Below are 89,706 nucleotides of genomic sequence, written 5' to 3' on the forward strand. Positions count from 1 at the left end.
CAAACATTTAACTCCATCAACAAATACTTAGGGCCAATTGTAAGGTCAAAGCCGCGAGAATTCGTTTGAGTATAAGAGAAAATCTCCTTAAATTAGTGAACTAAACTGACTCCCTCTTCCGTCTTCTTTTTCCTATCCAACTCTTCCCCAGCTGATCTTCGATCTGTTTTTTGGGCAAACATCGTAGGACCAGCACCAAGAGAAATACTTTTTTTATGTCCCGGTCGTTTAGGTGAATTCTTCTCTAGCTCTTCGTCACTGTCGTCATTAGCAGCTTCTTCCTTTTTTTCTTTCCCATCCTTTTCATTCTTAGGAGGCGGCAATTTTTCCTGATCTTTTTGTTCGGCTAAAGTTTTCGCCAAAGCTTTAATTTCATCTAGAGCAGTCTGCATTGCCTCTTTGAGATCACCAGGCGCATGGTCCCATTGTATAGTTAAATCACCCAGCCACCCTACCCATCCCATGCCTGGTAAAGGTAGACTTGAACCAACAGTATGTGACTTACAAATCCGATTATTTTCACCTAATATAGATGACAGGCACATTATGGCAATCTTTATTCTGTTTGCTCTGTGGAGTGCTCTATCGTTTTCAGTGAGTGCTAAAGCCTCTTTCAGGTTAGATATTGTTGTGTGTAAAAGATCTTCCTTTTCCACACGAACCTTAGCAGTAGAAGAAAAGAAACTCTGAACTTTAGCACCCCACCAACCTTGCTCTTCCTGCTGTTGATATTTTTTTGCATAATAAACAGCAGCATGATAAAGAATGATATCCAGAGGATCTCTATATCTGCTACTCGGAGTTTCTATTAATATGTCATAAGTAGGTGAGGCTTTGGGATTAAGCTCTGGTTGAATATTATAAATATTCTCATCTTTTTTAAAGACATGATGGATCCCAGCAAGCAATAAAGTTGCATTCGTCAATACCACATTAAGCTGACCTAAACCATGATCACTTTCTGTACATAATATTTTCGCATTATCCTTACAGTCATTAATGTGGTTTTGTAATTTAATTTCGGTCTCTTTATCGTTCCTTTGATCTACTAACCCCATGATTTCTTTACACAAATTTTTAACCTGTGTGATCTTAGCTTTAGAGTGATCGACATCCCGTCCTGATAAGGTTGAAAAGATTTGGCTTTCATTCCAGCTCTCAGCACGCCTGATTTCCTCTTTAAGGTGCTTAATCAAAAAATATTTCGATACATCAGCAAAAATACTCATTGCACTACTCCTTTTGTTGCAATTTTTTTTATCATATCCTATTAATCGAATGATTCGCAACGTACATACAATTTGTTTAATACAGCATCTACTAACTAAAAAGATGCACTAACTTTAGGAAATAAAACAGTTATGTCATTACAAATAGTCATTTTAGCGGCCGGACAAGGCAAACGAATGTATTCCACTCTGCCCAAAGTACTGCATCCCTTGGCAGGTAAACCGATGCTGCAGAGAGTCATAGAAACTGCGGAGCAATTAAATCCGGATGCGATCCATGTCATTTATGGACATAGTGGTGAAGAAATAAAATCGGCTCTGGCTAAATTATCGGTCAATTGGATTTTACAAGCGGAGCAATTAGGTACCGGCCATGCGGTTAAACAAGCACTCAGCCATATTCCAGATAAATCTCAGGTCTTAGTCCTTTCAGGCGATGTACCCCTAATTCAAGCAGAAACCCTTCGGGCACTGATCTCTAGTGGCCAATCAACCAAAAGAAAATCAGCGACCTTGAGCTTGCTAGTCGCCTCCGTCGATAATCCCACCGGACTTGGTCGCATCCTGCGTGATGCAGCGGGAGAAATTCAAGACATTGTTGAGGAAAAAGATGCGACTACAGAACAAAAGCAAATTAAGGAAATTTATAGTGGAATTTGCTGTGCTTCTGCCAGTGACTTAGCACGCTGGTTGCCCAACTTGACTACCCACAATGCCCAAAATGAATATTATCTTACCGATATTATTGAAATGGCTGTTGCAGAAGGTTTACCCATTGCCTCGATGGAAGCTACAAATACTATAGAAATTCAAGGAGTGAATAATTGTTTACAACTACAACAATTGGAGCGCGCTTGGCAAAAACGAGTTGCTGAGCAATTAATGCTTTCAGGCGTTACCCTAGCGGACGCAAGCCGCTTTGATGTACGCGGTGAACTTATCTGCGGAAAAGATGTATTCATTGATATCAACGGCATTTTTAATGGCAACGTCACTCTAGGCAAAGGTTGTCGTATCGGCCCCAATTGTGTATTGACCAATGTCACTCTAGGCGAGAATTGTGAAATTTTAGCCAACTCCGTATTGGAAGGTTGCTTCATTGCTGACAATTGCCATGTAGGTCCTTTTGCTCGCTTAAGACCGGGTACAAAACTGGCTGCAGATTGCAAAATTGGTAATTTTGTTGAAACAAAAAATGCCGTTTTCGATGAAGGATCTAAAGCGAGTCATTTAAGTTATCTGGGTGACGTAACCCTCGGTAAAAAGGTCAATATAGGTGCTGGCACCATCACTTGTAACTATGATGGAGCCAACAAATACCAAACCATTATTGAGGATGGTGTATTCGTGGGCTCAGATACCCAATTGGTTGCCCCAGTCACCATAGGCGCGCGTGCAACAATTGGCGCAGGCAGCACTATTCGTAAAGATGTCCCCGCCGATGAACTGACTTTAACCATGAGCAAACAAAAAACAGTTTTTGGCTGGAAAAGACCAGTTAAAAAAGAGAAGTAAGGGGATTTAAGTTAAGGTGACGTTTTTATGCAGATGATAACGATTACAAAGCCCTAATACGATCGGTAAGCTAATTAGCGTCACAATAATTTTATAGGCCCAGGAATTCATAGCAAGATTAAAAATTTGGTCATAAGAATAAATCCCTCCATAGAGGAGACTATAGTTAACCAGACAAAGTAAGGAAGCAGCAAAAATATTAGCAATTAAAATTCGTGAGCAACGATTAAGACCAAGGCCGGTATATTTTAGATTTTCAAGAAGCATGGCATTACCCACAAAGGTAACAAATAAGGCTAACGTACCTGCAGGAATTCGACGTGGCATAATCGAGGAATAAAAGGGGTTTAAATTAAAAAACTCAGGAGCGGGTAGTGCCACAGCCCCCATTAGCAGTAAATCAAAAGTTAATTCAGTTAAAATTAAAACAATTGCCAAGCGGAGGTTTGCTTTATAACCAAATAATTCGCCAACTAGGTTACTGGCAATAATGGTTAAAGGAAATAAAAGACCACTCGCTCCTAAAATCAGTCCATCGGTCAAAGAAACCAAACGATATTCACAAGCTAAGCAAATTAATAAAATTGTCACTGAAAAACTAACGAGGTAATGATATAAAGGCTTCGATAAATAAGCCGGTAAAGACTCTTTATCCAGCGCAGTTTTAACCGGTTTTAATATAGCAAGACTAGTTAAATAAATAACGCCTACCAATAATAAAATTCCGCCGCTTACCATTAAAGAATCGATATAAATTCGCTGAAAAGTCTGAATAAGAGGATGGGAAAATAGCAATAAAAAATTGAGACTAAAAAAGGTATACCCCCCAACTAAAGCAAGTAGAAGACGTCGCTTTGGCGAAGTCAGCATCTCGGTTTTTCGCATACAACAATATAAATGGGGTAAATAAAAACTCAAGGCAAACGCGAGCGTGGAAGCAAAAAATTTCTTAGGAATATCTTCAAAAACAATCTGATAAGCAGGATTATCATGCATATAATCAGCCGCTGGTAAATTCACCAGCAGATAAATACCTACCGAAAATAAATAGAGTGCAAGTAAACATTGGTTAAGGATGTGCCGTTGCTGCACAATATTGCACTCTCTTAAAACCATTAAATAGATCACTGCCACCAGCGGGCATAGAACACTGCTTGCTGTGAAAATAATTCCTTGCAAATCAATAAGTTTGAATGAAACATTAATTAACAAGATAAGACAGGTCATCATACTCACAGTAAGTGACAAGTAACTACGTCTTGTTAATTCAGCAAAGGCAGTCATTATTTTAAAGGTACTCTTTTCTCAACCTAAAAATAACTTGCGGCTGAAATTGAAAAAATGAGCAAGAATATAGCATTATTATTTTTATATTGGCAACTTTTCTTAAGTAAATGCGTGGAAATTTTCGAGTTAGTGCGCATAATATCCGATTACAATGCCATGAGTTTAAAGAGAATACCTGACTATTAAGGTTTTTTGCAGATCTATTTGGGCATAAACATCGCTTTGGCCTCCCAGCAAAACTGGCGAATGCGTTAACTGAGGGTTATAATTGGTATAAATTAGCACAAGGACTGTTCTATGTATCTACATAAAAAAAAACCCTCTGCTAAATTCGGCATGCCGCCTGGATCGCTGCTTTATATTGGTGAAAACCCTCCTAACCCAACGAAACTATCGATTCATATCTACGACTCTGACAGCTATCAAAACACAGAATCATTTGAGCCCGAGCTTATTCACAAAGCTTTAGCGAAAAATCAGCATGTGTGGATCGATGTTTCTGGGCTTGCAGATACACAACTAATCACAGAAATTTGTACGGAATTTGATATTCATTCTTTAATTATTGAAGACATATTTAATACCCATCAACGCCCTAAATTGGATGAATTAGAAGATTGCTTATTTTTTGTTTTCAGACTATTAAACTCGCCACCAACTAGGGTTACTTATTGTACTGAACAATTTTGTATGGTGTTGAAAAAAAACCTTCTACTTACCTTTCGTGAATCGAATAATTATGACTTAACGCCTATAAACCAGCACCTAAGCAGTTCTACGGAACCAACCACTAGAGAACAGGGTAGTAGTACCTATCTTAGTTATCTTATTATCGATAATCTTGTTGATAGCTATTTTAGCTTCGTCGAATCTTCTGATGAAACTCTCGATTCTATAGAAAATTTGTTGATCAAAAATCCGTCCTCAATTCATTTACCAGAATTATATACGTTGAAAAGACGCACATTCACCATGCGTAAAATTATTGCCCCCTTACGAGACATCATTCATGTGCTAGTTCTGGAAAATAAATTTTCGTTCAATCCCAAAAATCTACTTTACTATCACGATTTATTGGACCATACAAGCCGCTTACTGGAATCGATCGATTTACAACGTGAAACCATCACTGGCATTTTGGAAATGTATATTTCCACGGTCAACACGCGCATGAACGAAACAATAAAAGTTTTAACCATCTTCGCCAGCTTGTTTATTCCTTTGACGTTCATCGCTGGAATTTATGGAATGAATTTCGTCTACATGCCGGAGTTAAAATGGCGATATTCTTATCCGGCTGTCCTGTTAGTTATGTTAGTCATTGCTATACTTATGATTTATTATTTCAAACGAAAGCGCTTGTTTTAGGTTTGCCTGCCTTTTCACGGTCACCCAACATTTCAAAATCGTCTCCTAGTTCATCGAAATCAGGATTTACTACCTCAAAATCCTCTAATCCGATTTGCGCAGGTTTGGGCTTTGCTGTAAAGAACTCAGAGCGATTTCGTCCGCGTGATGTTAAGCGCTCTTCTAGCTGAGCATCATTGGACGACGATTGCGGCCTTGAATCTAAACGATCTTCCAGCTGATCAGAAGATTGCAGCCTTAATTTGCGCTCCATCGCTTCTTCTGTTGGTATTCTAAATCTAATTGAGGGGGCCTCAGTTTGTCCTGCTTTCTGAGACTGATTTTGATCGTCAACTTCCTCGACAATTTGTGAATGAGGAATAATATTAGCGGTCTCGATTTGTCCTCGCATCAGTGGTGCGTCTGGATCAGGCTGAGTTTCAGGAGGAGCCCCGCTGTGAATACCTTCAAGATCACGGCGTTTTGCCGCCAAGTTATCCATGAATGTTTTATTTCTTAAGAGCCGCAGCACAGCTTCGGTGATTATTTTCGGAGTACCCATAACTACTTCAATAGCTTCCCCAGTTGTTTCGGGCGCGGCGCTTATCAGCCGAAAGGCATAATTTTTACTAACTTTCTCTAAATCGATCATTGCGCTAATTACTTTATCTCGCAATCCTCGCCAATGATGACGCACTAAATGATCGTTAACGAATTCTTCTGGTCCTTGTAACATCGAAGGGAGTACAAAATATTTAACCACTTTAGTGGCCTTATGACTCCATATCACCACTACAACATTGCCTATTTTATTCCAAGGTATCGTGGGGGCTTTGGGTAATCGATTCAGTAAGGGTCTAAATATTGGCTCCACTTTAGGAAGAACTACCTGTAGCGCTTCTCTTGACTTAGTCAGTGTTCCATCAATCCCGTATTTAACCGCTATTTCATACGCTCTCACGGGGTCTTTAGGTAAGCGATCGGAGTGTTTGACAAATACAGGTAACTCACCGTGTGCACCAAGCAAGACTTGTCCAACGATTGCTAATTGTTGGATGGATGTTTGGTAATAATCTCGAGGAATGCCGGTACCCCATTCAATTGCACTAACAATCAATATCGATGTACCCATATGCGTCAACCCTTGCGCTAATGTAAACTCTGGATGTTCATTCAAATTATGATCTAAATGACGACCGCAAAGCGGTGACCAAATTAAGGTGGCAATATAACTACCGTTATGAAAAACAGTGAGGGTCAAAGCCATCCATTCTCCAACCCCTGGAATATATCTCACACCTTCTATAAGAATTAACTTAGTCGACCAATAGGTAATAAAATCACGAAAGGAACCTTTCAAGAATCGTAGGCTAGTACAATCCTGGCAAATTTTTACAGTGGGTAATTGAGGCAATACCACATTCGAAGATTCAAGCGTTAAAATTCCAGCTTGCATTGCTTCTTGAGCATCTTCACGTTTATCGATAATCCATACCACCGCACTCAAAAGGGTTAGACCGGTGATAATCAAAGTATCTGTGCTGAGTAATTCCTGTTCTTCGTCTTCGTGTAAATACGTTTGACCGCGACGTTGTATTTCATCATTCAAATAGGAGAAAACCATCGGTATGAAAATATGTAAGCCAGCTCCTGCCATATGCATCGCAAATACACGCGTATTAGGATCAGAAATTACTGAATTACCTGCACTAAGCGCTGCTCGTGGCATACTCAGTATGTAACCTGCTGTTTTATAAGAAAAAATACCTATATTGGCAGGCGTTGCCTCGTTCCAAGCGCGAGCGCTCCAACCTTTTACTTTTTCCCAAGCATCGAAAAAACCCATCTTGCACTCCCTGCAAATTCGCAAAAAAATTATTCTAGAATTATTACCAAAAAATTACCAGATTAGACTGGAAATAATAAACTGGTAAAAAGAAAAACCAGAGAGGCTAACTTAGAGCCGGTGTTTTGTTGGGATATTCACATAAATCCCGAATTAGGCAGTCAGGACAGCGCGGTTTACGAGCAGTACAAACGTAACGACCATGTAAAATCAGCCAATGATGAGCATCCTGCAAAAATTCCTTGTCGATATTTTTAAGTAAAGCCAGTTCTACCGCCAAAGGGGTTGTACCTTTAGCAATCCCCGTACGGTTTGCCACGCGAAAAATATGAGTATCAACGGCCATGGTCGGCTGTCCAAAAGCAGTGTTAAGTACGACATTTGCGGTTTTCCGCCCAACACCGGGCAAAGCTTGTAGCGCTTCACGAGTGGCTGGAACTTGCCCCTCATAAAGAGTCATTAATAATTGACAGGTCTTGATAACGTTTTTTGCTTTGCCATTAAATAAGCCGATGGTTTTTATGTATTCTTTAAGAGGTTCCTCCCCTAAATCGATTAAAGCTTGCGGCGTATTCGCAACTGGAAAAAGTTTCGCTGTGGCTTTATTGACACTCACATCAGTGGCTTGAGCAGAGAGCATCACCGCGATTAATAATTCAAATGGCGTACTGTATTTTAATTCCGTGGTTGGCTTTGGGTTTTGCTTTTTAAATCGTTCAAAAATGGCGCGACATTTTGCTTTGTTCATGATTTATTACTCAAATTGTAGGTTGAGCTAAGGCCAACCTACTTTTTCTTTGCCTGAACGCGCGCGAGCGCTTCCAGTATATAATTCTGTTTTGCTTTAGTATCTACAATAGCATCGGCTGATTTGGCCGCTAACCGCCGCTTTTCGCGATAGGTTTGTTGCTTGTCTTGCTCTTCTCGCACTAACCGAGTTTGCCTGGCATTATAACGCTGCCTGGCGAGTTCCTTATCGTAGAGTGCTTCGGGAATGGTGATCATTTCAATACAATCGACAGGACAAGGCTCAACGCAAAGACCACACCCAGTGCATTCCGTACTTAAAATAGAATGCATCCGTTTACCACTGCCAATAATAGCATCCACCGGACATGCTTGGATGCATTTCGTACAACCTATACATTCTGATTCACGAATAAGCGCCAATGCTGGCGTTCTGGTGTTTGTTTCTGCCGTTGCCAAATAGGGTTGTGCATCGATTGCCAATAACTCGGCAAGCGCTTTAACCGTTGCCACCCCACCGGGGGGGCAGCGATCTATCGGAGCTTTGGCTTGAGCCATTGCCTCGGCGTACGGTAAACAGCCAGCATAGCCACATTCCCCACATTGCGTTTGTGGAAGCAGGGCATCGATTGCTTTTACAGACGTCATTATTTAACCTTCATTCCAGGCGCTGCGCCATTATCTGGCTGTAAAAGAAAAATTCCCTTCCCATCGCCCGCGGCCAAAACCATCCCTTCTGACACACCAAAACGCATGGTTCTTGGTGCTAGATTAGCGACCATCACGGTTAGACGACCCACTAGTTCTTCAGGTTGATAAGCCGATTTAATTCCCGCAAAAACCTGTTTTTTCTCATCCCCTAAATCAAGCTGGAGTCGCAACAACTTATCAGCGCCTTCAACCGCTTCTGCGGCAACAATACGTGCGACTCGCAAATCCACTTTAGAAAAATCGTCGATGCTGATGGTGTTTTCTTCAGTCATTGCTGCTTTTTTATCTTCTGTTGTGCTCATTAATGATTCCTTAGTTTGCAATAGCAGGGCATCAATTTTTTCCCTTTCTACCCTTGTCATCAGTGGGGTAAAGCTATGAATGCGATGATTCAGTAGCGGCTTATCGATACTGCCCCAAGTTAAGGGGTCACAGTTTAAAAATTGTTCTGCTGCCGAGGCCATCACCGGCAGTACTGGTTTTAGGTAAGTGATTAATAAGCGGAATAAATTTAATCCCATCGTACAAATCGCTTGCACCTCTGCTAATCTTGACTCTTCTTTCGCGAGCACCCAGGGTTTGTTGGCGTCGATGTATTGATTAACTCGATCAGCACAATCCATGATTTGACGAATCGCCCGCGCATAATCGCGTTGTATAAAGGCCTCGACAATGCCCTCGCGCGCTGCCAATAATTGTTGATACAAATCGGGCTCTGCAAGCTCGGCTGCTAATTGATCATTAAAACGTTTATTAATAAACCCTGCACAGCGACTGGCAATATTTACCACTTTTCCTACTAAATCAGCATTGACTCGATTGATAAAATCATCGAAATTTAAATCCAGATCATCCACTCGACCATTTAATTTGGCTGCAAAATAATAGCGCAGGTATTCTGGATTTAAATGTTGCAGATAAGTCCGGGCCTCGATAAAAGTACCTCGGGACTTTGACATTTTCTGCCCATCGACTGTGAGAAAACCATGAGTGAAGACTGCCGTTGGCAAACGGTGACCACTTCCAGCCAAAATAGCAGGCCAAAAGAGCGCATGGAAATAAACAATATCTTTGCCGACAAAATGATAAAGTTCCGTGGTGGAATCTTTAGACCAGAATTCCGCAAACGAGGCTCCTTGTTCATCACAATATTTTTTAAAGCTTGCCATATAACCAATAGGCGCATCCAACCAAACATAAAAATACTTAGATTCAGTTCCAGGAATTTTAAATCCAAAATAGGGCGCGTCACGCGAAATATCCCATTGTTTTAGGCCAGCAGCAAACCACTCATCGAGTTTATTGGCCACTTCTGTTTGCAAATGCCCTTGCCGTGTCCACTCTTTTAATAATGATTCGTAGCGAGGCAAATCAAAGAAATAATGCTCCGACTCTTTTTCAATGGGTTTTGCCCCTGAAATCGCTGAGACTGCATCGATTAAATCGGTGGGCGAATAGGTTGACCCGCAGGATTCACAATTATCGCCATATTGATCGGCTGCACCACATTTAGGACAAGTACCCTTCACATAACGATCGGGTAAAAACATTTCCTTAACCGGATCATAAGCCTGGCGAATGGTTTTTTTGATAATGTCCCCTGCGGCCTGTAAGCGCTCATAAATCATGGTGGACAGCTGCTGGTTTTCTGGAGAATGCGTCGTATGATAAGAGTCATAAGCAATGGCAAAGGCTTTAAAGTCCTGTTCATGACTTATCTGCATCTGTTGGGTTAATTCTTCGGGACTAAGGCTAAGTTGCTCTGCTTTCAACATAATGGGGGTGCCGTGAGCATCATCGCCGCAGACACTAATACAATGATGACCTAACATTTTGTGGGTGCGTACCCAAATATCGGTTTGCACATGTTCAACCAAATGCCCCAAATGTAAATGGCCATTCGCATAAGGCAGCGCGCTGGTAACCAGCATTTTACGAACTTTTGTCATATTGAGTTGCTCATCAGCAATAAAAGGGAAAATTATACCGTATAGAGGGCAGGAATGCCTGCTTTAGTATCAGAAAATCTAATTCTTTGTTTGTGCTGAAATGAATGGAGAAAATTTAAGATGCTTAAATAAAAAACGCGGCCAAGGCCGCGTTTTTGAAGAAGGAACTCAACTTAAACCTTAGCTTATGCTAGAACCGAATGTTGATTGTGTTTCAGTAGGAGTAGTTGTAGTATTTGTAGTATTTGAAGTAGGAGCTACAAAGAATGATGATCCTCTTCCAACGCCAGAAGGTTGACTAACCGGCAAAGGGAGTGCCGAAGGGGCAGGAGTACCGCTAAAATCAGCCAGTTCATCGAAGTAATCATTGCTTGGTTCTTCTTCACGGCTAGATCTTACATATTTAGAATTTCTAGTATTTCTGCCTTTTTCTTGTTCTTGAACGTCATATGAAGGCTGTTGTGGTCTAAGCAAAGCAGAAACCATGTTACTGAGCGTGTCAATCTTACCCTCTAAAGCTCTCACTTCATCTTTTGTTTCTGACACTTCATTCCTTGCCTTTTTCAATTTGGCTTTTAGATGATCTTCTGTAGCAGTAATGTTACGATTCAATGCGTCTCTAGTTTCAGTCACTTTAGTAGTAACGTGTCTAGCAATCTGCTCAGATTTAGTATCAACATGTCCATTTACAAGGTCACGAGCTGCATCAACTGCATTGCCCAGATTGGTTTCAGCAGTATTAAGCCGATCTTCAGTCGCAAGTGCAGCCGGCGCTCCTAATACTTCATTTCTAGCACCTTTGTAAGCACCAATTACAACGTTGCCAATAAAGCGGAACAATTGAGCAACACCGTAAGCAACCGTACTACCAGCCAGTCCTACAGCAGTAGCAGCACCACCGATTACCGCAGCAGCACCCACTAAACCTAAGCTAGATAGGAAGGCAGCTACAGGAGCACCAACGAATGGTAGAGCAGCAGCAAAACCAATAATGGTTGCTATTGTTGCAGGGAAGAAGAATACAAGTGCAGCTGTAAGAGCAGCGCCACCGATAAGGCTAAGCAAAGTTACGCCGATAGCGTATTTATGTCTGCCTAAAAATCCTGTTAAACCATTCCAGGCTTTAGAGATTCCGCCTGTAATCGCTTTACCGATATCTTTTAATTTCATGTTTACTCCTAAGGTTAAAAATCGAAGCGGATCATAGCAAGCCTTTTAGGAAATGTGAATTAAAAATGTTCAATATGTTGTAACATAATTGTAAAGTGCATGTTTTTAAACAAATAATTTTGCGTACAAAAAGCAGAAAAATTGATCAAACTAGGCATAAAATGTAGGGTCTGCTAATCCAGCAGTCTCAAATCCCTGTTTGCGAAAACAGCAACTATCACATCGGCCACAGGCGGACCCATTGTCGCTGGCTTGATAACAGGATACGGTCAATGAATAATTGACTCCTAATTTGCTCCCAAGAAGAATGGTTTCTGCCTTTGATAGATCCTGCAACGGCGCATGAAGTTGAATATAATCGCCCTCCACTCCCGCCTTAGTGGCCAAATTAGCGACGGCTTGAAAAGCTGAGATATACTCCGGTCGACAATCGGGATAATGCGAATAATCGACAGAACTCACCCCAATAAAAATATCCCGCGCTCCGATGATTTCAGCGTATCCCAGCGCGTAAGACAAAAAAACAGTATTGCGCGCAGGAACATAGGTGACTGGAATTTCTTCGCTCGCACTGTAGTCTGGAACTTGAATCGATTCATCCGTTAACGCCGAACCACCTAATTGGCCAAGATCTAAGTTGATAATACGATGCTCAGCAACTCTAAAATGGCTCGCCACACGACGTGCTGCTGCTAATTCCGCTGAATGCCGCTGCCCATAAGCAAAACTAAGTGCATGGCATTCAAAGCTCTCTGCCTTGGCAATCGCCAAACAAGTGGTTGAGTCCAAACCTCCAGATAACAAAATCACTGCTTTTTTCATTTTAATCTCATTGAAATTGATCAATTTGCGTCTGTATTCTAATCGTTTTGTTTAGAACTACCAAACTTGGGGATTGGTAGAGGGAATCTAAAAAAGGATCATTCTTCGCGGGAGAGTAGAACGTGTCGGTTGGGCCTTGGCCCTGAGGTATCGTCACTTTCTTTTGAATAATATTTCGAGCCAAATCCAGTGTTTTACTGAACCGCTCAGCCTGAGGAGGAGCGCCAGCGACGTCTCGAAGGCCGGTCCTGAGACCACCGAAGGGGGGCTTTGCACCAAGGCTTCGAGACAGCGCTACGCGCTTCCTCAGCCCGAACGGAGTGAGCTAATGATTGGAGCAACACCTATTTTTTTAATACTATTTCGAGCCAAATCCAGTGTTTTACTGAACCGTTCAGCCTGAGGAGGAGCGCCAGCGACGTCTCGAAGGCCGGTCCTGAGGCCACCGAAGGGGGGCTTTGCACCAAGGCTTCCGAGACAGCGCTACGCGCACCCGAGCATCCTGAGGCTCTCGAAGGACTCAGCCCGAACGGAGTGAGCTAATGATTGGAGCAACACCTATTTTTTTAATACTATTTCGATCCAAATCCAGTGTTTTACTCAACCGTTCAGCCTGAGGAGGAGCGCCAGCGACGTCTCGAAGGCCGGTCCTGAGGCCACTCGAAGGGGGGCTTTGCACCAAGGCTTCGAGACAGCGCTACGCGCACCCGAGCATCCTGAGGCTCTCGAAGGACTCAGCCCGAACGGATCGAGCTAATGATTGGAGCAACAGCTATTTTTGTTCAAAAAAAGTGACGATACCTCAGGCCTTGGCCCAGCATGCCATCGCATAGGGTAAGATAACGACTTAACTTACCACATACTCCTTTTCCCCATTATCGGTCAAAACCTCATCTGTGGCAGCTAGCTTCACATAACCTTCTTTCGCTTTATTCACACCAAACAAATTAATTAACCCAGCAAACGCACCGCTATCCTGTGGTTCTTCAAAATGTTTAAGGGTGGGAGTCTCCTCAAACGCCAGAAAATCATTCTCATCAAAACCAGGCAACTCCTCACGCTGAGGTTCAAAACGATTGATCATCGCGTTTGTAAGAATAGCTAGAGCAAATCCAGCGGCCAAGACAGCAAGACCTATACCGATTGGCATGAACATTAGTGAGACAAACACTAAGGGCGGAATTAATGCATCAATCAACGAAGAGCGGATTAATTTTACGACTTGAAAACGCACCATTCTCTGCTGATACTCAGACTCTGCCAATCCCAATTTTATTTCCAAATACAATTGTTTCCTGCGATTAGGGTCTATCGTCTTTTCAAACTCTGCTACAAGCTCATTGCAATGCTTAATTTCTAATGCGCGTGTTTCTTTTGTTTTAGCAATCTCGATTGTCCCACTCGCTACCGCTGTAGCAAAGGTCAGCACGAAACACAAGGCAGCACCGCATAATGCGATGATTAAAGCCGTTGCTGGCACAATCGTAGCAGGGGGGAAAAAGAAACAGCACATGACACTGAAAGCCATCATTAAACCAACGGCATAGACTAAATCATTGGTCAAACTGAATGCTTTGTATTTCCAATCAAATTTTGTTTTTGCTTTCAATTCCATTAGTCTTTTCAAATCAGTTTTTAAATCCTCAAGTTGATCTTTTAAAGTCTGTTCTTCAGCTGGGTTCATTTTATTCATAAATTTTAATTGAACGGCTGCAATCTCAGCTTCCAGCTTCTCCTTATCTCGCTTGATAGCTTGCAGATTCGCAACATGTTTCGTGTGTTCTTCCCAAAAACGCCAGATGGTTAATATGACATCCATCAGTAGCAGTCCGACGGTAACAATATTACCTGCGTAACCAAGAATACCTGGGCCTCTTAGCAACAAATGGCAAAGCATATTGGCAAACCCCCAAATGGAGTCATTCAATAAAGCAAATTTTCGTTGGTTCCATTGCGTAAGAAATCGTTCCGATTGCGGGATATCCATTTCATCTTTAGAAGGGTGATAGACATGTTTCAACAATAAGAACAGATTGATACCAAAACGGGTATAGTAGAGAATCCAGCTCATATAGCCTGTCACGGGCGAAGGAACATCCATATTGGCTTGGGCTTCTAGTTTATTGTAAAAATCATCAGGAATCATTTCAAAAAGGGCTGACAACATGCTTCCGCCCCATACCCAATAAAGACGTTTAACGTTGATGCTGCTCATCCACTCAACGAGTGACCCTGTATTGTTATCCATGAATTGCTTGATTTTTTCTACAACCCAACTCGCAATAGCCGTTAAACCTAGATATTTTAAAGCCTTGGTTGCAAGGCTGATATTAGCTTCTAAATCAGCTTCAAAAGGGACTTCTTGACCTGCTACAGCGGTGTTTTCTAACTCATGAATACGTTGAGCACAAAGTTTTAATGCCTTTCGATGACCTTCTAAGGTATATCTTCTTTCTTCAGCTTCATCGAGTTGATATTGGGCATAGAGTAAGTAATAAGTAAAAAGAAGTTGATTGACTAAGCGTCTCTTTTGTTCAGGCGTTAAAAAACCAAAACTCGCAGGATTTTGTTTATCTAGCTCGGCTTTATAAAAGGTGCGCAAAGTGGGTAAAAAGGCGGGGGAAACTTTACGTTGCGCTGCAAGTTCTGTCGTATCTAATAATAGCTCGATTCTCGCTTTTACTTTTAGCTCTTCGCTACCCCATTTGATTCGCTCTTCTTGCTCTCGCTTTTCTTGCTTCGCCTGAGCTTTTTTCGCTTGGTGTATATCAAATAAATCACGCATGCTTCTTTTTTCTATATCGCTATGCGCTTCAAATGAACCCTTTATTGAAATACTAATATCACCCATCGCATCACATCCCATCACCTACCGAAGATTGTTGAAAATATGCGCACATAGCGCAATTTATTCTCTTTTATACCATATTAGCCATTCTTTGGACAAGTTAATCCCTCGCAAATTTACACATTTGATAACTTATTTTCTTAAAATTAAGGTATGAAAATTAAGGAAAAATTAAATACCGTTTAAAACTTGGAAAATTCGCATCTGACTTCCACAAAATGGCAGAATCCACACAATGTTGGGCTTGTTGCTAAAAAAGTGTATAATTGCGCGTTTTATTGCCTATATCTCCTACCATGAATCTTGAAAAAAACTATGATGTTATTGTGGTCGGTGGCGGCCATGCTGGTACTGAAGCGGCATTAGCAGCAGCCCGTTTGGGAGCACAAACTTTGCTCCTCACCCATAATATGGATATGCTGGGTCAAATGTCTTGCAATCCAGCGATCGGTGGAATTGGTAAAGGGCATCTTGTCAAAGAAATTGATGCCTTAGATGGTGCAATGGCTTTAGCTGCTGATCAAGCCGGTATTCAGTTTCGTATTCTTAACGCGTCAAAAGGACCTGCTGTACGCGCTACAAGAGCACAAGCGGATCGCGTACTTTATCGGCAAGCTATTCGCCAAATTCTGCAACAACAGCCTAATCTGACCTTATTTCAACAAGCCGTTGACGATTTAATTGTTGAAGGCGAGCAAGTCACTGGTGTAGTCACCCAAATGGGTTTCACTTTACGTGCCCGGGCAGTGGTTTTAACAGTAGGAACCTTTTTAGGCGGAAAAATTCATATCGGTATGAGTCAATATGCCGGTGGTCGCGCCGGTGACCCACCTGCCATTGCTCTGGCAAAGCGCTTACGCGAATTAAACCTCCCCGTGGGTCGGTTAAAAACAGGAACTCCGCCGCGTATTGACGGTCGTTCGCTGGATTATAGCCAAATGACGATACAGCCTGGCGACAGTCCTGTTCCTGTTTTTTCTTATCTAGGAAAATTAAGCGATCACCCGCAACAATTGCCTTGTTACATAACTCATACGACTGCAAAAACTCATGAGATCATTCAAGCTAATCTTCATCAATCACCGATGTACGCCGGTGTCATTGAAGGGGTTGGACCGCGATATTGTCCTTCAATTGAAGACAAAATTGTCCGATTTGCTGATAAACTCTCGCATCAAATTTTTGTTGAACCCGAAGGTTTAACAACCGATGAAATTTATCCTAATGGCATCTCAACCAGCTTGCCTTTCGAAGTCCAAGTTCAATTTGTTCGCACCATTCAGGGTTTTGAAAATGCGCATATTACCCGTCCAGGCTATGCCATCGAGTATGATTATTTTGATCCGCGTGGACTCACCTCCTTCCTACAAACTAAGCCTTTGCCGAATCTCTTTTTCGCCGGTCAAATCAATGGCACCACTGGCTACGAAGAAGCCGCCGCACAAGGCTTAATTGCTGGTATGAATGCTGCCTTGCAAGTGAAAGATCGACCCCTTTGGTGTCCGCGTCGTGATGAAGCCTATGTAGGAGTGTTAATTGATGACCTTATCACTTGCGGTACCCAAGAGCCCTATCGAATGTTTACTTCAAGAGCCGAATACCGTCTCTTATTACGAGAAGATAATGCCGATCTCCGACTAACCGAAAAAGGGCGTGAATTAGGTTTAGTTAATGAACAGCGCTGGCAAATTTTTTGTGAAAAACGCGAAGCCATCGAACGCGCCCAAGCCAATTTAAAAGCCACTTTAGTACGCGTCTCTCACAGCGAAGCACTCGGTTCTTTGTTAGAACATCCGCTGCAACAGGACTGCCGTGCTGCGGATTTATTAAAACGTCCTGAAATTAACTATTTGGATTTACAAACCATCGCTGAGCTAGGTTTACCTGAACTCACCAGCGAAGTGGCTGAACAGGTGGAAATTCAAAGCAAGTATGCTGGCTATATCGATCGCCAACTGCTTGAGATAGAGCGTTTACGTAAACATGAAAATACGCAATTGCCTGCTTCGCTCGATTACACGACAGTTTCAGGTTTATCTTCAGAAGTTATTCAAAAACTAAACCGCATCAAACCAACGACTATAGCGCAGGCCGGGCGTATCTCTGGAGTTACTCCAGCCGCCTTATCCCTGCTCTTGGTTCATTTGAAAAAGCATCGAGAACCGGCATGAGTTTATCAGACGCTATCTTTCAACAATTGGCCAAAGGCACAGAAGCACTTGGTTTAACTGTCGCAACGAATTCTTTTATGCAATATTTATTGTTGCTAGATAAGTGGAATAAAACCTATAATCTGACGGCAATAAGAGATTTGGATACCATGGTTAGCCGTCATATCTTAGATAGCTTGGCCATTTTGCCTTGGATTAGGGGTACTCGCATCCTTGATGTCGGCACTGGGGCTGGGTTACCTGGCATTCCTTTGGCACTTGCTAATCCTGATTTACAGATTGTCCTTTTGGATAGTAACGGCAAGAAAATTCGTTTTCTGCAAGAAGTAAAGCGTAATCTAGAGTTGAATAATATTGAAGTTGTACAGACGCGAGCAGAAAACTATCACCCTTCATGTGATTTTGATACAGTAACCAGTCGAGCGTTCAGCGAATTATCGCAAATGATACACTGGACACAACATCTGATAAGTAACGAGGGTATTTGGCTTGCCATGAAAGGTCGTTATCCCGAAACCGAATTAGCGAGCATCAACCTACCTTATCAAGTTCATTCCATTCAAGTACCTGGTGTGGACGGTGAGCGTTGCTGCGTCGTTATTGAAAATGCAACTAAGGAATAATCATGGCGAAAGTCATCGCAATTGCCAATCAAAAAGGAGGAGTGGGTAAAACCACAACCGCGATCAATTTAGCAGCTTCCCTTGCAGCAAATCGCCAACCTGTTTTGCTCGTTGACCTTGATCCCCAAGGGAATGCGACCATGGGATCAGGAATTGATAAACATGCACTGGTGCATACTTCAAATGATGTTTTGCTACGTGATTGCTTAGCTGAACAAGCTTGCTTAGCTACCAGCTGTGGTTATGATTTAATTCCTGGCAACGGTGATTTAACTGTTGCTGAAGTGAGTTTGATGGAAAGAGATCATCGCGAAACTTTTCTTTTTAAAGCGTTGCAGCCGCTGCAGACTGCTTATGATTTCATTTTGATTGACTGTCCTCCAGCGTTAAATACTTTGACAATTAATGCGCTGGTTGCAGCTGATTCCGTATTAATTCCCATGCAATGTGAATATTATGCACTTGAAGGATTAGCCGCGCTCATCTCAACTATTGAACAAGTGAAAGCCTCAGTCAATCCACGCTTACAAATTGAAGGTGTCCTGCGTACCATGTATGATGCACGCAATCGCTTATGTGCCGAGGTTTCCAAACAGTTGCTGGAGCATTTTCACTCCAAAGTGTATCGAACAGTGGTTCCACGCAATGTGCGACTGGCAGAGGCGCCTAGTCATGGGATGCCCGCTTTGCAATATGACAAATCTTCACCAGGTGCTGCAGCTTATATGGTTTTGGCTGCTGAGGTTATCAGTAAACAGGTTGTGACCGCTTAATTTGAGGTAAATATGACAGTAAAACGTGGCGGTTTGGGGCGAAATTTATCCGCTTTATTAGGTAACTCAACAACCCATTTGCTGGCTGAGAAACCTGCTTCAGATCATTTTAAATTGTCTGTGGATTGTCTCCAACCCGGAAAATATCAACCTCGCACCGAAATAGAAGAAGCGCCTCTTGTTCAGTTAGCTGAGTCAATCAAGCAACAAGGTTTATTACAACCTTTGGTTGTTCGTGAAATCGCAACCGATCGCTACGAAATTATTGCCGGTGAACGCCGCTGGCGCGCTTGTCAATTAGCAGGACTCACTGAAGTACCCGTTGTCCTACGCCAAGTTGATGATGAAACGGCAATGGCCATGGCGTTAGTGGAAAACTTACAACGTGAAGATCTGAATGCCATGGATCAAGCGCGCGCCATGTTTCGTCTTACTAGTGAATTCGGCCTTACGCATCAGCAAGTTGCTAATATACTTTGTAAATCACGCGCAGCTGTCAGTAATTACTTACGGTTACTCAGTTTGAGTAACGAAGTAAAACGGCTTTTAGAGCATGGTGATTTGGACATGGGACATGCACGCGCCTTACTACTTCTTGAAGAAGAACAACAGGAACAAGTCGCTCGGCTAGTTGTGGCTAAAAATCTGTCTGTTCGAGAAACTGAAAAACTTGCTGCCAGAATAAAAGAAGGAAAAGTTGTTGAGGTTAATCATAAACCTGAAGTATCTCCTCTCGTTAAAGAGCAGATCCAAACGCTAGCAGAACAATTAAATACGAAAATTAAAGTTAAACCCGGCAAATCCGGTAAAGGAACACTCGTTATCCATTACGACACAATGCAAAATTTGCAAACCGTTATTGAATGGATATCCTCAAGAAAGTAGCTCAAAAAACACACCAATTGGTTTAAGTTTTTACTAATTATGTCGATATAAACTATAGCCAGGGATGAAAAAACATAGCGCTTAAAATCAGATAAGGCTGATTCCGCACTTGCGAGCGTTAGCGTTGTTGCATAGTTCATAACAAACCGTTAGATAGTAGGGGGTTAAATCTATTAAGGAGGATTTATGCAAATCCAGCCCTTACAACCAGTAGCAGTGAGGCTCAAATGTGGCCATGCTGAGGCTTCTTGTTTCTTAGTAGAGCTTAGAGATACTGAAATGCAACTGACTAGTACTGACTACTTAGAAAATAATAGCCCCGTCGTTTTTTCCTCAAAATTTTTTAAGGGTGAAGCAAAGATTACAAATCTTAACTTCTCCCATCATCATTTTAATTATACTTTGGCGATTGTCTTTATCCAATTTCAACCAGGTTTGCTAGTGAATAAATTGTTATAGCCAATAAACAAACACGAATAAAAATAACCAAACCACATCGACAAAGTGCCAATACCAGGCAACCCCTTCAAAAGCAAAATGCCTTTCAGGAGTAAAGTGGCCGCGAATGCAACGAATTAGGATAACAATCAACATAATTGTTCCTATGGTTACGTGCAATCCGTGGAAACCGGTTAACATGAAGAAAGTAGTCCCATAGATACCCGCATCAAGTGTCAGATTCATTTTGGTATAAGCTTCATGGTACTCATAAGATTGGCAAATCAAAAACAGGATACCAAGCGCAATTGTACAGCTCATGCCGACAATTAGTTGCTTGCGTTTATTCAACTTTAGAGCCCAATGTGCCCATGTAATGGTAGCACCAGATGTTAATAAGATGAGCGTGTTAATGGCCGCTAATCCCCAGGGCTCCATTCCTTCACTTGCGCCAAAAAAAGCTTGGTTATTGGGATTGGATAATAACGGCCAAGTTGCATTGAAGTTAGGCCAAAGAGTAAGATGGGTCATGGGATGATCAGCTATTTCTCCGCCTAAGATTGGTACTGACCAATAGCGGGAGAAAAACAAGGCACCAAAAAAAGCGCCGAAAAAACAAACCTCAGAAAAAATAAACCAGCACATTCCCCAACGGAACGAGCGATCTACTTGTAAGTCATAGACCCCCTTCTGATTTTCATAGATGACTTGACCGAACCAGCCAAACATCATAAATATCAAGATTCCCAAGCCAAGTGTAAAAATATAAGGTCCATACCAATCATCATGTAACCAGGAACCTCCACCAACTAACATCGTAGTTAAACCAATGGAACCTAGTAATGGCCAATGACTGGGCTTAGGGATGTAATATGTGCCATGCGCTCCCATTATGTATTTTTCTCCTGTTTCTATTGCACTTCTTCATGGAGTTTGAAGTAGCAAACCTAGTTAATTACTTTATCAGTTACATCAAACAACGTGTAAGCCAAAGTGATTGTCCTCACATTAGATGGTAAATCGGTGTCCAGATGAAACAGTAAAGGCATATTCATCGCTTCATGTCCGTTAAGTGTTTGCTGAGTGAAACAGAAACACTCCGTTTTTTTCAAATATTTTGCGGCTATCCCCGGAGTCACACTAGGAATAGCCTGTACAGTCATCGCATGGTTCGTTTTATTCTCAGCATAAAAAGCTAATTTTGCAATCTCACCTGGATGCACCTTTATCTTCTTAGTTTTTGGATAGAATGCCCAGGAAACTCCACCATTATTTGTCGCAACAAATTCAACAACTATCTCTCTATCCTGAATTTTCGCCGATTTAGCATCGTATGCTTCGGCTTGACCACTTATCTTCCCATTAATACCAAAGTTCTTGCACAGACTATTGTAAATGGGCACCAACGCAAAACCGAAGCCAAACATAGCAAGAACAGTGACAGCTAGAATAACAATCAATTTTTTATGACTTTTTTCAGCCATTGGACCTCGCATTAATAATGAAGAAGATGCTCCGACTCCACATGTGGTGGCGTTACAAAACTATGATAAGGGGGTGGCGATGGCAAAGTCCACTCCAGGCCATGTGCACCTTCCCAAACTCTTGCTCCCACTTTCGGGCCATGTTTACGCACAGTTCTTACCACGTTATATAAAAATAACAATTGGGAAAAACCAAAAATAAAAGCACCGATGGTTGAGATCATATTAAAGTTGGTAAATTGCAGAGCATAATCTGGGATCCGTCGAGGCATACCCGCCAGCCCGAGGAAATGCATAGGGAAGAAGGCAATATTGACCGAAATGACTGACAACCAGAAATGCCATTTGCCCAATCGTTCGTTGTACATATGCCCAGTCCATTTTGGCAGCCAATAATAGGTGGCAGCTAGAAGACCAAAAATAACACCAGGAACTAATACATAGTGGAAATGACCCACTACGAAGTAAGTATCTTGATATTGATAATCAGCAGGTACTAAGGCAAGCATCAATCCAGTAAAGCCACCAATCGTAAATAAAAACACGAAAGCGATGGAAAAGAGCATTGGTGTTTCAAAGGTCATGGCTCCTTTAAACATCGTACTAACCCAGTTGAACACCTTTATCCCCGTAGGCACAGCAATTAACATAGTGGTATACATAAAAAATAGCTCTGCGCCCAGCGGTATACCAGTGGTAAACATATGATGCGCCCAAACAACGAAGGATAATACTGCAATACTCACCGTTGCATAAACCATAAAATGGTAGCCAAATAAGGGCTTACGACTAAACGTTGGTATGATTTCTGAAATGACCCCAAAAGCAGGTAATACCAGTACATAAACTTCGGGATGACCAAAGAACCAAAACACATGCTGGAATAAAATAGGATCACCACCGCCACTCGCTTCAAAAAAGCTTGTTCCAAAATGTCGATCAGCCAACATCATAGTCACAGCGCCAGCTAACACCGGCATGATAGCGATAAGTAAGAATGCCGTAATTAACCATGTCCAAACAAACATTGGCATTTTCATCAACGTCATCCCAGGAGCACGCATATTCAGGATGGTTGCGATAATATTAATCGACCCCATAATGGATGAAAGACCCATCATATGTATGGAAAAAATCATAAAGTCCGTGCTTGGTGGAGCAAATTTAGTCGATAAAGGAGCATACATTGTCCAACCGAAATTGGGCCCACCACCACTGTGGAACATGGTTGAAGCAAGCAAGGTAAAAGCGAAGGGCAATAACCAGAAACTCCAGTTATTCAATCGCGGCAATGCCATATCAGGCGCACCAATCATCATAGGTATTTGCCAGTTAGCCATCCCTGTAAATGCAGGCATCACTACCCCAAAGAGCATGATCAAACCATGCAAAGTGGTCATTTGGTTATAAAAGTTAGGATCTACAAATCGATGCCCTGGTTGAAAAAGTTCTGCTCGAATAATCAATGCCATGGCGCCGGCGGCAAAGAAACTGAACATTGCTAACCATAAGTATAAAGTTCCTATATCTTTGTGGTTGGTGGTAAATAACCATCGCTTTGCAAAGCCGATGATTCCTTTACCTTGTTCTGGACCATGCTCTTCATGATCTGCATCGTGCGCTAACTCTTGACTCATCGTAAACCTCCGACCTTCGCTTTTTCCACCATTTTAGGTTGTTGTATTTCGCCTTGACGCACTTTCGCAACATCAGCAGGTTGGACAACGTCATCTGTATTATTTTCCCAAGCATTACGCTCGTAAGTAACAATTGCTGCAATATCTTTATCAGTTAATTGCTCTTTATAAGGCTGCATCGCAGAACCAGGAACACCATTTAAAATCATTGCGATATGGCGTGAAATTGGTTTTCCAACTGCCACTGAACTGCCTTTAAGAGCGGGATACATTGGTGGCAACCCTTTACCATCTACTCTATGGCAAGCAGCACAAATTTGATCGTATTTTTGCTTACCGTAACTCATTAACTCAGCACGTGTCAGATCTGCTTGTGACTCAGGCTGATTAACTGTTTCTGCATATTGATCTTTCACTTTAACCTGGTTAGCAACCCATTGATTAAATTGGTCTTCGTTGACAGCTTCCACCACTATCGGCATGAAACCATGATTGATCCCGCATAATTCAGCGCATTGACCGCGATAAGTTCCTGGTTTTTCTATTCTTGCCCAAGCCTCATGCATAAACCCAGGTATCGCATCACGTTTAACACCTATCTCAGGCACCCACCAGGAGTGAACCACATCATTAGACGTTACTAGAAAACGAATTTTCTTGTGGACCGGGAGTACAAGCGGTTTATCAACTTCCAATAGATACCATTCGCCCTTTGCTTCTTGATTATGGATTTGCTCAAAAGGAGTCGATAAAATAGAAAAATAACTGATCCCTTGATCTAGATATTGATATTGCCATTTCCATTGATACCCAACTATTTTAATTGTTACATCTGAATCGCTATTGTCTTCCTGATGAATCAAAACCTTGGTTGCAGGAATGGCAAGGCCAACCAAGATTAAAAAAGGAATGATGGACCAGACCATTTCTAAACGGAAATTATCATGGAAAGTCGCTGCAGTATAACCTTTGGATTTGCGATGATGGATGAGAGAGTAAATCATCACTCCGAATACCACGACGCCAATAATCCCGCAAATCACCATAGCAATCATATGCAAGTCATACATGTCATGACTTAAAGGAGTAACTCCTCTGTACATATTGAGTTGCCACTTATCCGCCTCAGCCATTGCTGGCTGGCCAGCTACCAATCCAATTAAGGCGGCAAGCACTTTGCTTACCTTAGACCTATTTAGCATCCCCGTTCTCACCTCTTCAATTAGCTAGGATCTTAAAATTCGTCTTGCCAGTGCTGAGCACTTGCAAGACATTTTACTCTATCCCAACTGATGATTAAATTTATTTAGAACCTTGAATCTGTGCATGATAATTACCACAGCGAGTAATTACCCTCTGTTTTTGATTGACTCACCATATATTTGATTGCTTCAATCACCTCACCAGTAGTGCAGTGTTTGCAACCACCTTTTTTCGGATGATCATCCCCTTTTATGGTTTTCTCAATCAGAACATCCATATTTTGCGCAAGCAAAGGTTCCCATGCCTTTTTATCACCGATTTTGGGGGCACCTTGTAGTCCCTGATTGTGACAAATGCCACAGTTTTCTTCATAAATTTCCTGACCGTTTGATGGGTATTTAGCTGCACCACCACTGGTTAAATCACTCCATTGCGAACGTGTGAGCGAGTTATTCAAAATATAATCAACAGCAGCAATCACATCGTTATCAGAGCAAGTCACACAAGCTCCTTTAACGGGCATGCTGTTGTATCCATCAATGGCATGCCGATAAAGACCTGTCAATCCGCTCTGCTGCAATCGGAAATACCAGTTTGACGCATTTCCGATTTCAGGAGCGCTCATCTCACCATTTTGATGGCATATAATACAGGCATTAACATAGACTTGCTTGCCTCGTTTAAGAGAAGGCTGATTCTCAGAACCAGGAACTCCCAAAGGGTCTTCACTAACAACTGTCTTAAGATAAGTCGCCATAGCTAAGTGATCTTCTTCTGTTAAATGCGTTAAACTATTATGCACGACCTCTGCCATGGGTCCCGCTACGGGACCAGCCCTATTAATTAATTCACCTCGAGAAAATACGTCTGAAATTTCATTATGAGTCGCTGACTCCAGGCCATATTTAGTGATATTGGGAGCCCAATAACCGTCAATAAATGTGCCGGTTAGATAGAAGCGATTTTTAGGAGCACCAAATACGTTCAAAGGGGTATGGCACATGCTGCAGTGACCAAGGCTATCTACGATGTATTTACCTCGATTCCAAGCAGGTGACTTCGTAGGATCATTGACAATAGGATTATCGTCTGGATAGAAAAATAATAAATTCCAACCCCACAAAGTGAAGCGTGCTCCAGGAACATTAAATGGAAAAGGTAGCTCTTTGTTTTTCTGGTTAACAGGAGGAATACTCATGAAATAAGCGTAGAGTGCACGAGCATCTTCATCCGTCATTTTAGAAAAATAGATGTACGGGAAAACTGGAAAATAGTTTCTGCCTTGCGGGTCGCGACCGTGTTTCATTGCGCGAATAAAATCTTCCTCAGTCCAATTACCAATACCAGTTTCTTTATCTGGCGTGATATTAGGACTGTAAAAGGTACCGAAAGGGGTATTAATAGGTAATCCACCGGCAAAGGAAGGCGTTTTACCTTTCACGTTAGTGTGGCAAGCAATACAGTCACCCATCCTCGCCAAATATTCCCCTTTCTTAATCAGTTCAGCTTGCTCACCGGTTGCTGGTGCAGTGCTTGGATAAGCTGGATAATAACCATTAATAAGTGGTTCAACAGGGGCTGTCATTTTTGCTGGAAGTTGGCTGTTTGCGGGCGCATTAGCATTGCTAGCGGGCGCATTAGTAGCAGGTGCATTAATGTTAGTACCAGTGGGCACATTCTTGCTATTTGCAGGTGTATTATTCTTGCTATTGCTATTTTCAGCAGCGTATAAAATGTTTGTCAACATTAAAAACATTGCTAAAAAAGGCACTAAGATAGCGTTTTTTTTCAACAAAGAGCCCACGCTCCCTCCTTTAAATTTGTTTACCTACGGTAGACACTGGCAGGAAAATTAATCTCGGCATTTTATACCCGTAGTCAGGCAACTTCAATGCTTATTAAGGACTTTGATATATTTGCATTTTTTTACATGAAACTTGAGAAATCTCAGGGAGTTAAGCTACCCCCCAAATAACAAAAGCCACTCTCAAGTGGCTTTTGTGTAAACTTCGTACGGCCAGAGTGCCGACCTTCTGTTTACAACTTAACTATAGCAAAGCAACTAAACAAGTCAAACTGATCATCCATTGATCATGCAGCACTTTGTTCCAGTTGCCCAATTACAGTTTTGATGGCAGCATAAGAGAAACTACGACCACTTAAAAACCGGTGAAGAAGAGTCGTGGCATTCTCAGAGCTATCCCATTTACCGCCAAGTTTTTTACGTGCTTCATCCAACGCTCGAACATTTTCATTTTCAAGAGACAATAATACTCTGGTAACTATTTCTTCAGATATCCCTTTTTGTTCTAGCATTTGGGAGATAAAGCGATTTCCTTTATGCGCATAATGTTGCGCTAAATTCGTTGCTAATCTTTGATCATTAATTAATTGCAATTCTTTTAATCGCTTAAAAGTCGCATCAATACGGGACTCACGATTTGGCAAAGTGGAAAATTCATTCTCGAGAAACAAACGTAATTCATGTTCGCTACAACTGCTATCCGATAAACGCTTAATAGCAACATCGATAATACTACTCATCTTAAATTCCCTCTCTTAATGGTAGAAAACGGACTTCCTTTTACAAATCAGTACGTGTTATCAATTGTTAAAAAACCTATAAAGCTAAATCCTTTAGCCACTTTCTCATATTGATACAGATTATGAAAAAGTCGGTTTTAAATGCAAAAAGCATGCCTATTATTGTTAGTCTTCAACGCACTGATAGTTATAGCCATCTTTTAAGCTCATATCAACTATTTTGCGCGATTAATTCATGAATTTGCTAATTATTTGAACTCTACGACGATCGTCGAAGAATTATTTATGCGAAGTGCTCAAATTAAATATACTCTCAAGCGACCCCAATACGGCAAGTTTTGTTTTAGAAAATTAGGCAGGTCAAATAAAAGTACAAAACTTTGACCTGCCAGCATTTATTAAGCTTGTTTATTTTGATTTCCGAACAGATTACCCATGATTTTTTGACCCATACGACCTAAATCATCGCTAATAGAACCATCTTTGTTGATATCCAGGAACCCTAAAATTTCGTTAAGCGATTTTTGTTGGCTGGCAGAATCCCCTTGGTCACTCATGGTATCTACTTTGTTACCGAGTAACTTTGTAGCCATCGCGGCAATCATTGGCAGCATCTCGGTGATATCTACCACACTAATGCCTGTTTTTTGAGAGACATCGTCTGCTATTTTGGAAGTTTGATTGCTGCCTCCGAATATTGCTTGCAAAATCTGACTGCCTTCATTCTGTACTTGTTCTTGATCAAAGCCAGGCTTTGAATTAAGTAAAGATTGTGGGTCATTTTTATTTTGCGCAATAATTTTAAATAGGTCGCCTAAGGTTTGCGGATCATTTTTTACTTGCTCCGTTATTTTAGGAACAACTTCTTGAGCAACTTTATGCATTTGAGAGGTGGACACGTTGCTTTGTTCAACCATTTTCTGGCCATCTGAATGATTTTGAATGAAATTCATGATTTCACTAAAAATTGAATTATCCATAACAATTTCTCCCTGATTGGTTGGCTTGCATGTGAAGCTTTAATAGTATAGTACAATTCAAAGAGACTAAAAATTGAACAAATAATTACTCGAAACGCGACCACGTTTATTAAAATATTCTTGTAAAACTGTAATTCAGTGCCGTTTAAAAAAGGACAATGTAATAATCAGATACACGTTAACCTCTTTAATAACCTGAGGTCATTCTACTCTGTGGCACGAGATCTATTTTCTAAAACCGAACTTACTAGCCATTTTCCGTGTCGAATTAAAGAACTGATGATGAATATACTCCGGGAAAGGTATCAAATATCTACTAATCCATGGTGTTAAATAACTAATGATAATTGTTGCAATAAAGGAGACAAAAAGACTGCCTAAAATATCAAAGGGATAATGAACACCGATATAAATCCGAGCCCATCCCACCCAAAGGGTTATCAGCAGCAACAAAAGACCAACAAAACTGCGGCTTGAGTCTCGCCATAAAAACATGAAACTCAGACTAGCGAGACTGGTCGTGTGATCACTTGGAAAGGAGCTGTCAGCAGCGTGGTAAATAAAAGTATGGCCTATTCCAAGCTCGAACGGCCGAGGATGAAAATACACTGTTCCAATAAGCCAATCGATAAATAAACCTAATGCACTACAAAGAAACGCAAAGACTACCGTCTTACGAGTTTTTGTATCTCCCCAGATCCACAGTCCAATCAATCCGAATTCAGCGACAAAAATGAGATATTTCGCAGCAAAAAGCGCTAACCATAGACCAATACCATGTAAATTAGGATTTGCATTAATTGTATGAAATAAGCTTAGATTTAATTGTTCCATAGCAGCCCAGTCTCTAGGTGGCAAACATCGGCAACTCTGCGACCAGTTTTCTCCATTCTGGGCTTAAGTAGCAAATAAATGCGTGAATATTCTTTGATCCTAATAGCTTGTTCATGGATGGTCAATGATGAAGGTTGAATTTCTGAATGGGCTTAACCGTGACGCTTTGCAGCAGTAGTCAAAGCATGCGGATTCGACCGATTGCACCCTAAAATAAATGGCTAAGCTCCTTTTTTAGGAGTTCCAGCAACACACCCATTGCGATTTTTCCTTTCTCGCGCGTAGCAAGCGTTGGATTTCCCCTAGCTCCGGTCAGAGAGATTGTCTTAGTGCGGGCCTTGACATCCCTCGTTAAAGGACCAGGAAAATCTGCATTTTCCTCAGGTTTAGCCTTCGTCAAATCCACCACTTCGGGCTTGATATATAACATTATCGATGTTTCTATTTCATCCGCATGAGTACCCCTTTTTTGTTCTGTTATGCGTTTAATCTCAGGATGATTATGCAACTCAGAAAAATCACAAAAATTCAATGGAATGCCGCTACTCTCAAGCCGCTTAGAGGCCTCAGACAACACTTTATTGGTACTTATTCCCGTATTTAAAACGTAAAATTGCTTAGCCCCTTGCTGATACCATGACCCACATAAATCCACAAAAAAATTAACCGAAACCTCGTAAGAAAGGGTGGCTGAGCCGGGATACTCAGAAAAGCTAGGAAAAAAATTATATGGCACTGTAGGAGCGACCAAAACAGGGTAATGATCGATGACCCAAGCAGCTAGATACTCAGCAAGAATTAAATCCGTGTTCATCGGTAAATGTAAACCATGCTCTTTGCAGCCAGCGCCTAAGGGGATAATAATTGGTAAATTCGCAATAAATGCTTGCTCTATCACCGGCCAAGAAACCTCAGCCATTCTAATTCCAGATTTCATGTTTACTCTTCCATTCCCTGAATCAAATTAAATGAGAAAACGCTTAGCTTCTTTCGCAATTTTCTCAATAAAACGCTGATATTGTCTCGCCGGTAATTGCCAATAATGCCAGTAGAGCGGCATTAACAAGGGCTTATCGGGACAGATTTCCACTAAATCCCCCTCTGCCAATTCTTTCTCAATATCGAGACGGGGAATTAATCCATAACCATAGCCGTGCAAAGCAAAGAGCTTATGCCCCTGCACCGAAGGCACTTTGTGATGACGGCCGAGGATGAGTGGTTTTTTGAAAAAATGTTGGAAATATTGTTCTGGCAAGCGGTCACGATCATCAAAAATTATGACTGGTGCCGCGGCTAAATTGTCTTCCATTGTTTTTTTAGGGTTGAAATGACGAGATATAAAATCTTGCGACGCCACCAACAAATAGTCCATATGCCCCAATAAAATACACTCGCAACCGGGTAAGGCCTTATTAAAACTAGTAACACAGGAGGAAACGGATCCTTGTCGAAAATAATCAATGGTTACTTCCTGATCATCGGTGATGATGTCGATATTAATCTTCTCCAACAACTTTAATTCGTCTAGTAAACGTATAAACCAAGTTTCCAAGCTATCGCGATTTAAAGCGACCGAAAGACGGGTTGAAGTATCGTGTTGAATTTCTTGCAATAAATGCTCTTCCAATAAACGTGTACGCCGCAGTAGGCTTAATAATTTTTCACCTAATGCAGTCGCTTTATACGGTAAGGTGCGAATCAGTAGAGGTTGGCCAAATTGAGCTTCCAACTGCTTAATGCGAAGACTCACTGCGGGTTGGGTAATAAATAAGCGTTTTGCAGCTTTAGCAAAACTCTGCGTTTGAATAACGGCATCCAGTGCTTGTAATTCCCTCTGTTCAATTCTCATAAGCAAAATTTATCGATGATAATAATTATTAATTTTAATTATAGTGAGAAATAATGGATAATTGCTAGTCTTGTTGTTCTAAAGGTGCATCATGACACTAGTATATTTCAATGGCTTAATGTTAGGTTTGTCGCTTATCATGGCTTTAGGGCCACAAAATGTTTTCCTAATTCGCCAGGGCGCACTCCGTAAGCATGCACTGCTCTCTGCTATCATTTGTTTTTTTTGCGATATTATTCTGGTGTGTGCAAGCGTAGCAGGGTTGAACCAAATGCTAAAACTACACCCTACTTTACAAATTTGGGTGACTTGGTTTGGTGTTGCCTTTCTACTTTATTATGGCACTAAAGCCTTTAAACAAGCATTCAGTAAGCACACGGAACAAACTGTCCGTGAACAAAAAAATACCAATCGTCTGCAAATCGTCATGCTTGCCTTAGGATTTAGTTTGCTTAATCCTCATGCGATTATTGATAGTTTAGTGATTATTGGCAGCGGCAGTCGCCAATTTCCTGAACATCCACAGGCTTTTTTATTAGGGGTGATCTCAGCTAGTTTTTTGTGGTTCACATCGTTGACCGTTACAACTCATTATTTTTCAGAGATTTTATCGCGCATCAGTGTTTGGCGACGCATTGAGTTTTCAAGTGGGTTGTTGATGGTATTTTTGAGTTTGAAACTCGCCAGTGGTCAATTTTAGGGAGAGTTGGTTGAAAGAACTGGCGAAGCCGCAAGTCATAGCCGGCGTTGTTGCATCGTAGGCTGGCCAGGCCAAACCTACGTGTTTGAGAGCAATTAACTACTATGAGGCTTTGGCGTTGTGGTTAAAGCCACCATTAGCTCCCCGCCTTTTGATGCTAAATTAGTTGCTCCATCTGAGGCCTTAGATGCCAACACTTTGGATCTTTCCCAATATTCCTCCGCGATAACAGCGTAGTCACCCACATTGTTATCACCATAATATCGGTATTCTTTGTTTGCAGTCTGAACCGAGCCGGAAGCCAACTCAGCTAATTTCTCAATGAATTCGGGTGTTAGTTCGGTGACTTGCCTGAGCGGTGCACGTTCTCTGACTATTTGCGGGACATTACTAGATTTGAAATCTTCCTCATCCCAAGTCTTAATAAATTCTTTAGGTACCCAGGGGCCTAGAGTCAACATCATATCCTGTACTGGTTTTTTGCGAATTGCATACCAATATTCAGTTCCAGACCAATGTTTTATTTTTTTAGATTCTGAAACCCATTGGTAGATTTCTTTTAACTCGTTGAATATTTTCTGATATTTATCAATAAACATTGAGCGAGCGGTCAAACCATGGCATAGAATAGCCGTGCCAATAATTGCCGCTGTAAAACTAAAATAGACATAAGGAATAAATGGGAGCATAGAAGCCATATTCAAACCAATAGCGGTAGTGGCTATACTTCCTCCCAGAAAAATCTCTCTATCAAGCTTACGCATCACGGGTAATGCTTCTTTAAAACGCGCTACTCCCGAATTAATCACTGCGAGATGTTGCTCATTATCCGCGCTAAATGGTTCCGTTTTACCTTCAGAATCTCTCGGTATTTCGATACGGCGGGTTGATATTTTATATTTAAAAAATCCAGTCATTGCAAATTACTCCATCCGTTGAATATGACAATTGCAGCCATATTTTTATCGCACTGGAGAAAAAATAGCAAGATTTATAGAATTTTGTACGGAATGAAAATAGAAAGGGTCAATCAGTGTGTCGCCAATTGACCCAGTGGAATGACACATAGCAAGTCCAACCTCGCAAAGGGAAATATCTCATAACTTGAGCAGCATTGTCAACAAATATGCTTCTCTCATTTAGAGAGGAATAGTGAACAAATCTTTCCGTTCGATCAACACTGAGTTAAACTTGCAATACAAACGCTTAAGTTAGCTCAGGTTATTTATGTTTTATGGTGATAATGTTCAAGATACTCGGCAACTGTTTTTTTCTAGTTGGCAAAAATATAAACAGAAGCTTCCTTTACAACCACTTGAACAGCAACTTGTGGCAGTCATCATTGACCACCCAGAATATCAGGCTATGCTCGAAACCCCAAACAAGCAACTTGATCAAGCTTACTTCCGCGAACTTGGGCAAACCAATCCTTTTTTACATCTGGGACTGCATCTTACAATTCGCGATCAGGTTAGTACTAATAGCCCCAGGGGGATAGCAGAAGTTTATAAAAATTTGTTGCAAAAATATTCTGATTCTTTAACAGTAGAGCATCTAATGATGGATTCATTAGCAGAATGCCTTTGGAAGGCACAGCGGGATCAATGTCCCCCTGATGAGAAACAGTATCTCGTCGCTCTGAATCGTCTGCTTGCTTAGCTTTTACAATCTCTATCCCGCCCTCGCGAAGGGAGGCTCCGGCCTACAAACTATCAGGCGCATCCCGTGGGCTTGACCGCAGAACGCTAGGGAAGGCCGCTAACTTAAGGCCCATTCTACATAAAAAGAACAACCCGTCCTAAAACTGTCAAGATATGGTAAAATTCGACCTTTTTAAGGATTTTTTTCTTTAAATTGTTAATTTTAAAAAAATTTAGCTATATTCTTAGATAACTCTCGTAATCCAAATTAGGACTTTTTATTCACTTTTTACTCTTAACAGAGTTTTAGGGGGGTAAATTTTTTTTTAAAAAGTCTCAATTTGGATTACGAGAGGATGTTGTGTTTGACTAACTCTAGGAGAAATCCAATGAAGAAAGTAGTAGCTTTACTTGTAATGTTGTTCGGTACTTCTGTCTCTGTATTAGCTCATGCTGATACCACTCCAGCAAGTCCTGATAATACTCAACAATCAACTACCCCCACCACTCCACAATCGGGTGATCAAAATAATGCTGGTAGTTCGACGGACGGTAGTTCTTCTACCAATTCTAGCGGTGATACAAACAGTTCAAACTCCTCTTCTGATGATGATGACACTGCTTCTTAAGGTAATTAAGCTGGGTCTGTTATATGGACCCAGCTTTATCCAGTTTTCTCGCCAACTTATTCTTTAAAACGACTCGCACTATTCCCATTATGCTGATAGCACTCCAAGCTAGTTCGATTAAAAAAGACGATAAATTCCAATGAAAAAGTAGAGAAAGGGTAATTAAAGAGGAACCGAGTAGATTGCTTCCCAAATATTTTAAAGAATCGACAGAGAGCTTAGCAGTTTGCGATAAAGAGAAAGCCAGTAAAACTAAAATTACGCCCAAAATTCCTACAAAATTGGACAACAACCCGAGATTGTAGCCCATACTTTAGACTCCTCAGTCATTATTCTGTTAAATTTTGGACAATAATATCATTTTATTGGGTATAAGCCTTGGAATCGGTTAAGATAAATCATTTTGCTGCCTCGACACTTAAACAAATGACTGAACAAAGGAAAAATACTCATTTTGGCTTTGAAACCATAGCCTGGGATGAAAAAGAAAAGAAAGTCGGTGCCGTCTTTCAATCGGTTGCTAACAATTATGATCTAATGAATGACCTGATGTCTATGGGGGTCCATCATTTATGGAAACGTTTTACCGTAGAGCTTAGCCATGTTCGTGCGGGTCATAATGTACTTGATTTAGCAGGTGGGAGTGGTGATTTAACCCGTTTACTCTCCAAAAAAGTAGGGCCTTCCGGCACGGTTATCTTGGCTGATATTAATGCGGCCATGTTGGCTGTAGGTCGAGATAAGTTATTGGATCAAGGCCTATATCGCAATATTCATTTCGTACAAGCGAATGCTCAAACCTTGCCTTTTGCGACGAATCATTTTCATTGTATTACCATGGGATTTGGTCTGCGCAATGTCACGGATAAAGAGGAAGCATTACGCTCGATGTTTCGAGTATGCAAACCTGGAGGGAAGGTAATGGTATTGGAATTTTCGACACCAGCTCTTCCCGGTCTGAAACCTATTTATGATTGGTATTCGTTTAATATCTTGCCCCAACTGGGTAAGTTATTCGCGAATGATGCAGCGAGTTATCAATATCTGGCAGAATCAATTCGCATGCACCCCGCTCAAGAAGAATTGAAAACGATGATAGAACGAGCAGGATTTGAAGATTGCCATTATCATAATTTAAGCGGCGGCATTGTGGCCTTGCACATTGCCTACAAATATTGAGAACTTTATGATTAAAAAATATTCCCTAAAAGCTTTGCAAAAGGCAATTAATCATGCCTTAGCACTAGATGAATCCATGCCGGCGAAAATTTCTGCACTGCATGGAAAAGTGCTTGAAATCATTGTTGCCCCGCTTGGAGTGAACTTCTATATCGCTTTTCAGCATGAAGAACTACAACTGCTGCATGACTTTGATGGACGCCCCGACACGATTATTCATAGTAGCCCACTTGGCTTAATCCGTTTAAGTTTTCTCCCTGCTTCACAAGCACGCTCTCTTTTTAATGACAAAATTCGCATGTCAGGCGATGTCGAGCTGGGACAACAAGTCAAAAAACTCTTTGATGAACTCGATATCGATTGGGAAGGGCATTTAGCCCATTTTACTGGTGATGTCGTAGCTCATCAGATCGGCTCGGTTTTTCGTCAGGGATTGGCGTTTAAAAAGCAGTTAGGTGACTCTCTACGACATAATCTCAGCGATTATCTACACGAAGAATTACGACTCTTTCCTCCGCGAGAAGAAATTGAGGATTTTTTCAACGACATCGACAAATTGGCTTTAGATGTTGAACGTTTGCAGGCTCACATTAATCAATTGATGGCTGATTATGAAATCGATTAAGCAGCTACTGAGACTTCTGCATATTAATTTGATTTTGGCGCGCAATGGCTTGGATCAGGTCGTAGTGAGTATTCGCCTTTTTTCGCCTTTTCGCTTCATAGTGTATTTAAATCCTTGGAATTGGCTGCGCAAAGAAAAACTTACTCGCGGTGAAGCCTTACGCAAGACCCTGGAAGAATTAGGGCCGATCTTCATTAAATTTGGGCAAGCCTTATCCACCCGACCCGATATTTTACCGCCGGATATCGCACAAGAATTATGTAAACTGCAGGACAATGTGCCGCCCTTCCCAAGTGAAGTTGCGCTTCGCATTGTTGAATCCGCTTTTGGCCGCTCAGCGTTTCAGGTTTTTGCCCAATTTGATCCTCAACCCCTTGCTTCAGCCTCCATGGCGCAAGTCCATGCGGCAACCTTACGCAGTGGCGAAGACGTTGTCGTAAAAATATTACGTCCCAATATGCGTAAAATCATCGAAAAAGATTTAAGCATTATGTACACCATAGCCAATTTGGCGGATCGTTACTGGGCTGAAAGTAAGCGGCTAAAACCTAAGGAAATTGTCCGCGAATTTGAGCATAATCTCTTTGATGAACTCGATTTGCAGCGCGAAGCAGCGAATGCTGGTCAATTACGACGAAATTTTCATAATTCGCCCCTGCTTTATATTCCCGAAATCTATTGGGATTACACTCGCGAAAATGTGCTGGTCATGGAAAGAATTCATGGCATTCCTGTTTCTGATCTAGCCACGCTGAAAGCAAATAATATTAATATTAAAATACTCGCTGAGCGCGGGGTCGAAATCTTTTTTACCCAGGTTTTTAGGGATTGTTTTTTCCATGCCGACATGCACCCTGGTAATATTTTTGTATCGCCGGAATTCCCGGATAATCCGCAATACATCTGTATTGATTTTGGCATTATTGGCACACTCAATGACAGCGATAAACGCTATTTAGCCGAAAATTTATATGCGTTTTTTAATCGCGACTATCGCCGAGTCGCACAGCTGCATGTGGAATCTGGCTGGGTCGCGCGCGATACACGTATCGAAGAATTTGAAAGCGCTATTCGCACTGTTTGTGAACCTATTTTTGAAAAACCATTAAAAGATATTTCCTTCGCTCAAGTGGTCTTGCGCCTTTTTCAAGTCGCGCGCCGCTTTCAAATGGAGGTCCAGCCTCAGCTCGTATTGCTCCAAAAAACGCTACTTGCAATAGAAGGGTTAGGCCGCCAACTGTATCCTGAACTTGATCTTTGGGCAACGGCGAAACCCTTCTTAGAAAAATGGCTAAAGGAACAAATAGGACCTAAAGCATTTTTCCGGCAACTACGTGAAAATCTGCCTTTTCTGACTGAGCAACTTCCTCATATGCCACGATTATTACATGAGGTCTTGGAGTTAACTAAAGAACAAAAAATTCATGCCCTTGAACAACGCAAAACAAGCGAGCGCTCTTTTAGATCGCAAAAGAATTGGTATAAAGGACTTGGAGTTGGAATTTTTGCCACAATGATAACAGTTAGTCTTCTTAGTTACCTTAATGTACTAAATTATGATAAATTAGCACCCTGTGCCTTGTTAGTGGCTATAACGGGTGGATTCATCAGTCTTATTAATCGAACCAATAGGAGCTAGTATGGGATTAGCTGGTATCAAACCTTTATCTTTGCTATTAATCTTGCTTATTATAGTTGCCCTATTTGGTACGAATAAGTTAAAAAACCTCGGTTCTGATTTAGGTAATGCAATCAAAAACTTCCGTCGCGCATTGAATGAGGATGAAGAGAAAAAATCATGAGTAGTGCTGAGCTTTTTCTCACCTTTTTGGTTGCTCTCATTGTATTTGGTCCCAATAAATTACCTATGTTGGCAGAACACCTTGGTAAATTATTCCGGCTTCTCAATCAATTTAAACAACAAGCCACAACCTTCTGGGAAACTCAACTAAGCGAATATCAATTAAAGGAAAATACACGCAAAGCTGAGCAAGCCGACACCCTGTATCAAAAAATAGAGCAACAGAACGATTAGCTTCATCCCATTTTAAAACTCGGCGCTTTGTCTTCTTTCGGACAAGCGATGACAGGAGGTTTAGAAGCAAAAACTGGGGAATTTTGAGAAGTAAGCAACTTGCTTAGCTTTTCTTCTTCGATCTTTTTTTTGCGCTCTTCTTGCTCTTTCTCAGTCAATTCGTTGTCTTTTTCATACTCAAATTCTAGAGAGCTGTCCTTATATTTTTCGTAATAAATACTAAAGGTTTTTATTATTGAACCAACTTCACTAAAATCGCTTAAAAACTGGTAGTTTGTAGCGTGAATATATTGTTGATGCCAAAATTTATTCAGATAAGAGGCCAGCAGCTCTGGCGTTACTTCAACCTTAAATTGACGATGCAAATGATAGATTGCTCCTTCTCCGTCATTGGTATGTTCTTTTTTCTGATGGTAAGCATCAGTGGTATATAAAACTCCATTTTCAGGCCCAAGATCAGGCATAGACTTTATAAAATGACGTTCTAGATGCAACCATTTATCTCTCTCCTCAGAGGCATCCTCAACTTCTCCTGTAAAGTAGATGTTTATTACTTTTTGTACGACCTGAAGCTTAATGCATACCTTATTGCTGTTCCGACGCAATTCCATGTTAAACGGCATAATAATTCCTTATTAAATAATAAATATAGTAGCCTAGGTTGTACCAAGGCCCAAACGACCTTGAGTTCTGTCACCTTCCGCGAAAGCAAGGGTCAAAGTGATGGTTAAGTCTTAGCACCGCAAGACAATTACTACATTAAGTGAGGAATTCAACCAAGTAAACCACCTGAGAATTAAGCAGTACAACACAAACTTATTCAATATTACTTGCAAGCCGGGCTGATTTTAGCTTAACTAATAATGAGTACCTATGCTAAGGAGAGCATTATGTTAGGTTGGGCCTTGGTTTTTTTAGTCATTGCGCTGATTGCTGCCGCTTTCGGTTTTGGTGGAATTGCCGCTGCTGCTGCAGGCATTGCGAAAATCTTATTCTTTTTATTCCTTATTATTTTCGTTGTCTTGCTCGTTATGAGCTTGCTTGGCCGTCGTGGTCCACCGCCTGAGGTGTAATCTATACTTGCTTCTTAGTCAGCCAATTTTGAGGAGAAGGCTGGCTGAGAGCTAGTTTTTAATAAGCCGATTTACAACTAAGAACGCTAGCCAAAGCGTGGTTCAGGTCTATGGCAGTAGGGGGCTTTATTATGTTTACCATAATAATCCTGATGATAACCTTCTGCAGGCCAAAAAGGTTGCACTTCTAGCAAGCGCGTTACTACATCATAACCACGACTATGCAGCATTTGAATTAAATCCTTGGCTTCTGCAAGTTGCTCATCATTGTAGTAAAAGACTGCAGATTTATACTGTTGTCCAAGATCTGGGCCTTGCCCTGTACGTTGAGTCGGATCGTGAATCTCAAAGAAACGCTTTAATACCGTATGGTAGTCCGTTTTTTCCACATCATACACAACACGCGCAGCTTCATAATGACCGGTATCACCACGACAAATTTGCTCGTAGGTTGGATTAAGCGTGATACCTCCCGTATAACCAACTTCTACCTTAAGTACCCCAGGGAGTAGACGCAGAAAATGATCGACGCCCCAAAAACAACCCCCGGCAACAATCGCTTCCTGGGTATCAAGGACTTCACTATTAGCAACAAAATCGATCGAGGCTGAGTTAACGCAATGACGTAGATTTTTATGCGTAAAAGATTCGCCAATGAAAACATGTCCTAAATGAGCATCGCAGCGTTCACAAAGAATTTCGGTGCGTTGACCGTCGCGATCAGGCACTTGCTTAACTGCTTGGACAATATCATCATCAAAACTCGGCCAGCCGCAACCGGAATGAAATTGGCTTGTTGCGCGAAATAAGGCTAATCCGCAGCGTCGGCAAAGGTAGGATCCTTTTTTTGCTACAGTATTATATTCGCCGGTATTAGGATATTCCGTCGCTTTCTCACAAATAATACGTCTGGCAGCAGGCGTTAAACTAGCTGTTTTGTCGAGATAATTTTCCATCGTGATACCTCCTGCTGCCGCGAGTCGTTAATTTGCGCGATTACAAATCCTATCCGCCATATAGCCAATCGCACCTGCATAGTATATAGAGTTATTGTAGCGCAAAATCATCTTGTAGTTAGGATAAGCCAGAAAAGCTGGGCCGCCAAAAGGTTGCACAATACTCGCTTTCAATTCTTGGTTAGGTAAAGGTTGTCCCGTTTCAGTACGAACACCCATCTCATTCCATTCACTCACTGGTTTCACAGTCGACTTACCTTCTAATTTCATATTAAAATTTGCGGGTAATTTGACTTGAATCGCCCAAGGCTCACCGGTTTGCCAGCCATTCATCTTCATGTAGTTAGCAATGGAGGCAAACACGTCAGCTTTGCTTTCCCAAATATCTTTTCTACCATCTTTGTCATAGTCGACTGCAAATTTTAACCAACTGGAAGGTAGAAATTGTGGCTGCCCTGATGCTCCGGCCCACTCACCTTTGAAATGATCCATTGTCACATGGCCATCATTAAGAATGTGGAGGGCTAGAAATAATTCTTTACGAAAGAAATCTTGGCGTTTGGAATCATAAGCTAACGTAGCAAGCGATCTAATAACTGGGAAATTCCCCATATAAGTACCGTAGCTACTTTCCATGCCCCAAAATGACACAATAAAACAAGGATCCACGCCAAAATCACGGCCTACATTTTCCAATAATTCCTTGTTTTTTAAGTAATTTTTACGTCCCATAACAATACGGTAATTATCGGCACGTGAATGCAGATACTTGCTGAAGGTTAAACGATGTTCCGGTTGAGAACGAGCTAGGCCTTTTACAGTACGGCTAGGTTCATGAATATCGGCGAAAGCCTTATCAAATAAGGCGGGGGAAATGCCTTCGGAAAGCGCTTGCTCTCTCACCCCAGAGACCCAACTGCCCCAACTTTGTTGTTGATCCGCAAAGGCAAATGGCGAAAATATCAACATAGACCATGCTGCGATATTAAGCCCCAACTTTTTCATGATCAGTTCCCCTTAATAGTTATTCTTGTTTTACTACTCAACTTGCGATGACAACAATCTTTTTCTATTTATATCAACTTCGTTGAAAAATTATGCAAGCAGGAATCGTGCCCATAAGAAAAAGGAAGAAGAGACTAAAGCTCTCAAGGGCTAATGCTTTTAGGCTGCACATTGTACAACATTTGCAGCAAGAGGAGGTGATTTAGTGTAGTCTGCAACTTAGCCCAACAATTCTTTAAGCCCAGCGTGGGAAAATGCTGGACCCAACCGATACAGCCCCACAGCGATGGTCAAGTTTTAGCGATTCTTTGCTAGATAGCAAGATATCTCAAATAGGTGGTTACGATAGCTTTGAAGAAAACGCTTATTTGCCATTATTCTGCCTTGCCTTTAGAATTAATTTATCTAAGCTTGAGCAGCTCTATTTCGAATAACCAAAGAAAGGTTAATAAATTGAATAATAAAAAAAAATTAAATGGCTTCTCACCTGCAAGTTTTCTGTTTTTTTTAGTTGGACTTTGCATTTTTTTTATTAGTACAACCAAAGCTTTTGCACTTCCTCCTTTAAATAGTAAATACATTTCTTATTCCGACGTTGGCGAAGGTGAGGTCCTTGTTTTAATTCATGCTTTTCCAACCGATAAATCGCTTTGGTTACCGCAGCAACAAAAATTAAAACAGCATTTTCGCGTAATCACCTTGGATTTATGGGGGTTTGGCCATTCTGAAGGAACGTTCGGCTATACAATCACGATGACGGAATACGCGGATCAAATCGCACAATTACTTGATCAACTTTATATCAAGAAGGCGATCATTGGCGGAGAGTCGATGGGTGGTTACATTGCGCTTGCGTTTTTGCAGAAATATCCCGAAAAGGTAAGCGGTTTAATTCTCTCCAATACTCAGGTAGCCGCTGACACTCTTCGTCTGAAAAAAGAACGCGAAGCCACTGCCAATAAGGTACTTTCACAAGGCACAGAACAGTTAATCAATGATTTTACTGCCAAGGCCTTATCAAACTCCGCCTCAGAACAAACTCGTTTATTTTTGCAAAATATGGTGATGGTACAAACACCAACTGCAATTGCTTCCGCGTTATTTGGTATGGCTATGCGAGAGGATACCGCAAATACCTTAGCCAATACGAAAATTCCTGTTTTGTTGATAACGAGCGACAAGGATACGATTATCGCACCACAACAAACTGCGAACATGCAGGCTTTAGCAAAAAATAGCAAACTTGTCGTGATCACCGACGCAGGACATTTATCCAATTTAGAGCAGCCAGAACAATGGAATACCGCGGTAATAGAGATGTTTGTTAAAACCAGGGATTAAACGTGGTTGGGCCAAGACCCTGAGGTATCATCACTTTTTTTGAACAAAAATAGGTGTTGCTCGAATCAGTAGCTCGATCCGTTCGAGCTGAGGGAGCGCTCGAAGCCTTGGTACAAAGCCCTTCGAGTGCCCTCAGGACAGGCCTTCGAGACGTCGCTGGCGCTCCTCCTCAGGCTGAACGGTTCAGTAAAACACTGGATTTGGCTCGAAATATCATTCAAAAAAAATGACGATACCTCAGGCCAAGACCCAACCCCCTGAAATCATCCAACAACAAAAGTGAAGGCAGAATGAGTCATATATTTATGATAAACAAACTCTTCTCTTATTTGGCTTGCGAGCTTTACGGACAGCATATCTATAAAGATTGATCCAGATGAACTTTCTTTTTCATATAATTTTTTATGATCTCTTAGAAAATCATCAATACGGGCTATTAGTGCTTCATGTAATGGACTCTCGTTGAGAATATAAAAATCATCCTCATTTAATTGGCAATCAGGAAAATGAGAATTCCTGTCCGAGCTTAACTCTTTTGCTAATCGCTGAATCACTATACGTGCTAGATTCCCGTTTTGTGGAAGTAGAGAATCTAAGCTAATATAACCTTGAGGAACTATTTTATGGGTCAAATTTTCACGTAGTTCTGCTAATTTAACATTAGACATTAGGTATTCTTGTCTTGAAATAGCTAATTCCATTAATTTATTAAGCTGATCATTATATTCCTCAACATTGAGATGCTTAACCATAAATGGCATTATCTTATGAAAAGGCGGGCCGATTTTTTCCATTTCATGGAAACGTAATAGTTGAATTCGGATCTGATTCTGTAACCTTAATTCCACTTTTTCTTTACTGAACTGTATCGGGCCTGGAAGATATTTTTCGATGATTAGCTTATAAATCTGCTCAAGTTCTCGAATATTTTTCATTTCAGTTGAATTCGTCGTAATGCATTCGATACACGCTTTTAGATAATGCCAAAACGCTCCAAGCTGTCTTTGACCTTCGTCATCATCACTCTCTATAAGTTTTGCAAATTGCTGAAAAACAAGATCAAGATCGGCACAAATTTCTTCTAATAATTGAATTTCTCTCTTTTCTATTGCTTGTAGGTTTTGTTTCCAAATTAATTCTTCCATGCTTTCTTTAGTATGCCAAGATAAATGAGGTTCTCGCTCTTCACTCATTTCAACGCTATCGCCAATTCCTTCAATGAAGAGAGAATCTAATTTGAGATTATTAGATCTCGGCTTCATAGACCATCTTTTTGCCGATTGTGGCGATTCTGGTTCTTCTAAAGGCAAAATAGATGCTTCAGCTGCATCTTCGTCTTCAATTTCAATGTCAGTATCATCAGGTCTAATGATATATTTTTTTCCCTTGCTTGACTTGTCACCATCAGTTTCGGAGCCTATGGGAATTAGATGCTTTTTACCATTTTCCTCATAAAAAAAATTCTCCTCTGTGCGTTTCTTATTCTTTTTCTTTTTAACTTTCTCTTTCTCTTTCCCTTTCTCATTGTCTTTGCAAGGCAAAGACTCTCCATCTAGACCACTTGAGCTAGGAGCAGTGAACTCGCTCTCACCTCCAATTGCAATATCTTCCTCTGTTACAGTTTTGTTTTTTTTACGCGGTGATATTCCGCCTGAAGTGGGGAAAAAACTGGTTAAAGATCCGAAAGAACCGAGGGCTCTTCTAAAGCGGCCTCTCATATTTTCCTCTTCGGGAGACTCTCTTAAAGTAGTAGTAGGATCGCTCTTACTGTGTGGGAGGGTTTTTCTTTGATTTTTCGGCAGGGTTTTGTCTTGATTTTCTTTCATAATATATCCTTATAAATAGATAAAAAACATCCAGATTGTAATTCAACAAACAAAGTAGGTCAATTTATTTTAACTATGGACATATATAAAGCATCTAGTGCATTGAAAAAAAACGGAATCTTTGAACTTAACTGGTCAGTTCGATTGCATCAGCTTTATTGCGCATGATCCACTGAAGTGTGATTCCATAAACTGGGACAAAAGTCAGTAAACTAATGGTTATTTTAACTAACAAATCCACCGTCGCAATTTCAAACCAGTGCGCACTCAAAAATGGATTAATGCTATGATAAAACGCCACAAAAAAGAAACAAAAAGTATCGAATAAGTTACCAAACACATTTGAAACACTAGGAGCAATCCACCATTGCTTCAGTTGACGTAATTTGTGAAAAATAGTGATATCCAATAATTGCCCCAGCACATAAGCCGTCAAACTTGCCAAAGCCACGCGCAATGAAACACTATTGAACACGAAAAGCTCATTTTGATTACAGTAATTTGAAATAAAGAAAGAACAAATAAGACCGGGCAGCATTGCCAGAAGAACGATTTTTCTTGCCTTTTCCGGTCCTAATAAACGTGTACTTAAATCAGTTAAAATAAAGATTAAAGGATAAGTAAATGCTCCGTAAGTCGTGCGAAATCCGAAACATATAAAAGGAAATTGCACCAAGCTATTGCTAAGAGCAATAATACTCACATGCGCAAAAACTAACCAGGCAACTTTGTTGTCGCTAAAATGCATTGAAGGCCATGTATAAAAATAAATCATTATTACATGAGTAAACAAAATCCTTCAAGCATTCTTGAGGAGAAAAAATAGTCGACTGATCTCACCCTAGCACGGCGATTAATGTAAAAAGGCTCTATAAAGCAAATATAAGCCGACAAGAATGTAAATTAGCGCTGAAACAATGACATAAGTTGGATTCTTAAGCCATCCTTTTGCAATTTTAATACCCACTTCTGGAGCAAACAGACGCAACAGACCGCCCAGCAGAACTAACCAAGCAATTAGGGTAACAATCACAGGCCATCCCATCACCCAAACATTATGGCTGAGCACCAACAATAGCCCCAAAATCAGAGTTAGGGATGCAATGAGCACCATAAGTGCGCTATCCGATATAAGATCAGTAATTACTGTTTTGAGGGTTTGTCGACGTATAACTAAAAACAAACCTATAATCACTAGATAAAAACCGAGTAGCTTTGCTAAAAAAATCGTAAGTTCCATGGCAATTCCCCAATATTCTGAATGAGTTATCCATACTATAAGTATAGTTGAACAATATTTTTATAAGTGCAATATGTCTGTATTTTTTGCACTATTTTGGATTATCGTCTACTTTTTACACTAAGTACTTTTAATAGAGGTTTTTACTGTCAGGAGAGCAAATGATCGAATATAACTATAAAAATTTTAAGATATATTACGATATTGAATTAGATAAAAAATCAACAAAATTATATACAGCAGACGGTTATATTTTTACTTCTGTAGACAAAAAAAATCCCGTCTTAGCAAGAAGATTTCATACGGAACATACTTCGAAAAGAGGTGTGACAACTGCAATCAAACGACTTATTGAAAATTATATCGATTTTGAATGGGAAGAGTTCTACGAAGTGCATGGTAAGGAAAAGAAAATAGTGAATTAATTAAGAGAATCTTATTTTGATGAATTGTTAATTATTCCTTAAGCTTTTATTTGTTATTATACCCCCATTCTTTTTTGGGGCCCTTCATGCCTAAATTCGTCTATAACGGCCAAATTTTAACTAAATTTAAAGATAAAACCGCAGGTAAGAATAAAAGTCCTGTTGATGGTTTTTATGAAACTGATGATGAACCCAAGAAAAAGTATTTTATTAAAAAACCCGCCGACCAAAGAGAATTGTTCATTGAAGGCTTAATAGGGAAATTATTTATTAAGCTCAAAGAGAAGGGGCTAATTGAGAAAGAATATCATCGTTCTCTTGTTTGTGCTGACTTCATTCAATGTGAGGATGGCAGTTACGCCCTCATTCAACCCTGCGAAAATTTTGATGAACTTTTTAAGCTGATTGGCACAGGCCACAGAGATGGTTCAGATCGCGACCCACTTTATGAAATGTTTTATGGTGCCTCGCTTTATCCAGGGCTAACTAATCTGGGTGCCTACTTTGGTCTATCTTCCGTTCTCATGTTAGCAATCCTTGTTGGAAACTACAGTGTCCACAGTGGTAATATTGTCGTTTTGAAAGACGAATTTGAAACTGAACAAGGAAAAGTTAAACAATTCGCTGGTATTGACAATGGCGCTGCTAACCGTGATTTTGCCCACCCTGACAATAACGGGGACGATATCCTTATTCCTCGTGAATATAAAGGAACAACAAATACCGCCTGGTTCACCAAAGGTTATATAGCAAATTATCAAAACATCAAAAATCTACGTCCCAGCATGCGTAAGCATGCAGAGAAACTCAAAGAAAAATTAGCCGACAAATTTGGGCCTACCTTATTTGCTGATCTTATGACTGAGATTTTTAAAGAGCTCCCTGCCGATTTGTTAAAACCTGAGGACGAAAAGACTCGCCAATCTTTAGCTAAATATATGGCTATTGACGGATTTGAAACAGCAACGTTTGGAAAAAATGGTAATTTCCAAGCAGTTCATAAGGACTATGTCGATACTTTAAATAAACGTTTAGGCAAACTCTGTCAATTGCAGGAAGCCCCCGCTCTTGCGACAAACCCAAGTGCCGCTCTCTATCAAAGCGTCCTCTTTTCTGATCCGCCAAGCTCAATTTCAGCGGAACAACAAGAAATTCCGCTGAGCTCTGCGATAGATATGAAGGAAACAATTTCATTTCCAGAGCGAATGGAAAGTTGGCTGGAGCATTTTCAGCATCTGAAAACGCCTATTGATTTTACTAAGATTGACTATTCATTACTTACTCAGCAATTTAGCCACTATGTAGACGTTCTAGCACACCAAGCTGATCTCTATAATATATGGGGACACGATTCTAGCTCCCCACACAACTTCTTGGTTCCTTCCGAGGAAATGTCGGATAAAGCTGAACATGGTTATGCCTTTGTTCCTCAATATCGAGAAGGCAGAATCTTACATCATTTATATACGTTCCAAAGCGTTGAGCAGCATGGCTTTAGTCGTTTCACTTATTATGACAAACTGGATGGCGAATTCCGTAAGACAGAAGCAGCTAATGGTTCAGCATGGCAAAAAATAACAGACGCCTTACATCAAGTACAAGGTATCTTAACCGCGATTAAACAATTACAACGAGCAACCGATAAAGAAGCCTTTATGGATGAAGAGGATATTCTACACTTTCGCAAAGTTCTTAATGCTCACTTACGAAATTATCTTGAAGCGTCCAAACAAATTAAGGATTTATTTGCTTCACAAACTAACTTAGAACCTATTAATCAAGATAGTTTATTTTTCTATCCCATTAAGGATTCAGAGCTATTTAAAATGAGTGGTGATCAGCTACTGACTATTTGTTTTGAAGAACTGTACTCTATACAACCAGAATTGTTTGAATTTAGCCCTTTAGGCGCAAAAATAATTAGTGAAGATAAGCTTTGGGAAAAAATGAGTGCTGCCTATCCTGAGTCGACCTTCAAGCTTCGTTTTGATAATAAGAACGATAATAAAATGAATGCCTTAGCTACGTTGCGTACTAACTTTGTAGATTGTCGTACTAACTTAGCGCATTTTCATAAAATCCCTACCTTAACAGAAAAAGAAGGGGCTTTTGCTGAAATTGAGGAAGTACTTGATCAACTTCCTCCCCATTTACAAGCAATGCTTATGCAAGAGTTTGAAGGTGCACGTTCCCTTTTACTCTCATGGCAAACAGCGAATGGTACTTTCCATGAAAAACTCCGCGAATATTACACGAAGCAAACTAAGCTGCAAAAAATTGAAGCCTATCAACCTGTCATGGACGCATTTTATGATTTACCTAATCCTTTACAGCAAGCACATCAAAAAACCTTCGACGAGTTCACGAAAGACCATAGAGCATTAGTCGAAGAGTACAAAAAGGAATGCCGTTTTCTTGATGCTTGTGGTGATTTTGATGCCGCGCAAACCTTGACTGACAAGCTAGTCTTTGTTGCCAACATTCGCGATGCCTTTGAGGCATTACCTGTGGGAATAAAGGAAAATCACCTAGATCAATTTAGTCAATTCACCAACTTTGAAGTTTGTCACGATAGAATAGTTGGTTTTCATCAAGCGACTACTTTGCCAGAAAAAGAACAAGCTTTCGCTGAAATAGAGGAATTGCTCAGTCAACATATTCCCCAATATCGAGAACTGTTCAAAGAAGAGCTTGAAATCGCAAACTCCATTTTGAGTACCTGGCGAAAAAAAGATGACAGTTTCTTAGAAAAACATCGCGTATATTACGTGATGCCAACCAAACAAAGAACTGCAGCTTATCAGCCTGTGATAGACGCATTTGACGAATTGTCCGAGGAGTTGCGGAAAGTACATCAAGAGACATTCGATGCTTTTAGGCAAAGCCATGAAACGCTAGTCGATACGCTTCGTAAAGAAGAACTTTATGAGCAAGCTCGTCGTCTTTTTGATGCAGCACCCACCTTAGCGGCTAAAATAGCCACCTTTGACCAGCTAAAGAAGGCATTTGAGCAATTACCTTCTGATGTGAAAGAAATTTTTCAAGGTCTATTCAATCAAGTTAAATCGGATCATGAGAACATTTATCTCAAACTAAGAGATAATCAAATTGTTGATTCAGAAACATCAAGCGTATCTATCGAGAAGGTATTACTGAAAATCAATACCAGTGGAGAAGTCGCTCAACGACTAAAATCAGCCGCTATTTCAGATAGGATTTTGTGGCAAGCGATTGCAACAGGTAAAAAAGAACAATTATCGACAGAAATTGCTAATGATTTGCTAGTTTTAATAAAATATCGGGATACCCAGGTTCAAGCAGATCCTAGCGATGCGGCTTATGTTGGGGAAATTAATGATTTCTATCAAGACTCCTTAAGTATCCGATTATCCACAGCACCTATAAAAGAGCAGGCATCGCAAATCATTAATGCAGCTGAAACTAAATTTAATCATCGTGATAAATATAAACGCGCATTTGCTGATGTAATCATGATCTTAGGGGTTATGTTTGGTGGATTGGGGGCTATATTTATGCTGGCTCGCAAATTTGTATTTAGTACTTCTCTTCTTTTTAGCCAGGCACAAACTAATAGGCAAACAGTTCTGATGGACAATTGGATGCAAAACAACAATGAGCTAGACAACAAGGAAGAGACCTGTCTGTTTCATGAACCACCAGCCATTTCGGTGAAGTAGGTCATTTGCCATTACAGTTTAACTGTAGGTTGATTCTGAATCTCCGCGAAAGCGTGGCTGGGATGGTCATGTCTTAGATTCGCTTTGGGTAGGTGAGGAACTATCCCCAAGATCGTTGTCCCAGTTCAATTACTTTATCGCTAACCCAAAGATTAATTTCTCAGATCTCTGTATAAACGATGAAAAATCCTGTAACTTAACTCGATTATTGAAACAATTTAATCAAAACTAAGTTTACAATAGGAAGTGTAATCAGCTAATGAACTGGATGCATTTTTCAACTCTTCGAAAATTAACTCTTATTTCTATCCTCGTGTTACTGGTAGGTTGTCATTCTATTGGGCCAAGACAAATTAGTTTGGATAGAGGACGTTACAATGACATCGTCCGCGAAACCGATGAAGCTCAATTCTTAAAAAATATTGTTCGCTTACGTTATGTTGAACCGACTTATTTCTTGAAGGTTACAGGAGTCACCTCATCCTATACCTTAAATTCTTCAATCACTGCAGATCCCAATGGGTCTTGGATGGGTGGAATAGATAGTGGTCTTAGAACTAGTCTTAAAACTTGGGCAATGGGAGTAACTCCTACTCTTACTTATTCAGATTCTCCAACGATTAGTTATGCTCCACTCGACGATGCTGAGTTTATCGGTGCTTTGTTAAGGCCCATCAGTTTTCGCGATGTTATTTTACTTTTTCATGGTGGTATTCACGATTCTCGTTTAATGTTTAGACTTATTTTTGATCAGATAGGACGGTTTGATAATATTTCATTTTCCACAAGTTCTGGCTATCTCAAGGTTTCACATAGTTATGATGCTCAATTTAACCAATACCTCCTTTTTCTTGAAATAATGCACCAATTGATTATGAAAAAAGAATTATCCATTACCCCAATCAATTATGAAAAACAACTTGGGCTATTACTGCATTTTTATAATGAGAACTCTCAAGGAGGCGCCAAGTTAAAAAAATTATTAAACCTTAAATCGAAATCATCTGATATTGCGCTGTTCAATGAAGGATTTGCTGCAAATGCCGCTAATCGTAACGGCGAAGTTTCAATATCTCCACGGGTTGAAAGAAATATCGCTTTTGTAAATTTCCGTTCAGTGTATGGCATATTGACCTTTCTCTCTAATGCTGTCCAAGTTCCTCCTGCTGATCTTAAAAAATGTCGGTCCTATATAACGACTTATGAAGATGGAACACCTTTTGATTGGAGGAAAGTTATGAGAGGGATCATGACAATCTATAGTAGTCGAGAACTACCTAGAGATGCTTTTGTGAGAACCCAATACAATGGCTATTGGTTTTATATCAGTAATTCTGATATTGCTTCAAAAAGAACTTTTACTTTAGCAACTCGATTACTCATCTTAACAGCGGGAAGAGATAAGACTCCCACTCAAACTGCACCCGTTTTAACTTTGCCAGTTGGTGCACGTTAATGCATCAGGAAGACGAGCAATTAATTCCGGAGCCGCTTTACAGTCATGAACTTCGCCACCAGTGAGGTCAAACTCCATTGGAAAGCCGTAGCCATCAACAGCCCTCGGTATTTTTGTAGTATTTCAACCTCTGGATTGGCCAATAGCCGCGATTTTACGAGTTTGCCCTTAATAATCCGGTCATACTGATAATCTTGAACATCGTGTTCATCAACATCAAAAGAAGATAATTCCAAATTGTTACACAAGTACCCGCTTACCTATCAGATGAATGTATTCTCAACCCTTTAATACACGGGAAGAAGCTCTTGCAGCTGAGCTAGGAATTAAAGGATGGAGTCGTAGAAAAAAAAGCGCTTAGATCTCAAGATTGGAGTAGCTGAAACATTATGCTTCGAGGCGGCGCTAATGCGCCTCCTCAGCATGAACGGATTAGAAACCTATAAATTCCATTTCTCAACCAATACTTAGGGCTAATTGGAAGCTCAAGCCGCGTGACTACGGGGAGGAGCAAATGTCAACAGCCCTTATTTTAGCCCAAGCCAAAAAATACTAATCAAACACATCTTGCCTAATAATTTCACAATATGAGCGATACATTTGACAAAAATAGCGCTTCTAGTATAACATTCAACCAGAATAGATATTCAAACAATTGTATATCTATTATTCAATTACGCTAATTAGGAAAACATCGCTAATGCACTATCCTTACACCATTGTCGATATTTACGATTTTGATCGAACGATTTCTAGAGAACATACTGCTGGAAAGCAGGATGATTATGAAGCAAAATACAACACCAAATCAGGCCTTGATGAACGAGTTGTCCATAAGGACAATCGATTTTCCGCAGTCGCGACCTTTCATCAAGATCCTAGGTATGTTTTATCTTATTTCTTGCCGCTTTTAAAATTAGAAGAAAAAGATGTCGAAAAAACAGAGGTTGACCTGTTTGAATATCATCAATTCACTAAATTTTATTTCAAAGATTGTCCGCAGCCCTTTATTGTTGCAACTCCTCGGCTAGACAATTATGAAAAAAATAGAGATATTATCTGGTCTAACGGCAAAAATCTCATGCTAACGTCCCTGAGAGACGCCATACCTAGCTCTGAATATCATTATTATGATGATACCGAGAAATGCTATGTTCAGGCTTATTCTTTAAACTTTCTCCATTGTTATCACGTCAACGCAGCAGCGTCCGAATTTAGTTTCCTCGGGACACGCCAACCTGGTCCAGGAGCAGAATTGGAAAATTATCTTAACTGCTATCTCCTTTATGCCAAAGAACAATTAAAGATATCGAGAAAAGAAGGTACAATGAGTCAGCTAGGAGAATCGCTTCGCTCATTATCCATCTATGCTAAAAACTCTTCTGAGGGAAAGGAGAAAGAGCAAGAGAAAGAATTAGAATCCTCTTCAGAATTGGTGGCCAAAACGAAGGAATCTTCGCAAGAAATCAGCTTACTAGTTAAACAAATTCCAGTGATCAAAAATCTAATTCAATTCTTAGACTCAGATTCAACCAATGAGGTCGAGGGCTTAGAATTGTTACGCGAAGGAGAGCTTGGGTCTTTCATTAAAAAATGGGAACTAAAAGCTGAGACTTCTTTAGAGCAGTTTATTTCTCAAGTACAAAAAAACAGAGTATCAGCTGAGGGTTACGTATCCGGGGAGGATTATGACGATCTATCCTCCTATCCCCTCTAAAATATAGCTGCTCTTTGGATATGAGCAAGCAGGGGTAGGTCAGGCCTGGTTGGCCCGACCTACGCCTACGCTCCCGGTTTGTAGGCGGTACGTAGGTAGAGACTATTACGATTGCTTGGCTTTCTAGTCAATTGGTCTTATTGGCAACAACAATGAAGCGTTTTGAGTTCCCAGATCTGGAATTAAAGTTCCAAGCTCTGGACTACCTAATCCCGTCACATAATCATAACCATCTTGAGCAGAACAGAAATAGTCACAATCACCGTTGATACCTGAACTGACATCGTTAAAATTGTAAATGTAACTGCCAGTATTGGAGTTTGCAATTGCATACAATAGGTTAGTTAAGTTTCCACCTAAAGTAGAACCTATCGATGAATTCGCAACTGCTGCAATAGCAGCCCATTGAGGGGCGCCAGCACTTGTTCCGCCCACCACTTGCCAGCCTGTGCCTTCATCGCTTGGCACTGAGTTGTAAACAGCAAATCCAGTCTGAGGATCAGCATTATAAGCCACATCAGGTACACCGCGCATGTCATTAGCTTGCGGTGTGGGTAAACCGCTTTGGCTTGCCGGCCAAGCTTCTATCGCACTTAATCCACCGCCACTTCCGGACCAAGCTGTTTCACCATGGTAGTTTCCATGAGAATCAACGGTTAAAGTAGTTCCACCAACGCCCAAGACATAAGGTGAAGAAGCGGGATACATTGTACCTGCTCCATTGTCGCCAGAAGAAGCTACGAAAGTGACTTTAGGATTGCTGAAGATTTGATCGTAAGTAGTTTGTTGAGCAAATTCACCACCACCCCAACTCATAGAAACCACGGTCGCTCCCTTGTCAACGGCAACTTGGATGGCTTTAAATAAATCTTCTAGGCTATCACTTGCGGCTTCCACAAGCATAATCTTGGCTTCTGGCGCCATTGCATAAGCCCATTCGACATCAAGTGCAATTTCTCCTGACCAACCTGCATCGGTTCTTGGCCTTTTACCACTGGCATAAATTTTCTTAAAACAGCCGTTCTTAGTAGTACAAGAAGGTAAGCCAAAATTTTTGGTGAATACGCCTAAGTCAGCTTCGATACGTGGATCGTCAAAAGCATCGACAATCGCAATAATCTGTCCCTTTCCTTTCGCAGGAATGGTATTAAAACCATAGGCATTACGAACTTGATTGGGGGTAAGTCCTGAAGGCATCAGATGAGAAGTGTGTGGCTTATAATGGATCGGATGGGTCGCAACGCCTGGTGCAACTGCTGGTGCATCCGCTAGGGCATGAGCTTGTGTGCTTAATATACCCAATAGTACTGGCGCAACAAGTGACTTTAACTGGAAACTATCCAATCTTTTTTTCATTACATCTCCTTATAAATTAATACATCCTAAAGCTTGGTGGTCTATCTTAGACATTCTGTTTTTCTAACAAGAAAAACTTTGCAAGTTAGCCCCGACAGATCCTGTCATAGCGACATTAATTTGTCTAGTTTCTAAAAAAATTTGCTTAGGCTTAATGAGGCTAATCCCCCCTCGCTTAATCGGGGTTCACTTTGACACCTACCTCACTCACTACGCAACGAAGCCATTGGTTCCAATTTGGCAGCGCGTCTTGCGGGATAAAAACCAAAGAAAATACCCGTCGCCACGGATACAGCGAAGCCCGCCAAAGGCGGAATAAAATAGATAGTAAAAAACCAATCACTAAAATAGGCTACCACACGCGTAAAAATCAACCCCAGGATGACACCCAAAACGCCGCCTAAAAGTGAAAGCATGACGGACTCCACTAGAAAAAGAGTTTGAATTTCTTTGTTCCTTGCACCCACTGCTTTGCGTATTCCGATTTCTTTTTTACGTTCACTGACCGAGACTAACATAACATTCATCACACCAATACCGCCCACTAAGAGTGAAATAGAGCCAATAACTGCGAGTAAAAGCGTAAAAATATGACCTTGACTTTCCATGCTCTCAATAATTTGTTTAGCACTTCGTGGGAAAAGATTTAACTTAGGCGCCTGTGAAATGAGAATTTGTTTTACCTGCTCAATCACCTCATCGATGGGACTTTCAGGTTTTAATAATAGTACCGCATTATTAATTTTATTGTCCTTACTCACTAAAGCCATTCCGGCTATGGGAATAATCGCCGATTGATTAATGTCTTCATTAAAAAAACCATTTTCTTTCCAAGGCTCTGCAATGCCAATGATGGTGTATAATGAGCGCCCAATTTGTAATTGTTTGCCAAGCGGATCTTCAAAACTAACTTCCTGTAATTGACGCGCTAAACCATCTCCAATCACACAATAGTGCTCAAATGATTCGAGAAAGGAAACAAAATGACCGCGAGCCAGTTTCACATTGATGATTTTTTTTAGGGATTCATCGGCGCCAATAATCGCCCCCTGCACAACTTTTCCGGCAAAACTAATGGGTTGATAGCCTGTGCTGTAGGGGGCAATTTGTAAAACAGCAGGAACACGCTCCGGAATTTGCCGCCAAACTGACAGGGGGATTTCATTCTCGCCATTATTCGATTGACTGGTGGTTTTTTGATAGACAGAGATGGCGAGTAAATCAGTGCCAAGTGCTTTAAATTGCGCCAATGCTTTTTCAGTCGCCAATTGCCCACAGCTAATCAAAGCAACCACAGCAGCCGTACCCACTAGAATGCCTAACACCGCAAGAAAAGATCGTAATTTCGCAGCGGCTAAATTGATTAAAGCTTGTTGAAAATGACTCATCAGCGTCATTGTCGACTCTCTGCAATAATCTGCCCATCAGCGATAGTGATGCGCCTCGCGCATTGCGCTGCAACTTGTTCATCATGGGTAACTAAAATAATGGTGCGGCCTTCTTTATGCAAAGCCAAAAATAAATTCATTACTTCGGTGCCTGTACGCGAGTCCAAGGCACCTGTCGGCTCATCCGCTAAAATAACTCTGGGCTCTCCGACTAAAGCACGTGCAATAGCAACTCGCTGTTGTTGTCCTCCGGATAATTGCGTCGGACGATGCTCTGCAAAAGCTTTCATTCCCACACGTGCGAGTGCAGAACTGGCGCGTTCTTTTATTTCGTCAGGAAGGACATGCCGATAAGTTAAAGGGAGTGCAACATTTTGTTGAGCACTAAAGCGAGGTAGCAAATTAAATTGTTGAAATACGAAACCGATGGTTTGATTGCGTAAAGCCGCTAAAGCATCATCCTCTAAACCCGCAATATTATTGCCTTGCAGTAAATAATTACCGCCATCAGGCTTATCCAGCAAGCCAATGATATTCATCAATGTTGACTTACCCGAACCTGAAGCACCCACAATAGCAAGTAACTCGCCTTCCTCAACGGTTAAAGAAACTTCTCTTAAAACAGTTGAACTTAGACCGCCAATTTCATAGGTTTTTACGATATTATCCAAGGCAATTAACGACCGATTAATCATAGGCCACCACATCACCCGCCTTAAGCCCGGAAGCAACAACGACTTTATCGGCAAGCGCAGCACCCGTTGTTACAACACGCGTTTCGCTCGCTCCGTTTCCTGCTTGTAATTGGACAATCGATTTTCCTTTTTCTTGCTTCACCGCCGAAATGGGTACTAATAATTGCTCGTCATTATTAATTGCAATTTCGATAGCGGCACTCATACCCACTTTAACCCAAGCTCGCTGAGTTTCACTCAGTTCTTTAACCTCAACAACCGCACTAAATGAAGGCAAAGCCCCCCCTGCAGTCGTAGAAGCTTGCGCATTAATAGCAATCAGCTCACCCTTTAACTGCTGTCGACCTAAAGCGACACCGGTTACATTAGCCAACATACCTGGGCGCAGTTTATCAATATCGATTTCAGGTATATCTATCTCCACGCTGACTCCAGTTAAATCACCTACCAGGGCAATCACCTGCCCGGATTTAACCGTCGAACCAACGCTCAATTTTCCCGATTTCTCATCTGCCGCAGTTTTAGGAGGATAAAGTAAAACACCATCCGAGGGAGCCTTTAAATGAATTAAATTATGTTGACCGGTCAATGCCTGCCGAACTTTGTCAAATTCCGCAATGGTCAATTCCGATATGTGCTGGGCATTGCCATCATCCATTTTTTCCAACATTTCGGTGAGCTTGCGAGTTGTTTGTATTAAACTGACCTTGGCCGTTGCCAAGCTTGATTTTTCACTTAGATAATTATTTTTCGATAAAAGCCCGGCATCCCACAGTTCTTGTGTACCATGAAATTTTGCTTGAGTGACCGTAAAATTATCTTTCGCTTTGAGGTATTCAGTGAGCGTATCGTTATATTGTTTCTGCAATTCGTTGGAATTTAAAGTTATAACGACATCCCCTTTTTTCACCTGCTGACCATAATGGTAATGCATGGTTTCAACCACTGCATCCATGGGGCTTGTGAGCGTGCTTTCTCGCAGAGGTTGTATAGTCCCTGTAAAAAACAAGGATTTATGAACCGTTTCTGGTTTCACCACATAGGTTTGGACACCACTCTTTTTTTGTTCGACCTGGCTTCCACAGCTTTGCAATAAACTCATTAAAGCAAGAATTACTAATATTAATCCGTATTTCATCCGCCATACCTAAGTTTAATTTGCCAATAATCCAATGTTTTTCCCAAAATGCGATCCAGAGTAGATAATTGATTAAGATACGCGATTTTCGCACTAATTAAGCCCATTTGCGCTTGAATTAATTGGTTTTGCGTATTATTCACATCTAAAGCACTTGCAATACCGGCCTGTTGTTTTTTCTTTTCTAATTCATAAGACTTTTCTGCTAAAGCAACTTGTTTTTCTGCAAGCTGATAACGTTTAGCTAAACTCTCAATAGAGTTGATGGTATTCGTAATTGTCGTTTCTAACGCCCGCTTCATCGCGATAAGGTTTAGGCGATCTTTTTCTAGGCGCACCTTTGCCGAAATGAGTTGATTCCGGCGATTAATATCATGCAGAGGAACTGTTAAGGTGACTCTGGCCGTTTGATTCATATTTTGGCCATTATAGATCGTTGGAAAACCACGTTGTCTATCAACTTGATTGATACTGCCCGTTTGCACATTAGCACCAACATCCAGTTGCCAAAGCTGCTGATTTTTCGCCTGGGCATAGGCTCTTTCATCCGCACGCAGCGCCATTGTTTGGGCTAAATATTGGGTGTTGTGCGCCAGCGCCCAATCAATGGATTCTTTCATCTTTGGCACTCTGAGATGTTCAACGACAACATTACTCGGCACCGATAAGCGCATTTTAGGATCAAGTCCAATAGTTTGCAGTAAATCTTGAGCTGCTATTTTAAAATCATTCTCCGCCTGCTCCACCATCAGACTAAGGGATTCAATTTGATAGGATTGTTGAATGTTACCCGTTGGCTCCAATTGCCCGGCGGCAATCTTTTTCTCATTAATTTCATAAGTCTTACGTGCTTCTTGTAACTGTAATTTTTGATTTTGTAAATTATTACCACTTAAGATGAGTGCACGATAAGCGGTGATCACTTGCGTGACCTGGTCAATCACCGATTGTTGCAAATTTAATTTATTTAACCACTCAGCATCCATGGCATCCAATAAACCCGCCTCATTCGCTGCCCTGCCAAATCCGCGCAATAAGGGCTGGTTAATCGAAAAATTGAGTACCGGCGAATAACTGTTGTAATTGGAAACATTATTATCAATATTCAAACCAAGCTGCGTTCCTAATTTGGTTTTTAAATTCAACTCCGGGGAAGCGATATAACTCTTATTGGTCGTATTACCCACCCCGCTATAACGACTTTTTTCAATTGCAGCAGACCCCGCTAGCGCATACTGTAGCTCAAACTCATTATGGGCTAGACGCAATTGATAGCGTTGAATAATCCGATCCAATTCCGCATTTTGAATATTAGGATTGTAGCGAAGAGCAAGCAAAATCGCTTCCCGCAAACTTAAGCGCTGGGCTTTTTTATGACGTATATCGGGAGAGGTTGGTAAATCCACCCAATTATTGAGCATGAATTCAGGGTTGCTTATCGCTTTTTGCAAGCGATCTTCCGCTTCGGAAACATGGGCTGCCTCATCACTAGGTTTATCGACCCAACGATATAGCGTTGTTGGTTCTAGTGACTTCACAGGAGCGGGGTTAGCGGCAAACAATGAGCTACTTAGGGCCAGGCAATAGCCAAGCATCAAGCACTGCCAATTCTTTAAAAAAGCCACTACCCATAATCCTATAAATCTTCGTGTTTAAAATTAAACCATATTTTAAGCAAATACAGAAGTGTTTTGCACTTTCTCTTTATAGAAAAGTCAGACTAAGCTCGTGTATTGTGCAAAATCTAATAGGTAATTGCACAACGGACGTAGAGTTCAATAGTTTTCGGGTCTGTTCCTGATGTTGGTACAGAGGGAACAAAACTGACCCAGGTAGCCGTCTGTGCATCAACCTGAGTAGAACTCCAATAAAGAGTTGAAGTAAAATTACCAAATCCTAGATTTGCCAACTGCTGTATGGCAGTTAACTGAGCAGAAGCAGGTAAAAACCAACCTGGACCTAAATTTTGACAGGCCGTTGCAGCAGGAGATGGAAAAAGGGGACTCTGACTAAGCATAGCTTGTGTGTTACTAGCCCCATCCGTTGAGCTTGTTGCAGTAGTATTAGCAGCCAATACTTGCCAAGCCGCATTAGTACTCTGATCCACTAAATTTGCAACCGATATTCCGCCGTTAGTGTCAAAAACCAACCCACCATTGTAGAGAAAAGCAATGGCCACGGTAGGAGAGGTTGGCGAAGTGTTGTCGCCACTAACGACTATTCCACCTTGTCCCACATAGGGAGTTGTTGAGCTCAAGTCGATTTGACAACTTTGCCCAGGTGCCAGGTCGTTGCAATTTACATCAATTATTTCTTGAACAGTCAGCCAAGTTCCAGGAGTGCGTATTCGGACGTTGGTCGCATGTGCTGATCCGGGAGCTGAAACATTAGTAATAGTAAATTGGGTGAGCGTTATTTGATCTGCCGTGATAGTAGCAATCGTCGGGCTTACCGATAAAACAGGCAGTGCTGTAGTATTAATTTGTAAGACGGGCGCATTGGTATTAGACCCACTAATGACCACATCCTCAGTGCCTGGAGTCGCTGCAGAAAAAAATCCCAGCTCACAAAACTGACCAGGAGCAAGATCAAAAGGAATAGAATTACAAGGAGCGGTACTTATAGCCGAATCATAAAGAGTAGAGGGATTGGGTTGTATATTCAGTGCAGTTGCTGTTCCCGAAGTATTGGTAACTGTTGTGGTGCCAGAACCATTTACCAAAAGATTGAGAGTCGTTGGCGACAGAGTGATAATCACTTCTGAAACGCTGACTGGAACTAGGACAGTATTCGTATTGGTGCCGCTGATAAAAATTGAGGCCCCAAGCTGCGATGTTGTACTGTTTGAGTTAAACGTTATTGTACAACTAGCACCCGGCGCTAAACTTGCGGGGCAAGTATTACCGCCGGGTGGTATTGTTAGATAGTTCGGAAAAGAAGTAGCAGTTACCCCAAGTGCTGGAAACGAAAATTGCGAAGTATTGGTGATAGTGAGCATAGCACTACTATTGGTAGTCATAGTTAAAGAAGAGGGACTCACAGAAATAGTGGCCTGCTGCACATAAACCTTCACAAATGTAGCATTGGTATTAGTGCCCTGAATCTGAAAATTGATGCCGTTAGGATATAAAGTAGAGCCGGCACTAAAGTTAATAGTGCAGGAACCAAGAGGAGGTAGCGTGCCGCAATTATTAGTCTGAGCGATATTAATTCCAGCTGGAGTAATTATGGTAACCCCTTGTGCTGTAAAATTAGGAGAAAAATTCGTAAGAGTTACTGACCCTTTTCCACCATTAACATAAAGGTGCAATGTACTTGGATTCGCGCCAATCGGTACTAAAGTAGCCGATATAGGAATAATTAACTGATTGGTGTTTGACCCCATAATAGACATCGAAGTCACAGCAGGCACTTGTGAACCAAAATAAATATCACAAGAGGTGGATGGAGGTATATTGACGGGACAGGTGCTAGCAACTACGGAAATTCCAGTGTTAGTAAGAAAACGGGCATTGAAGTGCTGCGCAAAACCAATGGTACTCGTATTCGTCAGAGTTAATTTTCCCAGATTTCCAACTCCAAACGCTACAGCAGTAGGAACTGCGGTCAGGGTGACGGGGACAGTTGGGCCTAAACTTACCTGAATCATATCCGTTGGAGACGGTTGAGAACACAGAAAAGGATCGGGACGATTATCGCCTGGCCCCATTGTTTTGCAAACTTCAGGTCCGGAATTTATCCCACTGTTCGACATTTCAGGGCCAACTAATTGCAAAGTCATAAGGCAAGCTTCGCCCGGTTTTAAGGTGAAAGGAAATCTACAGTGGCCGGGAGATCCTGTGACGATATGGTGAACGCCTGCTATGGGAACTGTCGTTAATTCACGGGTGATCGCGGTGTTGTTAATAACAAAGTATTGAATCAACACGGCACCGTTGGCCGGCATAGTAATCGGTGCCCTGATGACCGGAATGATACTGAATTTAACTTCGCTCGCTTGTACAACTGCAGTCATGATCACTAGGAAAATCGCAATCATCCATTGCCAAAAAAATGAAGCCTTCTTCATATATCCCAATCCTTGAAGGAATCGTATTTTACTTAATTAAGACATGTAAGTAATGCCGAGTTGTAATTCATGGGTACGCAAGTTATTGATATGCGGTCCATTACCAAGTGTTTGTGCAATAGCAGGGCCTAAATTAGACCTTCCCCAATCTGCAAACTCATAACCCAAAGACACACGCCAGTTATCATCAAGCAAGGTTTCTAAGCCGGTACCTAGAGTATAACTAAAGGCTGATCTACTCTTATCGCTAAATGAGGGGGCAGGAATTTCTTGGACTAGTAACGTATTAATCGTAAAACCCGAAGAATGGTTATACCCTACTCCTGCACTACCACTGAGGTAAAGGAATACATCATAAAACTCGGGGTCGTATAACATCTTTCCTTTTACTGCCCCGCGTACATTTCGTACCCCATAGGAATAGGTAAAATTGCCAAAGTCCAGGTTGGAATCTTCATAGACTAGGCCTCGGGTTCTCACTTGCGAAGAGGCACCGACTGTCAAACCGAGTTGCCCGATCACGACGGAGTTGATATTGCCATATAAGCCTAAAAAGAATTCGCCGGTAAATAAGGTATTAGTCCCTCTAGCTGTTGAAACTAATTTGATTGTACGACTCACGGGGAATGGGATATACGACTTGGTGACATTGGGCTGTAGGGTGAGAACTTGCCCTTCCCCTGGCCTTGCCCAGGCTGGACCGACACTGAGAGTGGCAACTACTGGCCAACCGCTTCTATCGTCGTAACTCGAATTTGAATACATGCTTCCCGCGAAAACCTCAGTTGCTAAAACACAACCTAGTAACCCCATCAGCAGTTTTTTTATTGTCATTCTACATCCCAGTATCGATTTCCAAACTCAATGATTTATACCCTATTCAGAAAGTTTTTTCTACGTATCATTCATTTCTTTCAGAGGTGATTTCCATCTTTTATTTAGTCCTTTCAAACTCTGGGAGTTCCCGATTAGTAGGATGATTCCTTAGCGGGAGAGGGATAGAACGGGTTATTGGCCAATGCCGAATCTACTTTCCTGCGGCCTGTTCAATAAACATTCTTTTAAGAGGTGCTAAACCATTACAAATTTTTAACCCCAGACCTCGCAACGCAATAACCGGTGATAATGGATTAGTAAATAAGGATTTTAGCCCATCCATCATGGCAATAATCTGCCAGACAGCGTATTTTCGCTGACGTTGATAAGAACCGAATACTTTTTTCATCGCGTTAAGCGTACTGAGTTTTTCGCTGCATGCTAGCCAAGTGGCAACATCCGCTAATCCGACATTAAGGCCAAGTCCCGCCAGCGGATGAATTGTGTGTGCAGCATCTCCTAACAATAGCCAACGCTCCCCAGTATATTTTTTTGCATGACGCATGATGAGCGGAAACTGATATCGTTTTCCCATGACCTTAACTTTCCCTAAACGACTCGCAAAAGCGGCTTCTAACTCTTGATTAAACGCCTCATCTGAAAGCGTCATGACTCGCTTAGCGTGTGCGGGGCTAGTTGACCAGACAATCGAACACTGCTGCTCCTGAATAAGGGGTAGGAATGCAAGAGGACCATCGGCATTGAATACCTGATAGGCTGTTTGTTGATGCGATTTTTCGGTATGAACAGAGGCAACGACCGCTTGCTGATGATAGGGCCAGGTTGTTAGCGGCACCTGAAGTAATTGTCGGCAGGGCGAATTAGCCCCATCAGCAATCATTAATAATTGTGCTTGCCAATTCGTCTGCCCAGCCGAGACGTGAATGAAATCTTCATTTGTCTCTAGGCCGGTTACCCTGTGGTTTACAAAAAATGCTACCTCTGTTTTTTTCGCGTTCAGCAGCTGCAAAAGCGCCTGCTTGAGAACCGATTCTTCGATGATGGTGCCTAGATGATCACTCGCAATCATGCGGGCATCAAATTGAATATGGGCATCACTCGCGGCATCCCAAACATACATCTGGCGATAAGGAGATACACGCTCAGGGTCTAAATGTGCCCAAACACCTAGTTCTTGTAATAGATCTTGGGACGCTTGATTGATTGCATAAACGCGGGGATCAGGGATTGTTGAATTGGCAGTCAGATTACCCGCATCAATGATTGCTACCGAAAAACCGCGTGACACCATTGCTAAGGCGGCAGTTAAACCAACCACTCCGCCACCAATGACAACTACATCAAATTGCTGACTCATTGAGAATCCTTTTTATGAAGAGGGATGCCACAGACTAAATCAGGAGTGACACCTGCAAAACCGCGAGTGTAATGAGTTAAACCTTGTTTCAAAATTTTAAATTGGTCGACTGCAATTAATCCTAAATTGCGTGAGAAAGCCATTCCGGGTAAACGACTGGTAAAAATTTCTATTAAACCATCCGCAAAGCGAGTGATCGCTGTTTCATCATGCTGACGCATCTGCTGATAATTTTGCAACATTTCTGGCGTTAATCCCTGTTGGATAATGCATTGCGCCAAACTAGCGACATCGCGCAAACCTAAATTAAATCCCTGACCCGCTACAGGATGAAGCGTATGCGCCGCATTGCCCACAAACACCAAAGGCCAGGCGGTTTTTTTCGGCATCGTCACTTGCTTAAGTGGAAAAATCACGCGTTTACCCACCCGAATAAAACGACCTTGGCGATAACCAAAGTTTTTCTGTAAAACGCTTAAAAATTTTTCTTCTTCCAAAGCCATTAAGCGTGCAGCTTCTTCAGGAGGCAAAGCCCAAACTAAGGAAGCACGGTTTTTGGTCATCGGCAATAGTGCTAGCGGCCCCGAAGCGGTAAATCGCTCATAGGCCTGATTATGATGGGATCGCGCTAATCCGATATTCGCAACGATCGCTTGTTGCTGATAATCCTTTACTTTTAGACTAAGCTCACTTAATCGCCTGATGGTGGAATCTGCACCATCCGCAGCAACAATCAGCTTTGCTTTTACCGCACAATCTTCTTTATCCGTAACGATTGTAACCAAATTCTGCTCTTTATTGAGAGCAGTCACGCGAGCGGGTGCTAAAATTTGCTGCTGATCAAGCAATTGATGTAAAGCCCGATTGATATGCTGCATTTCCACAACAAAACCCAAAGGCTTATTCGATTCACCATCGATGGTCGCAGAGCCAAACCGACCTTGCTCAGAGACATGAATGGTTTCAATGGCTGTGGCATCGGTCTGTAATAGTGGCCAAATTTTCAGCATTTCAAGAATACGTATGCTTGCAGGCGACAAAGCGAGAGTACGGGCATCAAAATCCGGACTAATCTTAGCATTCAGCGGATTAATATCCACCAACAGAACCTCATAGCCGGAATTAGCTAGGGCTAGCATCAAGATGGCACCAGTTAATCCGCCGCCCACAATTAGTATATCAACTTGTCGATCAGCCACGTAATAAGGCCTCTATTTCATCAACTTCCACTGGCAAAGCAGCGGTCAAATTTTCATGTCCATCGGCAGTGACTAAAATATCATCTTCGATGCGTACACCAATATTCCACCAACGCTGATCGACCCCATGCATACCAGCACTGATGTACAAACCAGGTTCCACAGTCAGCACCATACCGGCTTCTAGCGGACGCCATTGACCGTCGATTTTGTAGTGGCCTGCATCGTGAACGTCTAGACCTAACCAATGACCTGAGTTATGCATGTAAAAAGGTTTATAAGCCTCGGTAGCAATAAGTTGCTCCACTGCCCCCTTAATTAGGCCAAGCTCGCACAAACCAGCCGTTAAAATCTCTACTATCGTCTGCTGTACTTTATGCCAAAATACACCTGGCTTAATGCAAGCAATTCCTGCTTTCTGAGATTTAAGAACTAGTTCGTAAATCGCTCGTTGCTCTTTGCTAAAATGACCATTAATTGGAAAAGTTCGAGTAATATCCGCCGCATAATTTTCAAACTCGCCCCCGGCATCAATTAAAAGTAGATCGCCGGTACGCAGGGGTTGATTATTTTCTGTGTAATGAAGAATACAAGCATTCGCACCGCCACCAACAATAGGATCATAAGCTACAGCACGACAACCCCGGTAACTAAACTCATAAAGAAGTTCCGCTTCCAGTTGATATTCATTTTCCGCGCGACGGCAAGCTTGCATCGCACGCTTGTGAGCAGCCACCGAAATTTCAGCCGCACGACGCATTAAATCAAGCTCTGCTTCTGATTTAAAGAGGCGCATTTCACTCAACAAAGGTTCAAGATCAGAGAATGATTCGGGTGCCTTAATTCCTTTTCTCATCTGCGCTTTGACTCGTTTCAAGGCTGTAAAAATTTGTTTTTCAATAAAAGGATGACGACCCATTGAAAAATAAACAGCCTTTTTGTTTGCGAATAATTCCGGTAAATAAGTGGCAAAGCTATCAATGGAATAGGCCTCATCGACCTTCATCACTTCACGAGCGCCTTCTTGCCCCAAACGCTTTCCAACCCACTGCTCCTGCGCCAGATCACGTGAGCGATTAAATAAATAAGCTTTAGAGGATTTATCGGTGGTAATAACCAGGATCGCATCCGGCTCGTTAAAACCAGTTAAATAATAAAAATCACTATCCTGACGAAAGCGATAATGAGCATCACCATTGCGCAATACTTCTTTTGCCGCAGGAATAATTGCGATTGCTCCTGGTGGTAATTTTGCGGCTAAAGCCTGCCGTCTGGTTTGATATTCTTGCTGAGTAATCATCTACCACGTCCCTCACTAATCTAAAGAGTTAGCCATCTTTCAAACTTTAATGTGTTTTTTTACTACCGTGTTCACTATTGCTCTCTTTTAAATCGGTATACAAGCGCAAAACCGCCATTCGCGCATATTCACTGACTTCAACCAAAGCTTTTTCATCTTCATCATCCACGTGCAAGGACTCATAGTCTAATTGAGCAAATTCCTGCATATGTTGCATCGCTTCTTGTGACTCTTCTTCTTGGAAACGAGCGGAATGGATACCGGAAATGCTCATGCCTTGGGTAAAACCCTCACACCACTCGCTGAACGCTTGCGCACGTTCAATTAATGGTTCATGGTCCGCAGGTAGCAACATTTCAAAGCCAAAATCAAAATTACTTAATTGATGCTGACTAATAGTATAAACCTCAAAGATGGCCAATGCGGCAGCACGCGTTGATTTATCTTTTTTATTGGAGGCTAATGCGCGTAAATAGGCCTCACCTTCGTAAGCAGCACCGGCACATAAATACCCACACATTATTCCATGCAGTTCGCTACCAGAAAAAGGTAACTCTAAAACCTCAATAATATTGTTAAAATTCTGGTAATCAGGCAAATTGATAGAGGTAGTTTCTAGCGACATAATCAACTCATTAATGCAAATTGCTAATGATAACTGATTTGCTCGGTCATTCCAAAGTTGCTACTATTTGAATAGTACGTCACATTGTATAGGCCATATAACATGACAACAGCAAAAACTTGTTCCATCAAATTGTTGAATAAAACCTACGAAATTAAATGCCCTGAAAATGAGGAGATTAATCTCGAACAGGCTGCCGAAAAGTTGAACGAACAATTAAAGCAAACTAAAAAATTTAAGCAACTGGATGAATTTCAGGCTTTGCTGCTAGCAGCGCTTAATATAAGCCACGAGCTGATTACTTGCCAAAAGCAACAGGAGCAGCAACGTATTCAAGTGAGTAAGTTTATTAGCTCGCTCGAAAACAAAATTCATCAAGCAGTGCATGGGAATCTCGATCAGGATCCACAAACGGATTGAATTCGCATTTCACTTAATCCAGGCACATAGCTTGTTGGAATTACTCTCCAGGTCTGAATCCCATTGAGCTTGTGAAACTGCGGCTCTCATTCTTCTTTCACTCCTGCTGCTAATGAAAAAAAAGCGTAAATTAGCTATTAACTAGTTTCTCTTAAAGACCAAACTGATATACTGCAATTAACCCGACAGCGAGTAATTTGTGAACCAATACTCACACCCAGGGGAGCGTCCTGTAGCCGGCGTTGCGCAAGCCCTCTTAAAGTGGGAAGCCTGAACCGACTCTCAGCCCCCCACCTGAACCAAAAGGGTTCAAAATCTAAACTGTCGGGCTTCCTCCTTAGCTTCAAACGCATTCTCTAAAGTTTTTAACCGTCCTTGATTTAATGCCATTCGTTCAAAAAAACTAATACCTTGAGAATATCCAAGAATTGACCGTCGCTTTTTCAAGGCAGCATTGCATTTAGTATCGGCTGAAAAGGAAAGTTTAGAATGCTTTTCCTGCTTATCGCTGCGGCGATCATAGGTATATTGCTTTAAACAAAAACTATGAAGCGCATCATTTACTAGACTAGCCTCTTTATCATCCAGCTCATCATATTGGTTCTTGATTTCTTCGGAGAATTTCATTGCCGCTAAGTAGGATTTATCCTCCTGAGTACTGAATTGAATATTGAAAAGCTGCTCGGCATAACGCAGAAGCTGGCTATCATTCTTTCCAAGAAGAGCATGACTTCGGCGCCGGAAAACCCAAGAATAGGGATTATTAGGCACTGCAAGGAATTGAAATTTTTCACGAAAATCTAGTATTGGAGGGTTTTCAACTTTTTCTGTGGGGCAACCATTGGAATCTTCTGGGGTTTGCTCATCCAGTTTTTGATGCTCTTGCACATATTTATCTAAGCAAAATAAATAAATTGCCGAACTCACTATTTTCTTCTCTTCTTCGGTTAAAGAGAGAAGCAGTCTATTCGCCGCCCCAGCAAAGTTCAAAGCCTCAGTGTAGGATTGATCTTCACGGGTAGTAAAATCGGTCTCTAAGAACTCCAAAGTCATCTCTATATTTTTTAGAGAAGCCTGCAAATTGCAATTCTCATGTCGGGCATAATGAACAAAAGCATAGATCCAGCGCTGTTCCTTCACGGCATGTAAAAACGCCATAGGTGAGGAGATTGGTAATTCTTTTATCCTCTCTAAATCAAGCTCTTTTATTGCTCTGGTATCAAACGCTTTTTGTTTTTTAAAAAATTCTTGGCTCTCTAAAATACGAGTGGATAAATAGTTAAGAATGGCCTTTTCGGAACGTCTTTCTTCATCCGTAGTTTCGAAGCGAAAATAGATGAGATGAGGTAATAATCTTAATTGCTCGACCGTGCAGTAGTGAAAAATTAAATAATAAATGGAGGCTAATAGAACCACGCTTTCTTTTAATCGATGCGTCTGTTGTGGCAATGGGTTTTCAGGTAGATAACTTATTGGGTAATTACTAAGATCCGCTCCCTCAGCATATTTAATGACTCGACCGCATTGCTTTAAAAGACCTAAAAACTGATTCGCACTGATAGTTCCTGCACTCTCATACTCTTCCTCCAGGGCCGCGAACAACCTTGGATGGTGGTAATTTGCGACTAAAAAAGTTCTCTTAATTAACTTGCCAATTTCCAGCGATTTTTGTTTTTGCCCTTCCTCGACCCGCTTTATCTGTTGTTGCAAAGCCCGTATTTTGCTTAGCCTTACCTCTGGTTCATTCTGCATGTCTAAATCAGTTTCTGAGGGCAGCTTAGCTAATTTTCTTTCTCCTTGCTGCAGATTTTCACTCTCAGATTTCTCAAGCTGAAATCGTAATTTGTCCAAAAGCAATTCATCTTCTAATAATTCATTTTGTAAATCTTCAACCTCACTCAGCGTTGTCTTATCAGGAATTTTGGACAAACGACGCTGCAGCTCAATCCAGGGATCCACTTCAATGCCTGCTTGCCATTTTTCATGGGGTAAATTTTTGACTACCCAAGCCCAAAATTCATCAAGAATAAAAACCAATGGGGCTCTTAATTGAACAGTTACCTTATCATTATCATTAAGCTCAGACACTAAGCTTTCTAATTTCTTAAACAAAGCCAGTAATTCAGGCGAAGTAGTATTTGATGCAACTCTCCCTCTCAATTCAGTCAAAATCCTTTTTAACTCGCCTATTTTCATCTATTTTCTCCATGTCCATGATTAGAATAACTAACTTACCACGGTAAATTATTCGGTTCAAATTTTGATCATGAAAACCCATGATCTAGCTGTTTGATTTAGTTTTGGCAATTATGACGTATTAAACCGAGCTGGACATCATTGCTCAGAATCCTTGCGCAGGAGAGAGTTGGGAGAGGAGAAAACCAGGTCTCGATATTAGAGCGCGTCGCCTAATTTGAGTTGCTCTTTTAGCATTAAAAATTCGTCGCGCACTTTTGCAGCCTGCTCAAATTCCATATTTTTTGCATGCTCATGCATTCGTTTTTCTAAAATTTTTATTTGTTTAATTAATTGATCAGGGGGCATTGTTTGATAAATCGCCGAACGCTCAGCGACTTGTAATTTACCGCGTCGTGTACTGTAAGCACCTTCCATGATATCAGTAATCGATTTTTTAATTCCTTTAGGAGTAATTCCATGTTTATCGTTAAATTCGGTTTGTTTACTACGACGTCGATCCGTTTCATCGATAGCACGCTGCATGGAGCCAGTCATGCGATCCGCATAAAGAATTGCACGTCCATTGACATTACGCGCCGCTCTGCCAATCGTTTGAATTAACGAGCGATCAGAACGTAAAAATCCTTCTTTATCCGCATCAAGAATGGCAACCAAAGCGACCTCAGGCATATCCAAACCTTCACGCAATAAGTTAATACCCACTAAGACGTCAAATTCTCCCAGGCGTAAATCTCTAATAATTTCGACACGCTCAACCGTATCAATATCCGCGTGCAGGTAGCGGACTTTGATGCCATGTTCTCGCAAATAATCGGTTAAATCCTCAGCCATTCGTTTAGTTAAAGTGGTAATCAATATTCGTTCGCCCTGTGCAGTCACCAGACGAATCTCAGACATCAAATCATCAACTTGGTTTTTGACAGGCCTTATTATGACTTGTGGATCGATTAATCCGGTGGGGCGAACCACCTGCTCGGCTATATTATCACTGTGCTCGAGCTCATAAGGTCCGGGGGTAGCAGAAACGTAAATCGTTTGCGGCGAGCGCTCAGCAAATTCTTCAAAGCGCAGGGGACGATTATCTAGCGCCGAGGGAAGGCGAAAACCGTACTGCACCAAGGTTTCTTTGCGCGCTCTATCTCCGCGATACATTCCTCCAATTTGCGGCACCGTCACATGCGACTCATCAATAATCAGCAAAGCCTCTGGAGGTAAATAATCAAATAAAGTGGGCGGTGGCTCGCCAGTATTTCGACCCGATAAGTAGCGGGAATAATTTTCAATCCCTGAGCAATAACCCAATTCCAACATCATTTCGATATCAAAACAGGTGCGTTGTTGCAAACGCTGGACTTCCAATAATTTATTTTCTTCCGTGAGTTCAGTCAGCCTTTCTTGCAACTCCACTTTGACCAAATCGATGGTTTGTAAAATTCGTTCGCGAGGCGTCACATAGTGCGTTTTGGGGAAAATCGTTACTCGCGGTAATCGTTGTAATACTTCCCCCGTTAGAGGATCAAAACGAGCAATATTCTCAACTTCATCATCAAAAAGTTCGATGCGAATAGCCTCTTTCTCGGAATCGGCAGGGAAAATATCAATCACATCGCCATGAACGCGAAATTGTCCCCTCTCTAAGGATTGCTGACTGCGGATGTATTGCATTTCAGCAAGTCGCCTTAGAATTTTACGTTGATCGGATTGTTCTCCGCGGGAAAGATGTAATAACATACGGAGGTAAGAATCGGGATCACCCAAGCCATAAATAGCTGAGACTGTCGCTACAATGATAGCGTCCCGCCGTTCAATCAGCGCTTTAGTCGCTGATAAGCGCATTTGTTCAATATGCTCATTAATGGAAGCGTCTTTTTCGATGAAAGTATCTGAAGCCGGAACATAAGCCTCAGGTTGATAATAATCATAATAAGAGACGAAATATTCCACGGCATTGTCTGGAAAATAGGTCTTGAATTCGCCATAAAGCTGGGCCGCCAACGTTTTATTGGGAGCCATGATAAGTGTTGGCCTTTTCATCGCCTGAATGACATGCGCAATGGTGTAAGTTTTACCCGAGCCGGTAACGCCTAAAAGGATTTGGCGCGCTAACCCGGACTCCACGCCGTCTATTAGCGAAGCTATTGCAGTTGGCTGATCACCGGCGGGTTGATAATTTGAGTAAACTTTGAATACGTTTTTCATAATATAAACTATAACCGATCAATAAGGTGTTATGATAGCTTTCGCAGCATTAATTGGTCAAAAAAATAGCATAGGAGCTTAAAAATGGATATCACATTGGCAGAGCGAATCCACCAGGTTAAACCATCCCCAACCCTAGCCGTAGCAGCCAAAGCTGCAAAAATGCGCGCAGAAGGCTTAGATATTATTGGACTAGGAACTGGTGAGCCGGATTTTGATACCCCTAACCACATTAAACAAGCAGCTATTGCGGCAATTGATGCTGGTTTTACCAAATATACAGCAGTTGATGGCATTCCCGAATTAAAACAAGCGATTAAAGACAAATTCAAGCGCGAGAATGATCTGGATTATCAATTAAACCAAATCTTAGTTTCAGTGGGCGGCAAACAGAGTTTTTATAACCTCTGCCAAGCCTTCATTAATGACGGCGATGAAGTGTTAATTCCTGCTCCTTATTGGGTATCTTATCCCGATATGGTCCTATTAGCTGGCGGTGAACCGGTCATTATCCCTTCAACACCAGCCACTCGCTACAAAATATCACCGGCGCAACTCGCTAAAGCAATTACGCCGAAAACTAAGTTGATCGTGTTAAATAGCCCTTCTAATCCATCTGGTATTGCTTACACTTTTGAAGAATTGCGGGGTCTTGCTGAAGTGTTAAAACAACACCCCAATGTATTAATCGCTACTGATGACATGTATGAGCATATTCTTTGGACCATGCCTTTTGCTAATATTTTAAACGCTTGTCCTGAGCTCTATCCACAAACGATTGTTTTAAATGGTGTTTCTAAAGCCTACGCTATGACTGGCTGGCGCATTGGTTATGCAGCAGGTCCTGCTAAATTAATTGATGCCATGAAAACCGTACAATCTCAATCAACCTCAAACCCTTGCTCAATTGCTCAAAAAGCGGCTGTTACTGCGTTGAATGGGGGATTAGAGTCAGTAGAAATGATGGTTAATGCGTTTCATCAACGCCATGATTATATTGTTGAGCGTTTAAATGACATGCCAGGCATCGAAGTCATTCCTGCTGATGGAACCTTCTATCTTTTCCCTAATGTGCAACCCATCATCGAAAGACGTGGTTTTGCCAACGACATGGAATTTGCAGAAAGACTTTTACAAGAAGTCGGCGTCGCTTTAGTACCCGGCTCCGCTTTTGGTAACGAAGGCTGTATCCGCCTCTCTTTTGCGACAAGCATGGAAATTCTGCAAGACGCAATGGCTCGTTTACAGCGCTTTTGCAAATAAAATTATCTTATAGGGGAAAAAGAAAAAATTTATTTTTATTTCCCCTTGACCCATCCGCGGAATCCATTTAAGATTTCGCCTCATTCCCCGGTAGCTCAGTCGGTAGAGCGGATGACTGTTAATCATTAGGTCACAAGTTCGAGTCTTGTCCGGGGAGCCAAATCCAGCCTGGGTTTTGGCGAATCACACCGAAGTTCTGAAATTTTCATGTAGAAACAATGTAGAAAGTTGACGCGTTAAACACCCCCTAAAAACCTCTTTGTCCGTTTTAATTCAAAACAACTGAAAAAAGCTTTTAGCTGGAATTACGATGAAAAATAGTAAGCATCAGTCCGTAACCCAATTTATCTTTAACATCGTCAAGCCCTATAAAGGCTATCTTGCTATTTTTGCTTTTGTAGCGCTATTTTGGGCAATCACGAATACGCTGCAACCTTATATCCTTAAAATCATTATCGATAAGGTAGCTGGATTTCAAGGGGATAAGGTTTCTGCCTTTGCCACTATTCAACCGTATATTTTTCTCTACATCGTTCTATGGATAATTTTATGCTTGGACATGCGATTGTTGGATTGGGCAAAACTCAAATTGTTTCCCAGTCTTAGACAAGATGCTATGTCAAAGATGTTTGCTTATTTAAATCAGCACTCTCACCCTTATTTCCAAAATAACTTCGCAGGAAGTTTGATTAACAAGATTGTCGATATGCAAGGAGGGATTGTTGATATTCTCACTATCCTTGTCCTATGACATACCGACTATAAAATATAACCGCTTAAATTATATAATTATAAAAAGTTTATATTTTCTTGAGAAATTCTAGGAATCCTCGAATATTTCTAGTTAAATTAAACCCAAGTTTAACTTTATGCTATAATATCTAGTATGACTAGAAATAACGAATCCAAAATAAACCATTTTATGGTTACAGCACCCTCCGGTGTAGTATTAACTGCCGCATGGCTTGAAGAGCATGGCGTATCTTCCAAGCTGGCTTGGTGGTATGTCCACTCAGGTTTATTGGAAAAACTTGGAACTAATGCTTACAAAAAAGCAGGCGATCTCATCACTTGGGCAGGCGCAATCAATGCGTTGCAAACACAGCTGGCAGCTCCAATCCATCTAGGAGCAAAAACTGCTTTACATTTATTAGGATTAGGACATTTTGTATCTATGCAAAGCATGCAACACATCATGCTATTTGCACCTACAACTATCAAAATACCAAAATGGTTGTTAGCTAATACATGGGACGCAGAGATTGAAATATACAAATCATCATTATTTTCTAATGACCAAGGATTAGTAGAGCGGTCTATCAATGGCCTAAACTTAAAAATATCCAGCCCTGAAAGAGCAGCGCTTGAATTACTTTATTTATATCCTCAGCATCAATCACTGAATGAGATAACCTACTTAATAGAAAACCTAACTCAATTAAGACCTAAAGTAATCCAAGCATTACTAGAGGACTGTCATTCAATCAAAGTAAAAAGGCTTTTCTTGCATTTATGTGAACAATTTAATCATCCTTGGTTTTCCAGTCTGGATTTAACAAAAATAGATTTGGGCAAAGGTAAGCGAGTATTAGCTAAAGGCGGCAAATATTTTCCTAAATATAAGCTGTCTTTACCTGAAGTAAAGGAGTAATGCATTGAGTTTTCAAGACGTTTACAAAAATCAGGTGGCTTTATTGCTCGAAGTCTTACCTGTACTTAATGATTTTAAATGTTTCGCTTTAAAAGGTGGTACAGCGATTAATTTATTCATCCATGATATGCCCAGATTAAGCGTTGATATCGACCTGACTTATTTACCCATCGAAAGCAGAGATATTTTTCTTACAAATATCGAAGCCGAACTATTAAAAATGAAACAAACGATCGAAAAATTAGGTGTGGCGGTGAAAACCGTACCCATGAAAAATGGTTCCATATCCAAACTACAGGTTTACTCCAATAATGGCATGATCAAGATTGAACCCAATTTTGTCCTCAGAGGTTCTGTATTTCCTTGTGAAGAAAAAGAGCTATGCGACAAAGCACAGGATCAATTTTTAAAATATATGCGCGTTAAAACATTATCTCTTGCTGATTTGTACGGTGGTAAAATATGCGCGGCCTTGGATAGATATCACCCTCGTGATCTGCTTGATATAAAACTCTTATTAGAAAATCAGGGGTTAACCGAAACCGTCCGGCAGGCGTTCATTGTTTATCTTGCCAGTGGTTCAAGGCCTATGCATGAACTTCTTGAACCGAGAATCACTGAAGCATCACAAAAGGAATTTGGAAACACTTTTCAAAATGAGTTTTCTGGCATGACTACCATTCCTACCACACACAAAGAATTAAAAGACATTAGGTCGCACTTACCGAAACGACTACTGAATTCTTTTACTGAAAATGAAAGGATTTTTTTAATTCAATTGAAGTCTGGCAATCCTGATTGGTCATTATTACCTATAGATGGCATTGAGAATCTTCCCGGTATTCAATGGAAACTACAAAACATCAACAAAATTCCTGAAGAGAAAAGAATAGAGCAGCTTCACAAATTAAGACGAGTTTTAGACGTCTAAAAAGTAATTGATTTCGCAGGGCTCTCATGGGAAACTACCACCCAAATAATGGCAACAAATGGTAACGAGTAGTAATAATAAGCTTGTTTATAAGTGCTTGGTTTTATTTTGGACTATACCGTTAAAGATGGCGCATCATAACTGACGTTTCACTTCAAAAAAGCTTTTACGCTCAAAAATCAAAGGAAGGATGACCGGAGGATACTATACAAAGTAACGCAATGTAATCATTGAATTTTCAAGTCTAGAATATAATACGACAGGTTACGAAAATACTTGGATTTTTACGCTTATAGCTTGCAAATATAGAAAAAATTAAATAATACACATGATGTTAAAGAGAGTTCTATGCAAATAAATGTTACAGATGGAAGTGTTGTCGAATTAGCTGCTGAAGCGAATGGTTTTGATTTGATACGCCAGATCAAAAAATCTCTCAATGGTCATCAAGCGCTAGCACTTAAAGTAAATGGTATACCGAAGGATCTTAATATTGAACTCCAAGATGGAGATAATATTCAAGTTCTAACTTTTGACGACCCTGAAGGAAAAGAAATATTCTGGCACTCTTCAGCACACATTCTTGCTCAAGCGATAACTCGTTTATACCCAGAAGCAAAACCAACAATAGGACCCGCTATTGAGTCTGGTTTTTATTATGACTTTGCTGATTTATCGATTTCCGCTGATGATTTTCCCAAGGTCGAAGCAGAAGTTCAAAAAATTGTTCAAGAACGAATTGAACCCCAACGTATTGAATATTCTGGTAAAGAAGAGGCAAAAAAAATATTTGCCAATAATAGATTTAAAATGGAAATGATTGAAAATCTAGATGAAGGTTTAAGCGCCTACTCTCAAAATGATTTTATTGATTTATGTCGAGGCCCTCATATTCCTCATTTTGGTATAGTACAAGCATTTAAGCTTATGAAAACTTCTGGAGCCTATTGGCGTGCTGATAAAAATAATCCTCAACTCACACGGATTTATGGTATTTCGTTTCCAGATAAAAAATTACTAAAATCGCATTTGAATTTCTTAGAAGAAGCAGCCAAGCGTGATCATCGCGTTATAGGTAAACAGCTCGGTTTATTTTCCTTCCATAAGGAAGGTCCTGGTATGCCATTCATTCATCCCAAAGGTATGATTATCTGGAATGAACTTATGTCGTATTGGCAGGAACAACATAATAAAGAGGGCTACAAACAAATTAAAACACCGATACTTATGTCTCATGAATTGTGGGAAACATCTGGGCATTGGGATTTTTATCGGGAAAATATGTACCTTAGCGTAGTCGATGAAAAAACAAGTGTATTAAAGCCTATGAATTGCCCGGGCGGCATGTTGTTTTATAAGGAAGATATTTATTCTTATCGACAACTGCCTTTACGTATCGCTGAAGTAGGAGTTGTACATCGGCATGAGTTTAGTGGTGCTCTGTCAGGATTGTTCCGAGTTCGTTGTTTTCATCAAGATGATGCTCACATTTTTATGAAGCCTACTGATATTTCTGATGAAATTCATAAGGTTTTATCATTGGCAACATCCATGTATAAGTTATTTGGATTAGATTATCACTTGGAGCTATCCACTCGACCTGAACAATCTATCGGAAGTGATGAACAATGGCAATTAGCAACAGATGGCTTAATTGAATCATTAACTCGTTGTGGCTATACCTATAAGCTTAATGAAGGCGATGGTGCTTTCTATGGGCCGAAAATTGATATCCATATCAGAGATGCCATTGGTAGAACCTGGCAATGTGGGACTATCCAATTAGACTTAAATTTACCTGAGCGATTCGACTTAAGTTACATTGATGCGAATGGTGAAAAACAACGCCCAGTGATGATTCATCGTGTAGTCTATGGTTCAATAGAACGTTTTTTTGGCATTCTTATTGAGCATTACGCTGGTAAATTTCCACTTTGGCTAGCGCCTGTTCAAGTAGTAATATTGCCTATCGCGGAAAATCATCATGATTATGCTCAGAACGTATTAGAACAATTTATAAAGGCTGGATTACGAGCTGAGGTAGATTTTGATAATGAATCAATTAATAAAAAAGTACGTAAAGCTCAACTTCAACAAATTAATTATATTATTGTGGTTGGAGATAAAGAGTTAGCTGAAGGTACTCTAAGTGTACGAGCAGCCAATAATCTTATTGGCACGAAATCTGTCGCTGAAGTAATTCATAGCTTAAATGACGAGTATCAAAGCCGCTCGCCACGACGCAATATAGTTTAATGGTAATTAGGATGTTGTATGGAAAATAATATGCAAACAATTGAAGAAAATAAAGCAAGGATATGGTACATAGGACAATGTCATTGCGCTAATATCAAATTTGAAGCCTCTGCTACTCGTAATTTAACAATTACTCTTTGTAATTGTGGTATCTGTTTCAAATCGGGCCATCAGGAATTGATGGTTAAAGAAGAGCACTTTAAACTTCATTGTGGCCAAGAATTTCTAAAACCTTATCGATTCGGAAATTGCATTGCTGATCATACATTCTGTGTCGTATGCGGAATAATGCCATTCTATAGACCACGCTCTCATCCAACTGGATATTTTAGTGTCAATGCTCGATGTCTTGACTTAAACCAGGCAGAACATATTGAATATGTAGAATTCGATGGTCAAAATTGGGAAGAAAGTATAGCTGCTGGCAAGCACAAACTGACAGAATAGCTCTAATGAACGATGATGAATTAGAGGGACAACAACCTAATCCAGAAAGGACTACTCAAGAAAGTTGGCAATTCGCTAATCCGCCTGTCTACCGGGGATCAACTGTTCTTTTCGACAGCTATAAAGTGATGTGCGATGAAAAGACACCCTATGTCTATGGAAGATGGGGGACTCCAACTTCAGATGCTTTTTGTAAAGCTATAAATTTTTTAGAAGGCGGTGTAGGCGCCATTGTAACTTGCTCTGGACTAGCTGCCATAACCACCGCACTCATCACAATTGCTTATCCTGGCTCGCATATATTAATTGACGAATCGTCTTTTCCAGCCACGCTACGGTTTTGTGATGAAGTGCTTACAAAATTTGGTGTAGTAATAGAAAAATTTTCAGGAACAGATATAAAAGAAATCAATGAAAAAATTTTGCCAGACACTGTTTTAGTATATGTTGATTTTCCGGGGAACTATGGGGCAAATATTTATGACTTATCTAAAATTAAAAAGAAATCAGCTAAGACATATATTTTAGTTGATAATACTTGGGCAACTCCCTTATTTTTCAATCCCTTAAAATATGGCGCAGATATTGTAGTTCATAGTACCTCTAAATATATTGCCGGGCATTCAGACTCTATCATGGGCTGTATTGTAGTGGCTCACACGGATTTGTTCCAAAGAATTCAAAATACAAGCAGAGCCTTGGGTCAATATGCTAGTGCTGATGATTTAAACCTTGCTCTCAGAGGGCTTAAAACTCTCGAAATAAGGATAAGACAGCATTTTGATAGTGCGTTACAAATTGCAGCTTGGTTAACAACTCATTCGGCAATTGAAAAAGTTTTTTATGCTGCTTTGCCATCAGATAAAAGCTATCCGGTTTGGAGTGAGCAATTTAAAGGGGCAGGAGGTGTGCTAACCTTTTTCTTTAAAAAGGAATTTGAAAAAAATGTGCCTGATTTCTTAAATAATTTAAAATTAATAAAACTAGGATGGGGCTGGGGTGGGTATGAAACGTTAGCCTCTGCTTCTACAATAAATTTTGGTGAGTGCTCAGGAAGAATTGCCGTTCGATTAAGTGTTGGTCTAGAGCCAACACTTAACCTCCTGAAAGATTTAGAATTAAGTTTGCAAACATTATAATAAGAGATCGGCTCCATTAATGTCGATGGTAGCCCCATTAATATATGAAGATTGATCTGATGCAAGAAAAGAAATTAAATTATAGATATCATCAGTCGTGCCTAATCGCCTCATTGGAATTTTTTCTGATTCCATATTAATTTTTTCTGCTGTTGCTGATTTTCGCAACAATTCCGTATCAATTGTACCTGGGGCAATCGCATTAATATTAATGTTATATGGAGCATACTCAAAAGCAGCATGACGAGTGAGTCCTAAAATACCTGCTTTAGCAGTGGTATAATGTGCGCCTGCGAAAGTGCTAATAGAGCGGCCAGCAGATGAGGAAACATTTATAATTTTTCCATATTTATTTGCTTTCATATGTGGTAACACAGCACGCATACAATAAAAAACACTATTTAAATCGATACAAATCGTACTATTCCACTCCTCATCATCAATAAGCTCCAAAGGTCGAGTTAACGGAGCAACGGCAGCATTATTGATTAAGATATCTATTTTATTAAATTTCTCTAAGGCTAACTCAACTAATTTACTACACTCAGTTGAGTTAGCAATATCCCCAGGAGCGGCTATAATTGCCGTATTAAAAGACTTGATATTTTTTGTTATCTCTCTTAATCGAGAATCATTGATATCATTGAGTACTAAATTTGCGCCATTTTTAGCAAAATTAATTGCGGCTTGGCAACCAATTCCGCTTCCCGCTCCTGTAATTACGACTACTTTATCGGTAAATAAATTCATTTTCTCTTCTTATGTTATAGCTGGTTTAGGACCCATTAAGTTTTTAGAACAAGCCGTAATAAGCACAACGTCTCTACAACCATAATTAGCATTTATGTCTGGGATGATTGGAGTAGAATAATGAAGCACCTCTGGATCTCTAAGAATTAGTAAATTTCCTTCTGGGATAATTTCATCAAAAATAAGTTGATCTGACTCATCCTTAACTTGCGTTTGTGCACCAATTATATTATTTCTTGAAACGACAAAGATTCCTAACCAATCTATCCCATCTTTATGGAAACCTTCCAAAGCAGTTAAGCCTTGTTGGTCAGAATGACAATCTATTCGCTGAAGTTGTACTAAAATCACTTCATTATTTTTTAATTGACACACAGTTGAAAATTTATGAAGGAGTTGATAAAAATCTTCTCTTTGATGTAATTCATTTTCAATAGCTGAGTAATCTCTACTAATATCCCCATGAACTGGATTGTATTTTTTTTCTTGCAAAAGAGGAGCATGGGGTAAACACTTAAAATTTTCTTCTAAACCACAATGCCAGGAAATGCTTTTATATCTGAATCCTTCGGGCACATAAGGATCTTTAGGGCAATTTAAGAAAAATTTGCCCCACTCTTGTGTTTTTACAATGCCATTTAAATCCAAAAAACGATACTTCATTTTCATTACCAGTTATATAGTTATACTTTAAAGACTGAACTTTTTATTAACAGTTAACATTAGAGTCTCTCTTTCTTCTAGAGAGATAGGAAAGGCCCAGCCCACTTTGGCTCCATGGGTTACATTAACAATGCTATCCTCAAGCGAACCTCTCACAACTAATCCAGTAAATTGATCTAATATTTGGAATAATCCTAAAACAATTTTATTCTGTTTTAGTTCAAACTCATCATTGTCTGGTAAATCAAGAGTTTCACATACAATATATTCTTGAGCAGTTCCTCCTTTGAGGTTTTTTAGAGATTCTCGTAAAGAATCAGCCTCACATTCCATTCCAACATAAATTGATTCGCCACCATAAGAGCGATTCGCTTTAAAGATGAAATTATTCTTATTCTCTATGAGATTTTCAATATTATCTTGAGAAATAGAGATGGTATAAGGGGTATATTTTAATATGGTTTCTCGTTCAGCCTCGCTTAATATGGAGTGATATTGTTGGTCATGGAATAATGCAAACCATTTTTTATTGCTTCGAATTTCGGTTTCAAAAGTATTAATAACAGTGGCTCCGCTAGCGAATATTTTTGAAAATAATGAATAGCAATTTAGATCATCATATAGAGCGAGGCGATAAATAAGCGTTTTCTTTCCCTCGTTAGAATCAAGGTATTCCTCAGGGTAATCTTCTTCAGTGACAAGAGAAACAGGTACTTCAGAAATAGTTTCTGTGACACTGTCAAATAAACTTTTAACTGCACCACTTCCTTCTAATAAATATTGCTTTAAAGAAAAGATAACTACTCGTTCAAATTTATGCTCTAAAACTAACTCATGTAAATGTTCGGCTATAACCTTTCGTGGTGAGAGATAACGACTGGAGTCACCCCCGATCGCATTGAAATAGCCACTAAAGCAATCAAAAAATTTAATACCCCCAAGCGAGCATTCGATATTAAGCTCACAAAATTTATAGCCTTGATTTGAAGGGATAATATCAGGTCTGGAAATAATATTATTGCCTGTTCCCAGCTCATCCCAATCAATAAAAGACTTTGCTTCTTTAGGAAGATCAAACATCTCAAGAATGTGGTCCTGGGAGTGAGTAGACAATAAAAATTTTAGAATTTTAGTTTGTGCTTGGATCAATAATTTACTCGCTTGGCACAGCTCTTCGTAAACAGCTTGTTCTATAACTAATGGCATTGGAAAAGTTAAATATCTTGCATCATAATTTTTTAAGAAATTTTTAACATTTTGAATAGAGTCTCGGTTTTTAATAGCATCTTTTATAGATAAAAAGTTATCTACCCAAGGTCTGTTGAATTTAGCAAACGACATAGTTCATTCCCCGTGAAATAAAGTTTTAATGCAAAATTAAATGATTTTACTTTAGCAATATACTTAAGAATTCTTGCTCAAGAGCAAGAGCACTAGACTCCGATTTTGCATATACCATATAGTCGATAACTTTCCAGTTATTCATGTCTTCATTCATAATGACTACTCCTGATCCATTAGCCACTGAAAGTTTTTCAGCTACATTAATTGCGTACAATAAATCATTAATGGCCACATGATTACGAGTTAAAATAAAATGTGTGTCTAAATAATTTACACCTATGAGTTTTTCTGCGATAGGCTGTATATGTGAGCATCCACCTAGACGACCATTAATTTCTGTAAAAATAACTTGATCCTCTTGCGTTATTATTGCATCAAAATTAACCAGCCCTCTATATCCAAGGTTTAACAGCTTTTGCTTTAATAGCTCACAGCCATCAAGAAATTGTTGCCGTATATTTGTCGATAAGTTAGCTGGGGGGATCTGGAAACCAATCCAATTTACGACACCTTTTCCTATTGTATCTTGAGTTTCATCCATACGAACAATGCCATAATTCATAAGCTTACAATCGTCTATATTCTTGCCAATATAATATTCAGCATAAATGGTATCTTGAGATGGCAAATATGTCTCAACTACGATTAGATTATTTCCGAATGAATCCACTAAACTACACCAGAGCTTCTCTGAAAATTCGATAGTTATGTCATCTACGTCGTTTAGTTTTATGACTTCTCGTACTCCAGCATAATTTAAATGATCACATAAAGTAATTGCTATATTACCTACCCCATTAGCAGAAAAATCCTTTTTAATGATGATTACACCACTATTAGTTATTTGTTGACGCATAACGTAATACAGCTCTTGTGCAGAACGGCATGCGTTTCCTGGTGCGATTGGAATATGTGAAGCAACCAAAGCCCTAAAAGCAGATTTACTATTTAATAAATTAGTTCCTGCCTGGTTCATAAAATTAGGTTTTTGAAGTTCAACATGAGAAAGAGTCAATTCATTAAGGAAGCAAATAATAGAAGAGCTATAGATATAAGGAATTATCTCCCATGTCTTTCCTGACATACGGGTTTTAAGATCATTAATTAATTCATTATTAAGAAGCGTCTCACTTGTTAAAATGAGCCAATTATCCGTATTTGTTGATAGAGGAAGAAAATTAGCCGAAGTAATCTTTTTATTCTTAATACGAGAAATATAGTCGATCATGGTTTTAGAGAGCGTAGATGGTAGTATTAATATATCATCTTCATCTAACAACCAAGCTAATCGTTTTGCATAAACAGTTGCCTCTTGACGAGTAAAAACAGGTAGCTTAGAAACATCTCCAACCACAGCTTCGCTATAAACATTTCCTATCAGCAATTTTGGCATAAGTTCGTTTTCCCTTTATTCTTAATATTAATTAATTTCTTTATTAGTCTAATATGCCAATATAGATATGATTTTTCTTGATAAAAAACAGAGTCTATATTTTTTTTAAATAGTTTTTGTAAGCCTGAACCAGCCAAACCAGGATACAAATGATGTTCAGCATGGAAATTTCCATTCCATAGAAAAAGTCGGACTATGTAATTAGAAAGGATGCTTCTTGATTCCGAATAAAAATCTGGTACATGATTACAATCTAAATGTTCTGGTAGTCCGAAAAATAAAATCCACATATATGAGAACAACAAGGGAAGCCAGTAGCAATAAAACATAATACGCGGAAATAACAAGGTAAAACTAAAGAATAAAACTAGAAGGACGCAAATAAATAGGCTATCCCACAAAGCACGTTTTTTCTTTTTTACACCATCAATATAATAAGGATAAATTTGTAATAAGACATTCAATGTCTTTGAAATTTTTGCAAATGCAAAAGGTAAACCCGTTATAAAAAAAATATAGTGAGCCAAAGATTTGAATTCAATTTTAGTTTCTGTATCTTTTTCTGTTCCAACATATTTATGATGCTGTAAGTGATGCTCTTTGTATAGTGTAAAATTTATTAGCAAGATCGCTGAAAAAAATCTGCCAATCTGGGTATTGAGGAATCTATTTTTAAGATACGTCTGATGTAGACATTCATGCGCTAAATTTAAACCTCCAGCCAAAATAAATCCCAATATAAATGCAATGAGTAGATTGGCTAATAAATTATGTGAATACATTAGAGCAAGAAAAATATATGTAAAAACAATAAAAATTAATTTATGAAGAGGCCGTGATGTTCTCTCTCTTTGCCTGAAAAAAATTGTTTGCATCCGTTTATCCTTGCACTCTATGTTACAAGTCCTTAATGTTCTAGACTCAATTTATTGGGAGGTTTGAAATTGAGGCACTCCAATTTAAACTTTCATATAAAGCTTGCATTGCATGATCCTGAAATTTAGATTCTTCTTCTTTACAAACTATTAATTCCAGCATTTTATGTACCATCTCAATATGGTATGCCTCTGCCGGGTCATCCCCACCAACGTGAGTTTTGAAATAAATTAGCTCATTTGAATCATGATCAAAATTTCTTTTAATTCCAGCCCATAGAGATTCGATAATAGTGTGAGCATGGGCTTCAAATGCAACCATATAGGCACATCTAATTACAGAATCCTGGTTGCTTAGCCCCTCAATAAGAGATAACAAATAACTGCGAGTAGGTCCTGAAAAATCAGGAATAATAGGCCTGCCAGTTAGAATTTCAATATCACGTCTTAGCAAATTAGAATGAAACCATTTTTTTGTATCTAAAATATTCTGAAGGCCTGCTTTACCAAATTTTTCAACAACATAATGGCCTCCGGTTTCATCCCAACAGAGAAAATTACCTACTACACTCGTTATTTCTACATGTGAAGGTATATCTTGGTTAGATTTGATTGATTCGCTAATAAGCGATAATTGAGAGCCCGCTTGTATGTAAGGAAATGCTAAAGAAATTCCTAAAAAATGGGGAAACAAACTAATTATTTGATCCCTAGAATGCAGTTGATTAAACGGGTGCTTATTAAGGGCTTCCATTGCTTGGAACTTGAATACATCATACAACATGTCAATTTACCATCCATACTTAACATCTATTAATAATAATTTTTATACGCGAATCCATGAGCCGCGTAAGAAAAAGTTCTCCAACCTTTGCCGCTGAATATGTGAGGTAATCGATGGGTTAGCCATTTCATACGTACTCCAATACAATTACCTCTCACCAGTATTGTTACACTAAATAAATCTTTTGGTTATCCGTAGTAATTACGGATATTCTTTACTTCATACTGCATATTATTTATGATAATTGATAATAAAATACTACAAAAGTCTAAACTACAGAATGCGCTCAAAGCAGTGGACTAAATTTCGATCTAAAGCTATTAATAGCTCTTTGCAACGTGATTATTCTCGAAAAAATCCAACATTATTTTATTGGTAATGGGTAAAGAATGCTACAAAACTATCTCAGGATTTAATTTAATCCTTCATTACTATGGATAATTGAGTATTAAATATGCTTTCGGGGATAGTGTTTAAAAATCCTGCAGCAATAGCTTTATCTATAAGCTCATATTTATTGTCAGCATTAAACTTATGTTTTAATTGTAATAAATATTCTTCAACAGTTCGTGAAGATAAATTTAAATACAAAGATATTTGCTTGGCTGTTTTACCTCTAAGGATATAAAAAAGAACCTCCGACTGACGATCCGTTAATTTTATATCGTTAAACGTAGCATTTAACATATAGCTGCTTTGACCGCAAAGATCGTTACTTACCCCTTCAACTGACATACGAGATAAAAAAGAGCCGATTTCAAGCGTTGTAACATTGGTTACATCCATGCCGTGAAAAATAGTTCCAACACAAAGATTTGTTTCCTCATCCAATAAAGGTGTTTTGGTGAAAATATAGGCCTTCCATTGTCCTCCAGCGAAAGGATGGATATCCAGAATTCTCATTTTACTCATTGTTTGGATAACTTGTTTATCTTGCTCACGAAACATTTCAGCAAAATTAACCGTATCACATGGCATATCAAAGTCCGTTTTACCGATAACATCCTCATGATGATCAAGACCAATAATTTGTCCATATTCTTTGTTAGCATACATAAATACAGAGTTTTCATCTTTACAACCCCATGCTCCAGGCATTAGATCAAAAAGAGATTTTAGTTTTACATCTATTTTAGTCACAACACATCCTAGTTATTAAAAATCCACGATGAATAATACTTGCCCATCTCGTAATATGTCAACAATGCTTAATTTATTTGATATAGTTCAGAATTTCGTCATCAATTTGGTTTTTCGAAGCAAAATGATAACTAGCTGATTGTCGACAAACCCTAAAACACTATTCAAGAGAGTCTTGTCAAAAATCCTACACAAAATAAATAAAATTGAACTTGATACACCCTGTTTGGTTATTGATAAAAGTGCATTGGAGTTTAACCTAAATGTAATGCGCCAGCACTCCCAAAATACTCAAGTGAACATTCGCCCCCATGTAAAAACCCACAAATGCTCCAAATTGGCGAAATTGCAAATAGAATATGGAGCAATAGGAATTAGTGCTGCAAAAGTATCTGAAGCGCAAGCCCTGATTGATGTGGGAATAAATAATATTTTAATTACTTCTCCTGTAATCACTGAAAATAAAATAAGACGCCTAATTTCATGTATAAAAAAGGCTCCTGAAACTATAGTCGTGGTAGATAATGAAAAAAATTTGCATGATTTAAATGAAGCAGGCCAAACAATTCAATCTAAAATCAATGTCTTGGTTGATTTGGACTCAGGAATAGGTAGAACAGGTATAAAACCAGAAAACGCATTAAGCTTTGCTTTAAAAATAGGACAATTTAAATGGTTAAATCTTATGGGAATTCAATGCTATGCTGGCAACCTTCAACATATAACCTCCATGACGAGAGAAAGAGTCGTTCATTACAGGTAATGGAGATGGCAAGTAATGTAGTCAAGCAATTTAAAAAATCAGGAATACCTTGCGTTATACTAACAGGTACCGGAACAGGTACTTACGATATAGATGTTGAAGCCTCAGAAGTCACAGAAATTCAACCAGGATATTATACAGTTAGATCTTACTGAATGCAACCAAAAGGCTACTGGCTTTCGACTATTTTTTGCGGAAAATGAGGGAACAATTACTAAAATAGAAGGCATTGAAAAAATTTCGGAAGATCTCCAGACAGTTGAAATCGAAATGTACAAAAAAATAGGTGATGAAGTATTATTGCCGCCGCGTATTTTTCAGGCGCATGGCCACATGATTGTGACAGCAGAAACATTGGATGAACTGGACTTTAAAGTGGATAGCTTAACTAAATCTGTACGTATTGAGGTTACTAATGATTAGCCGTAATACAGCACTTGTTGTTTTTGGCCGACTCTTTACGAGCTATGGCTATTATTTGGTTATACCATTTTTAATGATTTATATAACTAAGTATTTAGGGATGAGCGCAATCGATGCGGGAATTTTATTGGCTATTCTTAATCTTAGTCGCCGAGGCTTAGGCATATTGGCAGGTTATTGGAGCGATAAATTTGGCTCTCGTAATATGATACTAGTAGGTTTAGCCTTGGAAGTATTAGCCTATACGACTATGAGCTGGGTAACAAACTTTTGGCTTCTAGCTATTATTATATTTCTAAGTGGTGCTGGTGGATGCTTATATAATATTAGCAGTCGGGCAATTTTAGCAAAACCAAAGGAAGGACAAAATACCGCTGTTACATTTGGTTTCTTCTACATTACTATGCATATTGGCTCCCTTCTTGGTCCTCTAACCTATGTTTGGTTTTCTGATAAAGGGATTTTACCACTGACATTTTTCTTTTCGGCAGGTGTTTACGGTATTTTTTTGCTTCTTTCGATAATTTGGTTAAAGCCCTCCCCAGAAGATAAAAATAAACCTGCTATCAGACTTAAAGATATGTTTGTCGTTTTTTCATCAAGACCCTTTATGATTTATTGTAGTCTCATTACAGGAGTTTGGTTTATCCTCACCCAGTTATATATAGTCTTACCACTTTACGTTTTAAAAATGCCTAATGGTGAACAATTAATAGCATATTTAAATGCATGGAACGCTATATTGATTATTGTTTTTCAGTATTGGTGTAGCCGAATGATTAGCAACCTAACTCTCTCAACTAAATTTACAATGCTAGCATTTGGCACACTTTTAATGGGGATTGCTTGGTCGTTATGTATGTTTCCAGGCGAGTACATGCTTTATTTCGCGATTAGTTTATTTACGATTGGAGAAATATTATTTATAGGAGTAGTTGATCTACTTGCAATAACATTTGCTCCTGCTGGGAAATCAGGTCTGTATTTGGGTTTTTCGACATGTACATGGGCTATTGGGGGTGCATTCGCAAGTGTACCGGGCACCGTATTTTATAGTTTTGCAGATAATAGCCAGCATTTAGAGTGGTACTGGTTAAGCTTGTTAATAATGAGCTTTCTGGTTTCTATTGTTGTATTAATTAGCAAAATCAAGTTGGTAGACTTCTTAAATAAATCACCACTTTTACAAGTTTACTGAGAGATAAAATGAAAGCCATTATTTTTGATTTTGATGGAACTATTCTTGACACAGAGCACACTGAATTGACTGCATGGCAATATATCTACTCTAACTACAATTCTATTTTGCCGGTTGAACAATGGCTAAGGCGGGTACACATAACCCCCCAAAATTTTGACCCCATGTTACATTTAGAAAAAACACTAGGAAGGCCTTTAGATCGTGACCAGGTGACAAAGCATCGACGCGAAAAATTGGCCGAGTTAGTTATTGACCTTAAGCCTTTACCGGGAATAGAAGATTGGATATTAACAGCTCACGCACTTGGATTGAAATTGGCAGTGGCATCTAGTTCACCACGATATTGGGTTGTTGGCCACCTTGAAAGAACAAATCTTTTAACCTATTTTGATTTGATTATTACCAAAGAAGATGTAAAAGCGTCAAAGCCAAATCCAGAGGCTTATCAAATGGTATTAGATCATTTTCAGATCAAGGCTGATGAGGCACTTGCAATTGAGGATTCTCCAGTTGGAGCATCAGCTGCTGTGAGTGCTGGGCTTCGATGCATTATTGTGCCAAATAAATTAACTAAAGGTCTTACTTTTCCCCTGACTTTTCGGACTGTTAGTAATCTTGTGGAACTCTCTTTACATAAAACTATTGAGGAATTAACTCCAAACCCTTTTGTACTTGTAAAGCATATATTTTAGGTTGTTAAGATGCTTTCTTCATTATGTCTCATTCCTGCATGCAATATAACAATCCATGAAGCGCATGAGGAATTTAGTTTAGAGAAAATCAAATCTGCAATTCTATCAGAAGGGTATTTGCGCCACCCTATTCTTGTAACAAAAATGAATGATGGTAGATATCTAGTTATTGATGGTGCTCATCGTTTCCAAGCACTATGTTCCATAGTACTAAAATCCCTGCACAAATTATAAATTCAGAAAAAATTATATTATCGACCTGGGAGCATGAAATATCGACTGGCTCATGTCTCAAGAAACTTCGCTCCGATCCTGAATGGAAATGGCAAAGCAAGTTGCAAATAACTGAATGGGCAGCCTGCTTAATTGATGAAAGAGGTTTCGAGTCCTGGCTTGTTCCCGTAAAACAACCGTCAAGCATAATCGATCGTTTGAATAATTGGCATCAGATAGTCAACTCATATGTTAATAATGTTTCAGTGCATAGAATATCATTAAGCACTAATGGGTTGCCTTCTGCAGGTTGCATACGATTAAGGTTTCCTGTCTGGACTTTATCAGATATTGAATATGTTGTAGTTATGGGGAAAATATTACCCCCTGGCACTACACAGTTCATCGTTCAGGAGCGCATGTTAAATTTGTATATTCCCATCTATTTACTTACTGGCTTGGCTGATCATACAAATGAATGGGAAGGTAATCCCCCCATTTTTAACTGAATCTAAAAGTAGAGGATTAGGCCGCTAGAGCCAATTTTTGCCTTGGAGGA

General features: G+C 40.2%; 81 protein-coding genes, 1 tRNA gene, 1 other RNA gene and 1 pseudogene. 37 read left to right on the forward strand and 47 right to left on the reverse strand.

Translation table 11 applies throughout. The annotated features are described in order from the left end of the window. Positions 1-92 precede the first annotated feature (92 nt). Complete coding sequence (locus Ldro_RS08630) at positions 93-1,229, reverse strand: hypothetical protein (RefSeq protein ID WP_058495987.1); 1,137 nt, start codon at positions 1,227-1,229, stop codon at positions 93-95. Positions 1,230-1,361: 132 nt separating this feature from the next. On the opposite strand from Ldro_RS08630, the gene glmU reads away from it, so the two are divergent. Further along, positions 1,362-2,744 carry a bifunctional UDP-N-acetylglucosamine diphosphorylase/glucosamine-1-phosphate N-acetyltransferase GlmU gene (gene glmU, locus Ldro_RS08635; RefSeq protein WP_058495988.1) on the forward strand — a complete coding sequence of 461 codons (1,383 nt, stop codon included), beginning with the start codon at positions 1,362-1,364 and terminating at the stop codon, positions 2,742-2,744. Positions 2,745-2,750: 6 nt separating this feature from the next. Here the strand turns inward: glmU and Ldro_RS08640 are convergent, their stop codons facing one another. Next, complete coding sequence (locus Ldro_RS08640) at positions 2,751-4,028, reverse strand: VUT family protein (RefSeq protein ID WP_058495989.1); 1,278 nt, start codon at positions 4,026-4,028, stop codon at positions 2,751-2,753. A gap of 300 nt (positions 4,029-4,328) precedes the next feature. On the opposite strand from Ldro_RS08640, the gene corA reads away from it, so the two are divergent. Next, the gene (corA, locus tag Ldro_RS08645) at positions 4,329-5,399 is read left to right on the forward strand and encodes a magnesium/cobalt transporter CorA (RefSeq protein WP_058495990.1); all 1,071 of its coding nucleotides are present in this window, start codon (positions 4,329-4,331) and stop codon (positions 5,397-5,399) included. Here corA and Ldro_RS08650 read toward each other — a convergent pair. The 7 genes from Ldro_RS08650 to Ldro_RS08680 all read right to left on the reverse strand — a co-directional run bounded on the left by Ldro_RS08650 (position 5,377) and on the right by Ldro_RS08680 (position 15,474). Beyond that, complete coding sequence (locus Ldro_RS08650) at positions 5,377-7,224, reverse strand: hypothetical protein (protein ID WP_058495991.1); 1,848 nt, start codon at positions 7,222-7,224, stop codon at positions 5,377-5,379. The genes corA and Ldro_RS08650 overlap by 23 nt on opposite strands. Before the next feature lie 106 nt (positions 7,225-7,330). Further along, the gene (gene nth / locus Ldro_RS08655) at positions 7,331-7,972 is read right to left on the reverse strand and encodes an endonuclease III (RefSeq protein ID WP_058495992.1); all 642 of its coding nucleotides are present in this window, start codon (positions 7,970-7,972) and stop codon (positions 7,331-7,333) included. A 38-nt stretch (positions 7,973-8,010) separates the two neighbouring features. Next, entirely contained in the window at positions 8,011-8,619 is a 609-nt protein-coding gene (locus Ldro_RS08660) for an RnfABCDGE type electron transport complex subunit B (RefSeq protein ID WP_058495993.1), read from the reverse strand. Next, positions 8,619-10,631, reverse strand: a complete 2,013-nt coding sequence (gene metG / locus Ldro_RS08665; protein ID WP_058495994.1) for a methionine--tRNA ligase — start codon at positions 10,629-10,631, stop codon at positions 8,619-8,621. Before metG ends, Ldro_RS08660 begins: the two co-directional genes overlap by 1 nt. A 180-nt stretch (positions 10,632-10,811) precedes the next feature. After that, positions 10,812-11,801, reverse strand: coding sequence for a hypothetical protein (locus tag Ldro_RS08670; RefSeq protein WP_058495995.1), 990 nt, complete (start codon positions 11,799-11,801; stop codon positions 10,812-10,814). A gap of 150 nt (positions 11,802-11,951) precedes the next feature. Beyond that, positions 11,952-12,623: a 7-cyano-7-deazaguanine synthase QueC gene (gene queC / locus Ldro_RS08675; protein ID WP_058495996.1), complete on the reverse strand. Its 672-nt coding sequence runs from the start codon at positions 12,621-12,623 to the stop codon at positions 11,952-11,954. An 847-nt stretch (positions 12,624-13,470) separates the two neighbouring features. Continuing rightward, entirely contained in the window at positions 13,471-15,474 is a 2,004-nt protein-coding gene (locus Ldro_RS08680) for a hypothetical protein (protein ID WP_058495997.1), read from the reverse strand. A 293-nt stretch (positions 15,475-15,767) separates the two neighbouring features. On the opposite strand from Ldro_RS08680, the gene mnmG reads away from it, so the two are divergent. From mnmG to Ldro_RS08705, 5 genes are all read left to right on the forward strand, one after another. After that, on the forward strand, positions 15,768-17,642 hold the full coding sequence (gene mnmG / locus Ldro_RS08685; RefSeq protein ID WP_058495998.1) for a tRNA uridine-5-carboxymethylaminomethyl(34) synthesis enzyme MnmG: 1,875 nt from the start codon (positions 15,768-15,770) through the stop codon (positions 17,640-17,642). Beyond that, positions 17,639-18,265 (forward strand): 16S rRNA (guanine(527)-N(7))-methyltransferase RsmG, encoded by a 627-nt coding sequence (gene rsmG / locus Ldro_RS08690; protein WP_058495999.1) that lies wholly within the window; start codon positions 17,639-17,641, stop codon positions 18,263-18,265. Before mnmG ends, rsmG begins: the two co-directional genes overlap by 4 nt. A 2-nt stretch (positions 18,266-18,267) precedes the next feature. Then, a complete protein-coding gene (locus Ldro_RS08695; RefSeq protein WP_058496000.1) occupies positions 18,268-19,038 on the forward strand; it encodes a ParA family protein in 771 nt (256 codons plus the stop codon). Between the two features lie 12 nt (positions 19,039-19,050). Beyond that, positions 19,051-19,923, forward strand: coding sequence for a ParB/RepB/Spo0J family partition protein (locus Ldro_RS08700; RefSeq protein ID WP_058496001.1), 873 nt, complete (start codon positions 19,051-19,053; stop codon positions 19,921-19,923). A gap of 186 nt (positions 19,924-20,109) precedes the next feature. Further along, positions 20,110-20,382: a hypothetical protein gene (locus tag Ldro_RS08705; protein ID WP_058496002.1), complete on the forward strand. Its 273-nt coding sequence runs from the start codon at positions 20,110-20,112 to the stop codon at positions 20,380-20,382. Here Ldro_RS08705 and Ldro_RS08710 read toward each other — a convergent pair. The 10 genes from Ldro_RS08710 to Ldro_RS08755 all read right to left on the reverse strand — a co-directional run bounded on the left by Ldro_RS08710 (position 20,377) and on the right by Ldro_RS08755 (position 30,892). After that, positions 20,377-21,252, reverse strand: coding sequence for a cytochrome c oxidase subunit 3 (locus tag Ldro_RS08710; protein WP_058496003.1), 876 nt, complete (start codon positions 21,250-21,252; stop codon positions 20,377-20,379). The genes Ldro_RS08705 and Ldro_RS08710 overlap by 6 nt on opposite strands. Before the next feature lie 56 nt (positions 21,253-21,308). Further along, the gene (locus Ldro_RS08715; protein ID WP_058496099.1) at positions 21,309-21,845 is read right to left on the reverse strand and encodes a cytochrome c oxidase assembly protein; all 537 of its coding nucleotides are present in this window, start codon (positions 21,843-21,845) and stop codon (positions 21,309-21,311) included. An 11-nt stretch (positions 21,846-21,856) separates the two neighbouring features. After that, on the reverse strand, positions 21,857-23,482 hold the full coding sequence (ctaD, locus tag Ldro_RS08720) for a cytochrome c oxidase subunit I (RefSeq protein ID WP_058496004.1): 1,626 nt from the start codon (positions 23,480-23,482) through the stop codon (positions 21,857-21,859). Beyond that, positions 23,479-24,684, reverse strand: coding sequence for a cytochrome c oxidase subunit II (coxB, locus tag Ldro_RS08725; protein ID WP_058496005.1), 1,206 nt, complete (start codon positions 24,682-24,684; stop codon positions 23,479-23,481). Before coxB ends, ctaD begins: the two co-directional genes overlap by 4 nt. A gap of 131 nt (positions 24,685-24,815) precedes the next feature. Then, entirely contained in the window at positions 24,816-26,270 is a 1,455-nt protein-coding gene (locus tag Ldro_RS08730; RefSeq protein ID WP_131764406.1) for a c-type cytochrome, read from the reverse strand. 506 nt (positions 26,271-26,776) lie between these two features. Continuing rightward, positions 26,777-27,229 carry a regulatory protein RecX gene (locus tag Ldro_RS08735; RefSeq protein ID WP_058496006.1) on the reverse strand — a complete coding sequence of 151 codons (453 nt, stop codon included), beginning with the start codon at positions 27,227-27,229 and terminating at the stop codon, positions 26,777-26,779. A gap of 398 nt (positions 27,230-27,627) precedes the next feature. Beyond that, entirely contained in the window at positions 27,628-28,209 is a 582-nt protein-coding gene (locus Ldro_RS08740; protein ID WP_058496007.1) for a DUF937 domain-containing protein, read from the reverse strand. Between the two features lie 225 nt (positions 28,210-28,434). Beyond that, complete coding sequence (locus Ldro_RS08745) at positions 28,435-29,043, reverse strand: undecaprenyl-diphosphatase (RefSeq protein ID WP_065235922.1); 609 nt, start codon at positions 29,041-29,043, stop codon at positions 28,435-28,437. 208 nt (positions 29,044-29,251) lie between these two features. Further along, a complete protein-coding gene (locus Ldro_RS08750) occupies positions 29,252-29,980 on the reverse strand; it encodes a creatininase family protein (protein ID WP_058496009.1) in 729 nt (242 codons plus the stop codon). A gap of 27 nt (positions 29,981-30,007) precedes the next feature. Next, positions 30,008-30,892: an ArgP/LysG family DNA-binding transcriptional regulator gene (locus tag Ldro_RS08755; protein ID WP_058496010.1), complete on the reverse strand. Its 885-nt coding sequence runs from the start codon at positions 30,890-30,892 to the stop codon at positions 30,008-30,010. Between the two features lie 91 nt (positions 30,893-30,983). Between Ldro_RS08755 and Ldro_RS08760 the strand changes: the two genes are divergently transcribed. After that, positions 30,984-31,592 (forward strand): LysE/ArgO family amino acid transporter, encoded by a 609-nt coding sequence (locus tag Ldro_RS08760; RefSeq protein ID WP_238583993.1) that lies wholly within the window; start codon positions 30,984-30,986, stop codon positions 31,590-31,592. Positions 31,593-31,687: 95 nt separating this feature from the next. On the opposite strand, the gene Ldro_RS08765 is transcribed toward Ldro_RS08760, so the two are convergent. Further along, the gene (locus Ldro_RS08765; RefSeq protein WP_058496011.1) at positions 31,688-32,509 is read right to left on the reverse strand and encodes a hypothetical protein; all 822 of its coding nucleotides are present in this window, start codon (positions 32,507-32,509) and stop codon (positions 31,688-31,690) included. Positions 32,510-32,819: 310 nt separating this feature from the next. Here Ldro_RS08765 and Ldro_RS08770 point away from each other — a divergent pair, with 310 nt between their 5' ends. Together Ldro_RS08770 and Ldro_RS08775 are read left to right on the forward strand one after the other, a co-directional pair. Next, positions 32,820-33,251, forward strand: coding sequence for a DUF1841 family protein (locus Ldro_RS08770; RefSeq protein WP_058496012.1), 432 nt, complete (start codon positions 32,820-32,822; stop codon positions 33,249-33,251). 370 nt (positions 33,252-33,621) lie between these two features. Next, positions 33,622-33,861, forward strand: coding sequence for a hypothetical protein (locus tag Ldro_RS08775; RefSeq protein WP_058496013.1), 240 nt, complete (start codon positions 33,622-33,624; stop codon positions 33,859-33,861). Between the two features lie 19 nt (positions 33,862-33,880). Here Ldro_RS08775 and Ldro_RS17010 read toward each other — a convergent pair whose 3' ends face one another. After that, positions 33,881-34,171, reverse strand: a complete 291-nt coding sequence (locus Ldro_RS17010) for a CBU_0592 family membrane protein (protein WP_058496014.1) — start codon at positions 34,169-34,171, stop codon at positions 33,881-33,883. 116 nt (positions 34,172-34,287) lie between these two features. On the opposite strand from Ldro_RS17010, the gene ubiE reads away from it, so the two are divergent. Genes ubiE through Ldro_RS08805 form a run of 5 tightly spaced genes read left to right on the forward strand, consistent with a single transcriptional unit; the run spans position 34,288 to position 37,700 of the window. Continuing rightward, a complete protein-coding gene (gene ubiE / locus Ldro_RS08785) occupies positions 34,288-35,040 on the forward strand; it encodes a bifunctional demethylmenaquinone methyltransferase/2-methoxy-6-polyprenyl-1,4-benzoquinol methylase UbiE (protein WP_058496102.1) in 753 nt (250 codons plus the stop codon). Positions 35,041-35,047: 7 nt separating this feature from the next. Beyond that, positions 35,048-35,665 carry a ubiquinone biosynthesis accessory factor UbiJ gene (locus Ldro_RS08790; protein WP_058496015.1) on the forward strand — a complete coding sequence of 206 codons (618 nt, stop codon included), beginning with the start codon at positions 35,048-35,050 and terminating at the stop codon, positions 35,663-35,665. Then, positions 35,652-37,304, forward strand: a complete 1,653-nt coding sequence (ubiB, locus tag Ldro_RS08795) for a ubiquinone biosynthesis regulatory protein kinase UbiB (protein WP_058496016.1) — start codon at positions 35,652-35,654, stop codon at positions 37,302-37,304. Before Ldro_RS08790 ends, ubiB begins: the two co-directional genes overlap by 14 nt. A gap of 1 nt (position 37,305) precedes the next feature. Continuing rightward, positions 37,306-37,467, forward strand: coding sequence for a twin-arginine translocase TatA/TatE family subunit (gene tatA / locus Ldro_RS08800; RefSeq protein WP_058496017.1), 162 nt, complete (start codon positions 37,306-37,308; stop codon positions 37,465-37,467). After that, positions 37,464-37,700, forward strand: coding sequence for a Sec-independent protein translocase subunit TatA/TatB (locus Ldro_RS08805; protein ID WP_058496018.1), 237 nt, complete (start codon positions 37,464-37,466; stop codon positions 37,698-37,700). Before tatA ends, Ldro_RS08805 begins: the two co-directional genes overlap by 4 nt. Positions 37,701-37,702: 2 nt before the next feature. Here the strand turns inward: Ldro_RS08805 and Ldro_RS08810 are convergent, their stop codons facing one another. Then, complete coding sequence (locus Ldro_RS08810) at positions 37,703-38,323, reverse strand: hypothetical protein (RefSeq protein ID WP_058496019.1); 621 nt, start codon at positions 38,321-38,323, stop codon at positions 37,703-37,705. Positions 38,324-38,590: 267 nt separating this feature from the next. Here Ldro_RS08810 and Ldro_RS08815 point away from each other — a divergent pair, with 267 nt between their 5' ends. Further along, positions 38,591-38,773: a DUF1328 family protein gene (locus Ldro_RS08815; protein WP_058496020.1), complete on the forward strand. Its 183-nt coding sequence runs from the start codon at positions 38,591-38,593 to the stop codon at positions 38,771-38,773. 86 nt (positions 38,774-38,859) lie between these two features. On the opposite strand, the gene Ldro_RS08820 is transcribed toward Ldro_RS08815, so the two are convergent. Together Ldro_RS08820 and Ldro_RS08825 are read right to left on the reverse strand one after the other, a co-directional pair. Beyond that, complete coding sequence (locus Ldro_RS08820) at positions 38,860-39,729, reverse strand: bifunctional methionine sulfoxide reductase B/A protein (RefSeq protein WP_058496021.1); 870 nt, start codon at positions 39,727-39,729, stop codon at positions 38,860-38,862. A 27-nt stretch (positions 39,730-39,756) separates the two neighbouring features. Next, positions 39,757-40,734 carry a lytic murein transglycosylase gene (locus Ldro_RS08825; RefSeq protein ID WP_058496022.1) on the reverse strand — a complete coding sequence of 326 codons (978 nt, stop codon included), beginning with the start codon at positions 40,732-40,734 and terminating at the stop codon, positions 39,757-39,759. A 453-nt stretch (positions 40,735-41,187) separates the two neighbouring features. Here Ldro_RS08825 and Ldro_RS08830 point away from each other — a divergent pair, with 453 nt between their 5' ends. Continuing rightward, complete coding sequence (locus tag Ldro_RS08830) at positions 41,188-42,075, forward strand: alpha/beta fold hydrolase (RefSeq protein ID WP_058496103.1); 888 nt, start codon at positions 41,188-41,190, stop codon at positions 42,073-42,075. A 263-nt stretch (positions 42,076-42,338) separates the two neighbouring features. Here the strand turns inward: Ldro_RS08830 and Ldro_RS08835 are convergent, their stop codons facing one another. The 3 genes from Ldro_RS08835 to Ldro_RS08845 form a co-directional block, all read right to left on the reverse strand. Beyond that, positions 42,339-43,901, reverse strand: coding sequence for a hypothetical protein (locus Ldro_RS08835; RefSeq protein WP_058496023.1), 1,563 nt, complete (start codon positions 43,899-43,901; stop codon positions 42,339-42,341). Positions 43,902-44,028: 127 nt separating this feature from the next. Beyond that, positions 44,029-44,649, reverse strand: a complete 621-nt coding sequence (locus Ldro_RS08840; protein WP_058496104.1) for a 7-cyano-7-deazaguanine/7-aminomethyl-7-deazaguanine transporter — start codon at positions 44,647-44,649, stop codon at positions 44,029-44,031. Positions 44,650-44,754: 105 nt separating this feature from the next. Continuing rightward, positions 44,755-45,141: a hypothetical protein gene (locus Ldro_RS08845; protein WP_058496024.1), complete on the reverse strand. Its 387-nt coding sequence runs from the start codon at positions 45,139-45,141 to the stop codon at positions 44,755-44,757. Between the two features lie 161 nt (positions 45,142-45,302). On the opposite strand from Ldro_RS08845, the gene Ldro_RS08850 reads away from it, so the two are divergent. The 3 genes from Ldro_RS08850 to Ldro_RS08860 all read left to right on the forward strand — a co-directional run bounded on the left by Ldro_RS08850 (position 45,303) and on the right by Ldro_RS08860 (position 50,720). After that, the gene (locus Ldro_RS08850) at positions 45,303-45,566 is read left to right on the forward strand and encodes a hypothetical protein (protein ID WP_058496025.1); all 264 of its coding nucleotides are present in this window, start codon (positions 45,303-45,305) and stop codon (positions 45,564-45,566) included. Positions 45,567-45,652: 86 nt separating this feature from the next. Further along, positions 45,653-49,264 carry a LepB GTPase-activating domain-containing protein gene (locus Ldro_RS08855; protein ID WP_058496026.1) on the forward strand — a complete coding sequence of 1,204 codons (3,612 nt, stop codon included), beginning with the start codon at positions 45,653-45,655 and terminating at the stop codon, positions 49,262-49,264. Positions 49,265-49,523: 259 nt separating this feature from the next. Further along, positions 49,524-50,720 (forward strand): hypothetical protein, encoded by a 1,197-nt coding sequence (locus Ldro_RS08860; protein ID WP_131764402.1) that lies wholly within the window; start codon positions 49,524-49,526, stop codon positions 50,718-50,720. Here the strand turns inward: Ldro_RS08860 and Ldro_RS16600 are convergent. Continuing rightward, positions 50,721-50,867, reverse strand: a pseudogene (locus Ldro_RS16600) (IS5/IS1182 family transposase); the annotation flags it as partial. Between the two features lie 553 nt (positions 50,868-51,420). Here Ldro_RS16600 and Ldro_RS08865 point away from each other — a divergent pair. Then, complete coding sequence (locus Ldro_RS08865; RefSeq protein ID WP_058496028.1) at positions 51,421-52,437, forward strand: hypothetical protein; 1,017 nt, start codon at positions 51,421-51,423, stop codon at positions 52,435-52,437. 123 nt (positions 52,438-52,560) lie between these two features. Here the strand turns inward: Ldro_RS08865 and Ldro_RS08870 are convergent, their stop codons facing one another. From Ldro_RS08870 to Ldro_RS08920, 11 genes are all read right to left on the reverse strand, one after another. Beyond that, positions 52,561-53,793 (reverse strand): S53 family peptidase, encoded by a 1,233-nt coding sequence (locus Ldro_RS08870; RefSeq protein WP_131764401.1) that lies wholly within the window; start codon positions 53,791-53,793, stop codon positions 52,561-52,563. Between the two features lie 203 nt (positions 53,794-53,996). Then, positions 53,997-55,190, reverse strand: coding sequence for an ABC transporter permease (locus Ldro_RS08875; RefSeq protein WP_058496029.1), 1,194 nt, complete (start codon positions 55,188-55,190; stop codon positions 53,997-53,999). Further along, positions 55,187-55,876 carry an ABC transporter ATP-binding protein gene (locus Ldro_RS08880; RefSeq protein ID WP_083497920.1) on the reverse strand — a complete coding sequence of 230 codons (690 nt, stop codon included), beginning with the start codon at positions 55,874-55,876 and terminating at the stop codon, positions 55,187-55,189. Before Ldro_RS08880 ends, Ldro_RS08875 begins: the two co-directional genes overlap by 4 nt. Continuing rightward, positions 55,869-57,014 carry an efflux RND transporter periplasmic adaptor subunit gene (locus Ldro_RS08885; protein WP_058496030.1) on the reverse strand — a complete coding sequence of 382 codons (1,146 nt, stop codon included), beginning with the start codon at positions 57,012-57,014 and terminating at the stop codon, positions 55,869-55,871. Before Ldro_RS08885 ends, Ldro_RS08880 begins: the two co-directional genes overlap by 8 nt. Continuing rightward, a complete protein-coding gene (locus Ldro_RS08890; RefSeq protein WP_083497939.1) occupies positions 57,011-58,609 on the reverse strand; it encodes a TolC family protein in 1,599 nt (532 codons plus the stop codon). The genes Ldro_RS08885 and Ldro_RS08890 overlap by 4 nt, the downstream gene beginning before the upstream one ends. A gap of 149 nt (positions 58,610-58,758) precedes the next feature. Further along, complete coding sequence (locus tag Ldro_RS08895) at positions 58,759-61,083, reverse strand: hypothetical protein (RefSeq protein WP_058496031.1); 2,325 nt, start codon at positions 61,081-61,083, stop codon at positions 58,759-58,761. Between the two features lie 36 nt (positions 61,084-61,119). Next, on the reverse strand, positions 61,120-61,917 hold the full coding sequence (locus tag Ldro_RS08900; RefSeq protein ID WP_058496032.1) for an outer membrane protein: 798 nt from the start codon (positions 61,915-61,917) through the stop codon (positions 61,120-61,122). A gap of 193 nt (positions 61,918-62,110) precedes the next feature. After that, the gene (locus tag Ldro_RS08905) at positions 62,111-63,277 is read right to left on the reverse strand and encodes a UbiH/UbiF/VisC/COQ6 family ubiquinone biosynthesis hydroxylase (protein ID WP_058496033.1); all 1,167 of its coding nucleotides are present in this window, start codon (positions 63,275-63,277) and stop codon (positions 62,111-62,113) included. Then, positions 63,274-64,476: a 2-octaprenyl-6-methoxyphenyl hydroxylase gene (ubiH, locus tag Ldro_RS08910; protein ID WP_058496034.1), complete on the reverse strand. Its 1,203-nt coding sequence runs from the start codon at positions 64,474-64,476 to the stop codon at positions 63,274-63,276. Before ubiH ends, Ldro_RS08905 begins: the two co-directional genes overlap by 4 nt. Continuing rightward, a complete protein-coding gene (gene pepP, locus Ldro_RS08915; RefSeq protein WP_058496035.1) occupies positions 64,469-65,776 on the reverse strand; it encodes a Xaa-Pro aminopeptidase in 1,308 nt (435 codons plus the stop codon). The genes ubiH and pepP overlap by 8 nt, the downstream gene beginning before the upstream one ends. Before the next feature lie 46 nt (positions 65,777-65,822). Continuing rightward, positions 65,823-66,401 (reverse strand): UPF0149 family protein, encoded by a 579-nt coding sequence (locus Ldro_RS08920; protein WP_058496036.1) that lies wholly within the window; start codon positions 66,399-66,401, stop codon positions 65,823-65,825. Positions 66,402-66,503: 102 nt separating this feature from the next. On the opposite strand from Ldro_RS08920, the gene Ldro_RS08925 reads away from it, so the two are divergent. Beyond that, complete coding sequence (locus tag Ldro_RS08925) at positions 66,504-66,821, forward strand: cell division protein ZapA (protein WP_058496037.1); 318 nt, start codon at positions 66,504-66,506, stop codon at positions 66,819-66,821. 176 nt (positions 66,822-66,997) lie between these two features. Continuing rightward, positions 66,998-67,156, forward strand: a non-coding RNA gene (gene ssrS, locus Ldro_RS15920) — 6S RNA. Between the two features lie 2,059 nt (positions 67,157-69,215). Here the strand turns inward: ssrS and uvrB are convergent. Continuing rightward, positions 69,216-71,219, reverse strand: coding sequence for an excinuclease ABC subunit UvrB (gene uvrB, locus Ldro_RS08935; RefSeq protein WP_058496039.1), 2,004 nt, complete (start codon positions 71,217-71,219; stop codon positions 69,216-69,218). Between the two features lie 84 nt (positions 71,220-71,303). Between uvrB and Ldro_RS08940 the strand changes: the two genes are divergently transcribed. From Ldro_RS08940 to Ldro_RS08975, 8 genes are all read left to right on the forward strand, one after another. Continuing rightward, on the forward strand, positions 71,304-72,482 hold the full coding sequence (locus Ldro_RS08940; protein ID WP_058496040.1) for a pyridoxal phosphate-dependent aminotransferase: 1,179 nt from the start codon (positions 71,304-71,306) through the stop codon (positions 72,480-72,482). A gap of 84 nt (positions 72,483-72,566) precedes the next feature. Next, positions 72,567-72,642 (forward strand) — tRNA-Asn (locus tag Ldro_RS08945). 150 nt (positions 72,643-72,792) lie between these two features. After that, a complete protein-coding gene (locus tag Ldro_RS08950; RefSeq protein ID WP_058496041.1) occupies positions 72,793-73,233 on the forward strand; it encodes an ABC transporter ATP-binding protein in 441 nt (146 codons plus the stop codon). A gap of 135 nt (positions 73,234-73,368) precedes the next feature. Beyond that, positions 73,369-74,133, forward strand: coding sequence for a type IV toxin-antitoxin system AbiEi family antitoxin (locus Ldro_RS08955; protein WP_058496042.1), 765 nt, complete (start codon positions 73,369-73,371; stop codon positions 74,131-74,133). Between the two features lie 4 nt (positions 74,134-74,137). Further along, complete coding sequence (locus Ldro_RS08960; RefSeq protein WP_058496043.1) at positions 74,138-75,064, forward strand: nucleotidyl transferase AbiEii/AbiGii toxin family protein; 927 nt, start codon at positions 74,138-74,140, stop codon at positions 75,062-75,064. A gap of 348 nt (positions 75,065-75,412) precedes the next feature. Beyond that, complete coding sequence (thrS, locus tag Ldro_RS08965; protein WP_058496044.1) at positions 75,413-77,320, forward strand: threonine--tRNA ligase; 1,908 nt, start codon at positions 75,413-75,415, stop codon at positions 77,318-77,320. Positions 77,321-77,338: 18 nt separating this feature from the next. Next, a complete protein-coding gene (locus Ldro_RS08970; RefSeq protein WP_083497921.1) occupies positions 77,339-77,767 on the forward strand; it encodes a GFA family protein in 429 nt (142 codons plus the stop codon). Positions 77,768-77,772: 5 nt separating this feature from the next. After that, the gene (locus tag Ldro_RS08975) at positions 77,773-78,906 is read left to right on the forward strand and encodes a trans-sulfuration enzyme family protein (protein ID WP_058496045.1); all 1,134 of its coding nucleotides are present in this window, start codon (positions 77,773-77,775) and stop codon (positions 78,904-78,906) included. Here Ldro_RS08975 and Ldro_RS08980 read toward each other — a convergent pair. From Ldro_RS08980 to Ldro_RS09010, 7 genes are all read right to left on the reverse strand, one after another. Next, positions 78,901-79,656 (reverse strand): SDR family NAD(P)-dependent oxidoreductase, encoded by a 756-nt coding sequence (locus Ldro_RS08980; RefSeq protein WP_058496046.1) that lies wholly within the window; start codon positions 79,654-79,656, stop codon positions 78,901-78,903. The two genes, Ldro_RS08975 and Ldro_RS08980, sit on opposite strands and share 6 nt — an antisense overlap. Positions 79,657-79,665: 9 nt before the next feature. Further along, complete coding sequence (locus Ldro_RS08985) at positions 79,666-80,319, reverse strand: 2OG-Fe dioxygenase family protein (protein WP_058496047.1); 654 nt, start codon at positions 80,317-80,319, stop codon at positions 79,666-79,668. Between the two features lie 27 nt (positions 80,320-80,346). Next, complete coding sequence (locus Ldro_RS08990; protein ID WP_058496048.1) at positions 80,347-81,660, reverse strand: hypothetical protein; 1,314 nt, start codon at positions 81,658-81,660, stop codon at positions 80,347-80,349. A gap of 46 nt (positions 81,661-81,706) precedes the next feature. Then, positions 81,707-83,056: a preATP grasp domain-containing protein gene (locus tag Ldro_RS08995; protein WP_058496049.1), complete on the reverse strand. Its 1,350-nt coding sequence runs from the start codon at positions 83,054-83,056 to the stop codon at positions 81,707-81,709. After that, positions 83,041-83,931 carry a fatty acid desaturase family protein gene (locus tag Ldro_RS09000; protein ID WP_058496050.1) on the reverse strand — a complete coding sequence of 297 codons (891 nt, stop codon included), beginning with the start codon at positions 83,929-83,931 and terminating at the stop codon, positions 83,041-83,043. The genes Ldro_RS08995 and Ldro_RS09000 overlap by 16 nt, the downstream gene beginning before the upstream one ends. 46 nt (positions 83,932-83,977) lie before the next feature. After that, the gene (locus Ldro_RS09005) at positions 83,978-84,715 is read right to left on the reverse strand and encodes a hypothetical protein (RefSeq protein WP_058496051.1); all 738 of its coding nucleotides are present in this window, start codon (positions 84,713-84,715) and stop codon (positions 83,978-83,980) included. Between the two features lie 417 nt (positions 84,716-85,132). Continuing rightward, entirely contained in the window at positions 85,133-85,855 is a 723-nt protein-coding gene (locus Ldro_RS09010) for a helix-turn-helix transcriptional regulator (protein ID WP_083497923.1), read from the reverse strand. Positions 85,856-86,030: 175 nt separating this feature from the next. Here Ldro_RS09010 and Ldro_RS09015 point away from each other — a divergent pair, with 175 nt between their 5' ends. From Ldro_RS09015 to Ldro_RS09035, 6 genes are all read left to right on the forward strand, one after another. Then, positions 86,031-86,618 carry an alanine racemase gene (locus Ldro_RS09015; protein WP_058496052.1) on the forward strand — a complete coding sequence of 196 codons (588 nt, stop codon included), beginning with the start codon at positions 86,031-86,033 and terminating at the stop codon, positions 86,616-86,618. A 93-nt stretch (positions 86,619-86,711) separates the two neighbouring features. Beyond that, the gene (locus Ldro_RS09020) at positions 86,712-87,041 is read left to right on the forward strand and encodes a hypothetical protein (RefSeq protein ID WP_058496053.1); all 330 of its coding nucleotides are present in this window, start codon (positions 86,712-86,714) and stop codon (positions 87,039-87,041) included. Beyond that, entirely contained in the window at positions 87,034-88,239 is a 1,206-nt protein-coding gene (locus Ldro_RS09025) for an MFS transporter (RefSeq protein ID WP_058496054.1), read from the forward strand. The genes Ldro_RS09020 and Ldro_RS09025 overlap by 8 nt, the downstream gene beginning before the upstream one ends. 8 nt (positions 88,240-88,247) lie before the next feature. Next, positions 88,248-88,934 (forward strand): HAD family hydrolase, encoded by a 687-nt coding sequence (locus Ldro_RS09030; RefSeq protein WP_058496055.1) that lies wholly within the window; start codon positions 88,248-88,250, stop codon positions 88,932-88,934. A 9-nt stretch (positions 88,935-88,943) separates the two neighbouring features. Then, positions 88,944-89,168: a ParB N-terminal domain-containing protein gene (locus tag Ldro_RS17015; RefSeq protein WP_083497924.1), complete on the forward strand. Its 225-nt coding sequence runs from the start codon at positions 88,944-88,946 to the stop codon at positions 89,166-89,168. Beyond that, a complete protein-coding gene (locus Ldro_RS09035) occupies positions 89,132-89,656 on the forward strand; it encodes a hypothetical protein (protein ID WP_058496056.1) in 525 nt (174 codons plus the stop codon). The genes Ldro_RS17015 and Ldro_RS09035 overlap by 37 nt, the downstream gene beginning before the upstream one ends. Positions 89,657-89,706 lie beyond the last annotated feature (50 nt).

It is taken from the genome of Legionella drozanskii LLAP-1, from assembly GCF_001467585.1.
Classification (GTDB): Bacteria; Pseudomonadota; Gammaproteobacteria; order Legionellales; family Legionellaceae; genus Tatlockia; species Tatlockia drozanskii.

Excerpts from the sequence above, each read along its gene's own strand:
- Ldro_RS08630 (WP_058495987.1), bottom strand. The coding sequence starts at position 1,229 with ATGAGTATTTTTGCTGATGTATCGAAATATTTTTTGATTAAGCACCTT.
- glmU (WP_058495988.1), top strand. The coding sequence starts at position 1,362 with ATGTCATTACAAATAGTCATTTTAGCGGCCGGACAAGGCAAACGAATG.
- Ldro_RS08640 (WP_058495989.1), bottom strand. The coding sequence starts at position 4,028 with ATGACTGCCTTTGCTGAATTAACAAGACGTAGTTACTTGTCACTTACT.
- corA (WP_058495990.1), top strand. The coding sequence starts at position 4,329 with ATGTATCTACATAAAAAAAAACCCTCTGCTAAATTCGGCATGCCGCCT.
- Ldro_RS08650 (WP_058495991.1), bottom strand. The coding sequence starts at position 7,224 with ATGGGTTTTTTCGATGCTTGGGAAAAAGTAAAAGGTTGGAGCGCTCGC.
- nth (WP_058495992.1), bottom strand. The coding sequence starts at position 7,972 with ATGAACAAAGCAAAATGTCGCGCCATTTTTGAACGATTTAAAAAGCAA.
- Ldro_RS08660 (WP_058495993.1), bottom strand. The coding sequence starts at position 8,619 with ATGACGTCTGTAAAAGCAATCGATGCCCTGCTTCCACAAACGCAATGT.
- metG (WP_058495994.1), bottom strand. The coding sequence starts at position 10,631 with ATGACAAAAGTTCGTAAAATGCTGGTTACCAGCGCGCTGCCTTATGCG.
- Ldro_RS08670 (WP_058495995.1), bottom strand. The coding sequence starts at position 11,801 with ATGAAATTAAAAGATATCGGTAAAGCGATTACAGGCGGAATCTCTAAA.
- queC (WP_058495996.1), bottom strand. The coding sequence starts at position 12,623 with ATGAAAAAAGCAGTGATTTTGTTATCTGGAGGTTTGGACTCAACCACT.
- Ldro_RS08680 (WP_058495997.1), bottom strand. The coding sequence starts at position 15,474 with ATGGGTGATATTAGTATTTCAATAAAGGGTTCATTTGAAGCGCATAGC.
- mnmG (WP_058495998.1), top strand. The coding sequence starts at position 15,768 with ATGAATCTTGAAAAAAACTATGATGTTATTGTGGTCGGTGGCGGCCAT.
- rsmG (WP_058495999.1), top strand. The coding sequence starts at position 17,639 with ATGAGTTTATCAGACGCTATCTTTCAACAATTGGCCAAAGGCACAGAA.
- Ldro_RS08695 (WP_058496000.1), top strand. The coding sequence starts at position 18,268 with ATGGCGAAAGTCATCGCAATTGCCAATCAAAAAGGAGGAGTGGGTAAA.
- Ldro_RS08700 (WP_058496001.1), top strand. The coding sequence starts at position 19,051 with ATGACAGTAAAACGTGGCGGTTTGGGGCGAAATTTATCCGCTTTATTA.
- Ldro_RS08705 (WP_058496002.1), top strand. The coding sequence starts at position 20,110 with ATGCAAATCCAGCCCTTACAACCAGTAGCAGTGAGGCTCAAATGTGGC.
- Ldro_RS08710 (WP_058496003.1), bottom strand. The coding sequence starts at position 21,252 with ATGGGAGCGCATGGCACATATTACATCCCTAAGCCCAGTCATTGGCCA.
- Ldro_RS08715 (WP_058496099.1), bottom strand. The coding sequence starts at position 21,845 with ATGGCTGAAAAAAGTCATAAAAAATTGATTGTTATTCTAGCTGTCACT.
- ctaD (WP_058496004.1), bottom strand. The coding sequence starts at position 23,482 with ATGAGTCAAGAGTTAGCGCACGATGCAGATCATGAAGAGCATGGTCCA.
- coxB (WP_058496005.1), bottom strand. The coding sequence starts at position 24,684 with ATGCTAAATAGGTCTAAGGTAAGCAAAGTGCTTGCCGCCTTAATTGGA.
- Ldro_RS08730 (WP_131764406.1), bottom strand. The coding sequence starts at position 26,270 with ATGACAGCCCCTGTTGAACCACTTATTAATGGTTATTATCCAGCTTAT.
- Ldro_RS08735 (WP_058496006.1), bottom strand. The coding sequence starts at position 27,229 with ATGAGTAGTATTATCGATGTTGCTATTAAGCGTTTATCGGATAGCAGT.
- Ldro_RS08740 (WP_058496007.1), bottom strand. The coding sequence starts at position 28,209 with ATGGATAATTCAATTTTTAGTGAAATCATGAATTTCATTCAAAATCAT.
- Ldro_RS08745 (WP_065235922.1), bottom strand. The coding sequence starts at position 29,043 with ATGGAACAATTAAATCTAAGCTTATTTCATACAATTAATGCAAATCCT.
- Ldro_RS08750 (WP_058496009.1), bottom strand. The coding sequence starts at position 29,980 with ATGAAATCTGGAATTAGAATGGCTGAGGTTTCTTGGCCGGTGATAGAG.
- Ldro_RS08755 (WP_058496010.1), bottom strand. The coding sequence starts at position 30,892 with ATGAGAATTGAACAGAGGGAATTACAAGCACTGGATGCCGTTATTCAA.
- Ldro_RS08760 (WP_238583993.1), top strand. The coding sequence starts at position 30,984 with ATGACACTAGTATATTTCAATGGCTTAATGTTAGGTTTGTCGCTTATC.
- Ldro_RS08765 (WP_058496011.1), bottom strand. The coding sequence starts at position 32,509 with ATGACTGGATTTTTTAAATATAAAATATCAACCCGCCGTATCGAAATA.
- Ldro_RS08770 (WP_058496012.1), top strand. The coding sequence starts at position 32,820 with ATGTTTTATGGTGATAATGTTCAAGATACTCGGCAACTGTTTTTTTCT.
- Ldro_RS08775 (WP_058496013.1), top strand. The coding sequence starts at position 33,622 with ATGAAGAAAGTAGTAGCTTTACTTGTAATGTTGTTCGGTACTTCTGTC.
- Ldro_RS17010 (WP_058496014.1), bottom strand. The coding sequence starts at position 34,171 with ATGGGCTACAATCTCGGGTTGTTGTCCAATTTTGTAGGAATTTTGGGC.
- ubiE (WP_058496102.1), top strand. The coding sequence starts at position 34,288 with ATGACTGAACAAAGGAAAAATACTCATTTTGGCTTTGAAACCATAGCC.
- Ldro_RS08790 (WP_058496015.1), top strand. The coding sequence starts at position 35,048 with ATGATTAAAAAATATTCCCTAAAAGCTTTGCAAAAGGCAATTAATCAT.
- ubiB (WP_058496016.1), top strand. The coding sequence starts at position 35,652 with ATGAAATCGATTAAGCAGCTACTGAGACTTCTGCATATTAATTTGATT.
- tatA (WP_058496017.1), top strand. The coding sequence starts at position 37,306 with ATGGGATTAGCTGGTATCAAACCTTTATCTTTGCTATTAATCTTGCTT.
- Ldro_RS08805 (WP_058496018.1), top strand. The coding sequence starts at position 37,464 with ATGAGTAGTGCTGAGCTTTTTCTCACCTTTTTGGTTGCTCTCATTGTA.
- Ldro_RS08810 (WP_058496019.1), bottom strand. The coding sequence starts at position 38,323 with ATGCCGTTTAACATGGAATTGCGTCGGAACAGCAATAAGGTATGCATT.
- Ldro_RS08815 (WP_058496020.1), top strand. The coding sequence starts at position 38,591 with ATGTTAGGTTGGGCCTTGGTTTTTTTAGTCATTGCGCTGATTGCTGCC.
- Ldro_RS08820 (WP_058496021.1), bottom strand. The coding sequence starts at position 39,729 with ATGGAAAATTATCTCGACAAAACAGCTAGTTTAACGCCTGCTGCCAGA.
- Ldro_RS08825 (WP_058496022.1), bottom strand. The coding sequence starts at position 40,734 with ATGAAAAAGTTGGGGCTTAATATCGCAGCATGGTCTATGTTGATATTT.
- Ldro_RS08835 (WP_058496023.1), bottom strand. The coding sequence starts at position 43,901 with ATGAAAGAAAATCAAGACAAAACCCTGCCGAAAAATCAAAGAAAAACC.
- Ldro_RS08840 (WP_058496104.1), bottom strand. The coding sequence starts at position 44,649 with ATGCATTTTAGCGACAACAAAGTTGCCTGGTTAGTTTTTGCGCATGTG.
- Ldro_RS08845 (WP_058496024.1), bottom strand. The coding sequence starts at position 45,141 with ATGGAACTTACGATTTTTTTAGCAAAGCTACTCGGTTTTTATCTAGTG.
- Ldro_RS08850 (WP_058496025.1), top strand. The coding sequence starts at position 45,303 with ATGATCGAATATAACTATAAAAATTTTAAGATATATTACGATATTGAA.
- Ldro_RS08855 (WP_058496026.1), top strand. The coding sequence starts at position 45,653 with ATGCCTAAATTCGTCTATAACGGCCAAATTTTAACTAAATTTAAAGAT.
- Ldro_RS08860 (WP_131764402.1), top strand. The coding sequence starts at position 49,524 with ATGAACTGGATGCATTTTTCAACTCTTCGAAAATTAACTCTTATTTCT.
- Ldro_RS08865 (WP_058496028.1), top strand. The coding sequence starts at position 51,421 with ATGCACTATCCTTACACCATTGTCGATATTTACGATTTTGATCGAACG.
- Ldro_RS08870 (WP_131764401.1), bottom strand. The coding sequence starts at position 53,793 with ATGAAAAAAAGATTGGATAGTTTCCAGTTAAAGTCACTTGTTGCGCCA.
- Ldro_RS08875 (WP_058496029.1), bottom strand. The coding sequence starts at position 55,190 with ATGACGCTGATGAGTCATTTTCAACAAGCTTTAATCAATTTAGCCGCT.
- Ldro_RS08880 (WP_083497920.1), bottom strand. The coding sequence starts at position 55,876 with ATGATTAATCGGTCGTTAATTGCCTTGGATAATATCGTAAAAACCTAT.
- Ldro_RS08885 (WP_058496030.1), bottom strand. The coding sequence starts at position 57,014 with ATGAAATACGGATTAATATTAGTAATTCTTGCTTTAATGAGTTTATTG.
- Ldro_RS08890 (WP_083497939.1), bottom strand. The coding sequence starts at position 58,609 with ATGCTTGGCTATTGCCTGGCCCTAAGTAGCTCATTGTTTGCCGCTAAC.
- Ldro_RS08895 (WP_058496031.1), bottom strand. The coding sequence starts at position 61,083 with ATGAAGAAGGCTTCATTTTTTTGGCAATGGATGATTGCGATTTTCCTA.
- Ldro_RS08900 (WP_058496032.1), bottom strand. The coding sequence starts at position 61,917 with ATGACAATAAAAAAACTGCTGATGGGGTTACTAGGTTGTGTTTTAGCA.
- Ldro_RS08905 (WP_058496033.1), bottom strand. The coding sequence starts at position 63,277 with ATGAGTCAGCAATTTGATGTAGTTGTCATTGGTGGCGGAGTGGTTGGT.
- pepP (WP_058496035.1), bottom strand. The coding sequence starts at position 65,776 with ATGATTACTCAGCAAGAATATCAAACCAGACGGCAGGCTTTAGCCGCA.
- Ldro_RS08920 (WP_058496036.1), bottom strand. The coding sequence starts at position 66,401 with ATGTCGCTAGAAACTACCTCTATCAATTTGCCTGATTACCAGAATTTT.
- Ldro_RS08925 (WP_058496037.1), top strand. The coding sequence starts at position 66,504 with ATGACAACAGCAAAAACTTGTTCCATCAAATTGTTGAATAAAACCTAC.
- uvrB (WP_058496039.1), bottom strand. The coding sequence starts at position 71,219 with ATGAAAAACGTATTCAAAGTTTACTCAAATTATCAACCCGCCGGTGAT.
- Ldro_RS08940 (WP_058496040.1), top strand. The coding sequence starts at position 71,304 with ATGGATATCACATTGGCAGAGCGAATCCACCAGGTTAAACCATCCCCA.
- Ldro_RS08950 (WP_058496041.1), top strand. The coding sequence starts at position 72,793 with ATGAAAAATAGTAAGCATCAGTCCGTAACCCAATTTATCTTTAACATC.
- Ldro_RS08955 (WP_058496042.1), top strand. The coding sequence starts at position 73,369 with ATGACTAGAAATAACGAATCCAAAATAAACCATTTTATGGTTACAGCA.
- thrS (WP_058496044.1), top strand. The coding sequence starts at position 75,413 with ATGCAAATAAATGTTACAGATGGAAGTGTTGTCGAATTAGCTGCTGAA.
- Ldro_RS08970 (WP_083497921.1), top strand. The coding sequence starts at position 77,339 with ATGGAAAATAATATGCAAACAATTGAAGAAAATAAAGCAAGGATATGG.
- Ldro_RS08975 (WP_058496045.1), top strand. The coding sequence starts at position 77,773 with ATGAACGATGATGAATTAGAGGGACAACAACCTAATCCAGAAAGGACT.
- Ldro_RS08980 (WP_058496046.1), bottom strand. The coding sequence starts at position 79,656 with ATGAATTTATTTACCGATAAAGTAGTCGTAATTACAGGAGCGGGAAGC.
- Ldro_RS08985 (WP_058496047.1), bottom strand. The coding sequence starts at position 80,319 with ATGAAGTATCGTTTTTTGGATTTAAATGGCATTGTAAAAACACAAGAG.
- Ldro_RS08990 (WP_058496048.1), bottom strand. The coding sequence starts at position 81,660 with ATGTCGTTTGCTAAATTCAACAGACCTTGGGTAGATAACTTTTTATCT.
- Ldro_RS08995 (WP_058496049.1), bottom strand. The coding sequence starts at position 83,056 with ATGCCAAAATTGCTGATAGGAAATGTTTATAGCGAAGCTGTGGTTGGA.
- Ldro_RS09000 (WP_058496050.1), bottom strand. The coding sequence starts at position 83,931 with ATGCAAACAATTTTTTTCAGGCAAAGAGAGAGAACATCACGGCCTCTT.
- Ldro_RS09005 (WP_058496051.1), bottom strand. The coding sequence starts at position 84,715 with ATGTTGTATGATGTATTCAAGTTCCAAGCAATGGAAGCCCTTAATAAG.
- Ldro_RS09020 (WP_058496053.1), top strand. The coding sequence starts at position 86,712 with ATGTTGAAGCCTCAGAAGTCACAGAAATTCAACCAGGATATTATACAG.
- Ldro_RS09025 (WP_058496054.1), top strand. The coding sequence starts at position 87,034 with ATGATTAGCCGTAATACAGCACTTGTTGTTTTTGGCCGACTCTTTACG.
- Ldro_RS09030 (WP_058496055.1), top strand. The coding sequence starts at position 88,248 with ATGAAAGCCATTATTTTTGATTTTGATGGAACTATTCTTGACACAGAG.
- Ldro_RS17015 (WP_083497924.1), top strand. The coding sequence starts at position 88,944 with ATGCTTTCTTCATTATGTCTCATTCCTGCATGCAATATAACAATCCAT.
- Ldro_RS09035 (WP_058496056.1), top strand. The coding sequence starts at position 89,132 with ATGTTCCATAGTACTAAAATCCCTGCACAAATTATAAATTCAGAAAAA.